The sequence below is a fragment of the Roseovarius carneus genome, assembly GCF_020141465.1.
GTDB classification, from domain to species: domain Bacteria; phylum Pseudomonadota; class Alphaproteobacteria; order Rhodobacterales; family Rhodobacteraceae; genus Roseovarius; species Roseovarius carneus.
The window spans coordinates 1,553,866-1,665,709 of the sequence record NZ_JAHSPD010000001.1; the positions used below are offsets into that span (position 1 = coordinate 1,553,866).

Below are 111,844 nucleotides of genomic sequence, written 5' to 3' on the forward strand. Positions count from 1 at the left end.
ATATGGTAAACCCATGTGAAAATGCTGCGCAGCATCCGTCTATTCTGATTGCGACCTAGTGTCGTTTTCAGGCCGTGATCTGCCTATTTTGCCTGCTCTGCCGCCAAAGACAGCAATTTTGCCAACGCCTCTTCCAGTTTTGCGTCGTCCACGGTCAGTGCGAGGCGGATATGTCCTGCCGCCGCCGCGCCAAAGCTTTCGCCGGGCATGACGGCCACATGATGCGTGTCCAAGAGGAGATTGCCGAATGCCTCGCCGCTCATCCCCGTCGCGCGGATATCGAGCATGACATACATCGCCCCATCCGCCGGAATGGCACGCACCACGTTTTGTGCGGCGATTTGCTTGAGCACCAGATCACGGCGGCGGCGGAAGGGGGCTGCGATCGTTTCTTCAAAAGCGGCCCCTTGGTTGAGCGCAAAAAGCGCGCCCTCCTGAATGAAGCCGCAGACCCCGTAGGTGGTGTTCATGGTCAGATCGCCAATGCTGGCTGTCACGTCCTCGGGCCCGATGAGCCAACCGATGCGCGAGCCGGTCATAGCGTGGCTCTTGGACATGGAGCCCACGACCAGCGTGCGCTCGGCCATGCCGGGCAGGGCGCGGGGGCTTTTATGTGCACCGGTCCAGACTTGCGTGTCATAAACCTCGTCCGAGATCAGCCACAGATCGTTGTCCTGACACACTTCGGCAATCCCTTGCAGCGTGTCATCTGAATAGATCACACCGGTTGGGTTGTTGGGCGAGTTGACCAGAAGCGATTTCGCCCCTGTGTCTTTCGCGGCGGCGTCGATTGACGCGGCGTCGGGCTGAAACTGCGCGTCGGCTGAGGCCGCGATTGGGTGAGCCTTTGCGCCGACGCTGCGAATGGTGCCGGGGTAGGTGGCGTAATAGGGATCAATGAAGAGGCCTGTGTCACCTTCGCCGAGGGCCGCGTAATGCGCGGCGTAAAGCGACGATTGCCCGCCCGGTACGATCAGCACATTGTCTGGTGTGGTGCGCGTGCCCGTGGCCGCCTCGACCCGCGCCGCTACGGTCTCGCGAAGGGCACGCATGCCGCTAAATTCCGTGTATCCGGTATTGCCAGCCAGCCCTGCGCGGTGCATCGCGTCAAGAATGCTGGGATCGGTGCGGATGTCATGCTCGCCAATGGTCAGTTCCGTCACCGGGGTGCCGTCGCGTATCATCTCGCGGGCGCGCACGAAAAGGTCCCAGCCATCCGAGCCGCCGCCGTTGATCTGTGTCAGGCGTGATGAAAGTTGCATGGGCGTGCCTCCGTCTTGTGATCTTGCGAGACAGGCCAGCGCGGGGCGGGTAAGTCAACCTGCATTTTGCCCCCTTGACCGGGCCGGGGCTGGGCGCTTAGGGTGCCCGCATGAACAAGACCCTTTGCATTACCACCTGCATTACACCCTGAGATATCTCGGGCGGGTCTGTCTTTCTATTCCATCACTGGTGAAGAGTTGCTAAGCCCGCCCGGAGCACCCGTGTGAGGACATCGCGCCATGACCAACGCCCCGACCAAGATCAAGCTACACAACACCAAGACCCGCAAGAAGGAGGTTTTTACCCCTTTGGATGCGGACAATGTGCGCATGTATGTCTGTGGCCCGACGGTCTATGACCGCGCGCATCTGGGAAATGCGCGGCCTGTTGTGGTGTTCGACGTGCTCTACCGTTTGCTGCGGCATGTGTATGGGCCGGAGCACGTGACTTATGTGCGCAATTTCACGGATGTGGATGACAAGATCAACGCACGTGCCGCCGAAAGCGGGCGGGCGATTGGCGAGATCACCGAGGAGACGATCAACTGGTTTCTGGGCGATATGGGCGCGCTTGGGGCCTTGGAGCCAAACGCGATGCCGCGTGCGACCGCGTTCATCCCCCAGATGGTTGAGATGATCGAGGGGCTTATTGCAGCGGGCCATGCCTATGCGGCGGAAGGGCATGTTCTCTTTCGTGTGCGGTCTTACGAGGCCTACGGCGCTTTGTCGGGGCGGTCTGTCGATGACATGATCGCGGGCGCACGGGTCGAGGTGGCGCCCTATAAAGAGGACGCGATGGATTTCGTCCTCTGGAAGCCCTCGGGGCTGGACCTGCCCGGATGGGACAGCCCGTGGGGGCGCGGGCGGCCCGGCTGGCATATCGAATGCTCGGCCATGGCGCATGAATTGCTGGGCGAGAGTTTTGACATTCACGGTGGCGGGAATGATCTGATGTTCCCGCATCACGAGAACGAGATCGCACAGTCCTGCTGTGCGCATCCCGAAGGGGGCTTCGCGCAGGTCTGGATGCACAATGAGATGCTACAGGTCGAGGGCAAGAAGATGTCCAAGTCTTTGGGGAATTTCTTCACAGTGCGTGATTTGCTGGACCAAGGTGTGCCGGGCGAGGTGATCCGGTTTGTGTTTTTGTCGACGCATTATAGGAAGCCGATGGATTGGACGGCGGATAAGGCCGACGTAGCAAGAAACCATCTTAAACGAATGTGGTCACTGGTAGGGCCTACCGAAACTCAAAATGCCTCAGAGCATCTACCACAAGAGTTTGTTGATGCGCTAGCTAATGACTTGGATACTCACACTGCGCTACAATTGTTAATAAAATGGACAAAAGAAGGTAGAGCAGATGACGTAACCGCCGCTGCACACCTTCTAGGGTTTTTGTGTGTTTCCGAAGCCTATGATGCTTTGTTCGACGAGGATTGGCTCGCGGAAGAAACTGTAGAAGCGATTGAAGAGGCCATTTTTCAATGGCACCTAGCCCGACAGCAACGCGACTTCAGCAGGGCTGACAAGATGCGGGGTCAACTGCTGGCCTTGGGGATTAGACCCGTTTCCCAAGAAGACGAAAACAGCAATTGGGTGTTTTCCAACCCAGATTTCATGTCGGACAACGATAATGCTCGGATCATTGATGGGATTGAAAAAATGCGTGGTGAAGCTGGATGACCGCCCATTACCAACAAAAGGCCAGCCCCCGGCCGCGGGTGGGGGGGAAGCCCCCGCCCGGGGGGCTGGTCGGGGGCTGGCCGTGCCAAGGGTGGCACGGCTCGGGTTTTGTATCTGCGCACGTTAGACTAAACTGCCATCAGTGGGGGTGCATGCAATGACCCGCACCCGTCTCACCCTCTATGACACCACGCTGCGCGATGGGCAGCAGACGCAAGGCGTGCAGTTCTCCACCGAGGAAAAACAGGCCATTGCGCTGAGCCTTGACCGCTTGGGCATCGACTATATCGAGGGCGGCTGGCCCGGGGCGAATCCCACCGACTCTGCGTTTTTCGACGCGGCCCCGGCGACCAAAGCGCGGATGACCGCCTTTGGCATGACCAAGCGCACGGGGCGCAGTGCGGGCAATGACGATGTGCTGGCCGCTGTGCTCAACGCAGGCACACCCGCCGTGTGCCTTGTGGGCAAAGCGCATGAGTTCCATGTGACGACAGCGCTGGGCATCACGCTGGACGAAAACGTCGAGAATATCCGCGCCTCCATCGCGCATATCGCAGCACAAGGCCGCGAAGCCTTGTTCGACGCCGAGCATTTCTTTGATGGCTACAAGTCCAACCCGGCATACGCGCTGGAATGCCTGCGTGCCGCCCATGACGCAGGCGCGCGGTGGGTCGTGCTCTGCGATACCAATGGCGGCACATTGCCCCGCGAAATCGGCCATATCACGGCTGAGGTGATCGCCGCGGGCATCCCCGGCAGCCATGTAGGCATCCATACGCACAACGATACCGAAACCGCCGTGGCCAGCACTCTGGCCGCCGTTGAGGCGGGCGCGCGCCAGATCCAAGGGACGCTGAACGGGCTAGGCGAGCGCTGCGGGAATGCGAACCTTACGGCGCTGATCCCCACGCTGCTGCTCAAAGAGCCCTATGCCAGCCAGTTCGAGATCGGCGTGAGCCGGGAGGCGCTGGAGGGTTTGACACAGGCCAGCAGGCAACTTGATGATATCCTCAACCGCGTGCCGATGCGGCAGGCGGCCTATGTGGGGGCTTCGGCCTTTGCGCACAAGGCGGGGCTGCACGCCAGCGCGATCCTCAAGGACCCCACCACTTATGAGCATATCGCGCCCGAAACCGTGGGCAATGCGCGCATCATCCCGATGTCCAATCAGGCCGGCCAATCCAACCTGCGCCGCCGCCTCGCCGATGCGGGGCTGGAGGTGGACCCGAAGGACCCGGCGCTGGCCCTGATCCTCGATGAGATCAAGGCGCGCGAGGCCAAGGGCTATACCTATGACAGCGCGCAGGCCTCGTTTGAGCTTCTGGCGCGCCGCGCGCTGGGCCGGATGCCCGTGTTTTTCGAAGTGAAGCGCTACAAGGTCACGGTCGAGCGGCGCAAGAACAAGCGCGATGAGGTGGTGAGCCTCTCGGAGGCGGTTGTGGTGGTGAAGGTGGACGGCGAGAAGAAGCTTTCGGTTTCCGAGTCGATGGACGCCAAGGGCCATGATCGTGGGCCGGTCAACGCGTTGGCCAAGGCGCTGGGCAAGGATCTCGGGCGCTATACGGAGGCTCTGAAGGACATGCGGCTGGTGGATTTCAAGGTGCGTATCACCCAAGGTGGGACCGAGGCCGTAACCCGCGTGATCATCGATAGCGAGGATGGCACGGGCCGTCGGTGGTCCACTGTGGGGGTCAGCGCGAATATCGTCGATGCGTCCTTTGAGGCGCTTCTCGATGCGATCAACTGGAAGCTCTTGCGCAGTGAATGACGATCTGCGCGCCTGCGCTGACATCGTGCGCCGGGGCGATCCTGAGCGTTTTGCCGCTGCGATGGCCGCTCCCGTTGCGGCGCGTGCGGTGCTTTTCCCGGTCTATGCGTTCAACGTGGAGGTGGCGCGCGCACCGTGGCTCACCGCAGAGCCGATGATCGCGGAAATGCGCCTGCAATGGTGGCGCGAGGCGCTTGAGGAAATCGGCGTGGGCGGGCCTGTGCGCCGCCATGAGGTGACCACGCCCTTAGCCGGGGTTCTGGACGCTGAAGGGGTGGCGCTTCTTGATGCGCTGATCGCGGCGCGGCGGTGGGATATCTACAAAGACCCGTTCGAGGACGCCGCGCATTTCGAGCAGTATCTGACCCGCACATCTGGGCATCTGATGTTGGCGGCTGCGCGGGCCCTTGGGGGTGTAGATGAGGCTGCTGTTCTGGATGTGGGCTATGCCTCGGGCCTTGCGAATTACCTGCGCGCGATCCCGGCGCTTGAGGCGGCGGGGCGGGTGCCATTGCTCGATGGACGTCCCCAGGGGCTGCGTGATCTGGCGCAAAACGGGCTTGCGCGGCTTGGCAAAGGACGCGCCGCGCGCAAATCGGTGCCGAAACCTGCCGCCCCTGCGCTTTACGCAGCGTGGCTTGCCGGTCCTGTGTTGCGCCGAGCCGCCGCACATCCGGCGCTGGTGGGGCAGGGCGCGCTTGATCCCGCGCCCGCCGCCGCACGGTTGCGGCTGATGGGGGTCGCGATGACCGGGCGCTGGTAAAGCGTTTTTCGGAACGAAATTAAGGATACCCATGCGGATCTGGGGGCTGCGGGGGAATTTCGTCTCGCAGATGCGGCTTTTTAGAACACAGTCTTGCATCCACACGTCGCCTCAAGCGAATAAAATGTCGCATCACACCCCTCACAAGGCCCGTTCGCACCTTTTCTGAGCGCTCAAGACGGGGCATATAGGGCTTATGATAGACTCAATGCCCCTCCCCCCTGCGCCATCGGCGATCGGTAGCTGGCCCGTTCTTGAGCGGGGCTGGGTGTGGCTGTGCGGCGCAGGGCCGGGTGATCCGGGGCTTTTGACGCTGCACGCGCTTAACGCACTCCGGCAGGCGGATGTGGTGATCTATGACGCGCTGGTGCAGCAGGATATCCTGGGCTGGGCACCACAGGCCGAGCATATCTACGCGGGAAAACGCGGCGGCAAACCCTCGGCAGTGCAGCGGGACATATCCTTGCGCCTTGTGGATCTGAGCCGCGCGGGCAAACGTGTGCTGCGCCTCAAGGGCGGCGATCCGTTTGTGTTCGGGCGCGGCGGCGAAGAGGCGCAGACGCTGGTGCAACACGGCGTGCCGGTGCGCATTATTCCCGGCATCAGCGCCGGGATCGGCGGGCTGGCCTATGCGGGCATCCCGGTGACGCACCGCGATGTGAACCAGTCGGTCACGTTTGTGACGGGCCATGATCAGTCCGGTAATACGCCCTCCTCGCTCAACTGGAAGGCGCTGTCGGAGGGCAGTCAGGTGCTGGTGATCTATATGGGTATGAAACACGCGGCCCGGATCAGCGCCGCGCTGATCGAGGCGGGCCGCCCGGCGGATGAGCCTTGCGCGGTTGTCTGTGCGGCCACCACACCGGATCAGACGGTGCTGGAGACGACGCTTGGCCACATGGCCGCCGATATCGAGGCGAGCGGGCTGGAGCCGCCTGCAATCCTGTGTATCGGGCGCTCGGTCTTGATGCGGCAGGTGCTGGATTGGCAGGGGATGATGTCCGGGGACGCGCCGCGCGATCTGGACCCTCTGGGCCGGGGGCGTCCTGCCGAGGCCTCGTGAGGGGGCTGATCATCGCGGCGCCGTCGTCCGGCGCGGGCAAAACCACGGTGACATTGGCGCTTTTGCGGTTACTGTCGCAGCGGGGTGTGGCGGTGCGCGGCGCGAAATCCGGGCCTGATTATATTGATCCAAGGTTCCACGAGGCGGCGTGCGGTGCGCCGTGCCCCAATCTTGATGCGTGGGCGATGGGGCTTGCACGGTTGCGCAGCTTGGCTGTGGGGGCCTTTGCGGGCGAGGGGATGTTGATCATCGAAGGGGCGATGGGTCTTTTTGATGGGGCCCCGCCGGAGGGGCGCGGCGCTGTCGCCGATCTGGCGCGGCTTATGGACCTTCCGGTTGTTCTGGTCGTGGATGCGGGGCGGATGGCGGGATCGGTCGCGCCTTTGGTGGCGGGGTTTGCCGGGTTTGACGGGGCCGTGCACGTGGCGGGTGTCATCCTCAACAACGTAGGCTCGGACCGCCATGAGGTGATGCTGCGCCGGGCGCTTGCACCTTTGGGCCTGCCGGTTCTGGCGGCTCTGCGGCGGGATGCGGCGCTGGCACAGCCCTCTCGGCATTTGGGGCTCAGACAGGCGGGCGAGCATCCGGCGCTTGAGGCGTTTCTGGATCATGCGGCGGCGTCTTTGGGCGAGAGCCTTGATGTGGACGCCCTTCTGGCGCTGGCCGCCCCCTTGCCTGCGCCGTGCAAAGCGCCCCGGATGCGCCCCCCGGCGCAGCGGATTGCCGTGGCGCGCGACGTGGCCTTTGCCTTTGCCTATCCGCATATGCTGGATGATTGGCGCGCGCAGGGGGCGGAGGTAGCGCCTTTTTCGCCCTTGGCGGATGGGCCAGTCCCAGATGCGGATTTCGTATACTTGCCTGGCGGTTACCCTGAGCTTTACGCCAGCGAATTGGCCCGCAATACCCGGTTTTTGAGCAGCCTGCGCGACACAAAGGCCGAGATATATGGCGAGTGTGGTGGTTACATGGTGCTTGGCACCGGCCTTACCGATGCGGATGGCCAGAGGCATGAGATGGCGGGACTTTTGAGCCTTGAGACCTCCTTTGCAGAGCGCAAACTGCATCTTGGCTATCGTCAGCTTACCCCACTTGGCGGGCCACTCGGAGGGCCATTCACCGGGCCGATGATGGGGCACGAGTTTCACTATGCCACCACGCTGGAGGCCAAGGGCGCGGCCCTTTGGCAGGCGCGCGATGCGGAAGGCACGGCCCTGCCTGATATGGGCCTGCGCGCGGGCCGCATCTCAGGGTCGTTCGCGCATGTGATCGACACCGCCTCTTAGGGGCTTGCCCGACTGGGCCAAGAGGCGTAGCACAACCCCCATGACCGATACCGCGATGATCCCCGACGACACCCAGGCCCGCCGCAATGTGGTGGTTCTGGTGCTGGCGCAGGCTATACTTGGGGCGCAAATGCCGATGATTTTTGTCGTCGGTGGCTTGGCCGGGCAGACGCTGGCCAGCAATGTGTGTTTTGCGACGCTGCCGATCACGATGATCATCGTGGGCTCCATGATGGCGGCCACGCCCATGTCGGCCTTCATGCAGAAATATGGCCGCAAGGCGGGGTTTTTCGTGGGCGCGTTGTGCGGGGCTTTGGGGGGCGCGATCGGGGCTTACGGCCTCATGGTGGCGTCCTTTCCGATCTTCCTCATAGGCAGCTTCGTGACCGGCATCTATATGAGCGCGCATGGGTTTTACCGCTTTGCCGCCGCCGACACGGCCAGCGATAGCTACCGACCCAAAGCGATTTCCTATGTCATGGCGGGCGGGCTTTTAAGCGCCATCATCGGACCCCAGTTGGTCAAGGTGACCTCTCAGGTGATGGTCGTGCCCTTCATGGGGACGTATATCGCCGTGATTGGCCTGAACCTCATCGGCTCGCTCGTGTTTTTCTTTCTCAGCATCCCAAAACCGCCCAAGCCCGAGGCGGACGATCCGCGCGGCCGTAGCCGGATGGAGCTTCTCAAGACCCCGCGCATCGCGGTTGCCGTTATCTGTGCGATGGTCTCCTACGCGCTCATGAACCTCGTGATGACCTCCACACCGCTCGCGGTGGTAGGCTGTGGCTTTACCGAAGGCAACGCGGCGGATGTGGTGTCGCTGCATGTGCTTGCAATGTATGTGCCATCGTTTTTCACCGGGCATCTGATTGCGCGGTTCGGGGTGGAGAAGATCATGGGCGCGGGCCTTGTGATCCTTGCCGCAGCAGGAGCTGTGGCCCTTCAGGGGGTGGAGCTTGAGAATTTCTTTATCGCGCTGATCTTACTGGGGCTTGGTTGGAATTTCGGCTTTATTGGCGCGACGTCCATGCTGGCGGCCAGCCACGCACCGCATGAGCGGGGCCGTATGCAGGGCCTGAACGATCTTCTGGTGTTTGGCGGCGTGACCATGGCTTCGCTTGCTTCGGGGGGGTTGATGAACTGCTCAGGCGGCAGCGCGGAGGCCGGGTGGAGTGCCGTCAACATTGCGATGGCGCCCTTCCTCGGGCTGGCGGGTGCCGCGCTGATCTGGCTCTTGATGCGGCCCAGAGAGACCGCTTAACCCAGACCCAGCTTGTCGGCCATAAACGCCAGCGCCACCTGAAGCCCGTCGGGTGCTATGCCGTGAGCGGTGCCCTTCATCACGTGGGCATAGACATCCTTCCATCCCGCCTCTTGCAGCGCCTGCGCCGCATCGGGCAGCGATTGGGGCGGGACCACATCATCGACATCACCGTGGATCAGAAGGACCGGCGGGCGCACCACCGCCTCGTCGGCCAAGAGATCGGGCCGCAGGAGCCGCCCCGAAAAGGCCACGATCCCGGCCACCGCATCCTCGCGCCGGGGCGCCACATGCAGGGCAATCATCGTGCCTTGGGAAAAGCCGAAGAGCACCACCTGCTCGGGCATCAGATCCTCATCCACCATCAGCGCATCAAGATAGGCGTTCAGATCATCCGCTGCCGCGAGAAGCCCGCGTTCGGCCTCTTCCTCGCTTGATCCGTCGATCCAAGGGATGGGAAACCACTGAAAGCCGCCCCCGTAGCCGGGGAGGCTTTCGGGAGCATCGGGGGCCACGAAAAGTGTATCGGGCAGGTGCTCGCTGAGCGGATCGGCGAGGCCCAGAAGGTCCGCCCCGTTCGCGCCATACCCATGCAGGAAGACAACGGCGGAGCGCGTCTCGCCTGAGAGAGGTTCTTTGCGGCTCGATTGCAAGACACGTGTCATCGGATACCTTCCCTTTGTTTATGCGCACGGTAGTAGGCCCAAAGCAGGCGCGCGGCAACCGATCTCCATGGGCTCCAAGCGGCGGCGATGATGCGCATTTCGCGCTCTTTCGGGCGGTGGGGCAGGGCGTAGAGTACGCGGGCCGCCTCTTGCAGCGCCAGATCGCCATGGGCGAAGATATCGGCGCGGCCAAGGCTGAACATCGCATAGATCTCGGCGGTCCATGTGCCGATGCCCGGCACGGTGGTGAGGGTCTTGATCACCTCAGAATTGGGGGCGTGGTGCAGGGCTGGATAGTCGATATCGGCGGCGGCGAGCGCATGGGCATAGCGGATCTTCTGGCGGCTGAGACCCAAGGCGCGCAGCTCCTCTTCGCTGGCGTTCGCCACTGGGTTGGGAGCGGTGAGGCCCGCGCCCTCGATCCGTGCCCAGATGGCGTTTGCCGATGCCACGCTGACCTGTTGGCTGACGATGGCGCTGAGGAGTTCCGCGAACCCGTCTGGCTTGCGCCGGAGCGGCAGGGGGCCGGAAACCTCGGCGGCCTCCGCAAGGCTTGGGCAGAGCGCGGTCAGCGCTTTCAGCCCCTCGGCCACATCGGCATCGGTCTCGATAATGCGGCCTGTCACAGCGCGCGCGCCCATCCCAGTGCGGCCTCAACGCTGGTGAGGATCGGGCCCGGTGTGGGCGGTGGGCGGTTGATCATTAGCACCGGGATTTGAAGCGCGCGTGCGGCCTCCAGCTTGGTCGCCGAGAGCGCGCCGCCTGCGTTTTTCACCACCAGCCAGTCGACGCCGAGCCGCTTGAAAAGCGCCACCTCGTCAGCGACGGAAAAGGGCGGGCGACCTATGAGAAACTCACCGCCCGCAAAAGGAAACGGCCCCTCTGGCGGGTCGATCTGACGGCAATAAAGCCGCCGCCCCGTGAGGCCAGAAAAACGCTCCAGCGTCTGCCGCCCGGTGGCAAGAAAAACCGTGGCTCCCTCCGGGATATGCGCCTCGGCCTCCTCCTCCTCCGCATTGATCATGGTCCATATGTCGCCCGGCGAAGGCGTCCATGGGGGGCGGATCACTTGGGCATAGGGCAGGGCGCGGGCGGCGCAGATATCATGCGTGCGGGCGGAGATACGGGCCGCGAACGGGTGCGTGGCGTCCAAGACGGCTGTGATGCTCTCAGCTGCGAGATAGGCCTCAAACCCCGTGCCGCCGCCAAATCCGCCAATGCGGGTGGGTAAGGGGAATTTTTTTGGGCTGCGGGTGGCCCCGGCGAGGGATACGGTGGCGCTGATCCCCTCCGCCGCGAGGCCCGTCGCGATCTGTTGTGCCTCACCCGTACCTGCCAGCAGCAAAAGCGTCATACGCCGGCCTTGGCAAGGATAGTGCCCGCCCTATCAATCACTAACGTATCTGCGGCCACGCTCTCGGGCAGCATCGCGCGCACCGTCTTGAGGGCGCCTTCTGCCGCCCATTCTGCCATCGGGGGGCCGACCATCTCAAGCGCCTGAAGGGCTGTGTTGGCCCCGGTCAGATCGGGACGATCGAAAGTAGCCGCCAGCGCTGCGAAATCCACTTGCGAGCGCCCCGAATGCAGATCCCGCGCGCCTTGGGCAAGCTTGGTCATCTTGCCGATGCCGCCGCCGATCGTAATGCGCGGTACGGGGTGTCTGGCGAGGTATTTGAGCAGACCGCCCGCGAAATCCCCCATGTCCAGCATCGCATGATCGGGCAACCCGTAATGCGCCTGCACCGCACGCTCGCTCGTGGCCCCTGTGCAGCCCGCAACATGGGGCGTATTGTTGGACCGCGCCACGTCGATGCCGCGATGGATCGACGCGATCCACGCAGCGCAGGAAAAGGGCCGCACGATGCCCGTGGTCCCAAGCACCGAAAGCCCGCCCTCAATGCCCAGCCTTGGGTTCCATGTCTTCAGCGCAATCTCCGCCCCGCCGGGGATGGAAATGGTGATCTCGATATCAGGGGACTTGCCGAACTCGGCGGCTGTTTCATGGACAATTTTTGTCATCATCTCGCGCGGCACGGGGTTGATTGCAGGCTCACCTGGCGCGATGGGCAGGCCGGGCATGGTCACACGGCCCACGCCCGCACCCGCGCGAAAGGTGACGCCGCCCGGCGCACGGCGTACCCGCGCGATAATGAGCGCGCCGTGGGTTACATCTGGGTCGTCGCCCGCATCTTTGACTATTCCGGCCTCGGCCCAACCATCGCCCTGATCTCTATGAGTAATATCAAACAAAGGCTGTTCACCACGCGGCAGGGTGATGCCAACGCTCATAGGCCGCGCCGCGCCCCAAAGCATTATCAACGCCGCCCGCGTTGCTGCCGTGGCGCAAGCCCCCGTGGTCCAGCCGCGGCGCAATTCTGTGTCTGGTTTCCGGCTCATGTCAGCGCGACTATAGGCAGGGGGCCGGGCTGCGCCAATCGCCAAAATTCGGCGAAAGTGCGCATCGGTCGCAGGGGGCGGGATTGCATGGCGGCTTCCGCGCACCCACATTGGTGAAAACAAACCAAGGGAGAGCGTTTGATGTTATGTCCGATTGATGGAACCCAGCTTGTAATGGCAGACCGTTCTGGCGTCGAAATTGATTACTGTCCGCAATGCCGTGGTGTATGGCTGGATCGGGGTGAGTTGGACAAGATCATCGAGCGCTCTGTGCCTGCCGCCGCCCCACCGCCCCCGCCCGAGCCGCGCGGATATGATGAGCGCGACCGTGGCTATGATCGTGGCCGTGAGCAGCCTTACCGCAAGAAAAAGCGCGGCGGGTTCCTTGAGGATATCTTCGACTTCTGAGGATGGCGCGCGGGGTATCGGCGGGGGCCGATCCGCCACAGTTGGCGCGCGCTCAAGGCCTAAGACACTGGTATATCGGCCTCGCAGGCGCGGAACGCCGCAAGCGGGGCCTTTACGTTTGACAGGCTGAGGGCGACCGCGACATCGCCCGTGAGCGCCACAACCTGTCCGGCCTCCGCCATCCCGTCCAGCACATTGCCAAACCCGCTATCGGTGACGGTGAGCGTGCGCCCATCATCGCTGAGCGTGTGGCGGTTGGTCCCGATCTGCCGCGCACTGGGCCCATCAAACCGCATGACGAAAAGAGGGCTCTGCGGCCACGGCTCAGGGGCGGTGATGGAGACCGTATAGCGCGGTGTGGTCGGATCATAGGTCAAAGCCATCGCCACGTCGCCGGGAGGCGAAGTCAGCAGGCAAGGCGCGCCGGGCGTGAACTCCCACGCATGGGCGGGGGCGGTGCAAGCCAGCAGGGCTATGATTGCCAGCCGCATCTACCTCCCCCGCCGCTTCACATTCCCGCCCCGTTGCCCTCCACGGCCCGCCGTGCTGCGCCCGCGCCCCTTGCTCGCGGCGTCCACGGCTTCTTCCACCGCCGACTGCCGTGCCAGAGGGTCGTCCGAAATGGCAAGATCGACCGCTTCAAGGCGTTTCACCTCGTCGCGCAGGCGGGCGGCCTCTTCAAACTCAAGGTTCTCCGCCGCCTTGCGCATATCCAGACGCAGCCCGTCGAGATGGGCCGCGAGGTTCCCGCCGTGCAGCGGTGTGTCGATCTTGGCGGTCACGCGGTTCATGTCCACATCGCCCTTGTAGAGGCCCGAGAGGATATCCTCGACGTTTTTCTTGATCGTGGCCGGGGTGATGCCGTGCTCTTCGTTATAGGCGATCTGTTTGGCGCGGCGGCGGTCGGTCTCGCCCAAGGCGCGCTCCATCGAGCCGGTGATGCGGTCGGCATACATGATCACGCGGCCATTCTCGTTGCGCGCGGCGCGGCCGATGGTCTGGATCAGCGAGGTCTCGGAGCGCAGGAAGCCCTCCTTGTCCGCGTCCAAGATCGCCACCAGCCCACATTCGGGGATATCGAGCCCCTCGCGCAGAAGGTTAATGCCGATCAGCACATCAAACGCCCCCAGACGCAGATCGCGCAGGATCTCAATCCTCTCAATCGTGTCGATATCCGAGTGCATGTAGCGCACGCGGATGCCTTGCTCGTGCATGTATTCGGTGAGGTCTTCGGCCATGCGCTTGGTCAGTGTGGTGACCAGCGTGCGCATCCCGTCGGCGGCCACAAGGCGCACTTCATCGAGCAGGTCGTCAACCTGCATCTCTACGGGCCGGATCTCCACTTCCGGGTCCAGCAGTCCGGTGGGGCGGATCACCTGTTCGGTAAACACGCCGCCCGTTTGCTCAATCTCCCATTTGGCAGGGGTGGCGGAGACGAACACCGACTGGGGCCGCATCGCGTCCCATTCCTCAAACTTCAATGGTCGGTTGTCCATGCAGGACGGCAGGCGGAACCCATGCTCGGCCAGCGTCATCTTGCGGCGGAAATCGCCCTTATACATGCCGCCGATCTGGGGCACGGAGACGTGGGATTCGTCGGCGAACACGATGGCATTGTCTGGGATGAATTCAAAGAGGGTGGGGGGAGGCTCACCCGGCGCGCGACCAGTAAGATAACGTGAATAATTTTCGATCCCGTTGCAGACGCCCGTGGCCTCCAGCATCTCCAGATCGAAATTCGTGCGCTGCTCTAGCCGCTGCGCCTCCAGAAGCTTGCCCTCACCAACCAGTTGATCCAGCCGCACGCGTAACTCTTTTTTGATGCCGATAATGGCCTGGTTCATCGTGGGCTTGGGCGTGACGTAATGCGAATTGGCATAGACGCGGATCTGATCGAAGCTGCCGGTTTTCTCGCCTGTCAGAGGGTCAAACTCGGTGATCGCCTCAAGCTCCTCGCCGAAAAAGCTGAGCTTCCACGCGCGGTCCTCAAGGTGGGCGGGGAAAATCTCAAGGCTATCGCCACGCACCCGGAAGGAGCCGCGCTGAAACGCGGCGTCGTTGCGCTTGTATTGCTGCGCCACCAGATCGGCCATGACCTGCCGCTGGTTATACTCCGTGCCCACCTTCAGGTCTTGGGTCATCGCGCCATATGTCTCGACCGAGCCGATGCCATAAATGCACGACACCGACGCCACGATGATCACATCATCCCGCTCCAGAAGGGCGCGGGTGGCGGAGTGGCGCATCCGGTCAATCTGCTCGTTGATCTGGCTTTCTTTCTCAATGAACGTGTCCGAGCGGGCGACATAGGCTTCGGGCTGGTAATAATCGTAATAGCTGACGAAATACTCCACCGCGTTGTTCGGGAAGAAGCTTTTGAACTCCCCGTAAAGCTGTGCGGCCAGCGTCTTGTTTGGGGCGAGGATGATCGCGGGACGCTGGGTTTCGGCGATAACCTTGGCCATCGTGTATGTTTTGCCCGTGCCCGTCGCGCCCAAGAGAACCTGATCGCGCTCGCCCTCATTGATGGCCGCCGCAATCTCGGCAATCGCAGTGGGCTGATCGCCCGCTGGCGAAAATTCGGTGACCATCTCGAACGCGCGCCCACCCTCCAGCTTGAGCCGGGTGCGCACGTCCTCTGCGGGGGCGTGCATCAGGGCTTCTGAGCCGTCAGAATGGGCGTAGGGCATCGCGGAAATCTCCAAAGGCGCAAGTGCTACATTTGTTCTTTTTAAGCGCCGCTTCAACCCGGACAGGCAAAACCAGTTTGATTGATGTGCAAAGCGGAATATAGGATGCGGTGCGATAATCAAAGGGATCCAGGATCAAATGCAGCTTGTTCTTCACGCCGGCGCGCACGTCACTGATGAAGATCGGCTGCTCAAAGCCTTGATTGCCAATCAGGGCATGCTCTCTGAGCGTGGCACGCAGGCGCCGTTCCCCAAGGCGTACCGCCGCCTTCTGCGCGATATCCTGCACGCCGCACGGCAATCCGGAATCACCGCCGACACGCGTGATGTGATCCTCGATGCGCTGGGCTTTGAGACGCCGCCCGACCGGCTGATCCTCAGCAATCCGGGCTTTTTCGGCACGCCCAAGATGGCGGCCTCGGGCGGTGAGTTCTATTCCTCGGCCACGCCGCGCCTTGAGGTGTTTCGCCAGATTTTTGAGCATGACGAGATCGAGCTTTATTTCTCCATCTGCAATCCGGCCACTTTCCTGCCCGCGATCCTGCCGCAAACCAAGTTTGATTCGATGACCGCCTATCTTGGCGGTAGCGATCCGCGCGAGATGCGCTGGTCCGAGATGATCGGGCGCCTCCGTGCGGCCCGGCCCGACATTCCGATCACCGTTTGGTGCAATGAAGATACGCCGATGATCTGGGGTGAAATACTGCGCGAAATGGCCGGGATCGATGCCGCAGTGCCTTTGGAGGGCGAGCATTCGCTCCTGCGCGAGATCATGTCCAGCACAGGCATGGCGCGGTTTGATGCCTATCTCAAAGAGCATCCCGATATGACCGAAATGCAAAAACGCCGCGTGATCGCCGCGTTTCTGGATAAATTCGCCGAGGAAGACGCGATCGAGGAAGAGGTCGACATGCCCGGTTGGGATGAGGCGCTGGTCGATGATCTGAGCGAGATCTACGACGAAGATATCTACACGATCGGCCGCATCCCCGGCATCACGCTAATTACGCCCTAACGGTGCTTGCCTGATCCGAAAAGGCCTGCTAAATGGCCCGTGGATGCCCCTATAGCTCAGCTGGTAGAGCAACTGATTTGTAATCAGTAGGTCCGCGGTTCGAGTCCGTGTGGGGGCACCATTTATAACTTCCAAATCAGTGTGTTGATGGCCACAAAACATGGTGACCACCGTTGTTTTGCTAGGCTCAACAACAATTCTACAACATTAGGCAGCTTTGCCTTCAAGATCGCGTTGTGCGAGTTCAGCATAGCGTCCATCGGCATAACGATAGAAGATGCCATCGTATTGTTCGTGCCACACACCGAGCGGGAAGCCAGTGTCGTAGTGCTTATCTAAGATGCGTTTGGCGTCTTCGATCCCTGACAGAGCTTGCGCGTCAGTCATGGGTGGCTTCTCGCGAAGGTCTTCTAGGATGCGTCAACCTGTTGGCACTGGTTCGATTATGCGGCCAGTAGACCACGCCCCGGAGTTGGCAGGAAAAGCTGCGCTTCGTGGCGTTTGAGGCACGGGCGGGCGGTCTTTCCATAAGCGTTGGGATTGGTGCGCAGCTCGGGAAAAATAGTAAACATTTCCTCGCGCGATTGGTCCGAGATCGCTGAGATTCCGACATCGCCGGCATGAAAGCTCTCGGTGGCAGCACCATCGGCATAGATCACCTCGTGCTGGTCAAGCATCATGTGGATATAGGTCACCGCCGCCCGTTGGTGTGCGACGACATCGCGCCCATCCAGCAGGTGCTTGGCGGCGATCAGAACCTCGTCACAGCCAAACAAAAGTTCGGCCTTGTAGCCGGTGAACAAAACCCGGTGCTGCGGCGACACCAAAAGTGGGCGGGTCGCCCCGTCAAGCACATGCGCGGCGATTGAAATCGGGGCAAACCTGTCGACGCCTGCCACCGTGCGGCTGCCGATCCAGCGGATCGGTTGCGGCCCATGATCGCGCGTGATCACCATGTCGCCGATATGCAGCGTTTCAATCGCGCGCTCGCCCTGCGGGGTCAGAATCCGCGCGCCGGGGGTGAAACAGATGATGTTCTCGATCTCGGAAAAGGTGACCAGCGTGCCGTCACCCATCGCGAAGTTACCCGAAAGGCCGCCCGCCGCATCATCGGTATTGGTGAATGTAATATCGGCCTGCGACACATCGCTGTTGAGCCGGAGCGTATCACCAACGGTCTCGTCGCCTTCGCCGCCCACGATGTTGATGGTCCCGGCACCAGCCTCACCGAGGTCGCCGATGACAAAAAGATCATCACCGTCGCCGCCAAAGGCTGCGTCGCCCTGGGCCACAGACAGCGTGTCATCACCCGTGCCACCAAGCAGCTGATCCGCGCCCGTTCCGCCAATCAGGCTGTCGTTGCCCGCACCACCGGTTAGCGTGTCATTGCCCGCGCCGCCATCAATCGTGTCATCCCCGACTTCGCCAAAGATATTGTCGTTGCCAGCACCGCCCAGAATGCTGTCATCGCCATCTTCAGGGCCGACCGCATTGAAATGGATATCACTGACAAAGACCGCTTGCGTGCCGCTTAGGCCGTTCGAATAGATGATTTCGATCTGCGATACGGGTCCTGCGATTTCGATCAGGAGCGATCCGTTCAGATTGGCTTCCGAGGTGGCAACATCAACGGAAGTAACAGTGTTGCCTGAGACCGTTTGTCCGCCGCTTGGTGTAAAGGTGACCGTCACGGGATCGCCATTGGCATCAAATGCGTTAACGGTCAGACTATCGCGGTGGTTTCCTGCCCCCCAATCCAGATCGTTGATGCGGAAAGAGACGTTTTCAACCGCATCACTATAGACGCTGCCCGCTTTGGCGGCAAAATCGATTGTGGTGGTCGATGATGCGCCGTCGCCATTTGCAAAGAGATAGAGGCTGGACGTGCTGTTGAAGGGTTCGCCCGGGGCGACATATGTGTTCGATCCGGACTCCACCTCAAATATCGGGTTGTTGTTCCCATCATTCGTGAAGCTGACCGAGACTTCCATCTCGCCGGTGATCTGGCGGAAACCCGCTGTGAGGTCATCGCCATCATTGCCGACCGCCTCCCAATTCAGAATCTCGGCGTTGTTTGGAAGGGGGCCGTTGTCGCCGCCATAGATGGTATCGCTTCCATTGCCGCCGTTGATGGTGTCGCTTCCATTGCCGCCAAAGATTGTATCGTTGCCGCCACCCGTGACAATGCTGTCATTGCCATCGCCGCCAGCGACGACATCTGCGCCGTTGCCCACGACATCATCATCCTGATCGGTATAGGCCGTGGTGATCGTGTCGTCGCCCGAGGTGCCATTGACGATATCGTCAGCTTCGACATAATTCATGAAATTGAAGGCCGGATCGCCAATCGCCACATTCGGGTTGCTGTCATAGTCCACAACCTCATAGCTGCGGCCTGCGATAAGGGGGATTTCGGAAAGCGTGTAAAAGCCCGAAGCGGTACCGTTTTCGACCTGAAACTGGACGACTTCAAAAACTTCGCCCGTGACGGTATCGCGGATGGTCCAAGCCAGTTCGGCATCAACATTTGAGCCGGTTGAGGTATTCCCGCCGATGGTAACGGTCGCCGTGGCGGTTTCGCCACCGCTACTGTCATCATCGAGGGTCCAGCCCTGATTGTCGGGTTCATTGTCGGTGATGGTGGCACTACCCGCTGTCGTGGATGAGCCTGTCCACGTAAAGCTTGATCCCACGGCTGTGGAGAACACCGATGACGGATTTGTGGCGTATAAGCCTACAGTATATGTCGGCATTCGTCTTGCTCCTCTCCGCAGATACCGTGATCCGCAGTGCCTTATTATTCTCGGCAGTCTCGCGCCGCCTGATAAGGGTTTTTTGAGAAACCCATCGGATAGTATCCCAAACGAATACTCAGCATTTACGGCATAATTTAAGGTAAATTCAGGTAAGTTTTAGGCAGCTTGGTGGGCATGTGACACAAACTGAAAGCTGGTGGCGTCTGGTTCTTGATATATTCAAATCTCGCCTGTCACGTTGCTGCTGGCGGCCCAATGGCTTCGTGCCCATAAACACGCGCGCCATTCCCGTTTGTGCAATATCCCGAGCTTGCTCAGCAGCTCATGCGAACTGCGCCCTTCCCAGAGTTGTGCCGCATGGCTGAGCGTTAGGTTGAGAAGGTTGGCAGCAAGATATGCACGTGGTCACGGTGGATTGCGCCCTTTATCAGCATGATGCCCCATAAAGAAACCCGGCGCCCGCCGTATGGAAAAGCTGCACAGAGGGCTCGCTAAGCGGTTGTCCACCGACATAATTGACTCCATGCATCAAGCTGCAAATGGGCGACGGGCAAAGAGCCTGATGGTGGCCAGTAAAGACCTATCTGTCGCGCTGTGTATACCCACCCAAGCGATTGCGCAGGGGCCCATCCTGTGAAGAGTGTGTTGGCAACATCGACACAGAATATTGCTATCAAAAAGCCATACACTCAGACGTGCCGGAACTGAAAACCCCCGGCGAAGTCGGCGCCTTCGTCCATCCAGTCCGGATAGAGAAATGTCGCGGCCAGAAAGATCAGTGCTGCATATCCCAGAACGAACAGGAAATCCTCAATCTGTCCCAAGGGTGCTGACGTCAGACAGCCTAATCATCAGCTTATTCAGTGCGGTATAAACTGCGGGGCGTGCGCTGGCTGTCTATCGCCATCCTCATACTTGTCGTATGGGATACACCGCTTCTAGGAATAAAATACTGTGTTACAGTATTTTTTGCGTATCGCGCTCGATAAAAACACCCACTCTGCCTCCTGCCATGTGTATCTTTGCATCCGGTGAGATAGCGATGGAGAAATACGTGTGGTGGGTCGTAAATAGGCACGTGATCCGCTTAAATGACGCCACAGCCGCTACATCATCGGGGACCAGCTCACATGCCAGACACATCACCGCTCTTTCCGACGCTCTTTACCCCCCAAACCATAGGCGGCGTGACGATCGCGAACAGGATCCTGTCGACGGGGCATGATACGTCGATGGCGCATGACGGGCACGTGACGGACGCCATGATCGCGTATCACGAGGCGCGTGCGCGTGGTGGGGCCGGTCTGATTGTGAGCCAGGTTGTCGGCGTGCATGAAACTGCGCGCTATACCTCGCATGTGCTGATGGGGACGGATGATGGATGCCTGCCTGGCTTTACCCGCCTTGCGCAAACAGTTCACGCGCATGGGACCCTCATTTTCGCCCAGCTGTTTCATCCCGGTCGCGAGATCATGGAGGTTGCAGACGGCACAGCGCCGGTTGCCTATTCTGCGTCTGCCACGCCCTCGGACCGGTTTCATGTGATACCGCGCCCTATGTCGCGGACCATGATCAAGGAGGTGGTGGATGGTTATGCTGCCGCCGCCGTCAGAATGCAGCGCGCAGGGATGGACGGGGTCGAGATTGTCGCAAGCCACGGCTATCTGCCGGCGCAGTTCCTCAGCCCGCAGGTGAATATGCGCGAGGATGCGTATGGCGGCAGCGTGGAAAACCGCATGCGTTTTCTGGCGGAGATATTGGAAGCGGTGCGCGCGGCCACCGGTGACGGCTTTGTGATTGGCCTGCGTATTTCGGGTGACGAGCATATCGAGGGCGGTATGGAAGATGCCGATAGCCTTGAGGTGATCCGTGCGCTGGCCCCATTGTTGGATTATGTCAGCGTGATCGCCGGGACCTCGGCAAGTCTTGGCGGCGCCGTTCATATTGTGCCGCCAATGTTTCAAGATACGGCCTATCTCGCCCCCTTCGCCCACGCGGTCAAACGCGCCGTTGATATCCCCGTGATGGTGGCAGGCCGTATAAACCAGCCACAGGAGGCGGAGGGCATCGTCTCGTCAGGTCAGGCCGACATGTGCGGCATGACGCGCGCCTTGATCTGCGATCCGGCCATGCCAAGCAAAGCCAAAGCGAACACACCCGATGATATCCGCGCCTGTATCGGCTGCAATCAGGCCTGCATTGGGCATTTTCACAAAGGCGTTCCTATTTCGTGCATCCAATACCCAGAGTCTGGGCGAGAGCTGCGCTATGGCACGCCACGAGCCGCCACTCCGCCCAAAACCGTGATGGTGATTGGTGGCGGGCCGGGGGGCATGAAAGCGGCGGCGACGGCGGCGGCAATGGGGCACAACGTGTCGCTCCATGAGGCCGCCGCGCAGTTGGGGGGTCAGGCGCGGTTGGCGCAGCTCTTGCCGGGGCGCAGCGAATTTGGCGGCATCATCACCAACCTTGCGCACGAGATGAAACGCGCAGGCGTGACGGTTCACCTCAATAGCCCCATGACGGTCGAGGCAGTCAAGGCGGCTGCGCCAGATGCGGTCTTTGTGGCCACAGGCGGCACGGCGCGCGTGCCGCAAGGTATGGAGTTTGGTGAGCAGGCCCATGTTGTCACCGCGTGGGATGTTCTACTGGCCCATGCCAATGTCGGTGGCTCGGTCACGATTGCGGATTGGCGCGCAGATTGGGTTGGCCTTGGTGTGGCCGAAATGCTGGCCGCTGCGGGGCGGCGTGTGCGCCTATGCGTCAACGGCACCCACGCGGGCGAAATGTTGCAGAGCTATGTGCGTGATACGATGGTCGGCCGCGTGCAAAAGCTTGGGGTTGAGATCATCCCCTATGCGCAGCTCTTTGGCGCGGACGAGACGACCGCGTATTTCATCAACGCCTCCAATGGCGAGCCGATGCTGGTTGAGGAGACGGATACGCTGGTGCTGGCCCAAGGGACAACGAGTGATGACGCCCTTCTGACCGCGCTGGACGGTTATGCGGGGCAGGTCATCGGCATTGGCGATTGCATGGCCCCGCGGACTGCCGAGGAGGCGGTGCTGGACGGGTTGAAAGCGGCTTGGGCGCTTTGAGAAAACCGAACCTTGAGGGCTTTCATGCCAGTTTGGAGGCCGGGATATCATCTGGGGCACAGGGGGCACAGGGGGCGCGGGCAAAAAACGATCAGCCGAAGCCTTGCGCCCAGCCCTGCGCAAGAGCGCGGCGTGTGTCTGCGCCACAACCTCACACCGTTCCATTTCCCTAGGTTTGGGGGCAACTATCGCGCCTTAGGGTGTCTGGTACATTGGGAACATGGCACAGGCGTTGTCCCTTTCAAAGCCGGGTGCGATTGGATTTGTGCCCGCGTAGGATTCGGCAGCAGGTCAGCCCGTGACGTTGCCGCCACCTGTCACGCGCAGCTCCTCCGCGACCAGATTGGCCCAGCCCGCGCCATAGGCGAAGTAAGTGCCATCCTGAGACGCTGTGCCAACGGTGAAGCTTTCGGGTCAACCGGCGCGTCTCCGTACTCCTCTGCGAATGCTGCCGTAGCGGTCAACGCGGTGGTTGCGGGCGCTAAAAAACGGAATTTAGGGGTCAGGACGTGGCGGAATGCGGTCAAAATGGCCAATTGCGCGGGTCACAAGAGGAACATTTCAGCATGGCATGCTGTGCGAGGTCGCCACCCTACTTATGCGTTTGGTGCTGATCCCATGTCTCCCGCGCCTCTCACAAGACGCGACACCGGGCAGATTGCAGGCGGCGTGTCTTGGTTTCAAACACCGCTTATTGGTGCCGAGCGTGGGAGAAATCGACGGTTGAGCCGTGGCTGTCACCCACCCTGTCACCGCCTCAGGTGTTGAACAAGAAGTGCAGTACATCGCCGTCTTTGACGGTATATCCTTTGCCCTCTGCGCGCATTTTGCCGGCTTCCTTGGCCGGTTGCTCACCGCCCAGGGCGATGAAATCGGCGTAGGCAATCGTCTCGGCGCGGATAAAGCCCTTTTCGAAATCGCCGTGGATTACGCCCGCCGCTTTTGGTGCGGACGTGCCTGCGGGGATGGTCCATGCGCGGGCCTCTTTGGGCCCGACGGTGAAGTATGTCTCAAGGTGCAAAAGCGCGTAGCCTGCGCGGATCAACCGGTCGAGCCCGGCCTCCTCCAGCCCCATTTCCGTGAGGAACATCTCGGCCTCGTCGGCCTCAAGCTGGCTGATCTCTTCCTCAATCTGGGCCGAGATGACCACGTGTGAATTGCCCTGTTCTGCGGCCATTTTGGCCACAGCGGCGGAGAAATCATTGCCCTCTCCGGCCTCCGCTTCGCCCACGTTGCAGACGTAGAGCACGGGCTTGGTGGTCAAAAGTTGCAGCAGGCTCCAGGCGCGCGCGTCATCCTCGGCCACGTCCACCACGCGGGCGGGCTGGCCGTCTTCCAACACGGCGAGGGCGGCGCGCAAGAGGCGCTCTTGCTGGGCTGCCTCCTTGTCGCCGCCGCGCACCTTGCGCACGAGGTTTTGCAGGCGTTTCTCGATGCTTTCGATATCGGCCAGCATCAGCTCCGTGTCGATGGTTTCGGCGTCCGCCACAGGGTCCACACGACCCTCCACATGGGTCACGTCACCATCCTCAAAGCAGCGCAGCACGTGGGCGATTGCGTCTACTTCGCGGATATTTGCCAGAAACTGATTACCGAGGCCCTCGCCCTTGCTGGCTCCCTTCACGAGGCCCGCAATGTCCACAAAGGTCATGCGCGTGGGGATGATGGATTTGGAGCTGGCAATCGCGGCCAGTTTGTCGAGCCGCGCATCGGGTACAGCCACGTCGCCCACATTGGGCTCGATCGTGCAGAATGGGTAATTGGCCGCCTGCGCCGCAGCCGTGCGGGTGAGCGCGTTGAACAAGGTGGATTTGCCCACATTGGGCAGGCCCACGATTCCCATCTTAAAACCCATGACGATCCCCTTTTTGATGCCGCGTCACGTCTAGGCGCAGCGGGCGGCGCGCGCAAGGTGGATCACGCCAAGTGGATCACGTGAGGGGCCGTGTCAGCCCTGCCACCTCCACGGGTGCGCCTGCACCCTCGCGCGCGGCCACCATCAGCCGTGACGCAGCACCCATATCCGCGCCTTGGATCACCTCGAAAGGCGCGACCCCGAGGTTTGCATCGCGCAGATAACCGGCAAGTGCGGCAGCGGCGGCCCCGGTGGCGGGGTCCTCGTAAACGCCGTGCCCGGCAAAGGCGTTGCGGGCATGGATGCGGGTCGTGCTTTCACGCCAAATGAGGTTGATCGTGACAAGGCCGTGGGTTTGCATGAAGGCCGCACCTGCGTCGAAATCATAGGCCATGGCGCGCAACTCGGCCTCATGGGCCAGGGGCAGAACAAGGTGCTGGGCACCGCCATTGGTGAGGGCAGGGGGCACCGCCGTGTCAAGATCGCCCGCGCGGGTCCCGAAAAGCGCGCAGGCCTCGGAGAGCATCGCATCCGGCACCGTCTGCCACGCTGTGCCGGGGGAGGTCAGCCGCCCGCCTCAAGTGCTACCCTCCTCATAGGCCTCCACTGTGATCTCAGCCGCGTTGAGCGTCAGCGCATACGTCCCGCCTCCGTATGCCTGGCCAAGGGCTGCGCCCAAAGCAATCGTCGCGTGGCCGCAAAATGGCACCTCCGCCTCGGGTGCAAAATACCGCGTGCGAAACGTATCACCCTCACGTGCTGCAAAAACCGTCTCGGAGAACCCGACCTCGGCCGCGATCCGCTGCATCTCGGCAGGAGGTGGCAATGCGGTGCAGATCATCACACCCGCCGGATTGCCGCCTGCGCCGTCCATCGCGAAAGCTGCTATTTTCTGAAGGCTCATGTCCGGTCTCCCTTTTTGATTATTCAAACATGCGCATCGTATCGGCCCTATACAAACGCCGTTTTGTGATCGCCCGGATCATCATTCCCAATGAGCAGACCCAGTGATGCACGGAAAAGAACGCCGCCACCATTGATTTTCGCCGCGCAAACCCGCAAAGGAAGACGAAACGCACGAGGGGATAATCATGAGCCGTATCGACGCAAAATTCGCCGAGCTGACCGCCGCCGGGAAAAAGGCCTTCGTGGCCTATGTCATGGCGGGCGATCCTGATTTCGACACCTCGATGGAGGTCGTGTGCGGGCTGCCGGGCGCGGGCGTGGATATTATCGAACTGGGCTTGCCCTTCACCGACCCTATGGCCGATGGTGAGACGATCCAGCTTGCCGGGCAGCGCGCGCTAGCGGCGGGCATGACGCTGGAGCGGACGCTGGAGATGGCGCGGGAGTTTCGCAAAGGAGATGACACCACGCCGATCGTGCTGATGGGCTATTACAATCCGATCTACAATCGCGGCGTGGACACGTTTCTGACCGATGCCAAGGCCGCCGGGATTGATGGCCTGATCGTCGTGGACTTGCCGCCCGAAGAGGATGATGAGCTGTGCATCCCCGCACAGGCGCAGGGCTTGAATTTCATCCGTCTGGCAACGCCCACCACAGATAACAAACGCCTGCCCAAAGTGCTGCAAAACACCTCCGGCTTTGTCTATTATGTCTCCATCACCGGCATCACCGGGGCGGCGGCGGCAGAGGCGGCGGATGTGGCGCCCGAAGTGGCGCGGATCAAATCGCAGACCGATCTGCCCGTGATTGTGGGCTTTGGCATTCGCACGCCCGAAAGCTCCAAGGCAATCGCAGGTGTGGCCGATGGGGCTGTCGTCGGCTCGGCCATCGTGGCCAAGCTGGGGAGCGGCGAGAGCCCGGCGGATGTGCTGGCCTTCGTGAAATCCCTCGCTGATGGCGCGCACGCGGCCTGAGGCGGGTGCTCTACCGCACCCTCGACACGCCCCTTGGCCTCATGCGCCTCAGTGCGTCTGACGGTGCTATCACCGCCGCTGATTGGACCAATACCCCGGCTGAGGACTGCGCGCCCGAGCTGGAGGAGGCCTGTGCCCAGCTCACGGCCTATTTCAACGGCACTCTCACCGCGTTTGATCTGCCACTAAGGGTGGATGCCTCGGAGTTTCAGCAAAAAGTGTGCGCCGCAATTGCCGCCATCCCGTTTGGCCAAACCCGCACCTATGGTGAGATTGCCGCCGATCTGGGTGCGCCCGCACAGGCTGTTGGCACGGGCTGTGGCGGCAATCCGATCCCGGTGATCATCCCGTGCCACCGCGTGCTGGGGGCCAGCTCACTGGGCGGTTTTTCTGCGCACGGCGGGGTGGAAAGCAAGGTCTGGCTCTTGCGCCATGAGGGCGCTGCGGGGCTTTTGATCTAACGGCTTGCCTTGCGCGCCGGAATCACCTGCTGCGCGATCCCTGCGAGGGTCAGGTAGACGGACGTGGCCACCAGCCCCCAAAGCGCCCAGCTTTCGGGATGGAAATCCACCCATGCGGCCCATACGGCAAAGAGGGTCCATGCCAGCGCCATGGGTAAGGTCACGCTGCGCCAGCGTTTCGTGCGCACCGGATGCACGAATTTGAGCGGCAGGAACATCGCCACGGCAAGTGCTGCCACAAGGCTGAGAGAGACCCAGAAATTTGGCTCGGTCGCGAAGATCACGATCACCAGCATATTCCACGCCGCGGGAAATCCCATGAAGGATTTGTCAGGCGTTTTCATGCCCTTGTCGGCCATGTAGATGGCGCTGGCAAAGACGATGATGATGATCGCCACCCATCCTGTCCACCCCGGCAAGAGGCCGGATTTGAAGAGCGCGAAGGCCGGAATGAAGATATAGGTCAGGTAATCCACCATCAGGTCGAGGATCACCCCGTCCACGCGGGCCCAGTTTGTCTCGACCCCGTATTTGCGGGCCAGAGGGCCATCCACACCGTCCACGACAAAGGCCACGACGAGCCACAAAAACATCAGGCTCCACTGTGCATCTGCGGCGGCGAGCATGGCCAGCATCGCAAAAACTGCGCCGCTCGCGGTGAGGAGATGGACCCCGAGGGCCTTGTAGCGTGTTTTCATGGGCTGGTTAGTGCCGCAATTCTCACGCCTGTGCAATCAGGCTTTGGGATGTGCACGCGCGTAAACTTCCATCAGGCGCGCGGTATCCACGCCGGTATAGGCCTGCGTGGTCGAAAGCGACGCATGGCCCAATAGCTCCTGAATGGCGCGCAGATCGCCACCTGCATTGAGAAGATGCGTGGCAAAGCTGTGGCGCATCGCATGGGGCGTGGCCGTCGCGGGCAGGCCAAGCTGCATCCGCACCGATTGCATCACCTTCTGCACCGCCCGTGGGCTAAGCGCGGCCCCGCGCGCCCCGTAGAACAGCGGCGTGTCGGGCGCGATGTCATAGGGGCAAAGGCGTGTGTAGGCCTCAACCGCTTGGCGTGCGGCGGACAGGACGGGTACGATCCGCTCTTTTTCGCCCTTGCCGATGATCCGCAGGCTTGCCCCCATGGGCAGCGCCGCACCGGTCAGCGACAGCGCCTCGGATATCCGCAAGCCGCAGCCGTAAAGCAGCGTGATCACCGCCTGATCGCGCGCGGCGATCCACGGGGTCAGCGATTGTGCCTCGGCCAGCTCAATCACATCCTTCGCGGCCTTAACGCTCAGGGGGCGTGGCAGTTTGCTCTGATATTTGGGCGAGCGGGTCGACAGGACCGCCGTGGGCTCAAACCCCTCCCGCTCGGCCAGCCAGCGGTAAAAGCTCTTCACCGCTGAAAGCTTGCGCGCAAGGCTGCGCGCACCCACATCGCGGCCACGCGCATTGGCCATCCATGCGCGCATGTCGCTGACGCCGATCTGCGCCAGCGGGCCAAGGCCTTGCGTGCCGCCGTGATGCGCCGTCATGAAGCTGAGAAATTCCGTCACATCCGCCGCATAGGCCGCAATCGTGTGCTCTGACGCACCGCGCAGGGCGCGCTGCTGATCCAGCCACGTCGAAAGGGCCTCCCGCGCGGCAGGCGCAATCATGACAGCCAGCGGCGCATCGCGCGTTCAAAAACGCCGCCAAAGAAGGTGAGCAGATCGGTGCCTTGTTGTGGCGTGAACTGGTGCGGGTCTTCCGCCCCCATCACCAGCATGCCGGGCAGGCGGCCATTGCCGAAATCAAGGCGCAGGCAAGCCTCGGAGCGGATGAAAGACGCGGCCTCACCGTGGAGTTCAGTTTCCTCATGCACCTGGCGGAGTGTGACCTGCCGCTGGGGCGATCCGCGCCCTTGGGTGATGTATTGCTCGACGAAACCAGGCTCCACCACGCTCAACACGGTGCCAAGCCGCTGAACCGCGGGATCTGCATCGTTTTGCACCGATTCCAGCACCAGCCGCATCGAATCAACCCGCAGGATATGCGCCACGTCGCCGCCCAGATCGCGCAGAAAGCCTTCGAATTCGACCGGGTCCAGCATCCGCAAAATTGCGCGATGCACCTGATTGGTGCCTGCGAGGTTCTCATAGGCGGCGGCGATCACGCTGCGATGCGTGTCCTCCAGCCGGTCCAGCCGGGCCTCCAGCCGGTCCATCGCGATGCCGCGCAGATCCACGATATTGCCGCCCATCGCGCGCTCATTCGCGGCGATCAATGCGTACATAAGATCTTGATCTTCCAGAATAACATCTGGCTGCTGGATAATCCGCTCGCGCAGGTTATCCTCCATCTTGGGTTTGCTGCTCATGCCTGTCTCGTTTTTTGTTTTGTTCTACATAACAGACGGATGCAGGGAAATCTTTATCTGATTTGGCCGGTCGCGCAAAAAACTTCGGCAAAAGACGGCGCCCAAAGAGCCGCGCGGCTCAAGCTATCTGGTAATCAGGACCTCAGGTAGGCGTAGTAGATCACCAAGACCACGAAGACGATAACGACCTGAGCCACCATCGCCTTGATGAGAAATTTCGACCGTTTCATGTCCTTGTCGACATCGATCTTTTTCATGGGGTGTCCTTTGCGCGCGGTTGTGCCGATGCGCCCGGCGACGCGCACTACCGGGCGCATTGTCTGATGGTTGACCCGTCTTAAAGGATCTTCTGACCCGTCTTGGCCCAATCCTTCATGAACGCGTCAAGCCCCGCATCAGTCAGCGGATGCTCGGCCATCTTCTTGATCACGCCCGGAGGGGCCGTCATCACGTCTGAGCCGATCATCGCGGCCTGATAGGCGTGATTCACTGTGCGGATAGAGGCGGCGAGGATCTGTGTCTCATAGCCGTAATTGTCATAAACCTGCCGGATATCGGAGATCAGCTCCATCCCGTCGAGGTTGATATCATCAAGCCGCCCGATGAAGGGCGATATGAACGTGGCCCCGGCCTTGGCCGCCAAAAGAGCTTGGTTGGCGGAAAAGCACAAGGTGACGTTCACCATGTTGCCTTCGCCCGACAGAACCTTGCATGCCTTGAGGCCCGCCCATGTCAGCGGCACTTTCACCGCGATGTTCTCGGCGATCTTGGCCAGCTTGCGGCCCTCTTCGATCATCGCATCGGCCTCAAGGGCCACGACTTCGGCGCTGACGGGGCCATCGACCATGCCCACGATCTCTTTTGTCACTTCGATAATGTCGCGGCCTGATTTCATGATCAGTGACGGGTTCGTTGTGACCCCGTCCACCATGCCCAGATCGTTGAGCTCGGCAATCTGGTCTACTTCGGCTGTATCGACGAAAAATTTCATGGGTGTGTCCCCCTGTCGCGGATTGGCGTTTTGCCTCGTCCGTTTACCCGATAGAGTGCAGCGCCGAAACCCCTTTCCCCCGGAGCCGCCCTTTGACCGCCCAACCGCCAGAATTCTACGACGAGGGGGCGCTGATTGGCGTCCTGACGGCGCAGCCGCTGGACCGGGTTCTTGATTACAAAGCGCCCGAGGGGGGGGTGGTGTTGGGCGCTTTTGTCGAGGTGCCGCTGGGGCCGCGCAAGGTGGTGGGTGTCGTCTGGGGGCCGGGGCAGGGGGATTATGACATCTCCAAGGTGCGCCGGATCATCCGGGTGCTGGACGTGGCACCAATGCGCACCGAGATGCGGGAGTTTCTGACGCGCGCGGGCGAATACACGCTCACACCGCTCTCTATGATGCTGAGGCTCGCCACCCGCGCGCCGGGCTTGGGCGATCCGCCGTCCATGCGCAAGGTCTACGCGCTGGGTCACCGTGAGCCCTCCCGGATGACCGAGGCCCGCGCCCGCGTGCTTGAGGTTCTGGAGGCGCAGGGCGGGATTTTCACGCTGAAGGAGCTGAGCGAGCAGGCGGAGGTCACCTCGTCGGTGGTTAAAGGGCTGGTGACGCAAGGTGCTGTCATTGAAGACGACACCCCGCGCGATGTGGCGTTCCCAAGGCTCGATCCAGCCCGCGCCAGCAAGGAATTGACCGAGGATCAGGCGGGGTGCGCCGAGACATTGCGCGCGGCTTTGCGCAGCGACGCCTATGGAACCACCCTTCTGCGCGGCGTCACTGGATCGGGCAAAACCGAGGTGTATCTGGAGGCCGTGGCTGAGGCATTGCGCCTCGGGCGGCAGGCGCTCGTCCTTTTGCCCGAGATTGCGCTTACGGCGGAGTTTCTCACGCGGGTCGAGGCGCGGTTCGGCGCGCGCCCGGCTGAATGGCATTCCGGCGTGGCCATGACCGAGCGGCGGCGCACTTGGCGGATGGTCGGGCAGGGCGGTGCGCAGTTGATCGTAGGCGCGCGTTCGGCACTTTTCCTGCCATTTCAGAACCTTGGTCTGATCGTTGTCGATGAGGAGCATGATAGCTCCTACAAACAGGAAGAGGGCGTGCTTTATAATGCCCGCGATATGGCGGTGCTGCGTGCGTCGATCTGCGGGGCGCAGGTTGTGCTGGCCTCGGCCACGCCCTCGCTGGAATCCTGGAGCAATGCGGAGGCCGGGAAATACACCCGCCTTGATCTTGCGGCGCGGTATGGCAAGGCGGTGCTGCCCGAGATCCGCGCGGTGGACATGCGCGCCGAAACCCTGCCCTCCAGCCGCTGGATTTCGCCCACATTGCAGCGCGCGGTGGAGCAGCGGATCAAGGCGGGCGAGCAGTCGCTGTTGTTCATCAACAGGCGTGGTTACGCGCCTGTCACGCTCTGCCGGGCCTGTGGGCATCAGATCGGCTGTGATCATTGCGATGCGCGGATGGTGGAGCACCGCTTCCTCAAGCGCCTGATGTGCCACCAATGCGGCGAGACAAAGCCGATGCCCACCGTCTGCCCTGCCTGTGGCGCGGAAGACAAGCTCGCCCCCGTCGGCCCGGGGGTTGAGCGGCTGGGCGAGGAGGCGGCCGCCCTCTTCCCCGAGGCGCGGATTGCCACGCTCAGCTCTGATATGTTCGGCTCCGCCCGTGCGCTCAAGGAGCAGATCAACGAGATCGCCATGGGCGGCGCGGATATCATCATCGGCACACAGCTGGTGGCCAAGGGGCATAACTTCCCGCTGCTCACGCTGGTGGGGGTGATCGACGCCGATCTGGGCCTGCAAGGCTCTGACCTGCGCGCGGCGGAGCGGACGTTTCAGCTGATGCGGCAGGTGGCGGGGCGGGCCGGGCGTGCGGACAAGCCCGGCACGGCCCTTTTGCAGACCTTTCAGCCCGAGCATCCGGTGATCCGCGCGATCCTTGCGGGCGATGAAGAAGGCTTCTGGCGGGCCGAGGCGGATGGCCGCCGCCATGCGGGCGTGCCGCCTTACGGGCGCATGGCGGGGATCATTCTCAGCGCGCCCGATCTGGAGATGGCGTTTGATCTGGGCAATTGGCTCGCGCGCAATGACGCGCCCCTGCGCCAGATCGGTGCGCAGGTTTTTGGCCCGGCCCCTGCGCCCATCGCGCGGGTGCGGGGCCGTCACCGGGTCCGCCTTTTGGTTAAAGCCCCCAAAGGCGCGGCCCTGCAACCGGCCATTGCCCGCTGGATCGGGTCCGCGAAAGCGCCAAACGCGCTGAGGCTGAGTGTTGATATCGACCCGCAGAGTTTTCTCTGAGGCCCGAGGCCACACGCACAAAGCGCGCCCGCCCGGCACAGACGCACGACATCCCCTCTCGCCAAACGCGAGGCCGAGGCGTAAACCCGAGGCATGACACAATACGTCCCCCTCGCAGAGGCCCGGCACCAGCCGTTTTGGCGTCGCCCCATCGCCCTTCTCTTTCTCATGGCCTGCGCCATGCCCATCGCGTTTTCCACATGGTCGGCGCTCCTCAATAATTTCGTCATCGAGGCGGCACGCTTTGACGGCTCGGATATCGGCTGGCTCCATACCGTGCGCGAAATCCCCGGCTTTCTGGCCATTGGCGTCATCGCCATCATCATCTTCGTGCGCGAACAGGTGTTGGCGCTTGTCTCGCTGATCCTTCTGGGCGTGGCCACGGCGATGACCGCGTGGTTTCCGTCCATGGGCGGCATCTTGATGATCACCATGCTCAGCTCCATCGGCTTTCACTATTACGAAACGGTCAACCAATCGCTGCAACTGCAATGGATCGAGAAAGCGCGCGCACCGCAGATGCTGGGCTGGCTGGTCGCCGCAGGCTCAGGCGCCACGCTTCTGGCCTACGGGCTCATCATGCTTTTGTGGGAGCCGCTGGGCCTCAGCTATAATCTGGTCTACCTTCTCTCGGGCGGGCTTTGCGCGGTGATCGCGCTCACAGCCCTCATCGCCTATCCGCAATTCGAGGCTCCGAACCCGCAGATCAAGAAGATGATCCTGCGCCGCCGCTACTGGCTCTATTATGCGCTGCAATTCATGTCCGGCGCGCGGCGGCAGATCTTCGTGGTCTTTGCGGGCTTCATGATGGTGGAGCGGTTCGGCTATTCGGTGGATGAGATCACCAAGCTGATGCTGGTCACGCTCATGGCCAACATGGTGCTGGCCCCGATCCTTGGCCGCATCGTCCACCGCTTCGGCGAGCGGAACGCGATGGCGTTCGAATATATGGGCCTTACATGCGTCTTCATCCTCTATGGCGGGCTTTACTGGTTCGATTGGGGGCCGATGCTGGCGGCGGCGCTTTATGTGATCAACAACATCTTTTTCGCGCTCGCCCTCGCGCTAAAGACCTATTTCCAGAAGATCGCATCGCCCGGCGATATCGCCCCCACCGCCGCTGTGGCCTTCACGATCAACCATATCGCGGCGGTCTTTCTGCCTGCGCTTCTGGGCTATCTCTGGCTCGTCTCGCCGGGGTTGGTCTTCTTTCTGGCCGCTGGCATGGCGGGCATATCGCTGCTATTGGCCCTTTTGATCCCGCGCCATCCGGAGGCGGGGAATGAAACCATATTCTCGCGCTTTGCGCCCGCCCCGGCGGAGTAAGCGCCGCCAAAGGCCTGCACCTATGCCCACCTTTACCGCTCTGACCACGCTCACCTCCAAATCCTCTGCCGAAGCGCTTGCCGATGCGTTGGAAGCGCTCAACCCTGAGCCCACGGGCATCGGGACGTTTGAGGTGGAGGATGGCAGCGGCACATGGGAAGTGGGCGGGTATTTTGAGGCTGCCCCCGATATTGCGGGCCTTGCCCTTCTGGCGCAGATCCACGGGGCCAAGCCCTTTGCGGTCTCCGAGCTACCCGAGACTGATTGGGTCGCCCATGTGAAGCGCGAGCTGACGCCGGTCGAGGCGGGGCGGTTCTTCGTCTATGGCTCCCACGATGCGGATAAGGTGCCCGACGATTGTGAGCCGCTGCTTATTGAGGCCGCCATGGCCTTTGGCACCGGGCATCACGGCACGACCCAAGGGTGTTTGCGTGCGCTCGATCGCTTGGCAGAGGATGGCTTCATTGGCCGGTCGGTCGCTGATATCGGCTGCGGCACCGCCGTTCTGGCCATGGGGGCTGCACGGATCTGGCCCGGCACCATGCTGGCCAGCGATATTGACGAGGTGGCCGTGGATGTGGCGCGTGCCAATGTCATCGCCAACGGGCTGGAGGGGCGTGTGGAGTGCGTGGAGGCTGCGGGCTTCGATCATCCGGTGCTGAATGCAGCCGCGCCGTTTGATCTGGTCTTTGCCAATATCCTCAAAGCGCCGCTCATCATGCTCGCGCCCGCCATGACCGAGCGACTCAATAAAGGCGGTTTCGTGATTCTATCAGGGATTCTCAACGAGCAGGCCGACGAGGTGCTGGGTGTTTATTGCGCGCTTGGAAACAGTCTTGTCCATCGCGAGGAGATTGGTGACTGGACCACGCTCACTTTGCGAAAAATTGGCGAAAAACCTTTTAAAAGGTAGCATGATTAGGGCGGCTGCCCAGAAATTGCCACATTTGAAACCTAGTTTGATTTGGTGATCTGGCGGGGGCCGGACAACAGGATGCTGCTAATGACGATTGTGTCGCAAAACGGGTTTGGTGCTCGTATCAAAAACGTCCAGCGTAAGCACGTGCGCATGGCGCAAGGGTATGATGCAAAGGTTGGCCGGGATGGGCTGATCGTGTTTCGCCCCAAACGGCGCAAAGCGGGCCTGCCGCTGCGTTGGGTTGTCGTGGCGCTGGCCGGTGCGATCGTTTTCAAAGGGTTGATCATCGCCAATCTGGGCGCTGCGGCCTATGCAGACCGGATCGAGGCGCTGCGCGCAGGCTCCGTAGTCGAAAAATTCGGGGCGGCTGTCATGCAGCCTGATCCGGTAAGCCTTTATATCTCGGCGAAATTTGCGCCGATCTTTAATTAAGAATCCTCCCTCAAGGATAGGGGTGGCCCGATCTGGGGGCGCTCCTACAGACTCTCAGGTCTGATAGTGTGTTACGATTGATGCTTTAAACTCTCTGCCTCTCAAAAGAAAAACCCCCTGTGCCCTTGTGTCTGGCGCAGGGGGTTTTTCGCCGTTTTGTCTTTCGAAATGCGCCCTTGTGCCCTAACTCAAGGGGGCGGGAACGTGCCCCGCGCAGCAGCAAGGAAGATCGACATGTATATCGCCATGAACCGCTTTACCGTGACCACCCAGAATGCAGAGGCGTTCGAGGCGCTTTGGCTGGGGCGCGACAGCCAATTGAAATCCGTTGAGGGGTTTGTGGAGTTTCACATGCTCAAAGGGCCGGCCGTGGACGGGCAAATCCTTTACGCCTCGCACACGGTCTGGGCGAGCATTGAGGCGTTTCGGGGCTGGACCAAGAGCGATGCGTTTCGCGCGGCGCACAAAGATGCGGGCAGCACGATGAAGCTGCATGAAGGCGCGCCCACGTTTGAGGGGTTCGAGACGATCCAGCACATCAGCTGAGAAGCAGGCACGAAAAAGCCCCCATGCGGCAGGACACGGGGGCTTCGATAGTCTTTGGTGGCGCGGAGTTAGATCGAGCGTGTGAAGCTGGAGATATCGCCGCGCGACAGCCCAATATCTTCCAGCTCGCGGTCGGACAGAGCCGCCAGCGCTTTTTGTGTTGTGCGTGCATCGCGCCATGCGGAGAAGGCGGCGATCATGCGTGTGATGCCGAGGCCCATTGGGGCTTTTGTGGCATGTGCGGTGCGGTTGAAGTCGATAACGGCCATTAGTGTATTCCTTGCGAATTAAGTTTGCGGCATCCTGCCTTGCATTTCTGAGCGGGAGATAGGCGTGTTCAGATCGCCCAGCAAGTAGGCGGTTTGCATAATCACTATGCGTTTTTTGCATATCTCGCTGAGAGGCTTAAGGGCGGGTTAATAAAACATTTTTTTGCCACAATTCAGGTCGTTTTATACCTCTGGAGCGTCGCTTTTCTGCGCCGCAGCATCGCACCTGCGTCATCGCGCCGCGCTTTGGGCGTGAGGCCGCGTGTGTCATTTATGTCGAACTCATGCGCAGTACCGTCTCTGCAAAGCGCTTGGCGGGTGTTCCCGTTTCGTGCTAGGTCAGTAAAAAAGGTAGGGCGGGCAAGAGATATGCGGGTATTGGGCATCGATCCGGGGTTACGCAACATGGGCTGGGGCGTGATCGATATGGATGGCTCCCGGCTGAGCCATGTGGCGAATGGCACATGTCGGTCTGAAGGCGACGATCTAGCCGAGAGGCTGTTGTCGCTTTATGCGCAATTGACCGAAATTATCCGGCTTTACGCGCCCCAGACGGCAGCGGTGGAGCAGACATTCGTGAATAAGGACGGGGCCGCGACCCTGAAGCTGGGCCAGGCGCGGGGGATCGCTCTGTTGGTGCCTGCGCAGTATGGCTTGCATGTTGGGGAATACGCACCCAACAAGGTGAAGAAAACGGTCGTGGGCGTGGGCCATGCGGGCAAGGAGCAGGTGGCGCATATGGTGAAGATGCAATTGCCGGGCGCGGTTTTGCACAGTGCGGATGCGGCGGACGCTCTGGCGATTGCGATCTGTCATGCACATCACGCAGGCACGGCGCACCGCGTAGCCCGCAGGGCGCTCGCATGATCGGGCGTCTGGCGGGGCGGATTGATTACCGCGCGGCGGATCATGTGCTGATCGATGTGCGCGGCGTGGGCTATCTGGTCTATTGCTCCGAGCGCACATTGCAGGCTCTGCCGCGCGCGGGTGAGCATGTGGCGCTCTATACCGATCTGGTGGTGCGTGAGGATCTGCTCCAGCTTTTCGGCTTTACCTCTTTGGTGGAGAAGGAGTGGCATCGCCTCTTGCTGAGCGTTCAGGGCGTCGGCGCAAAGGCGAGCCTTGCGATTTTGGGCACTTTGGGGCCTGAGGGCGTGGGGCGTGCGATTGCTCTGGGCGATTGGAACGCGGTGAAGGCGGCGAAGGGGATTGGTCCCAAGACGGCGCAGCGTGTGGTCAATGAGCTGAAAGACAAAGCACCCGAGGTGATGGCGATGGGCACGGGGCCTGCGGCGGTGCTGGCGGCGGGGGATGTCGACGCGGACGTGATCGAGGCGATGCCTGCGCAAGCGGTGGCCCCTCAGGCCGGGCCCGGCGCGCAGGCGGAGGCTTTGTCGGCTTTGACCAATCTTGGATATGCGCCGGGCGAGGCGGCAGGCGCGGTCGCACAAGCGGCGGGCGAGGCCCCGGAGGCAGAGACCCCGGCGCTCATTCGTGCGGCCCTGAAGCTCTTGGCGCCCGCACAATGAGCGCGCACGCCTATCCGCCCTTGCGAGCGTCCTCATGGGAGGTGTCCGCATGAGCGAGCCTGATCCCGCATTGCGCCCAGAAATGTTGCCCGAGGATCTGGATCGGTCCTTGCGCCCGCAAATTTTGTCGGAATTTATCGGGCAGGCAGAAGCGCGGGCGAACCTCAGCATCTTTATACAATCAGCGCGGCAGCGCGACGAGGCGATGGATCACACGCTCTTTCATGGACCGCCGGGCTTGGGCAAAACCACGCTGGCGCAGATCATGGCGCGTGAATTGGGTGTGGGGTTTCGGATGACCTCGGGGCCAGTTCTGGCCAAGGCGGGCGACCTTGCGGCGATTCTGACCAATCTTGAGGCGCGCGATGTCTTGTTCATCGATGAGATTCACCGGCTGAACCCGGCGGTGGAGGAGGTGCTCTACCCCGCGCTGGAGGATTTCGAGCTTGATCTGGTGATTGGCGAAGGCCCCGCCGCGCGCACGGTGCGCATTGAGTTGCAGCCCTTTACGCTTGTCGGGGCGACCACGCGTCTGGGGCTTTTGACCACGCCTTTGCGCGACCGGTTCGGCATCCCCACGCGGTTGCAGTTCTACACGGAGGACGAGCTTTTTGAGATTGTGGTGCGAAATGCGGACCTGCTCAAGATACCCACCGAGGCGCAGGGCGCGCGCGAGATTGCGCGCCGGGCGCGGGGCACGCCGCGCATTGCAGGGCGGCTTTTGCGGCGGGTCGTGGATTTTGCCGTGGTCGAAGGCGGTGGCCGGATTTCCTGCGCGTTGGCCGATGCGTCGCTCACGCGGCTTGGTGTTGATCAGCTGGGTCTTGATGGCGCAGACCGGCGGTATTTGCGGCTGATTGCGGAGGCCTATCAGGGCGGCCCTGTGGGCATCGAGACGCTAAGCGCGGCCCTGTCGGAGAGCCGCGATGCGCTTGAAGAAGTCATCGAGCCATATCTTTTGCAGCAAGGCCTCATTCAGCGCACGCCGCGCGGTCGGATGCTGGCCCGTGGGGGGTGGCGGCATCTGGGGCTTGAGGCGCCGCGCGCGCCGGGGCAGGATGACCTTTTCGAGGGTTAGCGTGCTGCGCCCGCTGAGGATTTGAGTATTTTTGCTAAGAAGAAGGGGGCTTTGATGGAGCCTGCGGAGATTGAGGCGCTTTTTACGCGCACCGATGAGAGCTATCTCTTTGCGCGCTGGGGCCGTCCGATTGCACCCATCGTGTTCGGGGTGGAGGATGCCACGCTGCGCGTCGTCAAGGGCGCGATTGAGGCTGTGGCGCAGCTTGCCGGGCATGATGTTGTGGACGTGGACCCGGAGCTGGGGGCCAATCTCATGGTGTTTTTCTTTCGCGAGTGGGAAGAGCTTTTGGAGGTGCCTGATCTGGGGCGGCTTGTGCCGGATCTTGAGCCTTTGGTCGCGCGGCTGAGGGCGGCGGATGCCAATCAATACCGTATCTTCCGCTTTGAGGAGGCGGGCCCTATCAAGGCCAGTTTCGTATTTTTGAGGATGGACGCGCATCTTTCGGCTGTGCCCGCCGAGACGCTGGCGCTCAGTCAGGTGGTGCAGACGATATTGCTATGGTCGGATGCGGCGTTTCAGGAACGCTCTCCCTTGGCGCAAGCGCCGGATTCGGGGGCTGTGATCTTGCGTCCTGAGATTGGGGATTTGATCCGTGCCGCCTATGATCCGGTCATGCCGGGTCATGCGGTGGATCCGTCTCATGCGATACGTCTTGCTGCGCGGCTGCGGCGGACCTGACGTCCAAGAGTGTGCGTCTATTGTGGCTGTTGGTGGCGCCTCGTGTTGGGTAATTCGGGCGCGCGCGGTTGAAACCGGGTTGACCGAATGGTGTCATGCTTCCTAATTTATACTATATATTGGGGGTGTTTGTATGAGTAATACCTTTTTTAGTGGTGTGCTTGGGGTTTTTGCAGTCATGGGTGGGGCCGCCTTTGCGGCTGAATGCGGTGGGAGCTACGTGGTGCAGCGTGGCGATACCTTATCCCTGATAGCTGAGCGTCACTATGACGACGCGGGTCTGTGGACGGTGATCCATAACACCAATATCGGCCTGATTGGCGAGAGCCCGAATGCGGTCGGGTTGGGGATGCACTTGTCTTTACCTTGCGTGAATGGCCTGCCTTTGGGCTTGGAGAACAACGCGCCTGTGGCCCAAACCGCGCCCGAGTCTTTGCGTGTGTCTGTGGCGTCGGTGGGCGCGCACGCCCGCATCAACCTTGTCACCGCCAGCGATTATGCCCCGTTCACGGATCGCGATCTACCGGGGGGCGGGCTCCTTACGGAGGTGGTGGATGCGGCGATGCGCAAGGCGAACCCTGCGGCGGGGTATGCCATTCACTGGGTCGAGGCATGGGACGCGCATCTTGACCCGCTTTTGAGCAATGCGCTGGTGGATATGGGATTTCCGTGGGTCAGGCCGGATTGCGCGACCACGCCCCAGGAATATCACTGCACGAATTTCGCGTTTTCCGATCCGATGTTCGAGATGCTGACGCTGCTCTTCACGCGCAGGTCCGATCCGATAGCCTTTGCGCAGGACAGCGATGTGCATGGCAAGGTCCTCTGCCGCCCTGAAGGCTTGTCGCTGCACCAGATGGATCGGCCGGACCGGCGGTGGCTGGCGCAGGAACTTGTGAGGTTGGAGCGGCCGCGCGCTGTGGCGGATTGTTTTGAGATGCTGATCTCGGGTGAGGTGGACGCGGTTGTGCTCAATGAGTTTACCGGGCGCAATGCGATGAAGGATCTGGGCCTCAAGGCGCAGGTGCAGATCGTGCAGACCCGCCCTCTGGCCATTGAGGGGCTGCATGTCTTGGTTCACAAAAGCCACCCGGAGGCGGATCAGTTGTTGGAGACGATCAACGCGGGCCTGCGAGGGATAAAGCAAGACGGCACCTATCAGCAGATCATCGATGCCCATATGACCCGCATCTGGGATGGGTTCTGAGGCCGTGCCGGGGATGGGGAGACGCGCGGGCATTTGGGCGGTGATGCGCTCTGTGGGGCTCGGGTCTGCGCTGACTCTGATACCTGCGGGCGCGCTGGCACTTTGTGATGTGACCTACCGGGTGCAGCCGGGTGACACGCTCGCGGCGATTGCCGATGTGCATTACGGGGATGGCGAGAAATGGACGCTGATCTATTATGCCAATCTCGATATGATGACACCCGGCACGCGGGATGTGGCCCCGGGCGCACAGGTCTATGTGCCATGCCCGGCTGGCGAGATCGCGCCGGACGATACGCCGCTGTTGCAGCCAGACGCGGAGATGACGCTGCTGACGGGCGGAAATTACGCGCCTTTCACGGATCAAACCTGGCCTGGCAACGGCCTTGTGACCGAGTTGGTCAATGCAGCACTTGAGATGACACCTGAGCCCGTGCCCTACGCGATCACATGGGAGGATCAGTGGTCGCAGGACCTGCTGCCGCTGCTTGATGAAAAGACGCATGATATGGGGTTTCCGTGGCAGCGCCCGGATTGTGAGGGCACGCCTGACGATGCGCTTTGCGCCAGTTTCCATTTCTCTGAGCCGTTGATAGATCTGCCGATCATGCTGTTTGTGCGTGCCGAGGGCGGGATGGTCTATGCTTCGGACGCGGATGTGGTGGGCAAGACTCTGTGTCGGCCCAAGGGCTTTTTCACCCATGATCTGGACCGGGCGGACCGCCGCTGGCTGAGCGAGGGCCAGATCACCCTGCGCCAGCCTTCAAGCCCCGAGGCCTGTCTTGAGATGGTGATGTCGGGGGAGGTGGACGCGGCCACGTTCAATGTTTTCCTTGGTACGTCCAAGATCAAAGCGATGGGGTTGCGGGGGCAGGTCGTGCCTTTGGAGACGCCGCTGTCGCATGAAGCGCTGCATGTGGTGATTTCCAAGAGCCATTGGCGGGGCACCACGCATCTCTACCGCGTGAATGCGGGTTTGGAGGCGTTGCGTGCGTCGGGGCGGTATGGCGAGATCGTCTCGCGCCATCTCAGCCTCTTTTGGGAACAGGTGAAATAGGTCTTGAGCCGCACCTGTAAGGACGCGCGCGGCAATTCCACCACCTCAGCCTCATCCGCCCTTGCGGCCTGCGGGATCAAAAGGCGCGCGTTGGCAGGGAGTGACGCAGGGCAGCAAGCGGCTTCCGGGTGGGTGCATGTTGCGATTGCGGAATAGAGGGCGTAACGTGCCAACATGGCTCATGTTTTTCCCGTCCGCGTCTATTACGAAGATACCGACATGGGCGGCATTGTCTACCATGCTAATTACCTCAAATTCATCGAACGTGCGCGCAGCGATTGGGTGGCCACGCTTGGCGTGGACCAGCGCGCGATGAAGGATGAAGGTGCTGTTTTTGCCGTGCGGCGGGTGGAGTGCGACTATCTTATGGCGGCGCGGTTTGATGACCGGCTGGAGGTGCGCACGCGGACCCTTTCGGTCACGGGTGCGCGGCTTGTGATGGAGCAGGAGGTCTGGCGCGCCAAAGATCTGATTTTCTCCGCGCAGGTGACGCTTGTGTGCATCAATGACGCAGGCCAGCCCAGCCGCCTCCCGGCGAATATCCGCCGTCTTTTGCACTGATCTGCGAATTTTGCCGCCGATGACGTGATCGTCATGGCTTTCCCCTTGGAAATAGGCTAGTTTCATCCCAATTGAGGCATGAAAACGTGCCCATATGAAATAGAGCAGAGCAGGCTTATGGAACAAGAAACCCTTGCGATGGCGCAGGAGATTGATTTCTCTATGTGGGCCCTTTTCGCGCGTGCGACCCTGGTCAACAAGATCGTGATGGTCATGTTGGTTCTCGCGTCTTTCTGGACGTGGTCGATCATCATTCAGAAAACAATCCTGTATCGCAAGGCCAAGGCTGAGGCCGAAACCTTCGATGCGCAATTCTGGTCGGGCGAGCCTTTGGACGAGCTGTTTGAGCAGACCGGAACCGACCCCGAGGGTCAGTCACAGCGCGTCTTTGCCTCTGGCATGACCGAGTGGCGGCGCAGCCACCGGGGCGATGGTGGGATGATCGCAGGCGCGACCAGCCGGATCGACCGCTCCATGGATGTGGCCATTGCCAAGGAATCCGAAGGGCTGCAATCGCAGCTGAGCATTCTGGCAACCGTCGGCTCCACAGCGCCGTTCATCGGCCTTTTCGGCACCGTCTGGGGCATTATGCATTCGTTTATCGGCATCGCCGAGGCGGGCAATACAAACCTCGCCGTTGTGGCGCCTGGCATTGCGGAGGCCCTTCTGGCCACGGCGCTGGGCCTTATGGCGGCGATCCCGGCAGTGGTGTTCTACAACAAGCTGAGCGCGGATGTGGACCGGCTTGTCGCAGGCTATGAGGCCTTTGCCGATGAGTTCGCGACAATTCTCAGCCGCCAGCTGGACAGTTGAGCCATGGGTGGAGGAACCCTTCAGAGCGACGATGGCGGAGGCCGCAGGCGGCGCGGGCGCAGACGCTCGGTCCCGGTGTCGGAGATCAACGTCACACCCTTTGTGGATGTGATGATGGTACTGCTCATTATCTTCATGGTGGCCGCCCCCTTGATGACCGTGGGTGTGCCGGTGGAGCTTCCCAAGACCGCCGCCAACGCCCTGCCGAGCGAGCAGGAAGAGCCGCTCAGCATCACCATCACCGCCGATGGCACAGTGATGGTGCAAACCACGGAAGTGGCGCGTGACGAGCTTGTCGCGCGGCTGCGGGCGATTGCCGCCGAGCGCGAGAGCAACCGGATTTTTCTGCGCGCAGATGGCGCTGTACCTTATGCACAGGTGGTGCAGGTGATGGGCGCGCTCAATAGCGGTGGGTTTGAGAATATTGGCCTTGTGACGGATACGGGCGGGCCGGCATTGGACGCGGCAAGCGTGCAGAGCGACACCGCCTCCGGGCTTGAGTAAGGTTGCGGGCGGTGAATACCGGGCAAATCATATCGGGCAGCGCGCATATCGGGCTTCTGGGCTGGGCGCTCTTGGGAAATATGTTCTCAAGCGATCCGTTGCCATTCGAGGTCACGCAAGTCACCGCCATTTCCGCCGAGGAATATGCCGCCCTCTTCGATCAAACCGGCCCGGTGCCGGTGCCTGAGGTGATCGCCCCGGAGGTGCCTGACGCCCCCGACGAGGCGCCCCCGCTCAGCGCCACCCCCGATGAGGCCCCCGTGCAACCCGCGCCCGAAGCCGCAGCCCCGCCCGAGCCCGATCCAGCGCCCGAGGCCGTGGCCCCCGTGGAGCAGGCAGAGGCGCAGGACGAAGCGCCGGTGCTGGAGCCGCCCTCCGAGGACGTCGCAGCCCTTCTGCCCGAAACAGCGCCCGTTCCCCAAGAACGCCCTGCCGAGCGTGTGGCCCCCGAACAAGTGGCCCCGCCTGAGCCGGAAACCGCCGTCGATGATGTGGTGCGCGAGCAGGTCGTGCAAGACGAGGCGGGCGAGACCCAAGCCGAGCAGCAAGAGGCAACTGCGCCTGAGGCTGCCGCGACCGAGATCGTGACCGAGGCCGAGCAGGCAGCACCGTCTGCCTCTGTCCGCCCCAGGTCGCGCCCCGCCCAAGTGGTCGCCGCAACGCCAGAGCCAGAGCCCGCGCCCACAGTTGAGACAGCCGCGCAAACCCCTGCTGCGGAAGTCGAAGACAACAGCGCAGTCGAGGCCGCCCTCGCCGCCGCTTTGGGCGGCACCACGACGCCTACGCCCACGGTCTCGTCCGGCCCGCCACTTACGCGCGGCGAGAAAGATGCGCTGCGCGTGTCGGTGCAAAATTGCTGGAACGTGGGCTCGCTCAGTTCCGAGGCGTTGCAAACATCCGTGGTCGTCTCGGTCGAGATGGGCGAGGACAGCCGCCCGCTGCAAAACTCCATCCGCATGGAGAGCTTCTCTGGCGGGTCCGCCGCCGCCGCGCAACAGGCCTATGAGGCTGCGCGTCGCGCGATTATCCGCTGCGGTGCACGTGGATTTAACCTGCCCGCCGATAAGTTTGCCTCTTGGCAGACTATCGAAATGACCTTTAATCCTGAGAATATGAGGATCAAATGATGATGCGTCTCGTGACCCTTCTGGCCTTTATGACCCTTGCCGCCCTGTTCTCGGGGATGCCCGCGCCCGGCCACGCGCAGGATGGGCCCTTGCGGATCGAAATCACCGAAGGTGTGATCGAGCCTATGCCTTTCGCGGTCCCGGCCTTTGTCGCCGACAGCGCAGGGGGCGAGCAGGTCGCGCGCGACATCGCGGGCGTGATCTCCGCCGATCTGAGTGGCACAGGGCTTTTCCGGGAAATCCCCTCCGAGGCCTTCATTAGCCGTATCACCAGTTTTGCCAGCCCTGTGCAATTCGCCGATTGGAAGGCCGTGAACGCGCAGGCCCTCGTCACCGGTGCTGTGAGCGTGGACAGCGCGGGCAAGCTGGTTGTGCGCTTTCGGGTGTGGGACGTGTTCGCGGGGCAGGAACTTGGCAGCGGGCTGCAATTCGTGGGCACGGTGCAGGGCTGGCGGCGCATGGCGCATAAGGTTGCCGATCAGGTCTATAGCCGCATCACCGGCGAGAGCGGATATTTCGACAGCCGGGTTGTCTTTGTCGCCGAAACCGGCCCCAAGGATCAGCGCGCCAAGCGCCTTGCGATCATGGATTATGACGGCGCCAATGTAAGCTACCTCACCGATAGCAGCGCGCTTGTTCTCGCCCCGCGCTTTTCGCCCACGGGCGACCGGATCCTCTACACTAGCTATGAGACGGGCTTTCCGCGCATTTATGTGCTGGACGTGGCCAGCGTGACGCGGCGTGTGCTGGAAAGCCAGGATGGGACGATGAGCTTTGCGCCGCGCTTTGGCCCCGATGGGCAGGTTGTTGTCTACTCGCTCAGCCGGGGGGGGAATACGGATATCTTCCGCATGGATATCGGCTCAGGGCGCAGCACACAGCTGACCAATGCGCCGTCGATCGAGACCGCCCCAAGCTTCAGCCCCGATGGCAGCCAGATCGTGTTTGAGAGCGACCGGGCGGGCTCCAATCAGATCTATGTGATGAGTGCCTCGGGCGGCGAAGCGCGCCGGATCAGCAGCGGCACAGGCCAATATGGCACACCCGTCTGGTCCCCGCGCGGTGATCTCATCGCGTTCACCAAGCAATCCAAGGGCCGGTTCCATATCGGCGTGATGCGCACCGATGGCAGCGAAGAACGGCTTTTGACCGCGTCCTTCCTCGATGAGGGGCCCACATGGTCGCCCAATGGCCGCGTGATCATGTTCACCCGCGAGACCCAAGGCGCACAGGGGCAGGCAAACCTCTATTCCGTCGATATCACGGGCCGGAACCTGCGCAAGGTGCCGACCACAAGCGGGGCGAGCGATCCGTCATGGTCGCCGCTGCAATAAGCCGAAGCAGCATGGGTTTGGGGCCTCTTGTATTTTGCAAAACGGCCCATCACGTGCTAGAAGATAAAGAAAAAATACTTCACCCATATTGAGCGGGGCAAAAACGATGAAACTGATTAAATCCACACTGATGCTGACGGCGGCACTGGCGCTGGCGGCGTGTACCAATCCTGACCGGTTTGGTGATAACGGCAACGCGGTCGATCTTAACAGCGCGAATGGGGGCTTTGCCGGATCGGCCAGCGATCCCACGTCGCCTGCCTATTTTCAACAGACGGTCGGTGATCGCATCCTCTTTCCGGTGGATCAATTCACGCTGACCGCGGACGCGCGAGCGACTTTGGACGGACAGGCCACATGGCTGATGACCAACACCGATTTCGACGCGGTGATCGAAGGCCACGCGGACGAGCAAGGCACGCGGGAATACAACCTCGCGCTGGGTGCGCGGCGCGCCAATTCGGTGCAGGAATACCTGCTGAGCCGTGGTGTGCCGGGCAACCGTATGCGCGTTGTCAGCTTTGGCAAGGAACGCCCCATCGAGCTTTGCAGCGCCGAAAGCTGCTATGCTCAGAACCGCCGTGCAGTGACTGTGATCTCCATTTCACCCACCAGCTAAAGTAAGGCCGCCCCCATGCGTTTCATCTTCCGGCTTTGCGCCGCAGCCCTTTTGGCCGCTACGTTTGGCGGTCCTGCCTTGGCACAGGACCGTGACCAGACCTTGGCCGATATCCGGCAGGAACTTTCGGTGCTGTTTGTCGAGGTGCGCAAGCTGAACCGGGAACTGAGCACGACAGGCGGCGCGTCTGATCTGTCGCTTGGTGGCTCTGTTTTGGACCGTGTGGGCGCGATTGAAAGCGAATTGCAGCGCCTCACGGCCAAGACCGAGGAGTTGGAGCTGCGCGTGGACCGGATCGTGAGGGACGGGACAAACCGGATTGGCGATCTGGAGTTTCGGCTTGTGGAGCTTGAGGGCGGTGATCTGAGCCAATTGGGCGAAACCAGCACTTTGGGCGGCGGCGAGGTGTCAACGGTGACGCCCGCACTCGCGCCCGAGCAAACCAACGCCCCTCAGTCCGAGATGGCTGTGGGCGAGCGCGCTGATTTCGAGGCCGCCGAGGCCGCTATGGCGGCTGGCAACCATGCCGAGGCCGCCGCACTTTTTGCCGCGTTTCGCAGCAATTATCCCGGTGGCCCGCTGAGCGAGCGCGCAGGGCTGTCCCAAGGGGCGGCACTTGAGGCGGCAGGCGACACGGCTCCGGCGGCGCGGGCCTATCTCGATGTTTTCTCGACCAATCCGCAAGGCGCGGTGGCCCCCGAGGCTCTTTTCCTTCTGGGGCAATCCCTTGGTCGTTTGGGTCAGACTGATGAGGCTTGCCTCACGCTGACCGAGGTTGGCACGCGTTTTCCCGCCTCCGACAAGGTGCTTGAGGCACAATCGGCCATGCAAAACCTCGGCTGCTCGTGACGGCAGAGGCGCTCGGGCGGCTCATTTCTGAACATTTCGGCGCGGCTACGGCGACGCAGGCCTCTTTGGGGGTGGCTGTGTCTGGTGGTGGCGATTCACTGGCGCTTTTGCATCTGCTCAAAGCGTGGGGCGGGCCGCTGCGCGTGGTCACTGTGGATCACGGGCTGCGCGCAGAGGCGGCGGGGGAGGCGCTTGGTGTGGCCGAGGCCTGCGCCGCGCTGAACGTGCCGCATGATATCCTGCGATGGGATGGCTGGGACGGGCAGGGGAACCTCTCCGCCCGCGCGCGGGCCGCGCGCTATGCTTTGATGCGCGATTGGGCGCTTGGGCATGGGCTGAGCGGCTTGGCGCTGGGGCACACGGCTGAAGATCAGGCAGAAACGGTCCTGATGCGGCTCGCGCGGCGGGCGGGCGTCGATGGCCTTTCGGGCATGTCCGCAAAGCGGGGTATGGGTAAAATGATTATGCACCGCCCCCTTCTGGCCGCGCGGCGCGAGGCTTTGCGCGACTATCTTCGTGGGCTGGGTGTGGCTTGGGTCGATGATCCCAGCAATACCGACGGCGCATTCCGCCGGGTGCAGGCGCGCCGCGCTCTGGAGGCGTTGGAGCCTTTGGGGCTGACGGTGGAGGCGCTTTGCGATGTGGCTGGGCATCTGGCCGAGGCGCGCGAGACCCTTGCGCAGATTGCGGCGGCGGAGGCGGATAAGATTTGTCGGGTCGCGCAGGGCGATGTGCTGATTGACCCTGTGCGGTTCTCTTGCCTGCGCCCAGATATCGCGCGGAGGATCATGGAGGCCGTGCTGCGCTGGATCACCGGCGCGGACTACGGGCCGCGCGGTGCCGAGACGGCCCGCGCGCTGGCCAAGGTGGCGGCGCAGGAAAGCTTCACACTGGCCGGGTGCCGGATCACCATGTCCCGCGGTGAGATGCGCGTCACCCGCGAATATAGGGCCGCAGAGCGGGCCGTGCCGTCCAAGGGAGGGGTCTGGGACAATCGCTGGACCGTTAGCCCCGCGCCGGAGGGGGCCGAGTGGCGCGCGCTGGGCCCCGAGGGCCGGACCATGATGCCAGACTGGCGGCAGAGTGGGGTTCCCGTGGCGTCCATTGAGGCGTCTCCGGCGCTGTGGCAGGGCGCGGAAATACTGGCCGCGCCGCTGGGCCAACCGGACGCGGGGCATGGCGCAGAACTGTGCCGTTCTGCGCCAGATTTGCGCACATTGATATTATCGCATTGAAGTAAGGGTCATCATCTCTATTTTAGAGGTAACGCCACCGCGATCGGCGCGGGGCAAACGAATTCTAGGAGTGTTCCTTTGGGTAACGCACGCAATATCGCCTTCTGGCTGGTTCTGTTCTTGCTGATTCTCGCGCTGTTCAATCTGTTCAGCGGATCGAGCGGGGCCGTTCAAAGCAAATCGGTGAGCTATTCTGAGTTCATCACATCGGTTCAGGATGACAATGTCACCGCTGTGACCATCGACGGGGAAACGATCCAGTTTCGCGGCGCGGATGGGCAGGACTACTCCACTATAATGCCGGCCGATGCACAGATCACCGAGACGCTGATTGCTCAGAACATTCCCGTCACGGCCAAGAGCCAGACGCAATCGGGCTTCCAAACCTTCCTCGTGTCGCTATTGCCTTTCGTTTTGCTGATCGGGGTGTGGATTTATTTCATGAACCGGATGCAGGGCGGCGGCAAAGGTGGGGCGATGGGCTTTGGTAAATCCAAGGCCAAGATGCTGACCGAAAAGTCGGGCCGCGTGACCTTTGATGACGTGGCAGGCATCGACGAGGCCAAGGAAGAGCTGGAAGAGATCGTTGAATTCCTGCGCAACCCGCAGAAATTCTCGCGCTTGGGCGGGCAGATCCCCAAAGGTGCGCTTCTCGTGGGCCCTCCGGGTACGGGTAAAACGCTTCTGGCGCGCGCCATTGCGGGTGAGGCGGGTGTGCCATTCTTCACCATCTCTGGCTCAGATTTTGTGGAAATGTTTGTGGGCGTCGGTGCAAGCCGCGTGCGCGATATGTTTGAGCAGGCGAAGAAAAACGCGCCGTGTATCGTCTTTATCGACGAGATTGACGCCGTGGGCCGTCACCGTGGCGCGGGCTATGGCGGCGGCAATGACGAGCGTGAGCAAACGCTCAACCAGCTTCTGGTGGAGATGGACGGGTTTGAGGCCAACGAGGGCGTGATCATCGTGGCCGCGACCAACCGTAAGGACGTGCTCGACCCTGCATTGCTGCGTCCGGGCCGTTTTGACCGTCAGGTCACTGTGCCAAACCCCGATATCAAAGGCCGTGAGAAAATTCTCGGCGTGCATGCGCGCAAGACGCCGCTTGGCCCTGATGTGGACCTGCGCCTGATCGCGCGTGGCTCGCCCGGCTTCTCCGGCGCGGATTTGGCCAACCTTGTGAACGAGGCGGCCTTGATGGCTGCGCGTTTGGGGCGGCGGTTTGTCACCATGGTGGATTTTGAGCAGGCCAAAGATAAGGTCATGATGGGGGCCGAGCGCCGCTCCATGGTCCTGACGCAGGACCAAAAGGAAAAGACGGCGTATCATGAAGCCGGTCACGCCATTGTCGGCATGGCCTTGCCGAAATGTGATCCGGTCTACAAGGCGACGATCATCCCGCGCGGTGGCGCGTTGGGCATGGTGGTGAGCCTGCCGGAGATTGACCGCCTGAACTGGCACCGGTCCGAGTGTGAGCAAAAGCTCGCCATGACCATGGCCGGGAAAGCCGCCGAGATCATCAAATACGGCGCGGATGATGTGAGCAACGGCCCCGCCGGTGATATTCAGCAGGCCTCGGGCCTTGCGCGCGCCATGGTGCTGCGCTGGGGCATGTCCGACAAGGTTGGCAACATCGATTACCAGCAGGCCCATGAAGGCTATATGGGCAACGGCGCGGGCAGTTTCTCAATCTCGGCCAGCACCAAAGAGCTGATCGAGCAAGAGGTCAAACGCATGATCGACGAGGCCTACGGCACCGCATTCAAAATTCTCACTGATAAGAATGAGGAGTGGGAACGTCTGGCCCAAGGCCTTTTGGAATATGAGACCCTGACCGGCGAAGAGATCGTGCGCGTTGCACGTGGCGACCCGCCGCAGATGGACGATGATGCGGAAGATCCCGATGCGGGCAACGCGCCTTCTGTCACCGCCATTCCCAAGACCAAGCCCAAAGCGCCGCGTGCGCCCGGCGGCGGCATGGAGCCCGAACCCACCGCGTGACCAAACTTGCCGCCAAAGCAGACTGGAACCCGGGCGCCTATGCCCGGTTCCAGGACTTGCGCCTGCGCCCTGCGATGGATCTTCTCAACGCCGTGGGTCAGATGGGCGCGGGCGAAGTGGTCGATCTCGGATGTGGTACAGGTTCGATGGGCTCAGCACTCGCGGCGCGGGCCTCGGGGCGACCTGTGGTGGGCGTCGATGCGTCGCCTGCCATGCTCGCCAAGGCGCGGCAATCCAAGGGCTATGACAGTTTGCAGCAGGCCGATTTTCGCGATTGGCACCCGCGCCGCGCGCCCGGCCTGATCTATTCCAACGCGGCGCTGCATTGGACCGGGGACCACGGCAAATTGCTGCCCCGGCTGATTGGCTTCTTGGGCAAAGGCGGCACGCTGGCCGTGCAATTGCCGCACCAGAACAACGCGCCCTCGCACCGGGTCTGGCTGACGCTGGCGCAGGAAATCTTCCCCGGGCGGGTCGATATCGAGACGACTCCGGGTATTCAGAAGCCCGTTGAATATGAAGAAATGCTCTCGCCCTTGGGCCGGTTCCGCATGTGGGAGACGGAGTATTACCAACGTCTGAGGGCCGAAGCCGGGAGCCATCCGGTGCGCCGCTACACCGAGAGCACCTATGCGCGCCCGATTCTTGATGCGCTGGAACCTGATGAGCGGGTTGCTCTCATTAAGGCCTATGAGGATGTGATGAACAGCGCCTACCCCGTGCGCGGCGATGGCTCGGTGCTCTTCCCGTTCCGGCGGTTCTTTTTTACACTCACGGTTTAAGCAGGCACGACGCCGTAAAAGGGCGTTGACGCGGGGCGTGCGCGCAGGCCAAGTTTGCGGGCAGTCCTAAGGAGCCTGTCTCATGTCGGCCATAAAGAAAACTGCCCATACAGCAAAAATCACATGGCTTGGCCGTGTCGATACGGGCGACGAGGGCATCCGCTCTGCCGCGTTGGAGCGGATTGAGGCCACCTATGCCGGGTTTGATGGCGAAAAGCACAGCGGGCTGACACGGCCCTCCTGCGTGCGGGTCAAGGCTATGCACTCTGAGGGCACGGATATCCGCAATGTGCGGCAATTCTCGATTCTGTCGGAGGAGGAGCTGGCGCTTATCGCGGCCGATATGGGGTTGGAGAGCGTCGATCCCTGCTGGCTCGGGGCGACGATGATCGTCTCCGGCATCCCTGATTTCACGCATATCCCGCCCTCCACCCGCCTTCAGACGGCGGCGGGCACGGCCCTTGTGATTGATATGCACAACCAACCCTGCCAATATCCTGCGATGGAGATTGAGGCCGACCGCCCCGGCCACGGCAAAGGGTTCATTGCCGCCGCGCGCGGACGGCGCGGTGTGACCGCTTGGGTGGAGCGGGAAGGGCTCCTTTCGGTGGGTGACGCACTTGATGTTTACGTCCCTGATCAGCGGCCATGGGCCGAGCTTGATGCCGCGCTGAGTCCCAAAGCGCGGGCGATGCGCTAATCGTGGTCGCTGGTTCAGGCGTGCGGCTGCTACGGAGACGCTCGTCTTACACAGAGGTTTTTTTCCTCCAAAACGATGCGTCCCACGCACGTTCCGTGCGCATAACAATACCCGGCATCGCTCTTTAGCTTTTGCCGCTTCTAATTATTTCAGCACGGCTCAGGGCCATATGCCCCCAAGCATAGTGCGCAAGAAAACTTGATCGACCAAACGTTTATTATAAACCTAAAAACTTTAAGTGATGGTAATGAAAAGACATGTTTTTAAAGAGACATATTCGCGTATTCTATCTCCACTGACATTTACGATCTGCGCGATGGGCTGGTTGACCGCAGCGATTGCTGGGCCGTTTGGCACGTTTGAGGCCATGGATTTGTCAGTGAGATTGGTGTTTTGGTTTTTTGTTTTGGTATTGGCGACCGTGGTGGGCTATGGCGCTCGTGCATTGGCTTATCTTCTGGTCGGACCGGACAAGCCTGTATATTTTGACATAATTGCTATCGGTGCCACAGTGGTCTTTGCCACGCCGATCATTCTCGCGGTTGGAAGCGTGGTCGAGCATACAGCAGGGGCAGAAGTGCCACCCGTGCCGCTGGTCGCACTTTATACCCTGGTCTTAGCCATGCCGATATTCGTCTTGCGGCGACTGATCCCGGGGTTTGAGCGGCATCGCTATTCGGCTCAGTGGCTTGGCGATCCCCTTGAGGGGCAGCCGCGCTTGATGCGGCGCTTGCCCGCAGAGCAGCGCGGCGAGGTGCTGCGCCTCTCTGCAAACGGGCATTTTACCGAAGTGGTGACCACGCGCGGCTCTCACACGCTCCGCCTCAGGATGAAAGATGCGATCGACGAGACAGAGCCGATTGCGGGCTATTGCACGCATCGCTCGCATTGGGTGTCACAAGACGCGATCTGCAGAATTGAGCGTGAGAACGCCCACAAGGTTTTTGTCGTTTTGTGCAATGAGGATCGTGTGCCAGTGAGCCGCAGCTTTCGGTCTGAGCTTGAGCGGCTGGGCCTGATTTAGGGCGTGCTGCGTTCGCCCGGTCCGGTGAGGTCAATTGCACACGACACGCTCTAGCGCGGCATCGGGATGACATGGGTGCTGTGGCCGGTGAGCACGGCCAGCGCCTCGGTCCGCATGAGCGTGCTCAGCGCCGCGTCCGAGCTGCGCAACCCCCCGGTATAGGTGCCGAACGCAGGCAGGATCACCCGGTCGCTGTCAATCAGGAACGCAGGGCGCGATATGGTCCGGCCCTTGAGGCTCAGCTGCGCTTTGGGGTGGTAATGGCCCGAAACCTCGCCGCTGGCCCCGGATCGTGCGATATGGCGGAAGGTCAGCGGCGCCAGCGGCAACTCGGCCAGATGCGTGCCGCCCAGATCCATCGGGCCCGGATCATGATTGCCCTCGATCCAGACCCAGCGCCGCCCGGCCTGAAGTGTCTTGATCCAGAGCCTGTCTTCCTCGGGCAGGGCATGGGCCGCGTCGGGATCATCGAAGCTGTCGCCAAGGCAAACCACCGTGCTGGCCCCCGTAGCGCGCAGGGCGAATTCCAGCCGCGAAAGGGTGTCGCGTGTCTCATAGGGCGGCAAAGTTGCATCGCCCAGCCGCGCGCGCCGCTCGGCCTTGCCCAGATGCAAGTCCGATACAGCCAGCAGATTTTCCTGCGGCCAATAAAGCGCGCCGGAGGGCAGGGCAGTCAGCTGCGCGCCCGCAAGGGTGAAAGCATATGTGGTCATGCGGGATTTATGGCTGTTGGGGCCGGGCTTGGGAAGAGGCGTCTTCCCTGGGGGGTCTCAAACGGCTCAGGGCGTGAACGACATGGGCAGCGAAAAGGCATGTGTACCGGGCGGCAGGGCGCGCGGGGCGGCGGGCAGTCGCGCGCTTTGGACCGCAGTAATCGCCGCGCGGTCAAGCGCTGCATCTCCTGAACTGCGCGCCACACTCACGGAGGTCAGTGCGCCATCGGTGCGCATTTGGATGGATAAATGCACTGTCCCTCTGGCCCGCGTGTCCCCCGGATAGCGTTTGCGGCGCTCGATGCTGCTGCGGACACCGCCCCCCCACTGCGCCATCAGCGTGGCTGTGCGGGCGGGCGACAGCGTGGGGTCTGCGCGGGTTGCTGTGGTCCCCGCTGCCGTGGTTTGACCTTGGCCCGCCGCGCTCTGGCTGGCGCGGCTCTCAGATTCGGGTTTTGCGGCGGCTGCGGGCTTCGGGGCAGGCGGCGTGCGGGCGAGGGTTTCGGGCCGCGAGCGTGGGCGCGTTTTGGGTGGTGCGGGCGGTGTCTGCGTGTCGATGCTTGGCAGCGCGGGCGCGAGGGCGGCGTTGAGCACAGGGGCCGACGGGGCAGCGGGGCTGCTTGGCGTGCTGCGCGGCGCCGCTATCTGGGGCAAGGCTGCGGGGGCGGTCATGGCCGTTGGTGCTTGGGGCGTGCTGAGCATGGGTGTCTCGGGTGCGGGTGGCGGGCGATCCCATGCTGCCACCAGATCAGCGAGGGCGGGGCTGACCGCCGAGACGGTGAGGCTGTCTGAGCCGCCCATTCCAGCAGACCCCGGCGCGCCGTCATGGCTGCTGGCCCACAGCGCGAGGTGCACCGCGGTGGCAAGTGCGAGACATGCCGAGACTTCGACCACGCGGCTCATGGCGCGCGGATCGCCAGATCGACGGCGGCTACGCCCATCGTTGCTAGCTGGGCCAGAAGGGCGGCCAGATCGGGTGCGGGGAAGGCCGCGTCGGCGCGCAGGGTGAGCGCTTCGGGCGCTTGGGCCGCGACAGTGGCGAGGGCGGCCACGCCGCTTTGTCCGGCAAAGCTCAGCGTGCCATCTGCGGCGGCAAAGAGGATTGCGCCCTCGCCAAGCGGGGTCTCGCCCGTAGCCGCTGGCAAGGTGATGTCGAAGGGCGGCGGGGGCGCGATCCGTGCCGCCATCAAGAAGAAGATCAGCAGGAGAAAAACCACGTTGATCATGGGCACGGCGGCGTCGATGCGGCGCGGCGGGCGGGGGCGTGAAAACCGCATGGCTCTAGGGCACCACGGCGAGGGTGGCAAACCCGGCCGCGCGCAAGGTTTGTGCCACGTCGATCAGGCGTTGCAGGCTGGTAGCATCCGCACTGCGCAAGACGATCACATCTTCGGCCCCTGTGGTGAGGGGGGCAAGGGCCTCTGCCAGCGCCGCCTCGGCCACCGGCGCGCCATTGAGGCGCAGCCCGTCCGGGCCAATCTCCACAAGGCGCGGGGGGCCGGAATAGGCCGCATCGCCGCCCGCAGGCGACAGGGTCAGCGCGCTGTCGTGTCCAAATTGTGAGGCGAGCATGAAGAAGACCAACAGAAGAAACACGACGTCGATCATTGGCGTAAGGCTGGGCTTGCGGCTTGGGCGGAAGGGGGGCAGGGCGAGCATCAGGCGGCGGCCTTTACCCCAGAGGCGTGGGTGAATAGGCGCGTGGCCATATCCTCAAAATCGGTCTGCACCCGCTCTGCGATCCCCTCGAACCAGCTGAGCGCGACCGCCGCTGGGATTGCCACGGCCATGCCCGCTGCCGTGGTCAAAAGCGCCTCCCATATACCGCCCGCGAGGACGGACGGGTCGGCCTGTCCACCGCTGGTCTCCAGCGCCTGAAACGCCTCGATCATACCCAGAACGGTCCCGAGAAGCCCGATAAGCGGCGCGATTGTCGCGATCAGCTCAAGCGGGCGCAGGCCCGTGCGGATCTCGGTCAGGGCGCGCAGGGCGAGGCGTGTCACCTCCTCGCGCGCGAGCGTATCGGGCAAGTCTTGCGCCCCCAGCGCGCTTGCGACAAAGCGGCTGCGGATATCGCGGGCGTTGGGCCGCGCTTGGGGCCGCGCGACCATAGCGGCCACAGCAGCCTCTGCGGCGGCGCTTTGCCATGCGCCCAAGCGCGTGAGCTGCCAAAGCTTCCACAGGATCAGGGTCAGTGTCAGCACCGACAGCGCTGCAATGGCCCAAAGTGCTGGGCCGCCCGTTGCGAGAAATCCCGTGAGTGCGTTTATATCTGGTCCCATCCCTAAGGTTCTGCTGTCTCATCAACTGCGTTCTGCGGTACGGCGGTATTGTCAAAATGAGCGCTCCATGCCGCTGCAAGCGGGCTGTCGCCATGGAGCCTGCGCCACTGGCGTAACCCGTTGCGCAGGCCCGTGCGGCCAATGCGCGTGGCAGGCTCGTCCACGGTTTTGGGCGCTGTTCCTTGTTCCAACGCGGCCCAACACGCGGCCTTGGCCTCGACATATTCTGGCGGGCCCCAGTCGCGCAGTAGCTCCTGAAATCCGTCAAAGGCCGCGCGGTTGAGCGGCTTGTCCTCACCCAGCCGCCCGATCACAGGGTTTTCCGGATGGAAGCCCGCGCATGGCACCCAGCCTTCGGGAATGGGCGTATTGGCCGAATGTGTGCGCGCCGCGCGTAGCAGTTTCGGCAGCACATGGGTGTGCGGCCCTTCGGGGGAGGTGCCATCGGTATCCGGCCCGCCAATGGGCTGGAAGACCTCGACGCGGCCCAGCTTTGTGAGGGCAACGCGGTGGGGATGCGCCTTGAGGATCGCGCCCATCGCGGGGTTTGCGGGGTCCATCAGCGATGCGCCTTCCGCCGCGCGCAGCACGTCGATCAGCGCGGCATCGTCGGTGCGGATGCAAAAATCCACCTGCGGCTGGGCCAGCCCCATATCAAAGAGGATCGCGCCACGGTCTTCGGGGCGCAGGGCGGCGGCGTCTGGGCCAAGCTCGGTCAGAACGCTGCGGCGCGACATGGCCGCCTCGGCCTCGGGGAGGCAAAGGGCGACACCCTGAGACCAGCGATGCGCCTTGGGGCTGAGGGTCTCATATGCCACGGGGCGCACGTTCTTGAGCGTATCGAGACGCAGACCGCCTCGGGTGCTGACTTGGCTGAGCGGTGTGTCGGGTGACTGGGGCGTTCCGGACATGATGGGCAGGCGGGGGGCCTCATCACGGACATGGTGAAACTCGGCGATGGCACCGAATGAGCCCATGTTCCACCCCGCTTCGGGATGTGCCATTGCGTCATGCAGGATCTGTTCAAGATTGGTCATGGTGAAGGTCTCCCTTTGGTCTGTGTGTCTTGTATCCAGCGCGCGCCACCGACCTTTGTCGCGTGGTAAACGGCGGCACCGATCGCCTCGCCAAGGGCGGTGTGCAGCCCGGTATAGGCACCTGCGCCGTGGGGGGCCGCGATGGCGATGCAATCCGTGCCGGTGCCGGTTGCTATCCCTGTGGGCAAGGCGACGCCCAATTCAATGATCGCGGCGGTACGGGCCTGTGCGGCGATGCTCATCGCTTCGATCATAGCGGCTTGGGTCAGGCCCGTTTGCACGGCCACAGCGATGTTGATCGTGCCCCAATCGGTGGTGGCCTTGTCGCGGCGCGTGCCGACCCGCTCTGCATTACCGAGGCCGACAGTGGCCACGGAGTGGGCCTCTGCACCCTCAACGCGTGCGCGGTGCTGATGCACATGCCGCACATCGCGCGAGGTCAGGAAACACACCGCATCCGCCGCGCCGCGCGCCCGCAATTGCCGCTCCAGCCATGGGTGGACATCCATATCGAGGGTAAGGTCCGCATTGCGCACCTCGCGCCAGAGAATGTGGCGGGCGGTAACGAAGCCCGGCGCGTTGATCGCCCAGCTGAGGACCTGCATTGGCGCGCCCAGATCAAAGGCCAGCCATGGGTGATCCTCGATAAGGCGGGACTGCGCAGGCGCGTTCATGGCAGCACCGCGAGGGGTTGAAAAATCAGGCCTTGGTCGGTGCGTTGCACATGGGCCGTGATACCGAAAACATCGCGGATAAGGGCGGGGGTCAGCACCTCCTCAGGCGGTCCATCGGCGCGCAGGCTGCCTGCGCCAATCACGATCAGGCGGGTGCAGTGGCGCGCGGCGAGGCCCAGATCATGCAGCGACACGATCACGGATTGGCCCCCTGCCGCCAGCCCTGCAAAAATCTGCATCGTCGCGATCTGGTGGGCAGGGTCGAGCCCAGCAATGGGTTCATCCGCCATAAGAAGGGGCGTTTCCTGCGCCAGTGCACGGGCGATGAGGGCACGGGCCTGCTCTCCGCCCGACAGGCGCGTGGCGGTGCGCGCGCGCATCTCGGTGAGATCCATCTGCGCTATGGCCGCATCCACGGCGCGATGGTCAGCGTCGGTCATGCGCGCGCCGCCCGCCAGATGCGGGGTGCGGCCCAATGCCACCAACGTCTCCACCGTCACGGGCCACGCAATCTCGCGCGCTTGTGGCATCCACGCCGCCGCCCGGCCCCGCGCCGGCGCATCGAGTTTGGCGAGTGAGCTTGACCCGCTGCTCGGGATCAGGCCGAGGGCAGAGCGCATCAACGTAGTCTTGCCCGCGCCATTGGGTCCGATGATGCCAACCAGCTCGCCGGGCCCCACGCTCAGGCTCACGTCCTGCAAAATGCTCCGGCCGCGCAAAACAACACCGAAATCCTGAAGCGCCAGGCGCGTCATAAGCCCTCCCGCCTTGTGCGGTAGATCAGGTGCAAAAAGAGAGGCGCGCCGACAAGGGCCGTGACCACACCCAGCTTCAGATCGCGCGCGGGCAAGATCAGCCGCACGGCCAGATCGGCGGTCAGAAGCATCGCCGCCCCACCCAGCGCCGAGGCCCAGAGCAATTGGCCGGGGCGCGCACCCACATAGCGGCGCAAAAGATGCGGCACGACCAGCCCGACAAAGCCAATCGCCCCCGCCACAGCCACCCCGGCCCCCACCACGGCGGCGGTGCCAAAGATCACCATGAGGCGCAGGCGAGTGAGGTTTATCCCCATCGCCGCCGCCGCATCCTCGCCCAGCGTCAGCGCATCAAGCGCGCGCGGCAGACGTATCAGAAGAAGCGAGCCCGCAGCAATAAGCGGCAAGGCAATCCAGACATGGGTCATCGACCGATCGCTGAGTGAGCCCATCATCCAAAAGACGATCTCATTCGCGGCGAAAGGGTTGGGCGACAGGTTCAGGACCAGAGATGTGAGCGCCCCCGCGAGCGCCGAAATCGCGATCCCAGCGAGGATCAAAGTCAGCGAGCCGCCGCGCGGCCCGGCAAGCGCAAGGACCAGCCCCACGCCGAATAACGCGCCTGCAAGCGCCGCAATCGGCAGGCCAAACGCAAAGCTCGCGGCCAACCCCGTCTGAATCGCGAGCACCGCCCCAAGGGCCGCAGAGCCGGAGACCCCGATCAGACCGGGATCAGCCAGCGGATTTCGCAGATAGCCCTGCATCGCGGCCCCCGCCATGCCGAGGCTCGCCCCGATCAACACGGCCAGAATGGCGCGGGGCAGGCGGATCTCGCGCATCACGAGAGAGAGCGGGCCTGCGTCGCCCCAGATCAACGCGCGCAGCGCCGTACCGGGCGTGATCCCCGCCGGGCCGACCACCAATGCCGTGATGAAGAGGAGCGCGACCAGCGCGGAGAGGATTGCAAAAAGCCGCATCACGGGCCTCCCGCGTCTATCTGACCGCGCAGGGCGGTGATCTCGGCGATGGCGCGCAGCACATGGGGCGTGCCGCAGACCCAATCATGGTCAGTGAGCGGCGCCTGCGCACGCCCTTGGCGCAGCGCGTGGATCGCCGGATGGTCCATGATCGCCTCTGCCCGCGAGGTATTGCCGTAGCGCTGTCCCGTGATCAGGGCGTCGGGCTCCGAGAGGGCCAGAAGCTCCAGCGGCAGGATGCCACCCGCGCCATATCCCAGCTCGGTCGCGATATTGGCAAAGCCCGCTGCGTGCAGGATCTGACCCGCGAGTGTGTTGTCGCCGGATGTGTAGCCATTGGCAAAATAAAGTGCCGCGCGCGGGCGCTGGGCGGGGGCCGTCCTGAGCGCCGTAAGTTGCGCGTCGAAATCGGCGACCAGTGCCTCCGCGCGTGCTTCTTGACCAAGGGCTGCGCCCATCTCGATGATCCGCGTCCGCACATCTTCCATGTTGCGCGCGATATCAAAGCGAATGACGGGCGTGCCCAAACGCTCCAGCATGTCGGCGGTGGCGCGCGTGGTGTAACGCCCGACGATCACCAGATCGGGCTGGAGCAGGTAAACCTGCTCGGCCAGCCCATGATTGACGGGGTAGGCGCGGGCCTCCTCAGCCATGGCGGAGCTGCGCGGATCGCGCGCGAGATAGCTTACCGAAATGAGCTGACCCGGTGCGGCGACCAACATGGCAAGCTGATCTGTGCAGAGGTTCATCGACACCACGCGTTTTGGTTCGGCTGTGGCTGTCTCAGCTTTGGCCGGTGTCGTCCCCATCAACCCGACGAGGGCGACACTTGCGAGGGCCAGCCCCGAGATCGCGCGTGCGCGTGGGGTCCAGCCCATATCAAAACGCCTTTGACAAACCGATGAAGGCGGTGCGGCCTTGGCTGGCATATCCGAAAAGCTCCTCGTAATCCTCGTCAAGCAGGTTCTTGACGCTGCCCGTAAGCTGCACAGTGTCGGTCAGCGCGTGGGAGAACCCGATATCCACGACGGTATAGTCGCTGAGTTTTACGCGCGCGCCGGGCACAAACGGCCCCCGGAAATCGAGGTCGAAATTCCCCGCGACATGGCGCACCTGCATATCTAGGCGGGTGCGGTCATTGGGCAGCGCATAGCCCACCTGCAAGGCCAACTCATGTTCGGGGCGGCGCACTTCGACAGCCCCGTTTGGCTCTGTGGCGTCAAGCCATGTGTAGGACAGGTTGGCATCGATTTGCGCGGTCACCTGTAGGCTGGCAGCCAGCTCGATCCCCTTGCGGTCGCTTTTGCCGGCCCGGTTGATCGGGGTCGAGATGCCAGTGGCCGGGTTGCGGAACGAGGCGATCTCGTTGGTCAATTCGTCCGAGAAATAACTCAGGTCCACGACACCGCGACCGCCGAGGAATTCCTGCTCAATCCCGATATCCCAGCCCCTGCTCTGCTCAGGCTCAAGATTGGGATTGCCGGTAAAATTGGCGAAAAATCCGAATTGCTCCACCAAGGTTGGGTTTTGTACCCCTGTCCCGAAGGATGCATGCAGGCGGGTCGTTTGATTTGGGAACCTGTAGGAGAGGCCAACCGCATAGGTGGTGAAATCCTTGAACTTGTCGTTGTCGTCATGGCGGACGCTGGCCTGAAGATCGAGGCCACTTGCCAACTCACCCTGATATTCCAGCACAAAGGCGCTCTGGACCCGGTCACGTTTGACCAATTGACCCGCGCCAGAGACGATCGCAGGGTCGTTTTCCTTGTAATCTTCACGCTCGTGTTCCGCGGCAAAGGTCAGCCTGTGATTGGCAGCATCGAGGGTTGCGGCATCCAGCGCCAGCGTGCCGCGATAGGCGATCTTGGAGCGGTTGCCGGTGTTGTCGGTATTCTTTGCTCCGGTGCTGCCTGTGCCTTGGCGGTCAATATGGGCAAAGCTGTATTCCAGCCGGTTGGTCAGGCGTCCACCCATCGTCTCCAGCTCTGCATAGACCGAGCCAAAGGTTTCCTGCACCTGAATACTGGCCGGTGTGTCCGTGACCAAAGTTGCGCGGCTTGGAGCAGCAAACAGATCCGAATCCGTGTCCGAATTGCGCCTGACATAGCGCAGCGTGCCGCCCAGTGTCAGCGTATCGGTCACGAAATAGCGGCCCTTGAGGTTGTAGGTCTCGTTCCAGTCGCCATCACGCTCGCCGCCCGGCGTGCCGGAGATGTCAAAGCCGCCGGTGGCGCGCATCGCAGTGGAGAAGCTCAGCTCGCCGCGGGGGCCTTGATTAAAGACGTTGAGCCCAAGACCGGACGAGCCATCCGAGCCAAGTTCGGTGCTGATCCGGCCGGAGAATCCGGGCCGGTTGGGGCGTTTCGTGGTGATCGAGATGACCCCGCCGATGGCTTGCGAGCCATAGATCGACGATTGCGGGCCGCGCAGCACCTCGATCCGCCCGATATCCGCAGCCAGAAGGCCACCAAAGTCAAACTCGCCGAAATTGGTGGAGGCGACCTCGACCCCATCAATCAGCACCAGGGTGTGATTGCCCTCATGCCCGCGCATCCGCACCTGGGTCAGTCCACCCACACCGCCGGTGCGCGACACCGACACACCGGGCAGGGCGCGCAGCAGATCGGCTGCGTGTTTGACGTCCCGCCGCTCGATGTCTTCGGCGGTCAGAACGGTGGCGGACCTGCCGAGCGACGACGCGGCAACCGGCGAAAGCCCGCCCGAGACGACAATCTCGCCCAGATCAAAAGGCTCCTGAGCCTGCGCGGCTCCGGAAATGGCTGTGGTGGCGGCAAGGCTTGCCGCAAATGATATGTAACGCATGTTCGTCCCTCGGACACGGCGCCAGATTCGGCGCCGATTGACTTGAATGTCATGTGAAGGACGGATGCCCCCCGCAGACGGTGAAGCCACCACGGCGGAAGACGCTCCGCAGCCCGGAACGCCCCTCGCGTCCGAACAGGGTGATCACCTCGGCAGGTCTCCTGACTTGCGGGTCAATGCTGGGCCGGGCCTTCCCGCTATGTGAAACACAGCAGTGGCATATTCCGGCTTCGCTCGCCGCCTACAGTTGCGGGGGCAGTCGTGGAGTTGGCGCCTTTTGGCTACACCGCACCACGTTCCCTATTATCCAAACGGCGAACCGCCCGGACCGAAGTGCCTCTTGCTTACGCGCGAGCATTGATTCGCGAAAGGGGTAATCGTTCTGGTGCGGGCGGGGTGTATTATGCCGCCTTGGGGCGCAGCAGGCTGGACCCGTAAAGAACTGCAAAGCCCAGAAACGCGCCGATCCAGAGGGCGGCAGAGAGGGTGTAGAGCGGCATCGCGCTGTGCTCCCAGATGCCCGCGCAGAGCCGGGCCAGCACGGCGGCAACAAGGGCGGCAAAGATGGCGAGCGTGGCCCGTATCATCACAGCAAGCGTCATGAGGGCAAATCCGCCCGCCATCCAGATATGCTGCGCACTGCCAAGGGCCAGAAGATCAGGTCTGAGGATGGCCAACCCTTTGGCCAGCGCGCCGAGCCGCGTCAGTAGATCCACCGCCCGGTGAGCATCAATATCTACATAACCACGACCAAAGCGGCCCAAAGCGGGCCAAAAAGGAGAAACGGACGAAACCCATAGGATAAAGGATGGGAACGCTGCTTGGGGAGAGGTGCGTGAAAGATGACATGGCGCTTGCCTCTTTGAGGTGCGGTATGCGGATCTGACCCCCATTACGTGGCAAGTTTCTCCATGCGGGTCAAGCTTTTGCGCGGGAGGAGACCCGCCCAAGCGGTGATCGCTGCCGAGGCCTACCCAAGGTTTGATTCGTGTGCGGCGATCAGGGGCGCGCGGTTTGATAATGCGCGATATTTTTCCAAAGCACCCTGCTCACGAAATTTTTGTAAAGCTCAGATATGTGCTCGCGCCGAGGTGCTTGGGCGTTTTGATCTGTGGTCATATCGACGGCTGAACGAGTGGTTTTGACGCCAGTCAGGGCGTCATTTATAACATTTATAACAGTGGTTTATGAGACTTATAGAGATTGATCCATGTCTGCCTGAGAGTAACCTGATCTGGCGCTGGCGCGTCTGGCTTTGCGCCATTTCAAACACCGGATCGCAGCTTGTGCGCGAAAAGAAGCGCTTGTCTGCCAGCATAAACCAATGGAAACTGCACGAGATCGTGGTTCTGCCCCGCATTGAAGGTCCGGCTGTAAGGTCTGGGCTCCTAAATGCGCCGGTGCAGGGCTGATGATCCAAAACTGCTTGCAGACCAAATCATACGAGCGGCGACTGCTATTAATTCCTTGGGAGGAAACATGAAAGATACACTTAACCGCAGAAAATTCCTGCGCGGCTCGGCTGTTGCCGGCGCTGCCGCACTTGCGACACCTGCAATCGCACAAGACTCCGGCACGACATTGAAGATGCAAGCGGCCTGGGGCGGCGGCATCTTCCTTGAGAACGCACAGTCCTTCGCGGCGCGCGTTAATGAAATGTCCGGCGGCTCGCTGACCATCGAAGTTCTGTCGGTGGATGCGGTTGTCAAAACCAGCCAGATGCAAGATGCGGTTCACCGCGGCGTTCTGGACGCGGCACACTACGTGTCCGCCTACTGGTACGGCAAATCCAAAACAGCGTCGCTTTTCGGCACTGGCCCTTGCTTTGGTTGGTCGAGCCAGGAAATGCTGGGCTGGATTCATGCAGGCGGCGGTCAGGAGCTCTTTGATGAGCTGATGGGCGAGCTTCAGCTGAATATCGTGTCCTTCTTCAACTCGCCAATGCCTGCTCAGCCCATGGGCTGGTTCCAGGAAGAGATCAAGGACGCGTCCCAGATGGACGGCCTGAAGTATCGCACCGTTGGCCTTGCAGCAGACGTTCTGTTGGAAATGGGCATGTCGGTTGTGCAGCTTCCCGGCGGCGAAATTCAGCCGGCAATGAAATCGGGCCTGATCGACGCGGCGGAGTTCAACAACCCCACGTCTGACCGTGATTTCGGCATGCAGGACGTCTCCAAGCATTACCATCTGGCGTCATACCACCAGAGCCAGGAGTGCTTTGAGGTCACGTTCAACAAAGACAAGTTCAACGCGCTGTCACCTGAGCATCAGGCGATCATCCGTAACGCGTCGATGGCTGAAAACTCCGGCTTCTATTGGGGCAACACCAAGCGTTATTCGGACGACCTGATCAAGCTTCAGGAAGTTGATGGCGTGAATGTTTACCGCACACCAACTTCGGTGATGGAAGCACAGCTTGCCGCGTGGGACATTGTCGCAGACCGTATCGCAGGCGAAGACCCCTTCTTCGCCAAGGTGATGGAATCGCAGAAGAAATACGCCAAAGAAGTGATGGGGTATCTTAACCTCAACCAGCCCGACTACAAGCTGGCATACGATCACTACTTCGGCTGATCACAGCTTTTAAAGCATGATGTCCGGGCCTCTTTGAGGGGCTCGGACATTTGCCGCTATAGGGGGGCGCAGAGACAGCCCGCTGATCTGTTAGGGGAGCAACAGACATATGAGATTTGTTCATGCCATAGAAGGGCTGAGCCTCTGGACGGGCCGCGCCTTTGGGTGGTGCATCCTGATCCTGACGCTGTCGGTGTCCTATGAGGTTTTTGTCCGCTACGTGCTGAATGCGCCAACGGTTTGGGCCTTTGACATGATGGTGCAGATGTACGGTGCCTTGTTCTTGATGTGCGGTGCCTATGCGTTGGCGCAAGACACGCATGTGCGCGCCGATGTGGTCTACCGGCTTTTCCCGGTCAAGGTGCAGGCAGGTCTCGATTTCGTCCTCTACTTCCTGTTTTTCTTTCCAGGTATCATGGCGCTTGTCTGGTATGGCTGGGAAATCGCCTCCGATAGCTGGCGCTGGAAAGAGGTGAGCTTCAACAGCCCTGCCAGCATTCAGGTCTATTTCTTCAAAACTCTGATCCCGCTTTCGGGATGTTTGCTTGCAATTCAGGGGTTTGCTGAGCTTGTGCGCTGCGTGATGGCGATGCGCTCGGGCAAATGGCCCGAACGTCTGGTCGATGTGAAAGAGACCGAGGACCTTTTGACCGAGGCGGATCTGGAAACCATATCCGCATTCGCCCAAGGCAAGAAATAAACCGCCCCGCGCTTCAAGAAAGATAAAAAGATGACAAATCCCGAAGTCGCCCTGATGATGCTTGGGCTGTTTATCCTGCTGGTTTTACTAGGATTTCCGATTGCCTTCACCCTGCTCGCGATGGGCGTGGCCTTTGGCTATTACGCCTATCACCAGGGGCATCCAATCGAGACGTTCAGCGATATTTTCGACAACAATATCTTCTATCTGCTAAACCAGAACACATACTCGGTGATGGAAAATCCGACCCTCGTCGCGATCCCGCTCTTTCTTTTCATGGGCTATGTGGTTGAGCGCGCGAACATCGTCGACAAGCTCTTCTTCTCGCTCTATCAGGCGGCCCGCAATCTGCCGGGCAGCCTTGCGATTGCGGCGTTGCTGACCTGTGCGGTCTTCTCCACCGCCTCGGGGATCGTGGGCGCGGTTGTGACGTTGATGGGGCTTCTGGCCTTTCCGGCCATGGCCAATGCCAATTACAACAAGAGCTTCGCCTCGGGCGTCATCTGCGCGGGCGGCACGCTTGGTATTCTCATTCCACCGTCGATCATGCTGATCGTGTATTCAGCCATCGGAGATCTATCACCACTCAGGCTTTATGCGGCGGCGGTCTTTCCGGGGCTGTTGCTTGCCGGACTCTACATTGTCTACGTGATCCTGCGGGTCTGGTGGCAACCGTCGTTGGCGCCCAAGCCCACAAACGAGGACGTGCCACCCCCGCGTGAGATTTACCTCAACCTGCTGATAAGCTTCGTGCCGCTCACGATCCTTATTGCGTTGGTGCTTGGCTCAATTCTCGGCGGTCTTGCGACCCCGGCTGAGGCGGCGGCGATGGGCGCGCTTGGCGGGATGATCCTCGCCGTGCTCTATCGCTCGATGACATGGACGAAGCTCAAGGAAAGCGTGTTCCTGACAGCGAAAGCGACCGCCATGGTCTGCTGGCTCTTTGTGGGCTCGTGGACCTTTGCGTCGGTCTTTTCCTACCTTGGCGGACATGATGTGATCGCCGATTGGGTGGGCGCGATGGATCTTGAGCCGTGGCAGTTCCTCGTGCTGGCGCAGGTCATCATCTTCTTGCTCGGTTGGCCGCTGGAGTGGTCGGAGATCCTGATCATCTTCGTGCCGATCTTCCTGCCGCTCCTCGAAGTCTTTGGCGTAAACCCTTATTTCTTCGCGATGTTGGTGGCGCTAAACCTCCAGACCTCCTTCCTGACCCCGCCCATGGCCATGTCGGCCTATTATCTAAAGGGGGTGCTCAAGAACCAGATCGAGCTGATGGAGATTTTCCGCGGGATCATGCCCTACCTAGGCATCGTTATCTTTACGATGGTCTTGATGTATCAGTTCCCCGGCATCGCGCTGTGGTTCCCTGAATATCTGTTCGGCCCCTACATCCCGTGATCGCGGAGCCGCATAAACTCAGCGTGTCCGAGGCGAGCGCGTTTTTCGCCTCGGGCCGCTTATCGTCGGTGCAGCTTGTGACTGCCTGTCTGGCCGAGATTGAGCGGACCGATGGCACGATCAAGGCGTGGGCGTATCTCGATCCCGAAGGCGCTCTGGCGCAGGCGGCGGAGTGCGACCGTATCCGCCAAGCGGGTATGGCTATAGGCCCGCTGCATGGTATCCCCGTGGGCCTCAAGGACATCATCGACACGCGCGACATGCCCACGCAGCGCGGCACGCCGATCTTTGCGGGCCGCGAGACGGCACATGATGCGCGTCTTGTGGAGCTTTTGCGCGGGGCGGGTGCCGTGATCATGGGCAAGACGGTCACGACCGAGCTGGCCTTTGTGCACGCCAATGAGACGCGCAATCCGCATAACACTGATCACAGCCCCGGCGGCTCGTCCAGCGGTTCTGCCGCTGCGGTGGCGGCGTATCATGTGCCGCTGGCCATCGGCACGCAGACCAACGGCTCGGTCATTCGCCCAGCGTCTTTTTGCGGCACGTTCGGGTTCAAGCCGACGCGCGGTGTCATCTCGCGGACGGGGTTGTTGCAGACGTCGATCTCGCTGGACCAGGTGGGCGTCTTTGCCCGCACGCTGGGTGATGCGGCCCTGCTCACGGATGTGATCGGCGGCTATGACGGGCATGACACGCTCAGCTTTGCGCGCCCACGTCCCGCAATGGCCGCAGGGGCCGCGGCGGACGCGCCCGTGTCGCCCGATCTGGCATGGTTCGACATTCCCTTTAACGACCGCCTGACAGCGGATGCGCGCGAAGGGCTGGAGGCTGTTGTGGAAATCCTTGGGCCCCAAGTCACCCGCATGACGGCGGCGGATACGCTCTCAAACCTTGTGGCGGTGCAGGGGCGCATTCACGAATATGAGATTTGCCAGCATCAGGCTGAGGTGTTCGACGCCCACTGGGACCGGATCAGCGAGACGCTAAAGCCCGTCGTCGCGCGCGGGCGTCAAATCACCCAGACCGAATATGAAGACGCGCTGGCCGTGAAAGCCTCGGCTGAGGCGTTTTTCGCGAACTTCTTTGTCGATTATGATGCTATCATTGCCCCCTCGGCCACGGGCGAGGCGCCGGTATTCGGCACGGGCACAGGCGACCCGATCTTTTGCACCTTGTGGACGCTCGCGGGCCTGCCATGTGTAAGCTTGCCCTTGTTGGTGGGGGAGACGGGCCTGCCCATCGGCGTGCAACTCATCGGCCCCGCCGAGAAAGACGACCGCCTGCTGCGCACGGCAGCTTGGGTTCAGACACAGCTTGCCGAAGCGGCAGAGTAACAGAAAGGACAAAGCCATGTCTTACGGAATAAAACTGATCGTCGGCCTGATTGGCACGTTGATGCTATGCACGTTCATCGGAGGCTTGTCGCACAGCATCTCCACCGGGTTTGCCGGGTTTGATGGTGGTATGCCCTTTATGCTCATTGGCCTTATCGTCTGCGCTCTCGCGCTCTATGATTTCTGGGACGAATGCGTCCGCAAGAAATGAGCACCCCCCGCCTTTGGATCACCCGCCGCCTCTCTGACGCGACGCTGGAGCGTGCGGCGCGCGATTATGACGTGGTGATCAACCACGGCGACCTGCCCGGCACCGCCGCTGAACTGATCGCCGCCAGCGCCGATTTCGACGCGATCATCCCCTGCCATTCCGAGCATTTCAGCGCCGATGTCGTGGCGCAGTTCTCCGACCGCCTGAAGATTGTGGCCAACCATTCCGTGGGCGTGGATCATTGCGATCTGCCCAGCCTGAAGGCGCGTGGGATTGCTGTGACCAACACGCCCGATGTGCTCTCGGATGCCACGGCGGAGCTTGCCATGCTGTTGATGCTGGGGGCTGCCCGTCATGCGGTGGCGGGTGACCGGATCGTGCGGACGGGGCAGTGGGACAGCTGGTCTCCGGCCTTCATGGTGGGCAAGCAGGTCACGGGCGCGCGTCTCGGGATCATCGGCATGGGCCGGGTTGGCCGCGCCTTTGCCGCCAAGGCGCGCGGGTTCGATATGGAGATCCACTATTACAACCGCTCGGAGCTGTCTGCGGAGGATGCGAAAGGCGCGGTCTATCACGACAGTATCGAGAGCCTTCTGGGCGTTGCGGATTTCTTGTCGCTGCATTGCCCGGCCACGCCCGAGACCACCGGGTTGATGAATGCCGCCCGCTTTGCCATGTTGCCCCGAGGCGCGGTTGTGGTGAACACGGCGCGGGGCGCTTTGATTGACGAGGCGGCCCTTCTGAGCGCGCTTGAGAGTGGCCATCTGGCCGCCGCTGGTCTTGACTGTTTTCAGGTAGAGCCGGGCGGAAACCCCGCTTTTGCCGCACATGACACGATCTTCATGCTGCCCCATATTGGCAGTGCCACCCGCACGACCCGCGACGCCATGGGCTTTCGTGCGCTCGATAATCTTGATGCTTTTTTCGCCGGGAAGACCCCGGGCGATCTGCTGTAATTCTCTAAAAGGACTTCTAAGATGACAAAAGTTGCTTTCCTCGGCCTTGGTGTAATGGGCTATCCGATGGCCGGACATTTGCAGGCGGCGGGGCATGATGTCACCGTCTACAACCGCACAGCCGCCAAGGCGCAGAAATGGGCCAAGGAACATGGCGGCAAGAGCGCGGATACGCCTGCCGCCGCTGCTGCGGGCGCTGAGATCGTGCTGGCCTGCGTGGGCAATGACGATGATCTGCGCTCGGTCTGCCTTGGGGCGGACGGGGCTTTTGTGGGCATGGCGGCGGGTGCGTTGTTCGTGGATCATACGACCGTTTCGGCCAAGGTCACGCGCGAGCTTTATGCAGCGGCCAAGGACAAGGGGCTGAGCTTTGTCGACGCGCCCGTATCGGGCGGGCAGGCGGGGGCCGAGAACGGCCAGCTTTCCATCATGTGCGGCGGGGATGCGGGTGATTATGCACGCGCCGAGCCGGTGATGGATGTCTATGCCAAGCTGGTCAAACGCATCGGCGAAAGTGGCGCGGGGCAGCTTACCAAGATGGCCAATCAGATCGCCATTGCTGGGCTGGTTCAGGGCCTGTCGGAGGCGCTGCATTTCGCGACGAAAGCCGGGCTTGACGGGCGCGATGTGGTTGAGGTGATCAGCCAAGGTGCGGCTGGCAGCTGGCAGATGTCGAACCGCTATGAGACCATGCTGGACGATCATTTCGAGCACGGGTTTGCCGTCGATTGGATGCGCAAGGATCTGGGGATTTGCCTTGATACGGCGGATGAAAATGGCGCTAGCCTGCCAGTGACGGCGCTGGTTGATCAGTTCTACAAGGACGTGCAGAAAATGGGCGGCGGGCGTTGGGATACATCCGCGCTCTACAAGCGGCTTGGCAAGTTCTGATCGCTCAGGCCAAGTGATGGCGCAACATCTGCGCCACGGGCAGGCGCGCGCCGAGGCGTGCGCCTAGCAGAAACATGCCGCCGAATTTGCGCTGAAGGTAGAGCACATCCATCGGCACCTCTGGTGGTATGAACCCCATTTCAGCAAGCTTCGTGCCCTCCGCCTGCATCTGGCGGGGCATATCCGTGCATGCAAAATCAAAAGGTGCGTCGGCGCGCAGGGCGGCGAAGGCCAACCCCATCATGTGCAAGATCTGCGCGCGGTGCGCGGGCGCTGTCTCGGGCCCAATAAAGCGCAGCGCCTCGCCTGCGCGCTCCATGCCTTCCGAATCCGCATCCAACCCCGCGATCAGCAAATTGCGGTAGAGATCTGCGATCTCGGGCGCGATCTCACGGCTCGCGCCGAAATCCAGCAAGACGATGCGCGAGGTCTCGGCGTCATAACGGTAATTGGCGAAATTGGGGTCGGTCTGCATCAGGCCAAACTCGAAAAGCTCGGTCAGCAACAGGTCAATGAGATCGCCCATCAGGCGGTCGCGCGTGGCTTGATCCTCCTCAATGGCGGCCTCAATCGGCGCGCCGGGGATATAGGTCATGGCGAGGACGGTTTTCGTGGTCAGATCGGCGTGCAATTCAGGCAGGGCAAAGCGCGAATCGCCCTCCAGAAGCGCCCCAAAACGGGCCATATGCGCGCCTTCGCGCAAGTAATCCGTTTCCTCGTGAAGCTGCGCGCGCGCCTCCTCCAGATAGGGAGCCATCTCGAACCCGGCGGGCAAAAGCCCCGCCATCCGGATCAGTCCGCCCACATTGGCCACGTCGCTGTCGATACTACGCGCCACGCCCTCATATTGCACCTTGATCGCCAGATCGCGGCCATCACGGGTCTGGGCGCGGTGGACCTGCCCGATAGAGGCCGCCGCGATGGGACGCACATCGAAGCCCTTGAAGTGCCGTTGCCAGCCCTCGCCCCATGCGGCGTTCAGAACACGGCGCAGCTGAGCAGGCGGCATGAAATGCGCGTCATTGCGCAGGCGCGTCATGATCTGCGAAAGCTCCGGCGGCAGGAAATCCCCGCTCTCCATCGAGATCAGCTGCCCGACCTTCATCGCGGCCCCGCGCATCTGAGCCAACTTATCCGTCATGCGGGTGATGTTGCCGGGGGTCAGCAGCAGATCGCGCATATTGGGGCGGCGGCCCCGGCTCAGCTCCGCGACCGAGCCCATGGCCATGTTCCCAGCCACGCCAGCCGTCATGGAGCCGAGACGGCCAAGCCTTGCGAGGCGGCTGGCAGGCACGGTGATGGCGCGGGATTTGGGCGGCGTATGGCTCATGGGGTTTGAGATAGGCGGCGGCGCTCAGGGGTAAAGGGCGATCCGAGCGATGGCCACATCTGCCTCGAAAACGCGACCAATGGCTAGCACCCCGATCCGGCGCAGCCCGGCGGGATCAAAGACAGCCTCCGTCCGGTGGGCCGCGAAATGCACGAAGGGTATGCGGATCACCTGCCACTCGGGCGGGGCCAAAAATTCGGCGCGAAAGCTCTGCCAAGGCCGGGTCAGCCGGTCTGTGCGCAGACGCAAATCATAGGTCTCGCCATTGCCACAGGTCTCGATCTCTATCCCGGCGTAGGGGCTCGCATCCATGCTGGCCCCGTCCGCCAGATCAAACGCCATCTGCACAAACCCGCCATTGTTGTCGAGCGACACCTGCCCTGTCAGCCGCGCAGCACTGCGCCCTTTGACCGTTTCGACAGCCATGCCCCCGGTGGAGACACCCCCCATCACCCGGTCGGCCACATATTCCCAATCAGGGGTCAGATCCATTTGCGCGCCTTTCAAGCTGTGCATCCGCAGCATAGCGTCTGCGCATATGTGAGCAACCGCCACCCTTGCCAAGCGCAGGGGCAGGGTGCAGAACCAAGGCAGGCAGGGTTGCCGCGCTTGCTTTCGCGCTATGTGACCTACCCATAAAAAGGACAAAACCCCATGCGCCTCGCTGCATTTTTGCTCTGTATCCTATCACTCTCTAGCCCTGCCCTCGCGCAGGGCGGCCCCTCGATGGTGGGGGTTCAGGTGGTGGAGCCGCGTATGCTCTCGGAGACCGTGCCGGTCTTTGCCGAGGTCACGACCGCGCGTGATGGTGCCGTGGCCAGCCGGGTGGCGGGCAATGTGGAGATGGTTCATGTGCTGGCCGGGAGCCGGGTCGAGACGGGCGATCCGCTGGTGGAGCTTGATGATGAACTGCTCAGGATCATCCTCGTGCAATCGCAGGCACAGATCGCGGTGGCGGAATCCTCCATCGCCACGGCGGAGGTGCGGCTGTCGCGGGCGATGACCACCTTTGGGCGGATTGATGCGCTCAACACATCCGCCGCCTTCAGCCAGAGCCGCTTCGACGATGCGCAGGGCGAAGTGCAAGAGGCCCGTGCGCAATTGGCCGAGGCCCAGGCCCGTCAGAGAGGGGCCGAGGCGGAATTGGACGAAGCGCGCTACCAGCTGGAGCGCAGCACGATCACCGCGCCATTTCCCGGCGTGGTGCTTGAGGTGAACACGATCCCCGGCGCGTTCATCGCGGCGGGCACGCCGGTGGTGCGGCTCTTGGATATCAGCGCGTTCGAGATCGAGGCGCGGGTGCCTGCGCGCTATTTGCCGGGGCTGGTGCCGGGTCAGAAAATGATGGCGCGCACCGAGCTTGGCTCAGAGCTTGAGTTGGAGTTGCGCGCGCTCCTGCCTCTGGAGGATCGTGGCACGCGCACGCGTGCGGTGCGCTTCGCGGCACCGGGGTTGAGCGCGCTGGCTGACGCCGCCGTGGGCCAAAGCTGGACCGTGGATGTGCCCGTGGGCGCGCCGCGCGAAATGCTCTCGGTGCCCAAAGACGCGCTGGTCCAAGCGCCCGGCGGCTGGACCGTTTACGTGGCTGAAGAGGGCAAAGCCCAGCCGCGCCTTGTGCAGATCGGCCTGCCCATCGGCGACCGCTACGAGGTTCTGAGCGGGCTGGCCGAGGGTGATGTGGTGGTCGTGCGTGGCAATGAACGCCTGCGCCCCGGTCAGGATATCGCCCCGCAGGAGATCAACTGATGGATTTCATCCGCCACGCGATTGACAGGCCCGTGGCCGTGATGGCCCTTGTGGCCATGGCGATCCTTTTCGGGTTCATCGCGCTCACGCGGATCCCAATTCAGCTTGCGCCCGATGTGCGTAAACCCATCGTCGTGATCGAGACGGTCTGGCCCGGTGCCTCCCCCGCGGAGGTGGAGCGCGAGATCGTCAACCTTCAGGAAGAGGCGCTGCGCGGTCTGGACGGGTTGGAGATCATGACCTCTAGTTCCCAAACCGGGCAGGCGGAAGTGACGCTGGAATTCGGTGTCGGTACGGATATGAGCCAATCGCTGCTGCTGGTCTCAAACCGTCTGGACCGTGTGAGCGGCTATCCCGATGAGGCGTCCGAGCCTTCACTCAACACATCCGGGTCCGATGACAGCCCCATCGCGTGGGTCCTTCTGACCGCGCAGGAGGGCAACACGCGCGAAATGCCAACCTATGGTGATTTCGTCGAGGATGTCATTCAGGACCGGATCGAGCGGATCGAGGGTGTCTCGGCCGTGAACGTGTTCGGCGGCGTCACCCGCGAGCTTCAGGTCGTGGTCGATCCGCGCAGGCTCTCGCTCTACGGGATCACGGTGCCGCAGGTGGTGCAGCGCCTGAGGGCCGAGAACGTGTCTATCTCGGCAGGCGATGTGGACGAGGGCAAGCGGCGCTATGTGGTGCGCACCGAGGGTAATCTCAACACTGTGGACGCGATCCGCTCGGTCGTGCTGCGCTCGGACGCGGGGACGGGCGGGTTTGGCCGGGTCCGTGTGGGCGATGTGGCCGATGTGGCCTTTGCCTATCAAGAGCCCACGACGCGCCTGCGCTTCAAGGGGGAACCGGGGCTGGCCTTCAACATCGTGCGCGAGGCGGGTGCGAATGTGATCAGCGTGATGGAGGAAATCCGTGCGGTTCTGGCCGAGCTGAGTGCGGGGCCCATCGCTGCTGAAGGGCTGAACCTTGAGCAGGTCTATGACGAGACGATCTATATCGACGGCGCGATTGATCTGGTGACACAGAACATCTGGATAGGTGGCATATTGGCGGCGATCATTCTGCTGCTTTTCCTGCGAAGTCCGCGCGCCACATTGGTTGTGTCGCTGGCCATTCCCGTCTCCATCGTGGCCACGTTTGTCGTGATGGCCCTCACCGGGCGCACGCTGAACGTGATCTCGCTGGCGGGCATTGCTTTTGCCGTGGGCATGATCGTGGACGCAGCCATCGTGGTGCTGGAGAATATCTACCGCCTGCGCGAACAGGGGTTGAGCCGCCGCGAGGCCGCTCATAAAGGCGCCAGTCAGGTCTGGGGCGCCATCCTTGTATCGGCCCTCACGACCGTGCTTGTTTTTGTGCCGATCCTGATCATGCAGCTTGAGGCGGGGCAGCTTTTTCGCGACATCGCCGTGGCCATTTCCGTCTCGGTGATCTTGTCGCTTGTGGTGGCGGTGACGGTGATCCCCGCGCTGGCCAGCCGCCTTCTTGCCGGGGGAGAGCAGTCCAAGATGCGCATCTGGGGCGTGGACCACTTCGCGCGCGGCTTCCATGGCATGATCATGGCCTATACGCGGCTCACCGTGCGCTACCGCGCGGCGGGGCTGGTCATGGTCAGCGTGATCGCGGGCGGCGCGGCTGCGCTGAGTATCTTGTTCCTGCCGCGTCTGGAATACCTTCCCGAGGGGAACCGCAATCTGGTCTTTGGCGTGCTCATCCCGCCACCGGGCTACAACCTCGACACAACCGAGACAATCGCCGCCCGGATTGAGACCGTGGCCGCCCCCTTGTGGGAGGCCGCCCCCGCGTTGGAGACCGAAGAGGGCATCCCGACCATTTCCAACTTCTTCTTCGTGGCGCTGCCGGGCTCGTCCTTCGTGGGGGCAGCGGCCATGGACGGGCAACGCGCGGCGGAGCTTATCCCGGTGCTCAGCCAGCCCATCTTTGCCGAGCCGGGCACGTTTGGCTTCATGACACAGCCCTCGCTTTTTGGGCGCGGTGTGGGTGGCGGGCGCGCGATTGAGCTTAATGTCTCGGGGCAGGATTTGAACGAGATCCTTGGCGTTGCAGGCCGGGCGGCGGGGATTGTCAGTCAGATCCTGCCGCGCTCCGCGGGGCATCAGTTCCGCCCCATTCCGGGGCTGGAGCTTGGCGCGCCAGAGGTGCGGCTGATCCCGGACCGGCTCAGGCTGGCGGATGCGGGGCTGGATAGCTCTAGCCTTGCGGCAACAGTGGATGCGTTCAATGACGGGCTGCGCGTGGCCGAGATCACCGTGGGTGCGGAGCGTGTCGATCTGGTGCTGAAGGGCGATCCGTCCGTCTCGGACGCCGCGCGCACGCAGGATGTGGGCAATTATCCCGTGGTCACGCCCTCGGGGCAGATCGTGCCCGTCTCGGCGCTGGCTCAGGTGGTTCTGACCGCGGGCCCCACGGAAATCCGCCACCGCGACAGGCTGAGGACGGTGACGCTTGAAGTGCGCCCCTCCGACGCCCTGCCTCTGGAGGAGGCTGTGGAAATTCTGGAGCGTGACGTGGTGGCCGTGCTGGAGGCGCAGGGCCTTCCTGCGGATGTGCGCATCACCGTCTCCGGCACGGCGGATCAGCTGAGCCAGACATGGTCGGCCATTCAGATCAACCTCGTCGTGGCGCTGGTGATCGTGTTTTTGGTCATCGCGATCCTTTTCGAGAGCTTTGTTCTACCGCTCGTCATCCTCATCTCTGTGCCTGTCGCGGCGGCGGGGGGCGTGGGGGGGCTGGCCCTTCTCAACACCTATCAGATGCAGCCCTTGGATATGCTCACGCTCTTGGGCTTTGTGATCCTTGTGGGGATTGTGGTGAACAACGCGATCTTGATCGTGCACCAATCGCTATACCATTTGCGCGAGGAGGGGATGGAGCCCGTGGACGCCATCGAGGAGGCGACACGCAACCGCATCCGGCCCATTTTTATGTCCACGCTGACCAGCGTGATGGGGATGCTGCCGCTGATCGTGTTTCCGGGCGAAGGGTCGGAGCTTTATCGCGGGCTTGGGGCCGTGGTGGTTGGGGGGCTGTCGATGTCGGCGTTCCTGACGCTGCTGACGGTGCCGCCCTTGCTGCGGCTGGTGCTGCGCAAGCCCGAGGCAGCTGAGGATGCGGTGGGCGCGCAGGCCTAAGTGTTTTGCGAGCCGCTTTAGGCCCGCCGCTCTGCCGCGCGGATGCGAAGGTTTGCGCGGATGAAGGCCGCGATGAAGATCGCGGTCAGCACAAGGATCACGGTCGGCGCGGGCGCGCTGTCGAGGACAAACGCGATATAGACGCCCGCGACACCGGAAAAGAGCGTGACACCCACGGCGATGGGCAGCATCCGCTCAAACCGCTTGGTCAGCAAGAACGCAATCGCCCCCGGCGCGATCAAAAGACCAATCGACAGGATGATCCCCACCGCGGACAGCGTGGACACGATGGTGAGCGAGATCAGCGACAAAAGCCCGTAATGCAGCCATCCCGTGCGCAGCCCCACTGCCTGCGCCTGAATGGGATCAAAGGCGTGGAGCAAAAACTCGCGCCGCTTGGCAAGGATGATCAGGGCGGTGAACGCGGCCACGCCAAAGGCGGTCCAAAGCTCATCCGCGCCCACGCCCAGCATGTTGCCAAACAAGATGTGATCGAGATGCACCTCCGATGTGATCTTGGTGTAGAGCACGATCCCGAAGCCGAACATGCCCGAAAAGACCACCCCCATCACGGTGTCCTGCTTGACCCGGCTGTTTTGCGATAAAAACCCGGTGGAAAGCGCGCAGACCATGCCTGCGATAAACGCTCCGATGATCAGCGGCGCCCCGACGATATAGGCCACGACGATGCCCGGCAGCACTGCGTGGCTAATCGCGTCGCCCATCAAGGACCAGCCGCGTAGCACGAGATAGCATGACAAGAGCGCCGTGGGCACAGAGATGATCGCCATGATTAAAAACGCGTTCTGCATGAAGGCGAATTGGAAGGGTTGGAGGAGCGTCTCCATCACAGGCCCTCAAGCGCTTGGGCCGCGCGGCGGCGCGCGGCGAGGTAGCCATGTTTGGGTGCGAAAAAGAATGCGGCCAGAAACAGAAGCGTTTGCAGGCAGACAATCAGCCCGCCCGTGGCCCCGTCGAGGAAGAAGCTGAGATAAGCCCCGACGAAACAGGTGCCCGCCCCGATGGAGACGCTGAGGACCAACAGTCGCGGAAAACGGTCCGTCAGAAGATAGGCCGTGGCACCGGGCGTCACTACAAGCGCGATCACCAGAAACGCGCCCACGGTTTGCAACGCCGCCACGCAGGATGCCGACAGCAGCGTGAAGAAGATCACCCGCAACAGGCCGGGTCGGAGCCCGATGGAGCGCGCATGGTTTTCATCAAAGAAGGTGACCATGAAGTCCTTCCACTTGGCCGTGAGAATGGCCAGCGTGACAAAGCCGATGATGGCAAGTTGCAGCGTGTCGCCGGGAGTGATGGCGAGAATATTGCCCATCGTGATGGTCTGAATACTGACCGAGGCGGGCGAGAGCGAGACCATGAAGAGGCCGACCCCGAAGAAGGACGTGAAGATAAGGCCGATGATCGTATCTTCCTTCAGCCCCGAGCGTTGGTTGAGGAACAGCATGGTCCCGGCAGCCAGCCCACCAGCCGCGAACGCCCCCAGCGCGAAGGGCAGGCCGAGCATATAGGCCCCGGCGACGCCCGGCACGATGGAATGGCTGAGTGCGTCGCCGATCAGCGACCAGCCCTTGAGCATCAGATAGGCCGACAGAAACGCGCAGATCGCACCGACAAGGGCGCTCACCCACATCGCGTTGAGCATATAGCCATAGGTGAAGGGCAAGGTGAGCGTCTCGATCACTTGGACGCGGCCTTCTTGTCGGGCGGGGTGTCGGCGGACCCGTCGCCTTCATCGCCGTAGACCACGAAGGGCCGCTCGTCGTCGGTGATCACGCGGATCTGGCGCGCATCGTCGTCATCATGCAGGTCCGAGCCACCCAGAACAAAGTGCCTGAGTACGCCGCCAAAGGCCCGCTCAAGATTGGCATGGGTGAAGATATCTTCGGTCAAGCCGTGGGCGATGACCGTGTGTTTGACCAAAATGGTGCGGTCGCAAAACTCAGGGACGGAGCCGAGGTTATGGGTCGAGACCAGCATCACGCGGCCCTCGTCGCGCATCTCGCGCAAGAGCGCGATGATGGCCTCTTCGGTTTGCACGTCAACGCCGGTGAAAGGCTCATCCAGCAAGATCACTTGGCCTTCCTGGGCCAGGGCGCGGGCGAGGAAGACGCGCTTGCGCTGCCCGCCCGACAATTCGCCAATCTGGCGCTGGCGAAAATCGGCCATGCCCACACGCCCCAACGCGTCGGACACCGCCGCATGATCGGCGGCGCGGGGGCGGCGGAGAAAGCCCATATGGCCGTAACGGCCCATCATCACCACATCCTCGACCAGCACGGGAAAGGTCCAGTCAACCTCCTCGGCCTGCGGGACATAGGCGACGGTGTTGCGGCGCAGCGCCTCGCGGGCGGGCAATCCAAGCACGGTGATCTCACCGCGCGCGGCGGGGACAAACCCCATGATCGCTTTGAAAAGCGTAGATTTGCCCGCCCCGTTCACCCCCACTAGGGCTGTGATCGTCCCGGTGGGGATATCGAAGCTGGCATCGGTGAGGGCGGTCGCCCCATTGCGGTAGGTGACCGTGACGCCCTTGGCGGTGATGCCAGCCCCGGCGCTCACTCGGTCAGGCCCTCCGCAATCGTCTCGGCCGTCACGCGCAGCAGATCGAGATAGGTGGGCACGGGGCCATCCGCCTCGGTCAGGCTGTCGACATAGAGCACGCCTGCGTATTGCGCATCCGTTTCGCGGGCGACCTGCTCTGCGGGGGCTTGGGACACGGTGCTTTCGCAGAACACGGCCGGAATGTTGTTCTCGCGCACCCCGTCGATCACGCGGCGCACCTGTTGGGGCGTGCCTGTGGCGTCGGCGTTGATTGGCCAGAGATAAAGCTCGTTCATCTCGAAATCGCGCACAAGATAGCTGAACGCGCCCTCGCAGGAGACAAGCCAGCGCTGCTCTTGCGGGACGGCCATGATCCGGTCGCGCAGAGGGGCGATAGTGGCCGTGATCTCGGCCTTGTAGGCGGCAGCGTTAGCCTCATAAATGGCGGCGTTCTCCGGGTCGTGTTCGACAAATGCGTCGCGGATATTGTCCACGTAAATGAGCGCAGTTTCCAGACCCATCCACGCATGGGGGTTCGGTTTGCCTTCATATTCGCCCGAATTGATGCTCATCGGCTCGATCCCGTCGGAAAGGGTGGCGCTGGGCACGTCCGAGAGGTTGGCGAAGAACTGCTCGAACCATAGCTCAAGATTCAGCCCGTTCCACAGGATCAGGTCAGCATCCTGCGCACGGATGATGTCGCGCGGAGTGGGCTGGTAGCCGTGGATTTCGGCGCCGGCCTTGGTGATGCTTTCAACGATTGCAGCATCGCCGGCCACGTTGCGAGCCATGTCGGCGATGACGGTGAAGGTGGTTATGGCCTTGAATTTATCCTCGTCGGCGGCGGCAGGCATCCAAAGAGTGGCGGCCAAAGCGGCGCCGAGGGCAAGGGGTCTGATCATTGTGGGTGGCTCCTTTAGGGTTGCAAGTCTGGATCTTGATGTAGAGTGGCAGGGGGTGGGTGTAAATAGGAATGAGAACTATTCTCAAAAAAGATATGCGCAAACCTCAGCCGCAAAAGTTTATTCGAGCGCTCAATTAACTTTACGTGGCGCGCTCGCGGCGCTAGCGTTCAGTCCTGCGCCACGCGCAACCATGTAAACAGGGGCGAGCCAATGGCCAGCGGTGCAGATTATTCCATCCTTTTCGAGCGTGTGAAAATCGGCCCCGTCACCGCGCGCAACCGTTTCTATCAGGTGCCTCATTGCAACGGCATGGGCTATGTTAGGCCCCGCGCCGAGGCCGCGATGCGCGGCATGAAGGCCGAAGGCGGCTGGGCCGTTATTGCGAATCAGGAGACTGAAATTCATCCCACCTCGGACCTTTCGCCCTTTGCGGAAGGGCGGCTTTGGGATGCGCGCGATATTCCTGGCCTGCGCCTGATGACGGATGCGGTGCACGACCATGGCGGACTGGCGGCGGTGGAGCTTGCCCATAACGGGCATCACGCGCCCAACCACCTGACACGCGCGCCGGTTTTGGGCGCGTCCGAGCTGTCGCTCGACGTGGCCTTCCCCAAACAGGCCCGCGCGATGGACAAGGCCGATATCAAAGCGCTGCGTGCCTGGCATAAGGCCGCGGCGATCCGCGCGCGCGATGCGGGGTTCGACATCATCTATGTCTATGCGGGCCACCATATGACCATCGCACAGCATTTCCTTTTGCCGCAATTCAATGACCGGATGGACGAGTATGGCGGAACTCTTGAGAACCGCGTGCGGCTGACCCGCGAGCTTCTGGAGGATACGCGCGAGGTGGTTGGCGATACGTGTGGCATCGCCATGCGCCTCGCCGTTGATGAGATGCGCGGCCCGGATGGGATGCAGGCCGCCGAGGAAGGACGCGCCGTCGTGGAGATGCTGGCCGAGCTGCCTGATCTGTGGGACGTGAACGTGGCCGATTGGGCCAATGACAGTGTCACCTCCCGGTTTCAGCAGGCCGAGGGGTATCAGAACGACTACATTTCCTTTGTCAAACAGGTCACGACCAAGCCCGTGGTTGCCGTGGGCCGTATCGGCTCGCCCGACATGATGGCGTCGATGGTGCGCAAGGGGATCGTGGATTTCATCGGGGCCGCGCGCCCGTCGATCTCGGACCCGTTTTTGCCCAAGAAGATCGAAGAGGGCCGGATCGAGGAGATACGCGAGTGTATCGGCTGCAACATCTGCGTCTCCGCTGACAGCCTCAGCGTGCCTATTCGCTGCACGCAAAACCCCACGATGGGCGAGGAATGGCGGCGTGGCTGGCATCCGGAAAAGATCGCGCCCAAAGGGTCTGAGGAGGCGGCGCTCGTCGTGGGCGCGGGGCCTGCGGGGCTTGAATGCGCGATGCAGCTGGCGCGGCGAGGCTATGACGTGACGCTGGCCGAGGCGGGCCCTGAGATGGGCGGGCGGGTGCTGGCCGAATCCGGTCTTCCGGGGCTTGGCGCGTGGAAGCGTGTGGCCGATCACCGGCTTTATGATCTGTCTCAGCGCGGCAATGTGCAGATGTTCACCGGCAGCGCGCTTGGGGCGGAAGAGGTGCTGGAGCTTGGCATCCCCAACGTCTTTATCGCGACGGGCAGCCATTGGCGCGCCGATGGGCGGGGCCGTAACACGCTTGGGGGGTTGGAGACTGATGGCAGCCTGCGGGTCTTGACGCCTGACGATATTATGGCGGGCAAGCGCCCGCCTGCGGGACCAGTGATGATCTATGACGATGATCAGGCCTATCTCGCGGGCGTGATCGCCGAGCTTCTGGCCGCCTCGCATCCTGTGGTCTTCGTTACCCCCGCCAACATGGTCTCGCCTTTCACCGAGCTGACGCTGGAGCAGCACCGCATTCAGCGCCGCCTTATCGAGCTGGACGTGGAGATCATCACCCATCACAGCCTTGCCGCCCTCAAGGCCACGCCGCAAATCGCCTGCTCCTATACCGGGCGGTTGCGTGACATCGCCTGTGCGAGCGTGGTTCTGGTGACCGAACGGGTGCGTGAGACGGCGCTTTATGACAGCCTGCGCGCGCAGGACCACGGGCTGCGCACGCTGTCGCTTATCGGGGATGCGGCAAATCCGGGGATGATCGCGGATGCGGTCTATGAGGGTCACCGCGCCGCACGCAATTTTGAGCGTGACCCGGCTGAGGTGGATGCGGAATTCTTCCGGCGCGAAATGACCGCGCTCAGCGATTAGGAGACATGTGATGGCCAAGGACATGAGTGATCTGGGCGGCTACCGCGAAGGGTTTGCCTTGCCGCGTGCGTTCTACACGGACCCCGCGATTTATGAGCGCGACATCACTTGCTATTGGAACCAAAGCTGGATTTGGGTGGGTCATATCAGTCAGATCCCCAATCCCGGCGATTATTTCCTCTTCGATTATGGCCCCGAGAGCATCATCATCGTGCGCACCCAAAGCGGTGAGGTGCGCGCCCATCTCAACGTGTGCCGCCACCGGGGCAGCCGGGTCTGCACGCAAGGTGAGGGCAACACGCGGCTGTTTGTGTGCCCCTATCACGCGTGGAGCTTTGATCTCGAAGGGAGCCTGCGGGGCGGGCGGGCGATGGGGCCGGATTTTGATCCCGGTGAGTGGGGTCTGTTCCCCGCGCATCTGCGTATATTCGAGGGCCTGATTTTCATCAGCACAGCAGAGACGCCACCCCCGATTGACGCAGGGCTTGAGCAGTTGAAGCCCTTGGCGGCCCCTTTTGATTTGTCCAATCTGAAAGTGGCGCATGAGGCGTCGTACCCGGTGCCCGCCAACTGGAAACTCGCGGTCGAGAATTATATGGAGTGTTATCACTGCGCCCCCTCGCACAAGGAATATGCGCGCAGCCATACCCTGAAAGACCCGCGCGATGTGACCGCCCTGGACCCCGCGCTGAAAGAGCGGTCCCGCGCCATTGGCTTGTCCACAGAAACGGTTCAGGCTGGCGGTGCGACGGCTGTGGCCCCCGGCGCGGATATCTATTGGCGGCGCTATCCGCTCTTTGAGGGGTATGACACCGGCAGCCAGACCGGCAAGGGAGTCGCACCGCTGCTTGGCACGCTCACAGGATATGACGGCGGGGCCACCGATCTTGGCGTGGGCGCGCTCAACAACCTGCTGATCTACGCCGATCACGTGGTCGGCTATCGCTTCGTTCCGCGCGGGCTTCAGGAGACTGACATTCAAGTCGTGTGGTATGTGCGCGGGAACGCGGTCGAGGGGCGCGACTATGACCGCGAGGCGCTCACATGGCTCTGGCACGTCACGTCATTGGATGATGAGCGGATCATCCGCCATAATCAGGCGGGTGTGAACTCGCACCATTTTCAGCCTGGTCCCCTATCGGAAATGGAATGGGGCATAGACGGGTTTTACCGCGGATACCTCGCGTTTCTGCAGCGCTGACCAGACGCTTAAATAACTTAAGGAGAGACCAAATGGACCCGATCAAACCCGAAGACCGCCGCGTGGCCAATATCCACACGGCCGCGTTCACGCCCTTCTACTCGGACGGCAAGATGGACGGCGAAGTGCTGCAACTTGGTGGCGATGCAAAGCTTGGCAAGGGCTTCTACATCTACCGCATGGCCCCCGGCACCACCACCACGCCTCACCAGCATCGCGGGGACGAGGAGTTTTTTATCATTGATGGCGATCTCACCGACAATGATGGCACGGAGTATGGCCCCGGCGATCTGGTGTGGCTTCGTGATGGAACCCAGCACTGCTCAACCACGAAAAATGGTTGTGTGATCGTGGTCTACGAGGTCCCCTGAGCCCGCGCACGAATCGCATCCGCCTGCGCCGGGATAAGCCGGCAGACCAAGGCGAGGGTCGCGTGATGCGCGCTCTCGCGCGTCACACTTGCGGGTGAGACGTGCAGGTGCTGCCAATAGCCGTCCGAGATCGTGTCAATCCACTCGGCCACTTCTGCGATCTCGGCCTCGGGTGCGTCTGGCATAAGCTTGGCACAAATCTGCCGCACCGCTGCTGCGCGGTTGGTGTCAAATTCAGCGGATACGTCGGCATATTGGGGCGTGAATTTTTGCTCGCCCCAGAAGGCAAACCACACGGCCAGCGCTTGCGGGTTGCACACGCGCGGTGAGAAATCCGCACGAATCAGCGACACGATCTGATCCAGCGGATCGTCGCCCGCGCTTGTGATTGCATGCTCCCATGTGCGTTGATAGGCGGCGTAATGCTCGGCCAAGGCGGCGGCCAAAAGCCCCGCCTTGGATTTGAAGTAAAACACCGCCACGCCTTGGCTTAGCCCCGCCTCATTGGCCACGGTGGCCAACGTGGTGCGAGACAACCCGTTGGCCGCGATGGAGCGCAGGGCGGCATCCAAAAGCTGCTGACGGCGCTTGTCGGCATTGGCTTTGCGCTCTTTGCGGGGTCTGTCGGTCGTGGTGCTCATAGCAGGGGCCTTTCTTCGGGGGCCTTGTCCTAATTGATGCGTATCTTTTCACAGTCACAGCGCACTGTCAGCCAGAATAATTTATTTGAGCGCTCAAAAAACTTTACGGGAAGGCCGGAGCACGATAGGTTTTGATCAAATAAGGAGAAATGCCATGCCCGATAGCAACGCCCCCTCGATCGAGACGCTGAACGAGTGGAACCGCACCAATCAATTGCCGCCCTGGGCGTCGATGAATTCGTGGCGCGAAGAGGCCTATCCGATGCTCACCGAAGCGCAGGGCATTTACATGTGGGATGATGCGGGCAAGCGCTTTATCGACGGGCCGGGTGGCATGTGGTGTGTGCAGATCGGATATGGGCGCGCGGAGATGGCCAAGGCGATCTCGGATCAGGTGATGAAGTTGCCTTATAATTCGCCGTGGAGCAGCGCGAGCGAGCCCTCCACTGTGCTTGCGCACAAGATTGCAGAGCGCGCTCCGGGTGATCTGAATAATGTGTTTTTCACAACTGGTGGTTCCACCGCTGTGGATACAGCATTACGCATGGTTCATTTTATGAACAACCGCCTTGGCCGGCCTGAGAAGAAAATGATGATCGCGCGCGAGAAGGGCTATCATGGCTCGACCTATCTTGCGGCGTCTGTGACCGGCAAGGAGCGCGACAAGACCAGCTTTGACGTGGCCCATGATCTGGTGCGCTTTTTGCCAGATGTGAACCCCTATATCCGCCCCGAAGGTATGTCCGTTGAGGCGTGGTGCGATGCAAAGGTGAATGATCTCGAACAGCTGATCTTAGAGCTGGGGCCCGAGAATGTCGGCGGCTTCATCGCCGAGCCGATCCTGTGCTCCGGCGGCGTGATCATTCCTCCCGAGGGCTACCATCGCCGCACGCTGGAGATCTGCCGCAAGCATGACATCCTTTATATCTCGGACGAGGTTGTCACCGGGTTTGGCCGTCTGGGCCATTGGTTCGCCTCTGAGGCGGTGTTCGATATCGTCCCGGATATGATCACCTGCGCCAAGGGCCTCACCTCGGGTTATCAGGCGCTGGGCGCGTGCATCATTTCAGACCGGATCATGGAGCGGATCACCGGGCCGGACGAGAACGTGATGTTCTCCAACGGCTATACCTATTCGGCCCATCCTGTGTCTTGTGCCGCAGCGCTGAAGAACATGGATATCTTTGAGGATGAAGGCATCCTTGAGCATGTCCGCGAGATCACGCCTTACTTTCAGGAACGTCTTCAGGCGCTTACGAAGTTCTCCATCGTAGGCGATGTGCGCGGCATGGGCCTGTTGGGCTGTATCGAGGGCAAGCTGGAGGATACCTCCGGCCTCGCGGCGGACAAAAAGCTGGGCGCGCTTCTGGATGCGGCCTGCGAGCGGCGCGGCCTTCTGGTGCGGCCTTTGATCAACATGGCGGTCTTCTCGCCGCCGCTGATCATCACCCGCGCGCAGATCGACGAGATGTTCGATATTCTTGAAGACGCGCTTGAGGAGGTCACTGAAGCCATGGGGGCGTGACCCTCAGCCTCAGGGCTTGCGCCCTCTGAGATGATGCGGGCAATGCTCGCCCGTCTCAAGAACATGCAGCATGGCGCGCCATGTGATGATGTTATCGTTGAGAAATTCCTCGCCGACGCGGGCAATGAAGTCCGCACGGCGCGTGATATCCAACTCTTCCAGCTCTCCGGTCGCCTTGGCCGTGTACCACGGATTGCGGTTCACGATGCGGATCTGGTCAAAGCCTGCACTCCGCAGCGCCGCATCATATCGAACGGGGCTCGCCATCTCGAAATCCAAGCCCTCGGCTTTGATATAGGCCGCCATTTCCGGTGAGGGCGCGTCGTCATGTGAGATCATCCAGTCCGAGGCCGTGAACCATCCGCCGGGTTTCAGCACCCGGAAAACGTCATGGGCCAGCGCCTCTTTATCGCCTATGTGTATGATCGCATCCTTGGAGAACACGACGTCAAATTGCGCTGGGCCAAAGGGCAGGGGGCCGGGCGCCACTTTCATAATTGTGACAGTGTTTTGGGCGCCTGCCGCTTTGATGCGCGCAGAGGCGGCACTGCACACCGTGTCCTCCACGTCGATCCCGGTGACGTGGCCCGCGCCATACTCCTGCGCCAAAGCCAACGTGATCGCCCCACTGCCGCATCCGATATCGAGCACCGATTTTCCGGTCAGATCAAGACCCTCCAGCACGCGTGCCACCTCCTCGGGGCCGCCGGGCGAAAGGTATCCTTCGCCCCAAAGCTCCTCCAGAAAGGCGGTCATCTGCGCGTCGTAATGCTCATGCTCTGCGGACATCGTCTGTTCCTTACTCTGCGGCCTCCAGCAATGCTGCATTGCGCGTGGCCATTGTGCCGTCTGCTGGCTCATCTTCGCGCAAGACGGGGAAATGATCGCGCAGGATCTCGTGATAGCTGTGCACGCCATATTCCAGATCTGACAGGATGATCCTGTCATAGCCCGAGGAGAACGCCGCCTCCCATGTCCATTCTATCAATTGTTCGTCTTCTTTGCTGGTGATTCTGTCGATCCGCATGCTCAGATAGCGGGCAAGGCGCATCCGGCGGTCCTCATCGGCGCGCTTGTAGCTTGCGCTGCGCTGGATCGTCTCGCCCACGGCCTGCGGGAATTCATGATAGAAAATCACCTGATCGGGGTAAAAACCGAAGACGAGGTTGGGAAACACCCCGACATAGAGCCACGCCCTTGCATGCTCCTCGTCCAGTTTTTCGGGGGGCTGCATGATTTTGAGATAGTTGCGCACGCTCCAATGCCGCCCGCCACCTTCGCGGAACCCACCGTAAGAGCGCGATGTGCCGCCCTCGAACGCCTCGTCATAGTAATTGGGGCCGTAGAGATCATGCAGGCCGGGATGGGCGAGGGGAACGTGATAGCCCTCATTGTCCACATCGCGCACGCATTTCCAATTGGCCGTCATCGGCGTGGCGTCGAACCCATCGCCTGACGGCTGGAGCTGGTCCAGATCATATTGGGCCACCTCGGCATCAAATTTAGCGAGGATTTCGTGCATTTTGGGCTGTGGCCCCGGCAGGAAACGCACAAAGATGAAGCCCTGCCAGACATCCATCTCAATCGGTTTAAGCCCATGGGTCACCGGGTCAAGCTCGGGCAGGGTGCCGGGCTGTGCGGCGCCGCGCAGCGTGCCGTCAAGATTATAGGCCCAGCCGTGGAAGGGGCAGATGATGGCCGATTTGCACGTCCCGCTGGCCTCGGCCACAACGCGCGAGCCACGATGCCGACAGAGGTTGTGAAAGGCGCGCACCGTTCCCTCGCGGTCGCGGATGACCAAGGCCCGCTCGCCGACCGTGTCGAGGGTCATGAAATCGCCTGCACCGGGAATATCGCTTTCGTGGCAGACAAGCTGCCAGTGGCGGCGGAAGAGCTGTTCTTTTTCCATCTCCAGCAATTCCTCGCTGAAAAAGCTCCATGCGGGCAGGCCGCGACGGTCCCAATCATTGGGGATGGGGGCGTTTTGTGTCATGGCGAAATCCGATCTGGCTTTAACTGTTCTGGAGCTTTCTAATTTATTTAAGCGCTCAAACAATAATTGGCAATCCTTTTCGCTAGATGACGCGCTGCTGGCGGAGGATGGGCCGCGTTACGATGGCTCTTGTAGCACTTGGCCCCGCCCTAAGTGATCATGGCGGGCGGCGACCCACCATGCATCCGTGGGTTGGTCGTGGCCCCTATCCGCCCGTCAAAAGCCGCGTGGTGCGTTCGGCCGCCGCCGCACCACGCGCCTCATGAGTGCGCCCCTCGGTGCCTTGGCAAAAATGAAGCGACGGTGCGGGGCTGTAACCGCCGTTTCGCGCCTTGCAAAACCTCGCACCGGACCATAGGTTCTGCGCAATTCAGCGGGGGTCTCCCGCCTGGCACGAAGGAGCATCCTCATGGACGGCGGCGCACTGACACAATTTATCCCACTGATTTTGATCTTTGCGATCATGTATCTCCTTCTCATCCGACCTCAGCAGAAAAAGCTGAAGGCGCATCAGGCCATGGTGCAAGCCCTGCGCCGTGGTGATCAGGTGGTCACCCAAGGCGGCGTGATCGGCAAGGTGTCCAAGGTCAAGGAAGACGACGAGATCGAGCTTGAGATTGCAACCGGCGTCAAGGTCCGTGTGATCAAGACCACCATCGCGCAGGTTCTCTCCAAGACCGAGCCCGCCGAAGGCTGATCCCGGCCTATCCTCTGACATAAAGGCGGCGACATGCTCCAGATCGATCTGTGGAAACGTTTTTGCATCTGGGGTCTTGTCGCCCTTGGGCTGCTTTTGGCAATGCCCAACGGGTTTTACGGACAGGTCGAGCGGCACAATGATGCCGCCGCTGCCATCGAGGCAGGCGAACCGGCAGCCCCGCTGGCCGATGATCTTGCGGGTTGGCCCACCTTCCTGCCGTCGAGCCTTGTAAACCTCGGGCTTGATCTGCGCGGCGGCGCGCATCTTCTGGCCGAGGTGAAGGTCGAGCAGGTCTATCAGGCCCGCGTGGAGGGCATGTGGCCACAGGTGCGCGACATCCTGCGCGACGCGCGCAGCGAGATTGGCACGATCCGTCTTCAGCCTATGGAAGGGGCCGAGCTTCGTGTGCGCCTCAATGAGCGCCCCGATCAGGTGGGTGAGGCCGCGCGCCTTGTCCAATCCATCGCCCAGCCCGTGACCAGCCTCACCGGCACAATGGCCAATGATATCGAGGTCGAGACCGAAGGCGACAGCATCGTGATCCGGCTCAGCGAGGCCGAAAAACGCGCCACCGACGAGCGCACCGTGCGCCAATCGCTCGAAATCATCCGCCGCCGGATCGATGAGGTTGGCACGCGTGAGCCGACAATTCAGCGCCAAGGCTCCGACCGCATCCTCATTCAGGTGCCGGGCATCGGCAGCGCGGCTGAACTCAAAGCCATCATCGGGACCACGGCGCAGCTCACCTTTCAGCCCGTCCTGGGCCGCACCGGCAGCGCCAATGAGCGCCCCGGGCCGGGCAACGAAGTCCTGCCCTCTCTGGATGAGCCGGGCGCGTTCTATATCCTTGAGACAGCACCCGTTGTGTCGGGTGAGGATCTGGTCGATGCCCAGCCCGATTTTGACCAAAATGGCCGCCCCGCCGTCTCTTTCCGGTTCAACCCTGTAGGTGCGCGCGCCTTTGGCGATTACACCGCGCAGAATATCGGCAACCCTTTTGCCATCGTTTTGGATGATGAGGTGATCAGCGCGCCGGTTATTCAAAGCCATATCGCCGGCGGTTCGGGCATCATCACGGGCAATTTCTCGGTGGAGGAAAGCACCAATTTGGCGGTGCTTTTGCGCGCAGGCGCCTTGCCGGCAGAGCTTGTGTTTCTCGAAGAACGCACGGTCGGGCCAGAGCTTGGCGCCGATAGTATCGCGGCGGGTGAGCTTGCGTGTATCGTGGCGTTTGCCTTCGTGCTGGTCTTTATGTTTCTCAGTTATGGCCTCTTCGGGATATTCGCCAACATAGCGCTTATCATCAATGTGGGGCTGATATTCGGCCTTCTAAGTCTGATCGGCGCGACCCTTACCCTGCCGGGGATTGCGGGTATCGTGCTGACCATCGGGATGGCGGTGGATGCCAACGTGCTGGTGTTTGAGCGCATACGCGAGGAGGCCAAGACCGCCAGAGGTCCTGCCCGCGCCATCGAACTTGGCTATGAAAAGGCGCTGAGCGCCATCACCGATGCCAACATCACGACGTTCATCACTGCCGTGATCCTCTTCGCCATGGGCTCCGGGCCGGTGCGCGGCTTTGCGATCACGCTGGGCCTCGGCATCATCACCTCGGTCTTTACGGCCATCTTCGTGACGCGCTTGATCGTGATCATTTGGTATGAGCGCAAACGCCCCAAAACCTTGCTTCAGGGGCGTTATCTGCGCCTCGTGCGGCAGGACACCAGCTTTGATTTTTTCAGCCGCTGGCGCATGTGGCTTGGTGTGGCGGGCGTTCTGATCACCGTGGCGTTTGGCTCGTTCCTGATTCAAGGCCTGAATTTCGGCATTGATTTCAAGGGCGGCACCACGCTTAGAACACAAAGCGAGCAGCCCGTGGATATCGGGCAATACCGTGACAGTATCGCGCCCTTGGAGCTTGGGGACATCTCCATCACCGAGGTGTTCGACCCAAACTTTGGCGATGATAAAAACGTGGCCATGATCCGAATTCAGGCGCAGGAGGGGGAGGAATCCGTCTCGCCAGAGATCATCCAAACGGTTGAGGATGCGTTGGCTGTTCAAGTCCCGGATATTCAGTTTACCTCCGTTGAAAGTGTTGGCCCCAAAGTGTCGGGCGAGTTGATAACGGCGGCGGCGATTGCCGTGGTTCTCGCGATCGGCGCGGTGCTGATCTACATCTGGATGCGGTTTGAATGGCAATTTGCGCTGGGTGCGGTGGTTGCCCTCGTCCACGATGTTGTGCTCACAATCGGGATCTTCTCCGAGCTACAGATTCAGTTTGACCTGGCCATTATCGCGGCACTTCTCACGATCGTAGGCTACTCGCTCAACGATACGGTGGTTGTCTTTGACCGCGTGCGTGAGAACCTGCGAAAATTCAAGAAACGACCCTTGGCCGAAGTTCTCAACGTGTCGATCAACGAGACGCTCAGTCGGACCGTCATGACCTCGGTGACCACGCTTCTCGCGCTTCTGGCCCTCTTCGTGCTCGGTGGGGATGTGATCCGGGGCTTTGTCTTTGCGATGATCTGGGGTGTTCTGGTGGGGACGTATAGCTCGGTCTTTGTGGCCTCCACGGTCCTTTTGTGGCTGGGCGTGACGCGCGATTGGTCCAAGCCGGATAACACCAACGGTAATCAGTTTGCTAACGTAGATGCATAATGCTTGACGCCTTGATCGCGGTACTGGCCACGCCGGGCTTTGGGTGGCTGGTGCTAGCGATCTCGGTCGCGGGTATTGTGCGCGGCTTCACGGGCTTTGGCACGGCTTTGATTTTTGTCCCCGTGGCAGGGCTTTTCCTGCCTGCGGCCCATGTGATCGCCACGATTACCATGACAGGCATTGCAAGCACGGCGGCCCTTTTGCCGCGCGCGTGGCGACATGCGAGCCACCGCGAGGTCGGGCTGATGGTGCTGGGCGCGCTGCCGACTGTGCCGCTTGGCCTGATGGTGATGGACAGTCTTGAGGGCCTAACAGTCCGCTGGATCGTGGCGGGGATCGCGGGCGCCACTCTTCTGGCGCTTGTCTCTGGCTGGCGCTACAGCGGCACAGTTACGCGCCCTGGCCTTGTCGCCATCGGTGCGGCGGCGGGGCTGGCGGGGGGCATGACGGGCCTGACGGGGCCGGTGGTGATCCTCTTTTATCTCGCGGGACAAGCGGGGGCGCAGACGGTGCGGGCCAATACGATCCTCTTTCTCGCGGGGCTTGATGTCGTGGTTGTGAGCAACCTGCTGTTGCGCGGTTTTGCGGGATTTGAGGTGATCTGGCTGGCCCTCGCCCTTGCTGTGCCCTATTTTATCACCAGCTTGATTGGTCAGGCCCTCTTTGATCCGGCCCGCGAGACCCTTTATCGGCGCGCGGCGCTGGGTGTTATCGCGCTGGCGGTGCTGAGCGGTCTGCCGGTTTGGAGCTGAGACCAAAGCCCAAGGAGCGCGTTGATGCAATTGCACGAGATCACCTTCACGGAAGCCACTCCGATTGACGGCTACGGCCCCGGATTTTTTCGTATCGCGGGGCAGATTATCGAGGGTGCAGCCTGTGTGGCCGCCGAGGGCGCGGGCCCTTGGGGCGGGTTTCAGGACACCGGGCCCCTCTTGGCGTTGCGCGGTGAGGTGGATGTGATCTTCATCGGCACAGGAGCCGAGATTGCCCATATCCCCGCCCCCTTGCGCGCAGCGCTTGAAGAGGCCGGGATGGGAGTCGAGATCATGAGCTCTCCCGCCGCCTGCCGGACCTATAACGTGCTGCTGTCCGAAGGGCGGCGCGTGGCGGCGGCAATCCTTCCGGTCTGAAGGGGCAAAGCCTTTCGCGCCGCAGCGCTTTGGGATAGGGCAGGGCAAATGACGCTTACCGTTCAGGATATCAGCGTGGCGCGCGGAGGCATCGCGGTGCTTGAAGGGATCAGCTTTACGCTGAGCCCCGGCCATGCCCTTGTGCTGCGTGGTCCCAACGGGGCGGGCAAGACGACCCTTCTGCGCACAATCGCGGGGCTTCAGCCTGCGCTCAGCGGCCAGATCGCAGCACCCGAGGGTGGCTTGGTCTATGCGGGCCATGCGGACGGGATCAAACCGACACTCACCGTGGCCGAGAACCTCGCCTTTTGGGCGCAAATCTTCGGCACGTTCGGTATCGACGCAGCCCTCGCCGCTTATGAGTTGACCCCGCTTGCGGACCGTGCGGCAGGTGCGCTCTCAGCCGGGCAAAAGCGCCGTTTGGGCCTTGCGCGGTTGCTCGTCACAGGCCGCCCGCTCTGGGTGCTGGACGAGCCGACAGTGTCGCTGGATACCCATGCCACCGGGCTTTTTGCCGCCGCCATTCGCGCGCATCTGGCGGGCGGTGGTGCGGCTCTCATGGCCACCCATATCGACCTTCGGCTCGCCGAGACAGCCATTCTCGATATCAGCCCCTTCCGCGCCTCCGCCGCCGTGCTCGACAGCTTTGACGAGGCGTTCTTGTGATCGCGCTCCTTACCCGTGATTTGCGGCTTGCCCTGCGCACGGGCGGCGGTTTTGGCCTCGGCCTCGCGTTTTTTCTGATCGTGGTGGTCATGGTGCCCTTCGCCGTTGGCCCGCGCGCCGACCTTTTGTCGTCCATCGCCAGCGGAGTGCTTTGGATCGGCGCGCTTCTCGCCTGCCTCTTGTCGCTCGACCGGATCTTCGCGCTGGATTGGGAGGATGGCTCGCTCGATCTGCTGGCCACTGCACCTTTGCCGCTCGAAGGGCTGGTCTCGGTCAAGGCGTTCGCCCATTGGCTCACCACGGGCCTGCCGCTGGTGGCTGCGGCCCCTGTGCTGGCCGTCATGCTCAACCTGCCGCCGCAAGGGTTCTTCCCGCTGATCCTCTCGCTTCTCTTGGGTACACCCGCGCTTAGCGTCATCGGCACGTTCGGGGCCGCGCTCACCGTGGGGATAAAACGTGGCGGATTGCTCCTCAGCCTTCTGGTTTTGCCGCTTTACGTGCCTACATTGATCTTCGGGGCCGAGGCTGCGCGCCGTGGTGCCGAAGGCCTGAGCATCACGACCCCGCTCGCGTTCCTTGCGGGCATCACCTGCGGCACCATAGCCCTCTTGCCCTTCGCGTCTGCGGCGGTATTACGGATCAACCTGCGCTAAGCGCACATAAGGGAGACACCATGGCCTCGCTCTGGGAATATGCGAACCCAAAGAAGTTCATCGCGACATCGGACCGCGTGCTGCCCTATTTGGGTGGGCTTGCCTTGGTGTGCCTCGTGGTGGGCCTCGTGTGGGGCTTTTGGTTTACGCCCGAGGATTTCCGCCAAGGCCATAGCGTCAAGATCATCTATCTGCATGTGCCCTCCGCCTTCATGGCGATCAACGCGTGGATCATGATGCTGGTGGCCTCGCTTATCTGGATCGTGCGGCGGCACCATGTCAGCGCGCTGGCCGCCCGCGCCGCCGCCCCTGTGGGCGCGGTGATGACGGTGATCGCGCTGGCCACGGGTGCGATCTGGGGACAGCCCATCTGGGGCACATGGTGGGTCTGGGACCCGCGCCTGACCTCGTTCCTGATCCTGTTTTTGTTTTACCTCGGCTATATCGCGCTCTGGGCGGCGATCGAGGATGATGATACTGCCGCCGATCTCACGGCGGTCCTTTGCCTTGTCGGGTCGGTCTTTGCCCTGCTCAGCCGCTATGCCGTGATCTTCTGGAACCAAGGTCTGCATCAGGGCGCAACGCTCAGCCTCGATAAGGAAGAGAACATCGCGGATGTGTTCTACTTTCCGCTTCTGGTCTGTATCGCGGGCTTCGTGCTCTTGTTCGTCGCCTTGGTGCTCTTGCGCACCCAAACCGAAATTCGGGCCCGCCGTATGCGCGCCTTGCAAGCGCGGGAGCGTCTGGGATGATGCCTGACCTTGGTAAATACGCGGTCGAGGTGCTCTCGTCCTATGCGGTCACGCTGGCAATGATCATAGCGCTTGTCTGGATCTCCATGGCGCGCGCGCGCCGGGTGCGGGCCGATCTCAGCGCGCTTGAAAAGCGGGTCCGCGGCAATGGGTAAAGTTTCGCCCCTGATGATGGCCCCGCCGCTCATCTTCGCGGGACTTGCGGCCCTGTTTTTTTATGGCATGAAATACGGCGATCCCAACGCCCTGCCATCGGTCTTTATAGGAGAGCCTGCACCGCCTGTGCCGTCCGAGCCCCTCGCGGGCCGTGTGCATCTCACCGATGACATGCTGCGCTCGGGCGAGGTCACGGTTGTCAATTTCTGGGCCAGCTGGTGCCCCCCCTGCCGGGCAGAGCATCCCTATCTTTTGCAGATGCAGGCCGAGGGTATCCGCGTCGCGGGCATCAATTTCAACGACACGGCCGCGCAGGCAAACCGCTACCTCGATGGCTCCGAAGACCCGTTTATCGGCATCGGGTATGACCCGTCAGGGCGCGCCTCCATCAACTGGGGCGTGACGGCCCCGCCTGAGACATTCATCGTCGATGGCGACGGCACGGTGCTCTACAAATTCACTGGCCCGCTGGTGGGCAGTGATCTTGAGCAACGCTTCCTGCCCGAGTTGAACAAGGCGCTGGGCCGAGAGTAGAAATGCAATCAGGGCGGGCAGTTTATCCACAGACGCTCGCACTCTGAGATCACATTACAAACTACAATGTTGCTCCGCCACAGGCCCTGTCGCGGGACAGGCCACTGGCTCTTCGCTGCCGGAATGAGCGCCGAAAACGGCCAGAAGGGTTAGGATCGCGGCCTGCACCGAGATAAGAATCCTACGCATTGCTCTGCCTCTTTTTTCTCCCTCAAGAGCGCAGATCCCAGATTCTGGGAAGGGTGATAATGCGCGCGCCTTCCCCCTAACCGGCGCAGATCGGCGGAAATCCGGGCGCAAGGTGAGGCCGCGGGCAAAATCCTGCTCAAATCGGGTTAGCTAAAGCGTTCCGCCAAAACCCTGAACCACAGCTTTTGGCGGAACGCTGTCCAAGACATGAGCGGTGCACGCGCATCGCCTTTATCTGATGGCCCAGGTGAAAGGCGTGACGCTTTAGGCCCCGCAATTTACCGCCCGTCAAAGAAAAAGCGCCCGCAGAGTGATCCACGGGCGCTTCGTCAAAGTCTTGGTGTTTGGCGCGCTCAGGCGGCCTTTGCCAGATTGCGCAGCACGTAATGTAGCACGCCACCATGCTCAATATACTCAATCTCGATCGCCGTATCGATCCGGCATTTGAGCGTGATTTCCTTCACAGTCCCATCCGCCATGGTGATGGTGCAACCGACTTCCTCAAGCGGCTTGATCGTGTCGAGCCCGTGGATCGAGACGCTCTCTTCCCCGGTCAGGCCAAGCGTCTTGCGCGTGTCGCCGCCGGTGAACTCAAACGGGATGACACCCATCCCCACCAGATTGCTGCGGTGGATACGCTCGAAATTCTCGGCAATCACAGCTTTCACACCCAAAAGTGCCGTGCCCTTGGCGGCCCAATCGCGGCTGGAGCCCGCGCCATATTGCTCACCGCCAAACACAACCAGCGGCGTGCCATTTGCCTGATGGGCCATAGCCGCGTCAAAGATCGCCATCTCGGAGCCGTCCGGCCCCTTCGTATAGCCGCCCTCAACCCCGTCGAGCATCTCGTTGCGGATGCGGATATTGGCGAATGTGCCGCGCATCATCACCTCGTGGTTGCCCCGGCGCGAGCCGTAGGAGTTGAACTCCCGCACAGGCACTTGCCGCTCCAGCAGGTATTGCCCGGCAGGCGTGGTGTCCTTGAACGACCCCGCTGGTGAGATGTGGTCGGTCGTGACCATATCGCCCAGAAGGGCCAGAACACGCGCGTCCTTAATGTTGCTGATCGTGCCCGGCTCGGCGGCCATCCCCTGAAAATAGGGCGGGTTCTGCACGTAAGTGGATTGCGGGGGCCAATCGTAAGTCTCGCCCTCGGAGGTCTCGACTGCCTGCCATTTTTCGTCGCCGGTAAAGACCGAGGCGTATTTCTCGACAAATGCCTCGCGTGTCACCGTGGCCTCGACCAACTCGGCAATCTCGGCCTGTGTGGGCCAGATATCCTTGAGATACACGTCCGTGCCTTCTGGTGTCTGTGCGATGGGATCATGGGTCAGATCAATATCCATCGTGCCCGCCAGCGCATAGGCCACCACGAGCGGCGGTGAGGCAAGATAGTTGGCGCGCACATCGGGGCTGATCCGCCCCTCGAAGTTGCGGTTGCCAGACAGGACAGACGTGGCCACCAGATCGCCCTCGGCAATCGCCGCCGACAGTTCCTTTTGCAGCGGGCCGGAATTGCCGATGCAGGTGGTGCAGCCATAACCCACAAGGTTAAAGCCAATTTTATCAAGGTCTTCCTGAAGACCCGCTGCCTCAAGGTAATGCGACACAACCTGAGAGCCGGGCGCAAGCGAGGTTTTCACCCACGGCTTGCGGTCCAGACCCAAAGCAGCCGCCTTGCGCGCCACAAGGCCCGCGCCGATCATCACATAAGGGTTCGACGTGTTGGTGCAGGACGTGATCGACGCGATCACAACATCGCCGGAGCTGAGCGTATACTCCTCGCCCTCCACGGCGACTTCCTTGTGCATGGGGCGTTTGAACGTCTCTTTCATCTCGCGGGTGAAGGCGGTCTTGGCATCTGTCAGCGCTACGTAATCTTGCGGGCGTTTGGGGCCGGAGATCGCGGGCACGATGGTGCCCATATCTAGATGCAGCGTGTCGGTATAGATGGGCGCGTAATCATCGCCGCGCCAGAAACCGTTCTCCTTGGCATAGGCCTCGACCAGTTGCACACGCGCCTCATCGCGGCCCGTATTGCGCAGGTAGCGCAGCGTCTCGCCGTCAATCGGGAAGAAGCCACAGGTCGCGCCATATTCCGGCGCCATGTTGGCGATCGTCGCGCGGTCCGCGAGCGGCAGACTGTCCAGCCCCGCGCCATAGAATTCCACGAACTTGCCGACCACGCCGCGCGCGCGCAGAAGCTCCACCACCTTCAGGACCAGATCGGTCCCGGTGGTGCCTTCCATCATCTTGCCTGTCAGCTCAAAGCCCACAACCTCGGGGATGAGCATCGAAATGGGCTGACCGAGCATGGCCGCCTCGGCCTCAATGCCGCCCACGCCCCAGCCCAAGACGGCCGCGCCGTTCACCATGGTTGTGTGGCTGTCCGTGCCCACGAGGGTGTCTGGATAAGCCACCTCGGCCCCGTTCTGATCCATATCGGTCCAGACGGTTTGCGCCAGATATTCAAGGTTCACCTGATGGCAAATCCCGGTGCCGGGGGGCACGACGCGGAAATTGTTGAACGCGCCTTGGCCCCATTTCAGGAACTGATACCGCTCCATATTCCGTTCATATTCACGGTCCACATTCAGCTGAAACGCGCGCGGGTTGCCAAACTCGTCGATCATCACCGAATGGTCGATCACCAGATCGACGGGGTTCAGCGGGTTGATCTGCTCGGCCTTGCCACCCAACGCCACGATCCCGTCGCGCATCGCCGCGAGATCCACGACAGCAGGCACCCCGGTGAAATCCTGCATCAACACGCGTGCGGGACGATAGGCAATCTCGCGTGGGTTCTTGCCACCGGCGGTGGCCCATGCGGCAAAGGCGCTGATGTCATCCACGGTTACGGTCTTGCCATCTTCAAAGCGCAGCATGTTCTCCAGCACGACCTTCAAAGCGGCGGGCAGGCGGGAGAAATCCCCCAGGCCCGCCTCGGTCGCGGCATTGATAGAATAATAGGCGAGGCTTTGGTCCCCGACGGTGAGGGTCTTGCGGGTTTTGGCGGTGTCATGTCCGACGGTGATGGGCATTGAGGCATCCTTTTGGCTGGTGCGATCTGGCTTTGATATGCTTCTCGCGCATTTGAAATATCCGTTCAAGAGCGCGGTTACAGTTTTTGTATACTATTGCACACAATTTATCAATTCTTACAGAAACTCACTAGTGAATGACGATTCCTTGATTGGTCTTTGCGCCAGAAGCTGCCTAAATGGAGGTGGCGGATACGCGCCAGTAGAACGAAAGTTTCCCCATGCGGTTTTTGATCTCGCTGATTCTTGCCCAATTCTTGCTCCTCTCGCCCGCAATGGCGCAGGAGCAAACAGCCGCGCAACGGCCTGTGCTGGTTGAGCTTTTCACATCTCAGGGCTGCTCGTCCTGCCCGCCTGCCGACGCACTTTTGCATGACCTGGCCAAGCGGGATGACGTGATCGCGCTAGCGCTGCATGTCGATTATTGGGATTATATCGGCTGGAAGGATGTCTTCGCCAAGCCCGCCCATTCCAAGCGCCAGACCGCCTATGCCCATGCGGGCGACCGGCGCACACGCTACACGCCGCAGATGATTGTGAACGGGGCCGACCATGTGGTTGGCAACCGGGTCAAGGATGTTACAGCTCTGGTAGATCGCCACGCGCGCGTGGCGCCCAAAGTGGCGTTGGAGCTGACCCGCACAGGCGGACAGGTGACGATTGATGCGCGCGCTCTGGAGCCGCTCAAAGGCCCTTTGGTGGTGCAAGTCGTGCGCTACTCCCCTGAAAATTCGATCAAAATCACCCGTGGTGAGAATGCAGGGCGCACGATCAATTATGCCAATGTGGTGACGGACCTCACAGAGATTGGCACATGGGATGGACGTACGCCGCTGAGCCTTAAGGCGCGGGTGGGAGAGAGCAGCCCGATTGCCGTGATCATTCAATACGCGGGCCACGGCGCTGTTGAGGCGGTGGCGAGCCTACGCTGATTTATCCGCGATTTGCGCCGCGCGCCGCGCGCCCCGCTCGGCCATATGGCCGGTGCCGTCTTTCCAACGGCGATGAATCCAGAACCATTGATCAGGATGCGCGCGCACCTGCGCCTCAAGCCGGTCGTTGAATTCCTGCGTCATCGTGATTGCATCAGACGGCTCAATCGGGGCCTCAACGACAACCTCAAAGCTCAGCCCATCGGGCTGGCGAATGCCCCAGACGGGCACCAAGGGCGCGTCGAATTTCAGCGCAAGCTCTGCTGTGACGAGAGAGGTCAGCGCGGGCTGCCCGAAAAACTGCAACGGCACGCCATCATGTGCGTTGAGGTCGTTGAGAATCGCCAAAACCCCGCCACCACGCAAGTGTTTTACCATCTGGACCATCCCGCGCTTGCCCTGCGCGAACATCGGCTGGCTCAGCGCGTTCATCGCATCGGCGTAGTGGCGGTTGAAAAAGCGATTCTTTAGTGGGCGGTAAAATCCGCCCATCTCAAACCCATGTTCTATCATAGCCACCCTTGCGGCGTTAAAGCTGCCGAAATGCCCGGTCACGAAAACCACGGGGCGCCCTTCGGCGCGCGCGGCACGGATCGCGTCAAGCCCGGGGCCGGAGACGGGCGAGTGGCGTGCGCGCGCGGTGAAGGCGCGGGTCGAATACATCTCGATAATGTTGCGCCCGGCATTGTCGGGCACCGTGCGTATCAGGCGGCGCATGTCCGCCTCGGGCATGTCGGGCATCACCAGAGCAAGATTTTCGCGCACCCGCCGCGCGTATCCCGCCACTGGAGCAACCAGACGCGTGGTTAACCATCCCATGGTCGGGATGCGCCAACGATAGGGCAGGATTTGTGCCAGCCCAATGAGCGCGCGCAGCACAAGGTTCACGCAATACTCGCCGATCCGTTGGGGCAGGGGGTCGTTGGCGGGGCTCATTTGGGCGATACTCACGGGCGGGTTGGGAGGCTGACGAGGCTCACACATAGGCGTCCCGGCGCGGGCAGGCAAGCTTAGCCGCCGGGCGCGCGCGGCAGGCCGGCCCCGATCATCGCGTCACGGGTGACAAGTGCGGCGAGCGCGCCCTCATCCATACCGTCGCTGCCCGCAGGGCGCGCGGGCAGCACGATATAGCGCATGTCGGCGGTGCTGTCATGGACGCGCAAGCGGGTCGTTTCGGGCAGCTCCACCCCGAATTCGCGCAGGACCGAGCGCGGCTCCTTCACCGCGCGCGAGCGGTAGGCGCGCGTTTTATACCAATCGGGCGGCAGGCCCAGAAGGTTGCGCGGGTAGCACGAGCAAAGCGTGCAAACGACGAGGTTGTGGGTGTCGGCGGTGTTCTCCACCGCGATCAGGTTGAGCGGCCCGATGTCAAATCCCATTTCCTGGCTGGCCGCGCCCGCATCCGCCAAAAGCCGCGCCTTGAAGGCAGGATCAGTCCACGCGCGGGCGACTACAGCGGCCCCATTTGCAGGGCTGCGCCCATCCATCACGTCGATCTGTGCCGCAATTTCGGCGGGGCTCAGCACACCCTTTTCGATCAGCAATTCGCGCACTGCGATTTCCATGGTCTGAAAATAGCTCAGTGGCGTGTCGTTATCCGTGCGAAACGGATGGCCCGACGGGCTCAAATGGTCATGCGGGTGATCATGGGGCATCGGGGAGCCTCTCCAGCCAGTGTTCGTATATTTCGGCTTCGACGAAGTCCTGCGGCGCTTCGGCCTCCGCGCCCCAAAGCTCGGCCATGGTAAAGCGCACGCGGTAGAGGTTTTTGGGCGCGGCGGGCAGGGCATAGGCCAGTTGCTCAGGGTTCTTGAAGGGGCCAAGGCTCCGCTCAATCTCGCCTGTCTTGCCGCGCAAATAGAAAGGCGCGCGCACATGGCCAGGCGGCATCATGGCCTTGACGCGCACGCGCTCAGCCATCCTTGACGCTCGCCTCACCATAGCTTGGGCCGCGCGCCTTGATCTGCTCCATCCGCGTGCCGAGCTCTTCTATGGAATAGACCCCTGCCTCGATCAGGTTCTGGTTCACGGCTGCGATCCAGCGTTCGTAATATGTATGGTTTTCAAAGGCCTCAGGGCCCATATCCTCCAGCGCGCGGCGCAGGCCATCCACGGTGAAATGGCCCTTGGTGCCGCACAGGATCATCAGCGCGTCCACGCGTTTTTCCCAAATGGCAAAGTCATGCCCGTCCTTCGGCACCTCCCCAGCGGGAAGGCCCCCCATATCGTGCCAGCGGCGTCCGTCCATCTTATCCATAGGGCCGAGCCTAGGAGCGACGCGCGGGCCTGTCTACCGCTATTGGGCTGCGGCCTCCTCTTGGTCTTCGTCCTTTTGCACGAAAGTGATCTCACCCGCCGCTGCCAATTGCCGGATGCCGTTAACGACTTGCGTCATGGCCTCCTCGCCCTCTTTGGGGCGCACGCGGCCCATTTCCGCGATCTCCTCGCGCAGGGATTCGGCCATGCGTTTGGACATGTTCTCAAGGATGAATTCTGCCACATGGGCCAGATCGCCCGCCTGTGCTGCGGCCAGCGCAGTGACCAGAACCGCCTGATCCACGCCGCGGATCGCATTAGGCACATCCGTGGGCTTCAATCGTTCGGGAACATGAATAAAGGTGAAGATGGCCTTGCGCACGCGCAGGGCAAAACCCTCGTCTTCCTCGTCCAGCCCGCTCAGCACCGCATCGCGCAGCGCCGATGTGGAGGAGTTGAGGATCGCGCCGATCCGCTCCACAGGCCCATCGTCAAACGCCACTTCGGGCCGGTCAGCCAGCTGCGCGGCCAGCGATAGCCCGATGCGGTCCACTGCATCCGGTGTCACATTACCTGTCTGACCAACCGCAAATGTGAGCCGCCGGGCCTTGTCGCCCGGTATCCGGCTCAGCAAATCAGCGGCGCGCGTCACGTCCAGTTTGGAGAGCATGACAGCGGCCACTTCGGTGCTTTCCGCCGCGATAATCGGCACCAGATCATCCAGATCCGCCGCGCGCACCTGCTCCCAGGGGTCGCCAAACTGCCGCACGCCCGCCTCGCGGCGCAGCCTTGCGGCGGTTTGCGGGCTGATCCGCCCGTTGAGCGCGCTGAGCGCACCCGCCATGCCATGCGGAAAGGTAAGCCCCATCGCTTCCAATTCAGTCGCGAACTCGGCCACGACCGCGATCAGTGTTTCGCGGTCTACGTAGCGCATGCTGCCCATCTGCGTTGTCAATGTTCCCTGCAAATCGTCCGGCAGTTCGGCAATCGGGACATCCGCGCCTTCGTTCAGCAAAAACCGCACGATTATTGCCGCCTTTTGCTTGCGCGTGAGTCGGGAAGCAGCGGAGGCCTGAGCGGGCGGCGGCGCTATTCGGGCAAGGGGAGATGATTGGGCCATTCGGTCCTCGTTAAGGCTTTGGCTCAATCTAGCTTGTAACTGGTGAACAAATCTCTAAGCCGACCCGGTCATTTGCCATGGGTTGGCCGAAAAAGGCCGGAGCACCGCCCCGGCCTTAAACAGTTTCAATAGCTGTAGGTCGCGCCGGTTGACAGGGCGCGGGCCAGCGCCTCCTCCGGCCATGTGCCGGTGTCGCCCGAGGCGCGGATCGCATTCAGTTGCACGCGGGCCTCGACGAGCTTTCCCTGCTCCACAAGGGCTTGACCCATGTAGGAGCGCGCGAGCGAATTGTCAGGATTGGCTTCAAGCGCCTTTGCGTAATAGGCCATTCCACTCGGCACATCACCCAGCTTGCGCTCGGTAAAGCCCCAATAGGTCAGCACGCGATCGTCGGTTTGATCCGGCATCGCGGCAAGCACCTTTTGCGCATTCTCATATTGGCCAGCATAAGCAAATTCGCGCACCGCACCGTAGAGCGTATCTGCGTCCAGCCCTCCGCTCTGCGGGTTGACGCACGCCCCTTTGCCACTGTCCCAAACCTGCCCGTTCGAGCATGTCTTGGTCGTCTCGGTGGGGGTGGGTGGAGCGCTGCTCCCGCCGCCTGCCGCAAAGGCAAGGCCGGGGGTCAGACATGCGGCCACTATCAGGTATCTTATCATCGTGCCATCCTATCGTTTGTCCATGTTTATGGACGGTAAGATGACGCGAGAAACGCGTTCGGCCAGTCACAATTGCGCGTGCTGGCCGAACCGTTGATATCAGCTGCTGGCGACGGGCACGCATGTGCCGGTGGCGGCATCGAAGCTGCTGCCTGTCGCGCAGGACATGGCCTGCTCGCTTTTGCCGTAATTGCAGGTTTTGGCCACTGCGATACCCGGCACCATGGCAAGGGCGAAGGCGGCGGTCAGGATCTTGGTCTTCATGATCGTCTCTCCTTTTTGCTGTCTAGGAGTCACAATATATCCCAAATCCGCCGCGCGGCAAAATTATCTGAGCCGGCCCGCGCCCCTATGGCGCAATTTAGCTGTCTTCGCCGAAAACACGGGCAAAAATCGTGTCCACATGCTTGGTGTGATAGCCCAGATCGAATTTCTCCTCGATCTCATCGGCGCCAAGGGCGGCCACGACATCTGCGTCATTCAAAAGCTCTTGTTTGAAATCGCAGCGATGCTCCCAGACCTTCAGCGCGTTGCGCTGCACGTAAGTATAGGCATCCTCGCGGCTGACCCCCGCTTGGGTGAGGGCCAAAAGCACCCGCTGGCTCATCACGAGGCCGGGGAATTTGTTCATGTTCTCAAGCATATTGTCGGGGAAGATCAGCATCTTGTCGATCACGCTGGTGAGACGCGCCAGCGCGAAATCAAGCGTGATCGTGGCATCGGGGCCGATCATCCGCTCCACGGAGGAATGCGAGATGTCCCGCTCATGCCAGAGGGCGACATTCTCCATCGCGGGGATGACGGCCGCGCGGACCATGCGGGCAAGGCCGGTGAGATTCTCGGTGAGCACGGGGTTCTTCTTGTGCGGCATGGCCGATGAGCCTTTTTGGCCCATCGAGAAAAACTCAGCGCCTTCGAGCACTTCCGTACGCTGCATGTGACGGATTTCAATCGATACATTCTCGATGCTGGAGGCTACAACGCCTAGCGTGGCGAAGAACGCGGCATGACGGTCGCGCGGGATGACTTGCGTGCTGATTGGCTCGGGCACGAGGCCAAGCTTGTCGCAGACATGCTCCTCGACCGCAGGATCGACATTTGCGAATGTGCCGACCGCGCCGGAAATGGCGCCCGTGGCCACCTCGGCCCGTGCATCGCGCATCCGCGAAAGGTTGCGGTCCATTTCGGCGTAAAAGCGCGCGAATGTGAGACCCATCGTGGTGGGCTCCGCATGGATGCCGTGGCTGCGCCCGATGCGAATTGTGTCTTTATGCTCAATCGCGCGGCGCTTGAGCGCGACTAGAAGCCCTTCGAGATCGGCGATAAGAAGATCGGCGGCGCGTGTCAGTTGCACGTTGAAACATGTGTCGAGTACGTCAGAACTGGTCATGCCCTGATGCACGAAACGGGCCTCGTCCGCGCCTACATGCTCGGCCAGATGGGTCAGGAAGGCGATGACGTCATGTTTGGTGACGGCCTCGATCTCATCAATGCGGGCCACGTCAAATGTCACATCCTTGGCCTTCCACACGGCTTCGGCGTTTTCGCGCGGGATCACACCCAGGTCGGCCATCGCGTCGCATGCATGGGCCTCGATCTCATACCAGATGCGGAATTTCGTCTCGGGCGACCAGATGGCGACCATTTCGGGGCGGGAATAACGGGGAATCATATGCGTCATGGCCTTTACTTTGGGGCGGTTGTGCGCGGTTTAGGCCTTTGCGACGCGCGCAGCAAGGCGGGCGCCCTGATCTGGGACGTTTGGTCCCGCCGCTTCCGCTGGATTTGGGTATTTTTGACCAAGAAAAAGCAGGGGCCGCGCGGTTTAGCCCATTTGGGTCACGATATGCGCGCTGGCCTCCAGCGTGCGGTGGACGGGGCATTTATCGGCAATTTCCAGCAGGCGGGCGCGCTGATCCGCGTCCAGATCACCGTCGAGAAAGACCGTGCGGATGAAGGTGTCGGCCTTGCCCAGCCGCCCGCAATCGGCGTCTTGCGCGTGGACCTTGTCGTGGCTGACCTCCACGCGGATATGGGTGAGGGGCCAGCCCTTGCGCCGCGCATACATGCGGATGGTCATCGACGTGCAGGCGCCGAGGCCTGCCGCAAGAAAGCCGTAGGGTGACATGCCTTTGTCGGTGCCGCCGTAGGCCAATGGCTCGTCGGCCAGCGCGTGGTGGCGCGGGCCCGCATTCACGTCCTGCAGGAAGCCATCTGGGCTGGCTTCGGCCACCCGCACGATGCCTTCGGGCGCGCCGGGGGGCGGGGCGGGGGGCGTGAGGGTGAGGTAGCGTGTGGCCCATGCAGCGATCACCTCGGCGGCGTATTCGGCGTCTTTGGGGGCGGTGATCAGGTGATCGGCCTCATCCAGTGTGACAAAGCTTTTGGGGTGTTTTGCCGCACCGAAAATTTGGCTGGCGTTCTCGATACCCACCGTCTCATCGCGTGGGGCATGCAGGACCAGCAGAGCGCGGCCGAGATGCGCGATATCGTCTGCGAGGGAGGCGGCGCTCACATCCTCGACGAAGCTTTGCCCGATACGGACGGGCCGACCGCCCAGCTGAACCTCGGCACTGCCGGTGGCTGCGATCTCGTCCAGAGCGCCGCCGAAATTATGGGTGACGTGGCCGGGATCGAAGGGCGCGCCGATTGTCGCCACGGCCTGCACACTGTCGATCTGGCGCGCCGCGCGCAGCACGGCGGCCCCGCCCAGCGAATGACCGATCAAGAGCACAGGGGCCATCCCGCGCGCGGCGAGGGCCGCGGCGGCAAGCGTGATATCCTCGACATTGGAGGTAAACGTGGTGTTCGCGAACTCTCCGCTGGAATGGCCAAGGCCGGTGAAATCAAACCGCAGCACGGCAATGCCCGCCCCCGCCAGCCGGGCCGAGATGCGCCGCGCCGCCGGGATATCCTTGGAGCAGGTGAAGCAATGCGCGAAAAGCGCCGTCGCCATATGGGCGCCGTCGGGCATATCCAGCCGGGCTGCCAGCTCAGATCCATCATGGCCTGTAAATGTAAGGCGCTCTGTGGCCATTTTGGCCCCCTTTTGCTCGTGTGTCACGACAAAGGATAAGGGGCCGCGCGAGGCCATACCAGCGATGTGTCAGCCACGTCACGCGATGGTGACAGGCGCGCACGGGATGAAACACATTGGAGGTTTCAAACGGGCCAGACTGCCTCCGGTTGGACACGTCGCGCCACCGTAGCAGATCATAGCAGGACAATCCGCTTGGCCTGCTTTCAAATCGGTTGCAAGATAAGGCTGCTTTACCAAGCTCAAACCGGAGCCGCGTCTATGCCAATACGAAATCTCACGGCCCTCTGCGCGGCCATAATCTGGGCCAGCCCGCTGGTAGCACAGCCTCAGGCTCAATTTCTGTGTGCGTCTGGCGCGACCGGGGTCTACGCCGTTTTTATGTCGGGTACAGATTCTGCACGGGCGCTGGCCATTTTGGTGTCAGACCCGGCTGAGGGCGGTCAGACAAGCCTGCACGTTCCCTTGCAGCAAGTTCCAAGCGGATCAGGCTTTCGATATTCGGGCGGTGATGTTGATTTTCAGGGCAAAGGCGAGGAGGCTACCCTGAGCACGCTTTCCAGCGGCGAGAGCGTGGCCTGCACGCTTGCCTCAACTCCGCCGCGCGACGTGGTGCCGTCCGAGTAGGATTTGCCGCACGCGGGCACGGGCCTTAAGGGCGACGCTATATTGTCCGGCGCGTTATGCATCCCAGCCCTTGGGCGACAAAAAAGGGCGCCCTGTGACGGGCGCCCTCTCAATTCAAACTGCCAGAGATCAGCAGCTATAATACATCGCGAACTCCACCGGGTGGGGTGTGTGCTCGTATTTTTCGATCTCTTCCATCTTGAGGGCGATATAGCCGTCAATCTGGTCCTTGGTGAACACGTCACCGGCCAGAAGATAGTCGTGATCCGCGATAAGTGCCTCCATGGCTTCGCGGAGCGATCCGCAAACGGTAGGGATACCTGCCAGCTCTTCGGCGGGCAGATCATAGAGGTTCTTATCCATCGCTTCACCCGGATCGATCTTGTTCTTGATGCCGTCAAGACCGGCCATCAGCAGCGCTGAGAAGCACAGGTAGGGGTTCGAGGCAGGGTCCGGGAAACGGGCCTCGACGCGCTTTGCCTTGGGGCTCTCGGTCCACGGAATACGCACACAGCCCGAGCGGTTGCGGGCAGAGTAGGCGCGCAGGACAGGGGCCTCAAAGCCGGGCACCAGACGCTTGTAGCTGTTGGTGGACGGGTTGGTGAACGCGTTCAGCGACTTTGCGTGTTTCAGGATGCCGCCGATGTAATAGAGGGCCTCCTGGCTGAGATCGGCGTATTTGTCACCGGAAAACAATGGCTTGCCATCTTTCCAGATCGACATGTTCACATGCATCCCTGTGCCGTTGTCGCCCGCGATAGGCTTGGGCATGAACGTGGCCGTTTTGCCATAGGCGGCGGCCACGTTGTGGATGATGTATTTGAACTTCTGAAGCTCATCGGCCTGTTTTGTCAGGCTGTCGAAGATCAGGCCCAGCTCGTGCTGGCACGAGGCCACCTCGTGGTGGTGCTTGTCCACCTTCATGCCGATGCGCTTCATGGTGCTCAGCATTTCGCTACGGATGTCTTGGCCGTCATCAATCGGATTGACGGGGAAATACCCCCCCTTCACGCCGGGACGGTGGCCCATATTGCCCATCTCGTAGTCCGTATCGCTGTTCCACGACGCGTCCTGTGCATCAACCTCATAGGAGACCTTGTTGATCGAGGTGGAGAATTTCACGTCATCAAAAAGGAAAAACTCGGCCTCTGGACCCATATAGGCTGCGTCGCCAATGCCGGATGACTTGAGATAAGCCTCGGCCTTCTCGGCGGTGCCGCGTGGATCGCGGTCATACGCCTCGCCCGTGTCAGGTTCCACAACCGAGCAATGAAGGCAGATCGTCTTCTCCGCATAAAACGGGTCGATATAGCCACTTGTCGTGTCGGGCATCAGCTTCATGTCGGAGGCTTCGATGGATTTCCAACCCGAGATCGAAGAGCCGTCGAACATGAAGCCCTCGTCGAGAAAATCCTCGTCGACCTGATCGGCCATGACCGTCACGTGCTGCAACTTGCCGCGTGGGTCAGTGAAGCGGATGTCCACGTATTCAACGTCTTCATCCTTGATGGTCTGGAGCAGATCCTTTGCGCTCATGTCGTATCCCCTTGAGGTTTAGTGTTTAGATTTGTTGGTGAATTTTGGTTGAGTGTTTGAGGCGCTCTTAAAGAGCGTCTGAGCCGGATTCGCCGGTGCGGATGCGGATGGCCTGTTCGATCGGGCTGACAAAAATCTTGCCGTCGCCAATCTTGTCGGTTTTGGCCGCCTCGGTGATCGCTGCAATCGCGGCGTCTACCTGATCATCGTCCAGAACCACGTCGATCTTCACTTTCGGCAGGAAATCCACGACATATTCGGCGCCGCGATAGAGCTCTGTATGCCCTTTCTGACGGCCAAATCCTTTGACCTCCAGAACGCTCAGACCCTGAATGCCCGCTTCTTGCAAAGCTTCCTTCACCTCGTCCAGTTTGAACGGCTTGATGATCGCCTCAATCTTCTTCATGGCTGGCCTCCCTTGGCATGCCCTTCATCGGGGTTGTTCAGACCACTTCTCAGAAGGGGTCTCAATCGGATAGGCTCGGATTATCGCCGCGTCTTCGCAGGCTAAGCATAATTTGATTAAAAAATAGGCAGTCAGCTGCAATTGCGGGCGAAACTGAATCGGGGGCGCCAGAGCTGTCATGCAAAATCCCATCACGCCCGCCGAAATGCGTGCCGTTGAACAGGTCACAATCGCCTCTGGCAGCGTCACAGGGTTGGCACTCATGGTGCGCGCGGGGCGGCAGGCCGCGGCGGGTGTCATGCGGCACGCCTGCCCTGACCTCGCGGGCCACGCACACAAAGCGGTGGTGCTCTGCGGGCTGGGCAATACTGGCAGGGACGGGTTCGTGATCGCACGCGCGCGGGCCGAGCATGGCTGGAACGTGGAGGTTTTCGCCGTATATCTGCCGGAAAGATTGCCGCCTGTTGCGTGCACGTTCTGATCAATGGACGGTTGGTTGAGCCTGAGTGAAGCTCAACCCTAGGGCACTGCGCTCTATAGCAGGCCGGCGCCAAGCTCCAATCCATCCACATAAACCACATGCGGCGCATCGAATTGCAGCTCGTAAAGCACCATGGTCATCAGCCCTTCATTGGTGATGAACTCCCCATCCACCAGCCCCGCCGCAGGCGCAAGCGCCTCACCAAGGCCAAAAAGCGCCTTGGCACGCCAGTCGCGTACCAAGATCTGCTGCGCTTCGGGCAAAACCACGTCGCGGTCTGGCCGCGTGTCGCCGAGCGATCCGGCGAGGATACGAACGGCGCGTGTGCGCAGCACATGTTTGCGCACGTCGTGTAGAATGGCTGTGCCGGTATCGCGTGTAATAATGCGATCCCCGGCGCTCAGATGCTCAATCGGCATCTCGCCGTCCAATGTCAAAACGATACTGCCGGAGAGGACTCCAGCAGGCGTAAGAGGGCCTTCAAGGGTGCTTTGCCCGTGATCGCGCCCGGCCATATCTGGCTTCATGGCGGTATGTCCGTCTGTTGTTATCTGCTCATTATTAGAGACAGTATACGCCCATAAAGGGTAAATGTCCTGCGTTTTTTATCAAACTGCTCCGTGGTACAGATTTTCCACTCGCATCCGCTCGGGCGCTTTGCTAGGACACAAGGCGAGATGCCGCGCGGGCCTGCGCGCATCCATTGCGGGTGTGGCGGAATTGGTAGACGCACCAGATTTAGGTTCTGGCGCCTATGGCGTGGGGGTTCGAGTCCCTTCACCCGCACCAAAGGCGTTTTGCAAAGCAAAACGCCCGGCCAAGCAAAGCACACCCAACCAGCGGCAGGCGTTTGCATCGCAAATGCCGAGAGCGGGTGAGACGTTTTGCAAAGCAAAACGCCCGTTTACATCAGAACGCACCGAACCAGCGGCAGGCGTTTAATGCCCGTAGAGGGCTGAGTATATCCCGAACGCGCCCACGAGGATCAGGCTGAGTGCCCAGACAAGATCGAGATTGAACCACGTGCGTGACAGGAATTTCAGCCCCAGCCAGAGATAGATCACGATCGCGATCACGCCGCCTGCGGCCGTCATGGCGAAGGTATGAATGGCGGCCACTGCAAAGGCGATGCCGACATTGCTGCCCATAAGCTGCTGCGCCGCCGCGTGGCCGGTATCGGCCTCGACCAGCCCGCAGATACCCAGAAAGATCGGCACGAGCATAAGGCCCGCGCCATGCGCCATAGCGGCCAGAAACGACCAGAGCGCCAGCCGCGCGGGGTGAATACGCGCGAGGATTTTCGGGTGCCGCCTGTTGATGAGCAGATAAACACCCATCGCGATCACCAACGCGCCTGCGCCGATGCGGATCTCGCTCTCCCACTCCACCAAAAAGAGCAATAGCGAGAAGGGCAAGAGGATTGCCACCATGGCGAGGAAATGCCCCAGTGCCAACAGCGCGAGCGCACGGGGCAATGCGCTGCGTTTGCGCTCCATCAGCGCGGCAGAGACGGCCAGGGGCCATCCCATGCCGGGATTTACGCCATGGTAGAGGCCCGAGACGATGACGGCCCCCCAGAGGGCCGCCGCCGAGACTGGTTCGATCACGCGTCAGACCGAGGGATAACAGAAACTGTCTGTGGAACAGTCTCCCCCCTCAAGCCGGATCTGGTGCGCCCGCAGGCCGGGTGGGAAATCGACGTAGAAATCCTCGGCGAGTGTCAGCCCGCCATTCTCGCCTACATGCGCCATCACCATTTGCCCACCTTCGTCATCGGGATAGAACTGATCGTCCCATGTGGAATAGAGCGAGTTCGTCCAATAGACCCGTTTGCCATCGCGACTGACCTCGACCATCTGGGGGCCATAGGCGAAGAGCTTGCCGTTGGGATGTGTGGCACCTTTGGCAATGCCGCCTAGCTCGACCTTACCGGCCAGAACGGGGTTCATCGGATCGCTCACGTCATATTGGTGCATCTCGCCAAGGCCCCAGCACGCGACATAGAGGTATTTGTCGTCAAGGCTGAGGTCGATATCGGTGACAAGCGGCGGCACGGCTCCGAACCCTTGTAGAAGTGGCGGCAGGTTTGCGGGGTCCTCGGGGCGCGGATCGATGGTGATGACCTTCTTGGCCTGCCATGTGCCATTCTCATCGCGCCACCATGTGAAGATGGAGCCTTGGAGATTCGTGGTATCCACCACCACGCCGCAAAACCCGTAGGATTTCGTGGGGTCATGTGCGGGCCGGATTTCCAGAGCCATCTGGTGATTCTCGCCCAGATCAATTGTCTGGATATTCTTGCGCGCGCGCAGGTCCCAGAAATGGATCGAATGGCCGTATTTGTTGCTCAGCAAATCCTCGGCGACGACACCGTTCTCAAATTGTGGCGGCAGGCCCCATTCGGAACTGACCATGTAATCCTGCGGCAGGTTCCACCAGAAGTCATAGTGCTTGTCCTGCTTGCCGCGATCCATCTCGTAGCGGCCGATGATCTCGAATGTCTGGCAGTCCATGATGAAGATGCCGGGAGGGCCGTCAGTGCCGTCCTCGCCACCGCCGCCCAGCGTGGAAACATAGATCCCCTCGGGGCCACAATGGATGGTGTGTGGGCGTGAATAGCCCGTTTTTTCAAACAGCTCTTCAGGCTCAATCGTCTTGTGAATATGGGCTTTGAGCGGGTCTTTCACGTCGATGATATAGATGCGGCTCGACCGGATGCCCGGCACGATCAGATAGCGCCGCTC

At 61.8% G+C, this 111,844-nt stretch carries 113 protein-coding genes, 2 tRNA genes, 2 pseudogenes and 1 riboswitch (1 of these 118 cut by a window edge); of the genes and pseudogenes, 61 read left to right on the forward strand and 56 right to left on the reverse strand.

Annotated features, from left to right (window positions below; translation table 11 throughout):
* Positions 1-83: 83 nt before the first annotated feature.
* On the reverse strand, positions 84-1,262 hold the full coding sequence (locus KUD11_RS07810; RefSeq protein ID WP_109385205.1) for a pyridoxal phosphate-dependent aminotransferase: 1,179 nt from the start codon (positions 1,260-1,262) through the stop codon (positions 84-86).
* Positions 1,263-1,502: 240 nt separating this feature from the next.
* Between KUD11_RS07810 and cysS the strand changes: the two genes are divergently transcribed.
* The 6 genes from cysS to KUD11_RS07840 all read left to right on the forward strand — a co-directional run bounded on the left by cysS (position 1,503) and on the right by KUD11_RS07840 (position 9,086).
* Entirely contained in the window at positions 1,503-2,948 is a 1,446-nt protein-coding gene (cysS, locus tag KUD11_RS07815; protein ID WP_109385204.1) for a cysteine--tRNA ligase, read from the forward strand.
* A 157-nt stretch (positions 2,949-3,105) separates the two neighbouring features.
* Positions 3,106-4,716, forward strand: coding sequence for a citramalate synthase (cimA, locus tag KUD11_RS07820; RefSeq protein WP_109388068.1), 1,611 nt, complete (start codon positions 3,106-3,108; stop codon positions 4,714-4,716).
* The gene (locus KUD11_RS07825; RefSeq protein WP_109385203.1) at positions 4,682-5,479 is read left to right on the forward strand and encodes a squalene/phytoene synthase family protein; all 798 of its coding nucleotides are present in this window, start codon (positions 4,682-4,684) and stop codon (positions 5,477-5,479) included. The genes cimA and KUD11_RS07825 overlap by 35 nt, the downstream gene beginning before the upstream one ends.
* Positions 5,480-5,675: 196 nt before the next feature.
* Entirely contained in the window at positions 5,676-6,542 is an 867-nt protein-coding gene (gene cobA, locus KUD11_RS07830; RefSeq protein WP_109385202.1) for a uroporphyrinogen-III C-methyltransferase, read from the forward strand.
* Complete coding sequence (locus KUD11_RS07835) at positions 6,539-7,825, forward strand: cobyrinate a,c-diamide synthase (RefSeq protein WP_109385201.1); 1,287 nt, start codon at positions 6,539-6,541, stop codon at positions 7,823-7,825. Before cobA ends, KUD11_RS07835 begins: the two co-directional genes overlap by 4 nt.
* Positions 7,826-7,865: 40 nt before the next feature.
* Positions 7,866-9,086, forward strand: a complete 1,221-nt coding sequence (locus KUD11_RS07840) for an MFS transporter (protein ID WP_109385200.1) — start codon at positions 7,866-7,868, stop codon at positions 9,084-9,086.
* On the opposite strand, the gene KUD11_RS07845 is transcribed toward KUD11_RS07840, so the two are convergent.
* From KUD11_RS07845 to KUD11_RS07860, 4 genes are read right to left on the reverse strand one after another with little or no spacing between them, the layout of a single operon-like run.
* Positions 9,083-9,751 (reverse strand): alpha/beta hydrolase, encoded by a 669-nt coding sequence (locus KUD11_RS07845; RefSeq protein WP_109385199.1) that lies wholly within the window; start codon positions 9,749-9,751, stop codon positions 9,083-9,085. The two genes, KUD11_RS07840 and KUD11_RS07845, sit on opposite strands and share 4 nt — an antisense overlap.
* Positions 9,748-10,392: a DNA-3-methyladenine glycosylase family protein gene (locus tag KUD11_RS07850; protein WP_181375281.1), complete on the reverse strand. Its 645-nt coding sequence runs from the start codon at positions 10,390-10,392 to the stop codon at positions 9,748-9,750. Before KUD11_RS07850 ends, KUD11_RS07845 begins: the two co-directional genes overlap by 4 nt.
* A complete protein-coding gene (locus KUD11_RS07855; RefSeq protein ID WP_109385198.1) occupies positions 10,374-11,105 on the reverse strand; it encodes a cobalt-precorrin-6A reductase in 732 nt (243 codons plus the stop codon). Before KUD11_RS07855 ends, KUD11_RS07850 begins: the two co-directional genes overlap by 19 nt.
* Positions 11,102-12,148: a cobalt-precorrin-5B (C(1))-methyltransferase gene (locus KUD11_RS07860; RefSeq protein ID WP_109388064.1), complete on the reverse strand. Its 1,047-nt coding sequence runs from the start codon at positions 12,146-12,148 to the stop codon at positions 11,102-11,104. The genes KUD11_RS07855 and KUD11_RS07860 overlap by 4 nt, the downstream gene beginning before the upstream one ends.
* A 141-nt stretch (positions 12,149-12,289) precedes the next feature.
* Here KUD11_RS07860 and KUD11_RS07865 point away from each other — a divergent pair, with 141 nt between their 5' ends.
* Complete coding sequence (locus KUD11_RS07865) at positions 12,290-12,556, forward strand: TFIIB-type zinc ribbon-containing protein (protein ID WP_109385197.1); 267 nt, start codon at positions 12,290-12,292, stop codon at positions 12,554-12,556.
* A gap of 59 nt (positions 12,557-12,615) precedes the next feature.
* Here KUD11_RS07865 and KUD11_RS07870 read toward each other — a convergent pair whose 3' ends face one another.
* A complete protein-coding gene (locus tag KUD11_RS07870; protein ID WP_109385196.1) occupies positions 12,616-13,047 on the reverse strand; it encodes a hypothetical protein in 432 nt (143 codons plus the stop codon).
* On the reverse strand, positions 13,048-15,246 hold the full coding sequence (gene uvrB, locus KUD11_RS07875; protein WP_109385195.1) for an excinuclease ABC subunit UvrB: 2,199 nt from the start codon (positions 15,244-15,246) through the stop codon (positions 13,048-13,050). It lies immediately after the preceding gene.
* A gap of 139 nt (positions 15,247-15,385) precedes the next feature.
* On the opposite strand from uvrB, the gene KUD11_RS07880 reads away from it, so the two are divergent.
* A complete protein-coding gene (locus KUD11_RS07880) occupies positions 15,386-16,261 on the forward strand; it encodes a hypothetical protein (protein ID WP_109385193.1) in 876 nt (291 codons plus the stop codon).
* Between the two features lie 45 nt (positions 16,262-16,306).
* Positions 16,307-16,382, forward strand: a tRNA-Thr gene (locus KUD11_RS07885).
* Positions 16,383-16,468: 86 nt separating this feature from the next.
* Here KUD11_RS07885 and KUD11_RS07890 read toward each other — a convergent pair.
* From KUD11_RS07890 to KUD11_RS15180, 3 genes are all read right to left on the reverse strand, one after another.
* Entirely contained in the window at positions 16,469-16,648 is a 180-nt protein-coding gene (locus KUD11_RS07890; protein WP_109385192.1) for a hypothetical protein, read from the reverse strand.
* Positions 16,649-16,704: 56 nt separating this feature from the next.
* The gene (locus KUD11_RS07895; RefSeq protein ID WP_109385191.1) at positions 16,705-19,014 is read right to left on the reverse strand and encodes a Hint domain-containing protein; all 2,310 of its coding nucleotides are present in this window, start codon (positions 19,012-19,014) and stop codon (positions 16,705-16,707) included.
* A 692-nt stretch (positions 19,015-19,706) separates the two neighbouring features.
* Positions 19,707-19,841 (reverse strand): hypothetical protein, encoded by a 135-nt coding sequence (locus KUD11_RS15180; RefSeq protein ID WP_258305385.1) that lies wholly within the window; start codon positions 19,839-19,841, stop codon positions 19,707-19,709.
* A 306-nt stretch (positions 19,842-20,147) separates the two neighbouring features.
* Here KUD11_RS15180 and KUD11_RS07900 point away from each other — a divergent pair, with 306 nt between their 5' ends.
* A complete protein-coding gene (locus KUD11_RS07900) occupies positions 20,148-22,115 on the forward strand; it encodes an oxidoreductase (protein WP_109385190.1) in 1,968 nt (655 codons plus the stop codon).
* A gap of 198 nt (positions 22,116-22,313) precedes the next feature.
* Here KUD11_RS07900 and KUD11_RS07905 read toward each other — a convergent pair.
* The 3 genes and pseudogenes from KUD11_RS07905 to KUD11_RS07915 form a co-directional block, all read right to left on the reverse strand.
* Positions 22,314-22,579, reverse strand: a pseudogene (locus tag KUD11_RS07905) (TAXI family TRAP transporter solute-binding subunit); the annotation flags it as partial.
* Positions 22,580-22,872: 293 nt separating this feature from the next.
* The gene (gene ychF, locus KUD11_RS07910) at positions 22,873-23,970 is read right to left on the reverse strand and encodes a redox-regulated ATPase YchF (RefSeq protein WP_109385189.1); all 1,098 of its coding nucleotides are present in this window, start codon (positions 23,968-23,970) and stop codon (positions 22,873-22,875) included.
* Between the two features lie 76 nt (positions 23,971-24,046).
* Positions 24,047-24,874: pseudogene (locus tag KUD11_RS07915) on the reverse strand (PhzF family phenazine biosynthesis protein).
* Between the two features lie 187 nt (positions 24,875-25,061).
* On the opposite strand from KUD11_RS07915, the gene trpA reads away from it, so the two are divergent.
* Together trpA and KUD11_RS07925 are read left to right on the forward strand one after the other, a co-directional pair.
* Positions 25,062-25,853: a tryptophan synthase subunit alpha gene (gene trpA / locus KUD11_RS07920; RefSeq protein ID WP_109385186.1), complete on the forward strand. Its 792-nt coding sequence runs from the start codon at positions 25,062-25,064 to the stop codon at positions 25,851-25,853.
* A 5-nt stretch (positions 25,854-25,858) separates the two neighbouring features.
* Complete coding sequence (locus KUD11_RS07925; protein WP_224380169.1) at positions 25,859-26,314, forward strand: methylated-DNA--[protein]-cysteine S-methyltransferase; 456 nt, start codon at positions 25,859-25,861, stop codon at positions 26,312-26,314.
* Here KUD11_RS07925 and KUD11_RS07930 read toward each other — a convergent pair.
* The 5 genes from KUD11_RS07930 to fsa form a co-directional block, all read right to left on the reverse strand.
* The gene (locus tag KUD11_RS07930) at positions 26,311-27,012 is read right to left on the reverse strand and encodes a CDP-alcohol phosphatidyltransferase family protein (protein ID WP_109385185.1); all 702 of its coding nucleotides are present in this window, start codon (positions 27,010-27,012) and stop codon (positions 26,311-26,313) included. The genes KUD11_RS07925 and KUD11_RS07930 overlap by 4 nt on opposite strands.
* A gap of 36 nt (positions 27,013-27,048) precedes the next feature.
* Positions 27,049-27,963, reverse strand: a complete 915-nt coding sequence (locus KUD11_RS07935) for a tyrosine recombinase XerC (RefSeq protein WP_109385184.1) — start codon at positions 27,961-27,963, stop codon at positions 27,049-27,051.
* Positions 27,960-28,664, reverse strand: coding sequence for a DUF484 family protein (locus KUD11_RS07940; protein ID WP_109385183.1), 705 nt, complete (start codon positions 28,662-28,664; stop codon positions 27,960-27,962). Before KUD11_RS07940 ends, KUD11_RS07935 begins: the two co-directional genes overlap by 4 nt.
* A 134-nt stretch (positions 28,665-28,798) precedes the next feature.
* Positions 28,799-28,921 (reverse strand): hypothetical protein, encoded by a 123-nt coding sequence (locus KUD11_RS15185; RefSeq protein ID WP_258305384.1) that lies wholly within the window; start codon positions 28,919-28,921, stop codon positions 28,799-28,801.
* Between the two features lie 80 nt (positions 28,922-29,001).
* Complete coding sequence (gene fsa / locus KUD11_RS07945) at positions 29,002-29,655, reverse strand: fructose-6-phosphate aldolase (protein WP_109385181.1); 654 nt, start codon at positions 29,653-29,655, stop codon at positions 29,002-29,004.
* 92 nt (positions 29,656-29,747) lie between these two features.
* On the opposite strand from fsa, the gene KUD11_RS07950 reads away from it, so the two are divergent.
* From KUD11_RS07950 to KUD11_RS07970, 5 genes are all read left to right on the forward strand, one after another.
* Positions 29,748-31,946, forward strand: coding sequence for a primosomal protein N' (locus tag KUD11_RS07950; RefSeq protein WP_109385180.1), 2,199 nt, complete (start codon positions 29,748-29,750; stop codon positions 31,944-31,946).
* A gap of 93 nt (positions 31,947-32,039) precedes the next feature.
* Complete coding sequence (locus KUD11_RS07955; protein WP_109385179.1) at positions 32,040-33,272, forward strand: MFS transporter; 1,233 nt, start codon at positions 32,040-32,042, stop codon at positions 33,270-33,272.
* 22 nt (positions 33,273-33,294) lie between these two features.
* Positions 33,295-34,185, forward strand: a complete 891-nt coding sequence (locus KUD11_RS07960; RefSeq protein ID WP_109385178.1) for a 50S ribosomal protein L11 methyltransferase — start codon at positions 33,295-33,297, stop codon at positions 34,183-34,185.
* A 90-nt stretch (positions 34,186-34,275) separates the two neighbouring features.
* Positions 34,276-34,623 carry a hypothetical protein gene (locus tag KUD11_RS07965; protein WP_224380170.1) on the forward strand — a complete coding sequence of 116 codons (348 nt, stop codon included), beginning with the start codon at positions 34,276-34,278 and terminating at the stop codon, positions 34,621-34,623.
* A 234-nt stretch (positions 34,624-34,857) separates the two neighbouring features.
* Positions 34,858-35,169, forward strand: a complete 312-nt coding sequence (locus tag KUD11_RS07970; protein ID WP_109385177.1) for an antibiotic biosynthesis monooxygenase family protein — start codon at positions 34,858-34,860, stop codon at positions 35,167-35,169.
* Positions 35,170-35,237: 68 nt separating this feature from the next.
* Here KUD11_RS07970 and KUD11_RS07975 read toward each other — a convergent pair whose 3' ends face one another.
* A complete protein-coding gene (locus tag KUD11_RS07975) occupies positions 35,238-35,438 on the reverse strand; it encodes a DUF1127 domain-containing protein (protein ID WP_109385176.1) in 201 nt (66 codons plus the stop codon).
* 369 nt (positions 35,439-35,807) lie between these two features.
* Here KUD11_RS07975 and ruvC point away from each other — a divergent pair, with 369 nt between their 5' ends.
* The 18 genes from ruvC to KUD11_RS08065 all read left to right on the forward strand — a co-directional run bounded on the left by ruvC (position 35,808) and on the right by KUD11_RS08065 (position 52,536).
* The gene (gene ruvC / locus KUD11_RS07980; RefSeq protein ID WP_109385175.1) at positions 35,808-36,305 is read left to right on the forward strand and encodes a crossover junction endodeoxyribonuclease RuvC; all 498 of its coding nucleotides are present in this window, start codon (positions 35,808-35,810) and stop codon (positions 36,303-36,305) included.
* Positions 36,302-36,967: a Holliday junction branch migration protein RuvA gene (gene ruvA / locus KUD11_RS07985; RefSeq protein WP_109385174.1), complete on the forward strand. Its 666-nt coding sequence runs from the start codon at positions 36,302-36,304 to the stop codon at positions 36,965-36,967. Before ruvC ends, ruvA begins: the two co-directional genes overlap by 4 nt.
* 49 nt (positions 36,968-37,016) lie before the next feature.
* Positions 37,017-38,045: a Holliday junction branch migration DNA helicase RuvB gene (gene ruvB / locus KUD11_RS07990; RefSeq protein ID WP_109385173.1), complete on the forward strand. Its 1,029-nt coding sequence runs from the start codon at positions 37,017-37,019 to the stop codon at positions 38,043-38,045.
* A 54-nt stretch (positions 38,046-38,099) separates the two neighbouring features.
* Positions 38,100-38,726, forward strand: a complete 627-nt coding sequence (locus KUD11_RS07995) for a hypothetical protein (protein ID WP_181375352.1) — start codon at positions 38,100-38,102, stop codon at positions 38,724-38,726.
* Positions 38,727-38,859: 133 nt separating this feature from the next.
* Positions 38,860-39,933, forward strand: coding sequence for a transporter substrate-binding domain-containing protein (locus KUD11_RS08000; RefSeq protein WP_109385171.1), 1,074 nt, complete (start codon positions 38,860-38,862; stop codon positions 39,931-39,933).
* Positions 39,923-40,990 carry an ABC transporter substrate-binding protein gene (locus KUD11_RS08005; RefSeq protein ID WP_397545207.1) on the forward strand — a complete coding sequence of 356 codons (1,068 nt, stop codon included), beginning with the start codon at positions 39,923-39,925 and terminating at the stop codon, positions 40,988-40,990. Before KUD11_RS08000 ends, KUD11_RS08005 begins: the two co-directional genes overlap by 11 nt.
* 174 nt (positions 40,991-41,164) lie before the next feature.
* Positions 41,165-41,551 carry a tol-pal system-associated acyl-CoA thioesterase gene (gene ybgC / locus KUD11_RS08010; RefSeq protein ID WP_109385170.1) on the forward strand — a complete coding sequence of 129 codons (387 nt, stop codon included), beginning with the start codon at positions 41,165-41,167 and terminating at the stop codon, positions 41,549-41,551.
* A gap of 117 nt (positions 41,552-41,668) precedes the next feature.
* Positions 41,669-42,364 carry a protein TolQ gene (tolQ, locus tag KUD11_RS08015; RefSeq protein ID WP_109385169.1) on the forward strand — a complete coding sequence of 232 codons (696 nt, stop codon included), beginning with the start codon at positions 41,669-41,671 and terminating at the stop codon, positions 42,362-42,364.
* Between the two features lie 3 nt (positions 42,365-42,367).
* Positions 42,368-42,868, forward strand: a complete 501-nt coding sequence (tolR, locus tag KUD11_RS08020; protein WP_109385168.1) for a protein TolR — start codon at positions 42,368-42,370, stop codon at positions 42,866-42,868.
* An 11-nt stretch (positions 42,869-42,879) separates the two neighbouring features.
* Positions 42,880-43,995, forward strand: coding sequence for an energy transducer TonB (locus KUD11_RS08025; RefSeq protein WP_109388057.1), 1,116 nt, complete (start codon positions 42,880-42,882; stop codon positions 43,993-43,995).
* Positions 43,995-45,329 (forward strand): Tol-Pal system beta propeller repeat protein TolB, encoded by a 1,335-nt coding sequence (gene tolB, locus KUD11_RS08030; RefSeq protein WP_109388055.1) that lies wholly within the window; start codon positions 43,995-43,997, stop codon positions 45,327-45,329. The genes KUD11_RS08025 and tolB overlap by 1 nt, the downstream gene beginning before the upstream one ends.
* A 106-nt stretch (positions 45,330-45,435) precedes the next feature.
* Complete coding sequence (pal, locus tag KUD11_RS08035; RefSeq protein WP_109385167.1) at positions 45,436-45,948, forward strand: peptidoglycan-associated lipoprotein Pal; 513 nt, start codon at positions 45,436-45,438, stop codon at positions 45,946-45,948.
* A 15-nt stretch (positions 45,949-45,963) separates the two neighbouring features.
* Positions 45,964-46,797 (forward strand): tetratricopeptide repeat protein, encoded by an 834-nt coding sequence (locus KUD11_RS08040; RefSeq protein ID WP_109385166.1) that lies wholly within the window; start codon positions 45,964-45,966, stop codon positions 46,795-46,797.
* Positions 46,794-48,032 carry a tRNA lysidine(34) synthetase TilS gene (gene tilS, locus KUD11_RS08045; protein WP_181375280.1) on the forward strand — a complete coding sequence of 413 codons (1,239 nt, stop codon included), beginning with the start codon at positions 46,794-46,796 and terminating at the stop codon, positions 48,030-48,032. Before KUD11_RS08040 ends, tilS begins: the two co-directional genes overlap by 4 nt.
* A 78-nt stretch (positions 48,033-48,110) precedes the next feature.
* Entirely contained in the window at positions 48,111-50,030 is a 1,920-nt protein-coding gene (gene ftsH / locus KUD11_RS08050; protein WP_109385164.1) for an ATP-dependent zinc metalloprotease FtsH, read from the forward strand.
* A gap of 101 nt (positions 50,031-50,131) precedes the next feature.
* A complete protein-coding gene (locus tag KUD11_RS08055; protein ID WP_258305402.1) occupies positions 50,132-50,812 on the forward strand; it encodes a methyltransferase domain-containing protein in 681 nt (226 codons plus the stop codon).
* Positions 50,813-50,894: 82 nt separating this feature from the next.
* Positions 50,895-51,512 carry an MOSC domain-containing protein gene (locus KUD11_RS08060; RefSeq protein WP_109385163.1) on the forward strand — a complete coding sequence of 206 codons (618 nt, stop codon included), beginning with the start codon at positions 50,895-50,897 and terminating at the stop codon, positions 51,510-51,512.
* Positions 51,513-51,759: 247 nt separating this feature from the next.
* Positions 51,760-52,536 (forward strand): LytTR family DNA-binding domain-containing protein, encoded by a 777-nt coding sequence (locus KUD11_RS08065; protein ID WP_181375279.1) that lies wholly within the window; start codon positions 51,760-51,762, stop codon positions 52,534-52,536.
* Positions 52,537-52,586: 50 nt separating this feature from the next.
* Here the strand turns inward: KUD11_RS08065 and pdeM are convergent, their stop codons facing one another.
* The 12 genes from pdeM to KUD11_RS08125 form a co-directional block, all read right to left on the reverse strand.
* Entirely contained in the window at positions 52,587-53,249 is a 663-nt protein-coding gene (gene pdeM / locus KUD11_RS08070) for a ligase-associated DNA damage response endonuclease PdeM (RefSeq protein WP_109385161.1), read from the reverse strand.
* A 66-nt stretch (positions 53,250-53,315) separates the two neighbouring features.
* Positions 53,316-54,152 carry an energy transducer TonB family protein gene (locus KUD11_RS08075; protein WP_109385160.1) on the reverse strand — a complete coding sequence of 279 codons (837 nt, stop codon included), beginning with the start codon at positions 54,150-54,152 and terminating at the stop codon, positions 53,316-53,318.
* Positions 54,149-54,526 carry an ExbD/TolR family protein gene (locus tag KUD11_RS08080; protein ID WP_109385159.1) on the reverse strand — a complete coding sequence of 126 codons (378 nt, stop codon included), beginning with the start codon at positions 54,524-54,526 and terminating at the stop codon, positions 54,149-54,151. Before KUD11_RS08080 ends, KUD11_RS08075 begins: the two co-directional genes overlap by 4 nt.
* 4 nt (positions 54,527-54,530) lie before the next feature.
* Positions 54,531-54,908, reverse strand: coding sequence for an ExbD/TolR family protein (locus tag KUD11_RS08085; RefSeq protein WP_109385158.1), 378 nt, complete (start codon positions 54,906-54,908; stop codon positions 54,531-54,533).
* Positions 54,908-55,531: a MotA/TolQ/ExbB proton channel family protein gene (locus tag KUD11_RS08090; RefSeq protein ID WP_109385157.1), complete on the reverse strand. Its 624-nt coding sequence runs from the start codon at positions 55,529-55,531 to the stop codon at positions 54,908-54,910. The genes KUD11_RS08085 and KUD11_RS08090 overlap by 1 nt, the downstream gene beginning before the upstream one ends.
* Positions 55,532-55,533: 2 nt before the next feature.
* A complete protein-coding gene (locus tag KUD11_RS08095) occupies positions 55,534-56,568 on the reverse strand; it encodes a DUF6925 family protein (RefSeq protein WP_109385156.1) in 1,035 nt (344 codons plus the stop codon).
* Positions 56,565-57,242, reverse strand: coding sequence for an adenosylcobinamide amidohydrolase (locus tag KUD11_RS08100; protein ID WP_109385155.1), 678 nt, complete (start codon positions 57,240-57,242; stop codon positions 56,565-56,567). Before KUD11_RS08100 ends, KUD11_RS08095 begins: the two co-directional genes overlap by 4 nt.
* On the reverse strand, positions 57,239-57,997 hold the full coding sequence (locus KUD11_RS08105; RefSeq protein ID WP_109385154.1) for an ABC transporter ATP-binding protein: 759 nt from the start codon (positions 57,995-57,997) through the stop codon (positions 57,239-57,241). Before KUD11_RS08105 ends, KUD11_RS08100 begins: the two co-directional genes overlap by 4 nt.
* Complete coding sequence (locus KUD11_RS08110; RefSeq protein WP_109385153.1) at positions 57,994-58,974, reverse strand: FecCD family ABC transporter permease; 981 nt, start codon at positions 58,972-58,974, stop codon at positions 57,994-57,996. The genes KUD11_RS08105 and KUD11_RS08110 overlap by 4 nt, the downstream gene beginning before the upstream one ends.
* Complete coding sequence (locus tag KUD11_RS08115; protein ID WP_219930174.1) at positions 58,974-59,852, reverse strand: ABC transporter substrate-binding protein; 879 nt, start codon at positions 59,850-59,852, stop codon at positions 58,974-58,976. The genes KUD11_RS08110 and KUD11_RS08115 overlap by 1 nt, the downstream gene beginning before the upstream one ends.
* A gap of 1 nt (position 59,853) precedes the next feature.
* The gene (locus KUD11_RS08120) at positions 59,854-61,797 is read right to left on the reverse strand and encodes a TonB-dependent receptor plug domain-containing protein (protein WP_109385152.1); all 1,944 of its coding nucleotides are present in this window, start codon (positions 61,795-61,797) and stop codon (positions 59,854-59,856) included.
* A 134-nt stretch (positions 61,798-61,931) separates the two neighbouring features.
* Positions 61,932-62,145: riboswitch (cobalamin riboswitch) on the reverse strand.
* A gap of 53 nt (positions 62,146-62,198) precedes the next feature.
* On the reverse strand, positions 62,199-62,513 hold the full coding sequence (locus KUD11_RS08125; protein WP_224380172.1) for an NnrS family protein: 315 nt from the start codon (positions 62,511-62,513) through the stop codon (positions 62,199-62,201).
* A 763-nt stretch (positions 62,514-63,276) separates the two neighbouring features.
* Here KUD11_RS08125 and KUD11_RS08130 point away from each other — a divergent pair.
* From KUD11_RS08130 to KUD11_RS08160, 7 genes are all read left to right on the forward strand, one after another.
* Positions 63,277-64,371, forward strand: a complete 1,095-nt coding sequence (locus KUD11_RS08130) for a TRAP transporter substrate-binding protein (RefSeq protein WP_109385150.1) — start codon at positions 63,277-63,279, stop codon at positions 64,369-64,371.
* 109 nt (positions 64,372-64,480) lie between these two features.
* Positions 64,481-65,071 carry a TRAP transporter small permease subunit gene (locus KUD11_RS08135; protein ID WP_109385149.1) on the forward strand — a complete coding sequence of 197 codons (591 nt, stop codon included), beginning with the start codon at positions 64,481-64,483 and terminating at the stop codon, positions 65,069-65,071.
* Positions 65,072-65,101: 30 nt separating this feature from the next.
* Positions 65,102-66,469 (forward strand): TRAP transporter large permease, encoded by a 1,368-nt coding sequence (locus KUD11_RS08140; protein WP_109385148.1) that lies wholly within the window; start codon positions 65,102-65,104, stop codon positions 66,467-66,469.
* Positions 66,466-67,806, forward strand: a complete 1,341-nt coding sequence (locus tag KUD11_RS08145; RefSeq protein WP_109385147.1) for an amidase — start codon at positions 66,466-66,468, stop codon at positions 67,804-67,806. The genes KUD11_RS08140 and KUD11_RS08145 overlap by 4 nt, the downstream gene beginning before the upstream one ends.
* A 16-nt stretch (positions 67,807-67,822) precedes the next feature.
* On the forward strand, positions 67,823-68,017 hold the full coding sequence (locus tag KUD11_RS08150) for a hypothetical protein (RefSeq protein WP_109385146.1): 195 nt from the start codon (positions 67,823-67,825) through the stop codon (positions 68,015-68,017).
* Positions 68,014-68,973 carry a 2-hydroxyacid dehydrogenase gene (locus KUD11_RS08155; protein WP_109385145.1) on the forward strand — a complete coding sequence of 320 codons (960 nt, stop codon included), beginning with the start codon at positions 68,014-68,016 and terminating at the stop codon, positions 68,971-68,973. Before KUD11_RS08150 ends, KUD11_RS08155 begins: the two co-directional genes overlap by 4 nt.
* Before the next feature lie 21 nt (positions 68,974-68,994).
* On the forward strand, positions 68,995-69,864 hold the full coding sequence (locus KUD11_RS08160; protein WP_109385144.1) for an NAD(P)-dependent oxidoreductase: 870 nt from the start codon (positions 68,995-68,997) through the stop codon (positions 69,862-69,864).
* A 4-nt stretch (positions 69,865-69,868) separates the two neighbouring features.
* Here KUD11_RS08160 and KUD11_RS08165 read toward each other — a convergent pair whose 3' ends face one another.
* Positions 69,869-71,194 carry an ABC1 kinase family protein gene (locus tag KUD11_RS08165; RefSeq protein ID WP_109385143.1) on the reverse strand — a complete coding sequence of 442 codons (1,326 nt, stop codon included), beginning with the start codon at positions 71,192-71,194 and terminating at the stop codon, positions 69,869-69,871.
* A 24-nt stretch (positions 71,195-71,218) separates the two neighbouring features.
* Positions 71,219-71,686 (reverse strand): CIA30 family protein, encoded by a 468-nt coding sequence (locus KUD11_RS08170; RefSeq protein WP_109388049.1) that lies wholly within the window; start codon positions 71,684-71,686, stop codon positions 71,219-71,221.
* A 162-nt stretch (positions 71,687-71,848) separates the two neighbouring features.
* On the opposite strand from KUD11_RS08170, the gene KUD11_RS08175 reads away from it, so the two are divergent.
* Positions 71,849-72,940 (forward strand): efflux RND transporter periplasmic adaptor subunit, encoded by a 1,092-nt coding sequence (locus tag KUD11_RS08175; protein WP_109385142.1) that lies wholly within the window; start codon positions 71,849-71,851, stop codon positions 72,938-72,940.
* Positions 72,940-76,095 carry an efflux RND transporter permease subunit gene (locus tag KUD11_RS08180; RefSeq protein ID WP_109385141.1) on the forward strand — a complete coding sequence of 1,052 codons (3,156 nt, stop codon included), beginning with the start codon at positions 72,940-72,942 and terminating at the stop codon, positions 76,093-76,095. The genes KUD11_RS08175 and KUD11_RS08180 overlap by 1 nt, the downstream gene beginning before the upstream one ends.
* Positions 76,096-76,112: 17 nt before the next feature.
* Here KUD11_RS08180 and KUD11_RS08185 read toward each other — a convergent pair whose 3' ends face one another.
* From KUD11_RS08185 to KUD11_RS08200, 4 genes are read right to left on the reverse strand one after another with little or no spacing between them, the layout of a single operon-like run.
* Positions 76,113-76,943, reverse strand: a complete 831-nt coding sequence (locus KUD11_RS08185) for a metal ABC transporter permease (protein WP_109385140.1) — start codon at positions 76,941-76,943, stop codon at positions 76,113-76,115.
* Complete coding sequence (locus KUD11_RS08190) at positions 76,943-77,800, reverse strand: metal ABC transporter permease (protein WP_318010143.1); 858 nt, start codon at positions 77,798-77,800, stop codon at positions 76,943-76,945. Before KUD11_RS08190 ends, KUD11_RS08185 begins: the two co-directional genes overlap by 1 nt.
* Positions 77,797-78,678 carry a manganese/iron ABC transporter ATP-binding protein gene (locus KUD11_RS08195; protein ID WP_109385139.1) on the reverse strand — a complete coding sequence of 294 codons (882 nt, stop codon included), beginning with the start codon at positions 78,676-78,678 and terminating at the stop codon, positions 77,797-77,799. Before KUD11_RS08195 ends, KUD11_RS08190 begins: the two co-directional genes overlap by 4 nt.
* Positions 78,675-79,562, reverse strand: coding sequence for a metal ABC transporter substrate-binding protein (locus tag KUD11_RS08200; RefSeq protein WP_109385138.1), 888 nt, complete (start codon positions 79,560-79,562; stop codon positions 78,675-78,677). The genes KUD11_RS08195 and KUD11_RS08200 overlap by 4 nt, the downstream gene beginning before the upstream one ends.
* A gap of 213 nt (positions 79,563-79,775) precedes the next feature.
* Here KUD11_RS08200 and KUD11_RS08205 point away from each other — a divergent pair, with 213 nt between their 5' ends.
* From KUD11_RS08205 to KUD11_RS08215, 3 genes are read left to right on the forward strand one after another with little or no spacing between them, the layout of a single operon-like run.
* The gene (locus tag KUD11_RS08205; protein WP_109385137.1) at positions 79,776-81,830 is read left to right on the forward strand and encodes an FAD-dependent oxidoreductase; all 2,055 of its coding nucleotides are present in this window, start codon (positions 79,776-79,778) and stop codon (positions 81,828-81,830) included.
* Between the two features lie 10 nt (positions 81,831-81,840).
* Positions 81,841-83,031, forward strand: coding sequence for an aromatic ring-hydroxylating oxygenase subunit alpha (locus KUD11_RS08210; protein ID WP_109385136.1), 1,191 nt, complete (start codon positions 81,841-81,843; stop codon positions 83,029-83,031).
* Between the two features lie 32 nt (positions 83,032-83,063).
* Complete coding sequence (locus KUD11_RS08215) at positions 83,064-83,402, forward strand: cupin domain-containing protein (protein WP_109385135.1); 339 nt, start codon at positions 83,064-83,066, stop codon at positions 83,400-83,402.
* Here the strand turns inward: KUD11_RS08215 and KUD11_RS08220 are convergent.
* Positions 83,387-84,043, reverse strand: coding sequence for a TetR/AcrR family transcriptional regulator (locus KUD11_RS08220; RefSeq protein WP_109385134.1), 657 nt, complete (start codon positions 84,041-84,043; stop codon positions 83,387-83,389). The two genes, KUD11_RS08215 and KUD11_RS08220, sit on opposite strands and share 16 nt — an antisense overlap.
* A 154-nt stretch (positions 84,044-84,197) precedes the next feature.
* Between KUD11_RS08220 and KUD11_RS08225 the strand changes: the two genes are divergently transcribed.
* Positions 84,198-85,568, forward strand: a complete 1,371-nt coding sequence (locus KUD11_RS08225; RefSeq protein ID WP_109385133.1) for an aminotransferase — start codon at positions 84,198-84,200, stop codon at positions 85,566-85,568.
* Between the two features lie 9 nt (positions 85,569-85,577).
* Here the strand turns inward: KUD11_RS08225 and KUD11_RS08230 are convergent, their stop codons facing one another.
* On the reverse strand, positions 85,578-86,357 hold the full coding sequence (locus KUD11_RS08230) for a methyltransferase domain-containing protein (RefSeq protein WP_109385132.1): 780 nt from the start codon (positions 86,355-86,357) through the stop codon (positions 85,578-85,580).
* 10 nt (positions 86,358-86,367) lie between these two features.
* Entirely contained in the window at positions 86,368-87,561 is a 1,194-nt protein-coding gene (locus KUD11_RS08235; RefSeq protein ID WP_109385131.1) for an aromatic ring-hydroxylating oxygenase subunit alpha, read from the reverse strand.
* 409 nt (positions 87,562-87,970) lie between these two features.
* Between KUD11_RS08235 and yajC the strand changes: the two genes are divergently transcribed.
* The 9 genes from yajC to KUD11_RS08280 are packed head-to-tail and all read left to right on the forward strand — an operon-like array spanning position 87,971 to position 94,816.
* Positions 87,971-88,258, forward strand: coding sequence for a preprotein translocase subunit YajC (gene yajC / locus KUD11_RS08240; protein WP_109385130.1), 288 nt, complete (start codon positions 87,971-87,973; stop codon positions 88,256-88,258).
* 33 nt (positions 88,259-88,291) lie between these two features.
* Entirely contained in the window at positions 88,292-90,925 is a 2,634-nt protein-coding gene (gene secD, locus KUD11_RS08245; protein WP_109385129.1) for a protein translocase subunit SecD, read from the forward strand.
* The gene (locus KUD11_RS08250; RefSeq protein ID WP_109385128.1) at positions 90,925-91,677 is read left to right on the forward strand and encodes a sulfite exporter TauE/SafE family protein; all 753 of its coding nucleotides are present in this window, start codon (positions 90,925-90,927) and stop codon (positions 91,675-91,677) included. The genes secD and KUD11_RS08250 overlap by 1 nt, the downstream gene beginning before the upstream one ends.
* A gap of 24 nt (positions 91,678-91,701) precedes the next feature.
* On the forward strand, positions 91,702-92,055 hold the full coding sequence (locus KUD11_RS08255) for an Mth938-like domain-containing protein (protein ID WP_109385127.1): 354 nt from the start codon (positions 91,702-91,704) through the stop codon (positions 92,053-92,055).
* Positions 92,056-92,103: 48 nt separating this feature from the next.
* Positions 92,104-92,721, forward strand: a complete 618-nt coding sequence (gene ccmA, locus KUD11_RS08260; protein WP_109385126.1) for a heme ABC exporter ATP-binding protein CcmA — start codon at positions 92,104-92,106, stop codon at positions 92,719-92,721.
* Positions 92,718-93,374 carry a heme exporter protein CcmB gene (gene ccmB / locus KUD11_RS08265; protein WP_109385125.1) on the forward strand — a complete coding sequence of 219 codons (657 nt, stop codon included), beginning with the start codon at positions 92,718-92,720 and terminating at the stop codon, positions 93,372-93,374. The genes ccmA and ccmB overlap by 4 nt, the downstream gene beginning before the upstream one ends.
* A 20-nt stretch (positions 93,375-93,394) precedes the next feature.
* Positions 93,395-94,126, forward strand: coding sequence for a heme ABC transporter permease (locus KUD11_RS08270; RefSeq protein ID WP_109385124.1), 732 nt, complete (start codon positions 93,395-93,397; stop codon positions 94,124-94,126).
* Entirely contained in the window at positions 94,123-94,281 is a 159-nt protein-coding gene (gene ccmD / locus KUD11_RS08275) for a heme exporter protein CcmD (RefSeq protein ID WP_109385123.1), read from the forward strand. Before KUD11_RS08270 ends, ccmD begins: the two co-directional genes overlap by 4 nt.
* Positions 94,274-94,816, forward strand: coding sequence for a DsbE family thiol:disulfide interchange protein (locus KUD11_RS08280; RefSeq protein ID WP_109385122.1), 543 nt, complete (start codon positions 94,274-94,276; stop codon positions 94,814-94,816). Before ccmD ends, KUD11_RS08280 begins: the two co-directional genes overlap by 8 nt.
* 54 nt (positions 94,817-94,870) lie before the next feature.
* Here the strand turns inward: KUD11_RS08280 and KUD11_RS15190 are convergent, their stop codons facing one another.
* Both KUD11_RS15190 and acnA read right to left on the reverse strand, forming a co-directional pair.
* Positions 94,871-95,005: a hypothetical protein gene (locus KUD11_RS15190; protein WP_258305383.1), complete on the reverse strand. Its 135-nt coding sequence runs from the start codon at positions 95,003-95,005 to the stop codon at positions 94,871-94,873.
* 353 nt (positions 95,006-95,358) lie between these two features.
* Entirely contained in the window at positions 95,359-98,046 is a 2,688-nt protein-coding gene (gene acnA, locus KUD11_RS08285; protein WP_109385121.1) for an aconitate hydratase AcnA, read from the reverse strand.
* A gap of 221 nt (positions 98,047-98,267) precedes the next feature.
* On the opposite strand from acnA, the gene KUD11_RS08290 reads away from it, so the two are divergent.
* Complete coding sequence (locus tag KUD11_RS08290; protein ID WP_109385120.1) at positions 98,268-98,978, forward strand: DUF1223 domain-containing protein; 711 nt, start codon at positions 98,268-98,270, stop codon at positions 98,976-98,978.
* Here KUD11_RS08290 and KUD11_RS08295 read toward each other — a convergent pair.
* The 9 genes from KUD11_RS08295 to KUD11_RS08330 all read right to left on the reverse strand — a co-directional run bounded on the left by KUD11_RS08295 (position 98,970) and on the right by KUD11_RS08330 (position 106,050).
* Positions 98,970-99,914 (reverse strand): lysophospholipid acyltransferase family protein, encoded by a 945-nt coding sequence (locus KUD11_RS08295; protein WP_109385119.1) that lies wholly within the window; start codon positions 99,912-99,914, stop codon positions 98,970-98,972. The genes KUD11_RS08290 and KUD11_RS08295 overlap by 9 nt on opposite strands.
* A gap of 74 nt (positions 99,915-99,988) precedes the next feature.
* A complete protein-coding gene (gene nthA / locus KUD11_RS08300) occupies positions 99,989-100,633 on the reverse strand; it encodes a nitrile hydratase subunit alpha (RefSeq protein ID WP_109385118.1) in 645 nt (214 codons plus the stop codon).
* Positions 100,623-100,898: an SH3-like domain-containing protein gene (locus KUD11_RS15195; protein WP_109385117.1), complete on the reverse strand. Its 276-nt coding sequence runs from the start codon at positions 100,896-100,898 to the stop codon at positions 100,623-100,625. The genes nthA and KUD11_RS15195 overlap by 11 nt, the downstream gene beginning before the upstream one ends.
* Positions 100,891-101,235, reverse strand: a complete 345-nt coding sequence (locus tag KUD11_RS15200; protein ID WP_258305382.1) for a nitrile hydratase subunit beta — start codon at positions 101,233-101,235, stop codon at positions 100,891-100,893. Before KUD11_RS15200 ends, KUD11_RS15195 begins: the two co-directional genes overlap by 8 nt.
* A gap of 39 nt (positions 101,236-101,274) precedes the next feature.
* Complete coding sequence (locus KUD11_RS08310) at positions 101,275-102,354, reverse strand: flagellar motor switch protein FliG (RefSeq protein WP_109385116.1); 1,080 nt, start codon at positions 102,352-102,354, stop codon at positions 101,275-101,277.
* A 125-nt stretch (positions 102,355-102,479) separates the two neighbouring features.
* Positions 102,480-103,013 carry a tetratricopeptide repeat protein gene (locus KUD11_RS08315; RefSeq protein ID WP_109385115.1) on the reverse strand — a complete coding sequence of 178 codons (534 nt, stop codon included), beginning with the start codon at positions 103,011-103,013 and terminating at the stop codon, positions 102,480-102,482.
* Positions 103,014-103,112: 99 nt separating this feature from the next.
* Positions 103,113-103,277: an adenylosuccinate lyase gene (locus KUD11_RS08320; RefSeq protein ID WP_109385114.1), complete on the reverse strand. Its 165-nt coding sequence runs from the start codon at positions 103,275-103,277 to the stop codon at positions 103,113-103,115.
* 97 nt (positions 103,278-103,374) lie between these two features.
* A complete protein-coding gene (purB, locus tag KUD11_RS08325; RefSeq protein ID WP_109388043.1) occupies positions 103,375-104,685 on the reverse strand; it encodes an adenylosuccinate lyase in 1,311 nt (436 codons plus the stop codon).
* A 153-nt stretch (positions 104,686-104,838) separates the two neighbouring features.
* Positions 104,839-106,050, reverse strand: coding sequence for a bifunctional alpha/beta hydrolase/OsmC family protein (locus KUD11_RS08330; protein ID WP_109388041.1), 1,212 nt, complete (start codon positions 106,048-106,050; stop codon positions 104,839-104,841).
* Between the two features lie 261 nt (positions 106,051-106,311).
* Here KUD11_RS08330 and KUD11_RS08335 point away from each other — a divergent pair, with 261 nt between their 5' ends.
* Positions 106,312-106,677: an MliC family protein gene (locus KUD11_RS08335; RefSeq protein ID WP_109385113.1), complete on the forward strand. Its 366-nt coding sequence runs from the start codon at positions 106,312-106,314 to the stop codon at positions 106,675-106,677.
* A 129-nt stretch (positions 106,678-106,806) separates the two neighbouring features.
* Here the strand turns inward: KUD11_RS08335 and glnA are convergent, their stop codons facing one another.
* The gene (gene glnA, locus KUD11_RS08340; RefSeq protein WP_109385112.1) at positions 106,807-108,213 is read right to left on the reverse strand and encodes a type I glutamate--ammonia ligase; all 1,407 of its coding nucleotides are present in this window, start codon (positions 108,211-108,213) and stop codon (positions 106,807-106,809) included.
* A gap of 67 nt (positions 108,214-108,280) precedes the next feature.
* Positions 108,281-108,619: a P-II family nitrogen regulator gene (locus tag KUD11_RS08345; protein WP_109385111.1), complete on the reverse strand. Its 339-nt coding sequence runs from the start codon at positions 108,617-108,619 to the stop codon at positions 108,281-108,283.
* A gap of 178 nt (positions 108,620-108,797) precedes the next feature.
* On the opposite strand from KUD11_RS08345, the gene KUD11_RS08350 reads away from it, so the two are divergent.
* Positions 108,798-109,100 carry an NAD(P)H-hydrate epimerase gene (locus KUD11_RS08350; protein ID WP_109385110.1) on the forward strand — a complete coding sequence of 101 codons (303 nt, stop codon included), beginning with the start codon at positions 108,798-108,800 and terminating at the stop codon, positions 109,098-109,100.
* A gap of 53 nt (positions 109,101-109,153) precedes the next feature.
* Here the strand turns inward: KUD11_RS08350 and KUD11_RS08355 are convergent, their stop codons facing one another.
* Positions 109,154-109,627: a Hint domain-containing protein gene (locus KUD11_RS08355; protein WP_109385109.1), complete on the reverse strand. Its 474-nt coding sequence runs from the start codon at positions 109,625-109,627 to the stop codon at positions 109,154-109,156.
* A gap of 178 nt (positions 109,628-109,805) precedes the next feature.
* On the opposite strand from KUD11_RS08355, the gene KUD11_RS08360 reads away from it, so the two are divergent.
* Positions 109,806-109,889: transfer RNA gene (locus tag KUD11_RS08360), tRNA-Leu, on the forward strand.
* A gap of 149 nt (positions 109,890-110,038) precedes the next feature.
* On the opposite strand, the gene KUD11_RS08365 is transcribed toward KUD11_RS08360, so the two are convergent.
* Together KUD11_RS08365 and KUD11_RS08370 are read right to left on the reverse strand one after the other, a co-directional pair.
* Positions 110,039-110,704 carry a hypothetical protein gene (locus KUD11_RS08365; RefSeq protein ID WP_397545239.1) on the reverse strand — a complete coding sequence of 222 codons (666 nt, stop codon included), beginning with the start codon at positions 110,702-110,704 and terminating at the stop codon, positions 110,039-110,041.
* A gap of 6 nt (positions 110,705-110,710) precedes the next feature.
* Positions 110,711-111,844, reverse strand: partial view of a selenium-binding protein SBP56-related protein gene (locus tag KUD11_RS08370; RefSeq protein ID WP_109385107.1) — the 3' portion only. The gene runs 267 nt beyond the window's last position; only the last 1,134 of its 1,401 coding nucleotides appear in the window; its start codon lies beyond the right edge, outside the window; its stop codon occupies positions 110,711-110,713.

Bases quoted from the DNA above. Each gene is read 5' to 3' on its own strand.
- KUD11_RS07810 (WP_109385205.1), bottom strand. From the start codon at position 1,262: ATGCAACTTTCATCACGCCTGACACAGATCAACGGCGGCGGCTCGGAT.
- cysS (WP_109385204.1), top strand. From the start codon at position 1,503: ATGACCAACGCCCCGACCAAGATCAAGCTACACAACACCAAGACCCGC.
- cimA (WP_109388068.1), top strand. From the start codon at position 3,106: ATGACCCGCACCCGTCTCACCCTCTATGACACCACGCTGCGCGATGGG.
- KUD11_RS07825 (WP_109385203.1), top strand. From the start codon at position 4,682: ATGCGATCAACTGGAAGCTCTTGCGCAGTGAATGACGATCTGCGCGCC.
- cobA (WP_109385202.1), top strand. From the start codon at position 5,676: ATGATAGACTCAATGCCCCTCCCCCCTGCGCCATCGGCGATCGGTAGC.
- KUD11_RS07840 (WP_109385200.1), top strand. From the start codon at position 7,866: ATGACCGATACCGCGATGATCCCCGACGACACCCAGGCCCGCCGCAAT.
- KUD11_RS07845 (WP_109385199.1), bottom strand. From the start codon at position 9,751: ATGACACGTGTCTTGCAATCGAGCCGCAAAGAACCTCTCTCAGGCGAG.
- KUD11_RS07850 (WP_181375281.1), bottom strand. From the start codon at position 10,392: ATGGGCGCGCGCGCTGTGACAGGCCGCATTATCGAGACCGATGCCGAT.
- KUD11_RS07855 (WP_109385198.1), bottom strand. From the start codon at position 11,105: ATGACGCTTTTGCTGCTGGCAGGTACGGGTGAGGCACAACAGATCGCG.
- KUD11_RS07860 (WP_109388064.1), bottom strand. From the start codon at position 12,148: ATGAGCCGGAAACCAGACACAGAATTGCGCCGCGGCTGGACCACGGGG.
- KUD11_RS07865 (WP_109385197.1), top strand. From the start codon at position 12,290: ATGTTATGTCCGATTGATGGAACCCAGCTTGTAATGGCAGACCGTTCT.
- KUD11_RS07870 (WP_109385196.1), bottom strand. From the start codon at position 13,047: ATGCGGCTGGCAATCATAGCCCTGCTGGCTTGCACCGCCCCCGCCCAT.
- uvrB (WP_109385195.1), bottom strand. From the start codon at position 15,246: ATGCCCTACGCCCATTCTGACGGCTCAGAAGCCCTGATGCACGCCCCC.
- KUD11_RS07880 (WP_109385193.1), top strand. From the start codon at position 15,386: ATGCAGCTTGTTCTTCACGCCGGCGCGCACGTCACTGATGAAGATCGG.
- KUD11_RS07890 (WP_109385192.1), bottom strand. From the start codon at position 16,648: ATGACTGACGCGCAAGCTCTGTCAGGGATCGAAGACGCCAAACGCATC.
- KUD11_RS07895 (WP_109385191.1), bottom strand. From the start codon at position 19,014: ATGCCGACATATACTGTAGGCTTATACGCCACAAATCCGTCATCGGTG.
- KUD11_RS07900 (WP_109385190.1), top strand. From the start codon at position 20,148: ATGCCAGACACATCACCGCTCTTTCCGACGCTCTTTACCCCCCAAACC.
- ychF (WP_109385189.1), bottom strand. From the start codon at position 23,970: ATGGGTTTTAAGATGGGAATCGTGGGCCTGCCCAATGTGGGCAAATCC.
- trpA (WP_109385186.1), top strand. From the start codon at position 25,062: ATGAGCCGTATCGACGCAAAATTCGCCGAGCTGACCGCCGCCGGGAAA.
- KUD11_RS07930 (WP_109385185.1), bottom strand. From the start codon at position 27,012: ATGAAAACACGCTACAAGGCCCTCGGGGTCCATCTCCTCACCGCGAGC.
- KUD11_RS07935 (WP_109385184.1), bottom strand. From the start codon at position 27,963: ATGATTGCGCCTGCCGCGCGGGAGGCCCTTTCGACGTGGCTGGATCAG.
- KUD11_RS07940 (WP_109385183.1), bottom strand. From the start codon at position 28,664: ATGAGCAGCAAACCCAAGATGGAGGATAACCTGCGCGAGCGGATTATC.
- KUD11_RS15185 (WP_258305384.1), bottom strand. From the start codon at position 28,921: ATGAAAAAGATCGATGTCGACAAGGACATGAAACGGTCGAAATTTCTC.
- fsa (WP_109385181.1), bottom strand. From the start codon at position 29,655: ATGAAATTTTTCGTCGATACAGCCGAAGTAGACCAGATTGCCGAGCTC.
- KUD11_RS07955 (WP_109385179.1), top strand. From the start codon at position 32,040: ATGACACAATACGTCCCCCTCGCAGAGGCCCGGCACCAGCCGTTTTGG.
- KUD11_RS07960 (WP_109385178.1), top strand. From the start codon at position 33,295: ATGCCCACCTTTACCGCTCTGACCACGCTCACCTCCAAATCCTCTGCC.
- KUD11_RS07965 (WP_224380170.1), top strand. From the start codon at position 34,276: ATGACGATTGTGTCGCAAAACGGGTTTGGTGCTCGTATCAAAAACGTC.
- KUD11_RS07970 (WP_109385177.1), top strand. From the start codon at position 34,858: ATGTATATCGCCATGAACCGCTTTACCGTGACCACCCAGAATGCAGAG.
- KUD11_RS07975 (WP_109385176.1), bottom strand. From the start codon at position 35,438: ATGGCCGTTATCGACTTCAACCGCACCGCACATGCCACAAAAGCCCCA.
- ruvC (WP_109385175.1), top strand. From the start codon at position 35,808: ATGCGGGTATTGGGCATCGATCCGGGGTTACGCAACATGGGCTGGGGC.
- ruvA (WP_109385174.1), top strand. From the start codon at position 36,302: ATGATCGGGCGTCTGGCGGGGCGGATTGATTACCGCGCGGCGGATCAT.
- ruvB (WP_109385173.1), top strand. From the start codon at position 37,017: ATGAGCGAGCCTGATCCCGCATTGCGCCCAGAAATGTTGCCCGAGGAT.
- KUD11_RS07995 (WP_181375352.1), top strand. From the start codon at position 38,100: ATGGAGCCTGCGGAGATTGAGGCGCTTTTTACGCGCACCGATGAGAGC.
- KUD11_RS08000 (WP_109385171.1), top strand. From the start codon at position 38,860: ATGAGTAATACCTTTTTTAGTGGTGTGCTTGGGGTTTTTGCAGTCATG.
- KUD11_RS08005 (WP_397545207.1), top strand. From the start codon at position 39,923: ATGGGTTCTGAGGCCGTGCCGGGGATGGGGAGACGCGCGGGCATTTGG.
- ybgC (WP_109385170.1), top strand. From the start codon at position 41,165: ATGGCTCATGTTTTTCCCGTCCGCGTCTATTACGAAGATACCGACATG.
- tolQ (WP_109385169.1), top strand. From the start codon at position 41,669: ATGGAACAAGAAACCCTTGCGATGGCGCAGGAGATTGATTTCTCTATG.
- tolR (WP_109385168.1), top strand. From the start codon at position 42,368: ATGGGTGGAGGAACCCTTCAGAGCGACGATGGCGGAGGCCGCAGGCGG.
- tolB (WP_109388055.1), top strand. From the start codon at position 43,995: ATGATGCGTCTCGTGACCCTTCTGGCCTTTATGACCCTTGCCGCCCTG.
- pal (WP_109385167.1), top strand. From the start codon at position 45,436: ATGAAACTGATTAAATCCACACTGATGCTGACGGCGGCACTGGCGCTG.
- KUD11_RS08040 (WP_109385166.1), top strand. From the start codon at position 45,964: ATGCGTTTCATCTTCCGGCTTTGCGCCGCAGCCCTTTTGGCCGCTACG.
- KUD11_RS08055 (WP_258305402.1), top strand. From the start codon at position 50,132: ATGGGCGCGGGCGAAGTGGTCGATCTCGGATGTGGTACAGGTTCGATG.
- KUD11_RS08060 (WP_109385163.1), top strand. From the start codon at position 50,895: ATGTCGGCCATAAAGAAAACTGCCCATACAGCAAAAATCACATGGCTT.
- KUD11_RS08065 (WP_181375279.1), top strand. From the start codon at position 51,760: ATGAAAAGACATGTTTTTAAAGAGACATATTCGCGTATTCTATCTCCA.
- pdeM (WP_109385161.1), bottom strand. From the start codon at position 53,249: ATGACCACATATGCTTTCACCCTTGCGGGCGCGCAGCTGACTGCCCTG.
- KUD11_RS08075 (WP_109385160.1), bottom strand. From the start codon at position 54,152: ATGAGCCGCGTGGTCGAAGTCTCGGCATGTCTCGCACTTGCCACCGCG.
- KUD11_RS08080 (WP_109385159.1), bottom strand. From the start codon at position 54,526: ATGCGGTTTTCACGCCCCCGCCCGCCGCGCCGCATCGACGCCGCCGTG.
- KUD11_RS08085 (WP_109385158.1), bottom strand. From the start codon at position 54,908: ATGCTCGCCCTGCCCCCCTTCCGCCCAAGCCGCAAGCCCAGCCTTACG.
- KUD11_RS08090 (WP_109385157.1), bottom strand. From the start codon at position 55,531: ATGGGACCAGATATAAACGCACTCACGGGATTTCTCGCAACGGGCGGC.
- KUD11_RS08095 (WP_109385156.1), bottom strand. From the start codon at position 56,568: ATGACCAATCTTGAACAGATCCTGCATGACGCAATGGCACATCCCGAA.
- KUD11_RS08100 (WP_109385155.1), bottom strand. From the start codon at position 57,242: ATGAACGCGCCTGCGCAGTCCCGCCTTATCGAGGATCACCCATGGCTG.
- KUD11_RS08105 (WP_109385154.1), bottom strand. From the start codon at position 57,997: ATGACGCGCCTGGCGCTTCAGGATTTCGGTGTTGTTTTGCGCGGCCGG.
- KUD11_RS08110 (WP_109385153.1), bottom strand. From the start codon at position 58,974: ATGCGGCTTTTTGCAATCCTCTCCGCGCTGGTCGCGCTCCTCTTCATC.
- KUD11_RS08115 (WP_219930174.1), bottom strand. From the start codon at position 59,852: ATGGGCTGGACCCCACGCGCACGCGCGATCTCGGGGCTGGCCCTCGCA.
- KUD11_RS08120 (WP_109385152.1), bottom strand. From the start codon at position 61,797: ATGCGTTACATATCATTTGCGGCAAGCCTTGCCGCCACCACAGCCATT.
- KUD11_RS08130 (WP_109385150.1), top strand. From the start codon at position 63,277: ATGAAAGATACACTTAACCGCAGAAAATTCCTGCGCGGCTCGGCTGTT.
- KUD11_RS08135 (WP_109385149.1), top strand. From the start codon at position 64,481: ATGAGATTTGTTCATGCCATAGAAGGGCTGAGCCTCTGGACGGGCCGC.
- KUD11_RS08140 (WP_109385148.1), top strand. From the start codon at position 65,102: ATGACAAATCCCGAAGTCGCCCTGATGATGCTTGGGCTGTTTATCCTG.
- KUD11_RS08150 (WP_109385146.1), top strand. From the start codon at position 67,823: ATGTCTTACGGAATAAAACTGATCGTCGGCCTGATTGGCACGTTGATG.
- KUD11_RS08155 (WP_109385145.1), top strand. From the start codon at position 68,014: ATGAGCACCCCCCGCCTTTGGATCACCCGCCGCCTCTCTGACGCGACG.
- KUD11_RS08160 (WP_109385144.1), top strand. From the start codon at position 68,995: ATGACAAAAGTTGCTTTCCTCGGCCTTGGTGTAATGGGCTATCCGATG.
- KUD11_RS08165 (WP_109385143.1), bottom strand. From the start codon at position 71,194: ATGAGCCATACGCCGCCCAAATCCCGCGCCATCACCGTGCCTGCCAGC.
- KUD11_RS08170 (WP_109388049.1), bottom strand. From the start codon at position 71,686: ATGGATCTGACCCCTGATTGGGAATATGTGGCCGACCGGGTGATGGGG.
- KUD11_RS08175 (WP_109385142.1), top strand. From the start codon at position 71,849: ATGCGCCTCGCTGCATTTTTGCTCTGTATCCTATCACTCTCTAGCCCT.
- KUD11_RS08180 (WP_109385141.1), top strand. From the start codon at position 72,940: ATGGATTTCATCCGCCACGCGATTGACAGGCCCGTGGCCGTGATGGCC.
- KUD11_RS08185 (WP_109385140.1), bottom strand. From the start codon at position 76,943: ATGGAGACGCTCCTCCAACCCTTCCAATTCGCCTTCATGCAGAACGCG.
- KUD11_RS08200 (WP_109385138.1), bottom strand. From the start codon at position 79,562: ATGATCAGACCCCTTGCCCTCGGCGCCGCTTTGGCCGCCACTCTTTGG.
- KUD11_RS08205 (WP_109385137.1), top strand. From the start codon at position 79,776: ATGGCCAGCGGTGCAGATTATTCCATCCTTTTCGAGCGTGTGAAAATC.
- KUD11_RS08210 (WP_109385136.1), top strand. From the start codon at position 81,841: ATGGCCAAGGACATGAGTGATCTGGGCGGCTACCGCGAAGGGTTTGCC.
- KUD11_RS08215 (WP_109385135.1), top strand. From the start codon at position 83,064: ATGGACCCGATCAAACCCGAAGACCGCCGCGTGGCCAATATCCACACG.
- KUD11_RS08220 (WP_109385134.1), bottom strand. From the start codon at position 84,043: ATGAGCACCACGACCGACAGACCCCGCAAAGAGCGCAAAGCCAATGCC.
- KUD11_RS08225 (WP_109385133.1), top strand. From the start codon at position 84,198: ATGCCCGATAGCAACGCCCCCTCGATCGAGACGCTGAACGAGTGGAAC.
- KUD11_RS08230 (WP_109385132.1), bottom strand. From the start codon at position 86,357: ATGTCCGCAGAGCATGAGCATTACGACGCGCAGATGACCGCCTTTCTG.
- KUD11_RS08235 (WP_109385131.1), bottom strand. From the start codon at position 87,561: ATGACACAAAACGCCCCCATCCCCAATGATTGGGACCGTCGCGGCCTG.
- yajC (WP_109385130.1), top strand. From the start codon at position 87,971: ATGGACGGCGGCGCACTGACACAATTTATCCCACTGATTTTGATCTTT.
- secD (WP_109385129.1), top strand. From the start codon at position 88,292: ATGCTCCAGATCGATCTGTGGAAACGTTTTTGCATCTGGGGTCTTGTC.
- KUD11_RS08250 (WP_109385128.1), top strand. From the start codon at position 90,925: ATGCTTGACGCCTTGATCGCGGTACTGGCCACGCCGGGCTTTGGGTGG.
- KUD11_RS08255 (WP_109385127.1), top strand. From the start codon at position 91,702: ATGCAATTGCACGAGATCACCTTCACGGAAGCCACTCCGATTGACGGC.
- ccmA (WP_109385126.1), top strand. From the start codon at position 92,104: ATGACGCTTACCGTTCAGGATATCAGCGTGGCGCGCGGAGGCATCGCG.
- KUD11_RS08270 (WP_109385124.1), top strand. From the start codon at position 93,395: ATGGCCTCGCTCTGGGAATATGCGAACCCAAAGAAGTTCATCGCGACA.
- ccmD (WP_109385123.1), top strand. From the start codon at position 94,123: ATGATGCCTGACCTTGGTAAATACGCGGTCGAGGTGCTCTCGTCCTAT.
- KUD11_RS08280 (WP_109385122.1), top strand. From the start codon at position 94,274: ATGGGTAAAGTTTCGCCCCTGATGATGGCCCCGCCGCTCATCTTCGCG.
- KUD11_RS15190 (WP_258305383.1), bottom strand. From the start codon at position 95,005: ATGCGTAGGATTCTTATCTCGGTGCAGGCCGCGATCCTAACCCTTCTG.
- acnA (WP_109385121.1), bottom strand. From the start codon at position 98,046: ATGCCCATCACCGTCGGACATGACACCGCCAAAACCCGCAAGACCCTC.
- KUD11_RS08290 (WP_109385120.1), top strand. From the start codon at position 98,268: ATGCGGTTTTTGATCTCGCTGATTCTTGCCCAATTCTTGCTCCTCTCG.
- KUD11_RS08295 (WP_109385119.1), bottom strand. From the start codon at position 99,914: ATGAGCCCCGCCAACGACCCCCTGCCCCAACGGATCGGCGAGTATTGC.
- nthA (WP_109385118.1), bottom strand. From the start codon at position 100,633: ATGCCCCATGATCACCCGCATGACCATTTGAGCCCGTCGGGCCATCCG.
- KUD11_RS15195 (WP_109385117.1), bottom strand. From the start codon at position 100,898: ATGGCTGAGCGCGTGCGCGTCAAGGCCATGATGCCGCCTGGCCATGTG.
- KUD11_RS15200 (WP_258305382.1), bottom strand. From the start codon at position 101,235: ATGGATAAGATGGACGGACGCCGCTGGCACGATATGGGGGGCCTTCCC.
- KUD11_RS08310 (WP_109385116.1), bottom strand. From the start codon at position 102,354: ATGGCCCAATCATCTCCCCTTGCCCGAATAGCGCCGCCGCCCGCTCAG.
- KUD11_RS08315 (WP_109385115.1), bottom strand. From the start codon at position 103,013: ATGATAAGATACCTGATAGTGGCCGCATGTCTGACCCCCGGCCTTGCC.
- KUD11_RS08320 (WP_109385114.1), bottom strand. From the start codon at position 103,277: ATGAAGACCAAGATCCTGACCGCCGCCTTCGCCCTTGCCATGGTGCCG.
- purB (WP_109388043.1), bottom strand. From the start codon at position 104,685: ATGATTCCCCGTTATTCCCGCCCCGAAATGGTCGCCATCTGGTCGCCC.
- KUD11_RS08330 (WP_109388041.1), bottom strand. From the start codon at position 106,050: ATGGCCACAGAGCGCCTTACATTTACAGGCCATGATGGATCTGAGCTG.
- KUD11_RS08335 (WP_109385113.1), top strand. From the start codon at position 106,312: ATGCCAATACGAAATCTCACGGCCCTCTGCGCGGCCATAATCTGGGCC.
- glnA (WP_109385112.1), bottom strand. From the start codon at position 108,213: ATGAGCGCAAAGGATCTGCTCCAGACCATCAAGGATGAAGACGTTGAA.
- KUD11_RS08345 (WP_109385111.1), bottom strand. From the start codon at position 108,619: ATGAAGAAGATTGAGGCGATCATCAAGCCGTTCAAACTGGACGAGGTG.
- KUD11_RS08350 (WP_109385110.1), top strand. From the start codon at position 108,798: ATGCAAAATCCCATCACGCCCGCCGAAATGCGTGCCGTTGAACAGGTC.
- KUD11_RS08355 (WP_109385109.1), bottom strand. From the start codon at position 109,627: ATGAAGCCAGATATGGCCGGGCGCGATCACGGGCAAAGCACCCTTGAA.